Origin of the sequence: Desulfotomaculum sp. OF05-3 (assembly GCF_003435535.1) — a bacterium.
Lineage (GTDB): Bacteria > Bacillota > Clostridia > Lachnospirales > Lachnospiraceae > Pilosibacter > Pilosibacter fragilis.
In genome coordinates this window covers 1-83,504 of the sequence record NZ_QWGO01000007.1, presented here as the reverse complement: position 1 = coordinate 83,504, position 83,504 = coordinate 1, and the positions used below count along the sequence as shown (strand labels likewise).

Genomic DNA, 83,504 nt, shown 5'->3' with positions numbered 1-83,504 from the left:
CCACCGGGTATTTTTTGTTACAGTTCAGCCATGCGCTGGTTTGAATGAGAAAGTGTGTTGCAAGCTTGCTTGCATAAGCACTTTTTCATCCAAATCAGCATATGGTGGAACCACCAAGCTTCTTGTTTTCATGAATATGGAAACAAGAAGATGTAATGACTGAACTGTAACATTTTTTTCATATTTTTTTAATAACCTACTTGACAAATCGCTTTTCCTTCTGTATACTCTTCACCATGATAACAATTTACCACGCTAAATCAGAATCTTGTTAACACGATAAATCAGTCAGCATACAAGGAGAAACCAATCCATGAAGAAATTAAATCAGCTTCTCATCTTAGGTACAACACTTTTATTATCCGCTGCGGCACTCACCGGATGTTCCGGTTCCTCCGCAATGGGCGCTACGATCCCGCAGACAACTTCCGGAGAGCCAGCAGCTCCTCAGACAGACGCAGGAATCATCGCATCTGAGACCACCGGTTCCAATAACCGCCTGAACGAGATCTTAGAGCGCGGATACATCGAGATCGCAACTGAGCCGTACTTCGCTCCGAACGAATTCATCGATCCCACAAAGAGCGGCGAGGAGGCCTACACAGGTTCTGATGTCGAACTTGCAAAGTACATCGGTGAGGCACTCGGTGTTGAGGTCCGCTTAAAACCGATGGACTTCACAAGCGTTCTCGGAAGCATCACGACCGGAAAATATGATCTCGCGATCTCCTCCTTAGCCTACACACCGGCAAGAGCCGAGACCATGAACCTCTCCAAAGGTTACTATTTCGGAGACGAAGATCCGCAGACAGCATACGGCATTCTGGTCCGCAAGGAAGATGTTGACAGCATCAAATCCTTCGACGATCTTGCAGACAAGGTGGTCGTTGCCCAGAATGGTTCCCTTCAGGAGCAGTTCGTACAGGAGCAGATCCCGGCTTACAAAAAATACAACCGTGTTTCCTCCACAAACGATGGTTTCCTGATGGTCGAGACCGGAAAGGGTGATGTGATGGTCGCAGCCCTCAGAATGGCAAGATTATATCTGGAATCCAACCCGGACAGCAATCTTGTGATCGTCCCGAACCTGTATTTCAAAGTTGATCCTGAAACACAGGGAACAAGAATCGGTATCCCGAAGGGTGAGGATGCCCTCACAGACCGGATCAACGAGATCATCGACGAAGTCGTTGAGAAAGATCTTTACAATCAGTGGTACGATGAGTATACAGAGTACGCGAAGAGCCTTGGCATTATCGAATAGTTCGATCCTTTGATATAACCCCGCGGCCGCGGTCAGGCCGTACCCCTTCACCGGCGCCTCCCCGGGTGCCGGAAGTTATCGTCACAGAGGTCCCCCCCTGATCTTCTGTGACAAAAAGACGATCCGCCAGGTAATCAGCGGATCGTCTTTTTTGTTCCGTCTTATCTGCCGCAGACACACCCGCGGGATCCGGTGATCCGGTCTGTCCTGCCGCATTCATTTGTTTCTTCCTACACTTCCCAGTCAGAATCCAGAAAACCTTCCCCGTAGACTTCCTGAGCCTCAGAGACGATCATAAACGCTCTGGGATCGATATCATAGACAATCTTCTTCGCCTTGTAGAACTGCTTTCTGTCCAGAACACAGATCACGGTCTTTCCATCTTCTTTCCGATAAGCTCCTTCGCTCTTTAAAAAGGTACAGCCGCGCTCCAGCTCATCCATCAGCTCATCAGCGATCTCCTTCGGTTTTTCTGTAATGACCGTTATCATGGTGCTCTTATTCATACCATAAAGGATCACATCGATCACATATGTTCCCACCACCATGTTAATGAGTCCATAAAGACCGGATTCGATATTCCGGAATACCACCATGGAAAGCAGGATGATCACAAGGTCCGTCGCCATAACCGCTTTTCCGGTCTGCATGTGCGGACAATACTTTTGTAAAAGCTTTGCGGCAATATCGCCTCCGCCTGTGGTGGAGCCGCGCATGAATATAACGGCAAGACTGATTCCGATCAGCACTCCGCCGAAAAGGCAGGATACCATCTTATCGCCGGAATACACCGGAAAATACGGTGTCACCAGACCATCCAGAATCACGGTCATGATCGCAACTGTCTTCAGTGTTTTGATCGTCTTCTCCTTTCCCAGATAGATCCAGGACGCGATCAGAAGCGGAATATTGATCAGAAATGTCAGGGTACCGATTGGGAGATTCGTCAGACGGTTTAACAGGATCGCCATACCGCTGGCACCTCCCGGCGCGATATCGATATTGTTGATAAAGCAGTGGAGTGCGACGGCCTGTACAAAACCGCCCGCCACATCTGCCAGAAGATCCAGAGCAAGCTCTTTTTCCCTCATCTTTTCCATAAGATTATCCCCCTTATATCTGCCAGTCTGAATTCATTTAATCCCGATATAATTCTTCAAATAGTTCCACCGGCACATACGCCTTCACATGGATCCCGTCATCCTGATACTCCTCCGAAAGAAGCTGTCCGCTCTTCCGGATCGTCTGGATCCGTCCGGCATCCCTGTAGGCGAATATCTTCTCAAAATAGATCCTGCGGTTTCTCAAAATTATGGCAAACAGATCCAGCAGTTCCTCAATGCCCTCTCCTGTCTTTGCCGATAATTTCACTTTATAATCCGCGGACATATCCCTGCAGGCGGTATCTGCGTCCGGGCGGTCCACCTTGTTGAATACCGTGATGATCTCCTTGTCCTTGATGTCCAATCGGCGCAGAGTCTCATAGACCACATGCATCTGCATGTCCATCTGCGGGTTCGAACAGTCCACCACATGAAGGATCACATCACAGTACCGCGCCTCCTCCAGAGTGCTCTTGAACGCCTCCACCAGATGGTGCGGAAGCTTTCTGATAAATCCTACGGTATCCGTCAGGAGAACCTTTTCCCCTCCCGGAAGCGTCAATGCCCTCGTCGTCGGATCCAGGGTCGCGAAGAGCTTATCTTCCGCCAGGATCCCGGCTCCTGTGAGCTTATTTAAGAGCGTAGATTTTCCGGCGTTCGTGTAACCCACAATGGCCGCCGTCAGCGTTCCGCTCTGCTCTCTCTGTTTCCGCACCACATCCCTGTGGCGCTCCACATCCTGGAGCTCCGATTTTAACTGGCTGATCCTCTCGTGAATCCGTCTTCTGTCCACCTCAAGTTTCGTCTCACCGGGTCCCCTCGTACCGATTCCGCCGCCAAGTCTCGACAGGGAATTCCTGAGACCCACAAGGCGGACGGCGCGGTATCTTAACTGCGCAAGTTCTACCTGAATCTTCCCCTCTCTTGTCTTTGCACGGGCGGCAAAGATATCGAGAATGATCATCGTACGGTCCATGACCTTTGTGTCCAGGGCGTCCTCCAGGTTTTTTAACTGTGCCGGGGAGAGCTCATCGTCGCAGACAACGCCGGTAGCGCCGGACTCCCAGACCATCTCCTTCAATTCCTGGATCTTACCTTTTCCGAGGTATGTTCCCGGATGGATATTTTCCCGGTTCTGGATCACGACTCCCACGGTCTCAGCTCCCGCGGTCTTTACAAGCTCCCGAAGCTCCTCCACGGACTCCTCCGTGTCATCGGAGGCGTTCGTGCTGGCAGCAAACAGGATGACCCGCTCCTGCTGCTCACCGATCTCTATCAATTCTGCCATTCTTTCTCCTATCTTGTCACGAGAAACGCGATCTCATGATCTGCCTTCTCGTCCTGTCCATACTGCTCCTCGTAGCTTCGGAACAGCTCCAGCGCCTTCTCATACTGGCCCAGGTACTCATAACACACGGCCTGGTTGAAGGCGATCTCTTTCTTTGCCCGGTCATCAGAGAGGGCAAGTCCCGCCTCCGCGTGCTGCAGCGCTTCCTCATAATTGCCTTTTTCCATCGCAGCCATCATCCAGCGGTTGTAAACTTCCGTGCTGGAAAAGCCCTCATCCACGAGAGTCTGGTAGAGCTCATCCGCCTTCTCCTCGTCTCCGGCAGTCATATATGCCGCCCCCAGGGCTTCCATCGCCTCTGCGTAGCCTGTAACCTCATGTTTCGCATCCGCGCTCTTACCGGACTCCAGGCGGTTCTCAGCACCATCCTGATCCCCGGAATTCGCGAGGCTCACCGCGCCGAGGTAGTAATACTCGGCTCTCGGCTTATCCACCTTCGCCAGGGTATCATAAGTATACGCCGCGGCACCATAGTCCCCCAGCATAAATTCTGCCTCACCGCGGTACTTTAATACATCGATCTCAAAAGAGGTCACCCGCGTTGTCTGGTCGATCAGGCTGTCAAACTCCGCGACAGCCCCCTCGTAATCACCGCTTTCCATGAGGGCGATGCCGTTCTCCCTGCTCTCCTTCATCTCACTGGTCACATGGCTGCAACCGGTGAGGAGGAGCAGCATACCGGATAGAAATAACGCTGATACAATGCTCTTTTTTATTTTGCTTATTTTTCTTGTTTTCTTATACTGTTTATACATTTTAAATTTTACGTTTTATTTCGTTTCTTTATATGCTTTGTAAAGTCTTTTCATGAACCTTCAGCTTCAGCACGCTCTGGCCTCGGGAATTCTTTCCCTTTTCTCCACATTTTACGCACGCGTCGTGCTTCCGAATCCACCATTTCTCACCTCATCGGCCTCATCATCCACCGTAATTCCGTACTCCACGAAAATCCCCTGGGAGAAACCTGTTCCTGCCTCCACTTCCACGGTCTTTCCCTCGCGGCTGTCATTGGTGAGCTTCACCTGGATATGGCCCTCGTTGTCAGATCCGTAGTAGTCGCTGTCGATGATCCCGACGGTATTGTTTAACTGCAGACGGAACTTAAATCCAAGTCCGCTTCTCGGATAGAGCTTTAATACCCAGCCGTCATCGATCCGGGCGCGGATCCCTGTGAGGATCTTTGTCATCTCGCCCGGTTTCAGCGTGAACGCTGCCGGTGCGAAGAAATCATATCCAGCAGAGCCTGCTGTGGCACGCTTCGGAAGTCTGATCCCATCGTAGATTTCCCTGATCACTTCTTCTGTATCCTGCGGGTGTTCCCCCTGCCAGTCTTTTTTAAACTGCTCAAAGCTTACTTTTTCAAATTTTGCGATTCTCTGCATGATGTCTCCTCTTCGTAAATGGTCTCCCACTACTATACCAAGACCCCGCCCCCTTTTCAAGCGTTTCAGACAGAAAATCCGGCAGAATGCACTGCGTTATTGCGGCAATGTGTCCACTGCCCACAGTATATTCTGCCGGATGATTCCGTCTCTCACGTACATTTCTATGTGGTTTTCCAAACAGCCGCGACACTCCCGGATATTCTCTCCAGGCTGCTGTTTTCTCGAAAACTTTTTCTATAAAATATACGATATCATCTCAATCCCGAAAATGATCATATATAAAATAAATCCCGGATTCAGGTACACATACCTCCTGTACGGTGTCGGCCACCCGTTCTGGCGTCCCATCTGCCACCAGTAGCGTCGTCCGTCCCGGAAGAAAAAGTAGATCCCGGCTGCGATGAGAAGCAGGATCATAATGAAGCTTCCCACAGAAAACGCCGCCGCCATTGCGCTCATCCCCAGTGCGTTCAATCCATTTTCCACCAGCACTAACATCATGGAAAAGGAATTCACTGCCATGTGAAGCAGCACATTATAAAAAATCCGGTTCGTCCGCACCGCCACATAGCCAAGGATCAGTCCGATCACCACCGCGTACAGGCATTGGTTTAAATTTCCGTGCATCAGCCCGAACATGACCGCACAGTAGACAACCGCTGTCCGGTCCCCGAACCGTCTCGCCTTCTTTAAGAGAACTCCCCGGAAGATAAACTCCTCCATAAACGGGGCGATCAGGCAGGTATAGATCACCATTCCAGGCGTCAGCTCATCGAGGGCGTCCATCACCGGGTTCATATCCGTCGCCGGAACTCCCGTAAATATAGAAAAAAACACGTCCAGAAACACGCCGAGGAAATTAAAGATGTACCCAAGTCCCAGGCACATGAAAAGCGCCGACATCCAGACCTCCGCCGGAAGTGTATGAGCCGGTCTCCGGTCCGATCTCACAAAACATGTCATCGGAACCACCAGAAGGAATGGAGCTCCGATAGAAAAGATATACTGCACCAGGACTCCCGTCCACGGGGAATCAAAAAGCCCGGAAAGCAGACGCGCTCCGCCGCTTCCCAGGCCATGGATCCGGTGCCATACCAGGCCATAGAAAGCGCTGCCCAGGTACTGGAACCCTGAGCAGGCGCACATGGCAAGGCATAAAATTGTAAACGTGATCAGAAAATCTCTTCGTTTATGCACCATATTCTTCCTTCATGATCTCACTGCTTCTCGCAATGAACTTTGTCATACGCTCCGGGGAAAGACTTCCGTGAGCGAGCTTTGCAAGGTCATAGAGCTGTTCGCAGAGCATCGGTGTCTTCTCGCCGTCCCTGTTGTTTAACACATACTTTACAAGGCCGTTGTTTGCGTTGAGGACAAGTGTCTCCTCCGCCGGGAACAGATCGGAACCGCCGCCGTACATGCTGTACATCTTCATCATATCCTGCATTCTGCGGCTCTCCTCGGACACAGTGATCATGGACGCGAGGCCCTCGTTTTTCAGCTTCTCGACCTTGACGTTCAGTTTGTCATTTCCGATGGCCTTCTTGAAGACCTCCGCAAGAGTCTCGGCATCCTTCTTCTCCTGCTCCTTCGCGGCCTCATCGGTCTCCTCAGCATCCTTGAAGGTCTCGTTGACATCCGCGTCGATGCGCAGGAACTTCAAGCCCTCATTCTTCTGCTCCACATGCTGCATAAACGGAGAATCGATCGGATTCGGAAGGATCACAGCGTCGATTCCAGCTTCCTTGAACATGTTGATATACTGGCTCTGCTCTTTCTCGTCAGTTACATAAAAGATCTTATTCTCGTGTTTTTCCTTGTTCTCCTCCAGGCAGTCAGCGAGAGTCAGGTACTTGCCGTCCAGATTCTTGTAGAGGATGTAGTCTTTCATCTTCTCGTCAAACTTCTCATCCTTTAAGCAGCCGAATTTGATGAACGGGTTGATGTCGTCCCAGTATTTCTCGTAATTCTCGCGGTCTGTCTTGCACATGCCGGACAGCTTGTCCGCAACCTTCTTTGTGATATAGTCGGAGATCTTCTTAACGAACCCATCATTCTGGAGAGCACTTCTGGATACATTTAACGGAAGATCCGGGCAGTCGATCACTCCTTTTAACAACATCAGGAATTCCGGAATGACTTCCTTGATATTATCGGCAATGAATACCTGATTATTATAGAGCTTGATCTTGCCTTCGATGCTCTCGTACTCCATATTGATCTTCGGGAAGTAGAGGATACCCTTTAAGTTGAACGGGTAGTCCATGTTCAGGTGGATCCAGAATAACGGCTCCTTGAAATCCTGGAATACCTTACGGTAGAACTCCTTGTACTCTTCGTCTGTGCACTCATTCGGATGCTTGTTCCAGAGCGGGTTCGTATCGTTTACGGCAACCGGGCGTCTTGCGATCTTATATTTCTCTTTCGCCGGGGAAACCTCAACTGTCTCCTTAGTGCCGTCCTCTTTTTCCTTCTCCTCTGTCTTTGCAGGCTCTACGATCGTCTCGATAATTGTATCTTTATCGGTGAGCTCGTCCTTTTCGATCGTGTCGTACTGCGGCTCTGCAGTCTCATCGTTTAAGTAGATCTCAACCGGCATGAACGCGCAGTATTTATCGAGGATCTCTCTTGCACGGTACTCATTTGCGAACTCAGCGCTGTCCTCATTCAGGTACAGGGTGATCACGGTTCCGTGTCCTTCCTTTGTGCCCTCTTTCATGTCGAACTCGGTACCGCCCTCAGACTCCCAGTGGACCGGCTTTGCATCCGGCTTGTAGGATAAGGTATCGATCGTTACTTTGTCGGCTACCATGAACGCGGAGTAAAAACCAAGTCCGAAGTGACCGATGATCTGGTCCTCGTTTGCTTTATCTTTGTACTTGTTTAAGAAATCCTGCGCACCGGAAAAAGCGATCTGGTTGATATACTCGTCAGCCTCGTCCTCTGTCATTCCGAGACCGTTATCTTCGATCCGGATCGTCTTTTCCTTCGGGTTTACAGTAACCTGAACTTTATAGGTCTCATCATCCGGTGTCTCGTACTCGCCCATCAGGGCCAGCTTCTTTAATTTTGTGATGGCATCGCAGCCGTTGCTGACTAACTCACGGTAGAAGATATCGTGATCGGAATACAGCCATTTTTTGATGATCGGGAATATATTCTCACTGTTGATTGAAAGACTTCCACTTTTTGCCATGTTAAACCACTCCTTATTTCTATTCCTGCGGCGCGGGGGAATTTCTCATAATTCCTTCGGACCGCTTATTTTCATTTATCGTTTTCCAGCTGCCTTTTTAACAGCTGTTCTGTTCAACATGACATATTTTAATACCAGGAAATCAAAATGTCAATAAAATTAGCACTCATTTTTGATGAGTGCTAATAAAATTTTTATAAACTTTTTTCTCTTTCGCCTTTGCTATGGGCGGGTCAGTCAATTTATGATCTCACTTAATTCTCGCTCTCGATCGGAATAAACACTCTTGCAGTCTCCTCCTGCTCATGTTTCTTCCGCTCGTTCTTCGCCGCAGCCACAGCCATCTCGCAGAGTGCCATCTGGGATCCCACCGGGAGTTTTCCACGGCGGTCCGGCTTCTCGTATGTTCCGTCCGGCTGTAAGACATGGGCTTTTAAGTTGTCCTCAAGCTCCAGCTCCATATACTTCCGGATCCTGTCTTTCAACTCTTCCCTCAGTACCGGGAACAGGATCTCCACGCGGCGGTCCAGGTTTCTCGGCATCCAGTCGGCGCTTCCCATGTATATCTCTTCGCTTCCGTCATTCTCGAAGATAAAGATCCGCGCGTGTTCCAGAAATTCCCCGACGATGGAGCGGACTTCAATATTCTCGGAAAGTCCCGGAATTCCTGCCTTCAGACAGCAGATTCCACGGACCACCAGATGGATCTTGACACCAGCGCAGGACGCCTCATATAAGGCCGCGATGATCTCTTTATCACAGAGAGAGTTCATCTTTGCAATAATGGAAGCCGGCTTTCCTGCCCGTGCATTCTTCGTCTCACGCTCAATGAGACGCAGGAATTTTGTTCTCAGCCACAGCGGTGCCACGGAGAGCATATTCCAGTTCAAGGGTTCCGAATAACCGGAAAGCATGTTGAAAACTGCTGTGGCATCCTCACCGATCAGCGGATGACATGTCATGATTCCGCAGTCCGTATAGAGCTTTGCGGTGGAATCGTTGTAGTTACCGGTTCCGAGGTGAACATATCTGCGGATGCCGTCCTCCTCTCTCCGGACTACGAGGGTAATTTTCGAGTGGGTCTTTAAGCCCACAAGGCCATAGATCACATGGCAGCCTGCTTTCTCAAGTTTTTTTGCCCAGATAATATTGTTCTCCTCATCAAATCTTGCCTTCAGCTCAACGAGTACGGATACCTGTTTTCCATTCTCTGCCGCTGCAGCCAGGGCCGCGATGATCGGGGAATTTCCGCTGACACGGTAGAGGGTCTGCTTGATCGCCAGCACTTCCGGATCTCTTGCCGCGCTTCTCACAAAATCCACAACCGGATCAAAGGTCTCGTAAGGATGCATCAGAAGAATATCACCTTTCCGGATATTCGTAAAGATATCATCGTCATTCATCAGTGCCGGAACCGGCTGCGGCGTATATTTCGGTGTCTTCAAATGATCGTATCCGTCAAGTCCGTACATCTTCATAAGGACCGTCAGATCCAGAGCGCCCGGAATCTCGAAGATGTCCTCCTCGTTGACTTCCAGCTCCCGTTTTAATACCTTGAGGAGTCTCTGGTCCGCCTTATCCTCGATCTCCAGACGGATGACCTCGCCCCACTGCCTGCGCTTTAACTGCTTCTCGATCTCCTCGAGAAGATCCACAGCTTCCTCCTCGTCAAGGGAGAAATCGGCGTTTCTCATGATTCGGAACGGGTGGGATGTCACGATATCGTAGTTTAAGAACAGCTGCTGCATGTTCCGCTCGATGATCTCCTCCAGAAAGATCACATTCCGTGTCTCGTTGTGGTCCTCATCGGTGGTCACCGGGAGGCTTATGATCCGCGGAAGCACCGCCGGAACCTGTACCATGGCAAATTCCAGTTCCTCATCGCCGTCTTTTTTCTTCAGCAGTGCCGCGATATTTAAGGATTTATTCCGGACAAGGGGGAACGGTCTCGAGGAGTCCACCGCCATCGGGGTGAGTACTGGGTAAACCTCCTCCCTGAAATACCGGTCCACAAACTCTCCCTGTTCCGGTGTCAGGTCCTCATGGCACTCGATCAGATTTAATCCGTTATTTCTGAGTGCCGGAAGCAGGGACCGGTTGTAGGTATTATACTGCTGAACCACCAGTTCATGGGTCCGGACGCTGATCTTATCCAACTGTTCCTGAGCCGTCATTCCGGCAATATCCGGTTTTTTATATCCGGCATGGACCATGTCCTTTAAGGAGGCCACGCGGACCATGAAAAACTCATCCAGATTTGATGCCGTGATGCTTAAGAATTTTAAACGGTCAAAGAGTGGGTTGGTCTTATCTCTGGCTTCCTCCAGTACACGGCAGTCAAACTCCAGCCAGCTCAGCTCTCGGTTTACATAATTTTTCGGATCCTGAAAATACTCAATTCCCTGTTCTTTTCCTTTTCTGGCCTTCTGTGTATTGTCTTTTTTTTCTTCTTTTTTCATCTTTCTTTACCGCCTCCCTGAATGCGTTGGTTCCGGTCAGACCTGACTATACATACTTTTTATGGCGAAGCACCGGCCGAATTCCAAAAATCTCCTCGAAGAACGCCGCCTTCTGTTCAAAGGAAACAGACTCCAGCGTAATATCGCCGTGATAATCTGTCGTGATGATCAGGTTCTGATCCTTCACGGTCATCCGGCAGTCCGCGAGCTTCGCACTGTGTCCGCGGTCCATGGAATTCGCCAGACGCAGCATTGCTGTGAGCTTTGCGATCAGAAGCATGACCTCGTTCTGCCCGCTGAAGCTGTCCGTCACTTCATCTAATTCTGTCTCCATCCGGACCATATTGTAATCGAAATCCCGGATATTATAGCGGACCACATTTGCGATGATCTCCCGCTCCAAATGGGAGATACCGATGATCTCCGTGGACATGATGATGTTGTAAGCGCACTCATTGGAATTCCGGACACTGATAAACTTTCCGCAGGCATGGATCAGCACCGCGATCTGCAAAAGCAGGCGCTCTCTCTGCCCCATTCCGTGGTATTTCCGCATTGTATCGAAGATCTGGAGCACATATTTCTCGACGGTCTCCGTGTGACGGCTTAAGCACTGGTAGCGTTTTGCCATGGAACGGGAAGTGCTGATAATATCGTTATCAAAATTGTGCCGGAATTTTATAAGCTTCTTGTCCGCCGCGAACTCCGCCGCGATCCCGTCACAGAGCCGTACCCCGGGGATCCAGATCATCTCTGCTCCCGTCATCTCAAGAAACTTCTTATAGATCACCGCGCATGGCATAAGTAAGGAAGCGTACTCCCGGTTCACCCCGAAATGCTCCTCCATCTGCTCTTCATTCATCGTGCTCAGGCGGGTGTAAAACTCTTCAAACTGCTCTCTCGTGATCCTCGAAAGCGGCTTTCCGTCTTCCTCGTACCGAAACAGATACAGGATGTTCTCACCGATCCCGATCAGATGCTTGATCTTCCGCTCCTTTAAATACATTTTTTTATAGTTCTGGAGTTCATTGTCCACCATCTCATCAATAAGCTCCCGGTACTGTTCCATCGTCGTATCGACCTCTTCCAGAGTACCGCGGATCCTCAGAACACCTAACGGCAGATTTTCCGTATTCACCAGAAGGTTTTTATCAAACATGGATATCTGCATGCTGCCGAATCCCACGTCCACGATAGCGGTTCCCTGCTGGATATTCTCATCAAACTCGTCATCGGACACCGCGATGGCCTTGTAGCCCAGAAATCGCTGTTCCGAGTTGCTGATAATCCGTACCTGGATCCCGGTTCGGACACGGATCTGATCCAGAACGATCCTATTGTTTCTCGCCTCGCGCATCGCACTTGTGGCGTAGGCACGGTATTCCGTGACTTTATAGGATTTCATGATCCTTGCAAAATCCGCAAGCACATCGCAAAGCTCCTCCACCATCTCATAGCTGATCTTTCCGTTATTGTAGGTATCTTTTCCCAGCGCAGTGACGTGACGGATCTGATCCAGTTTTCGGATCTTGTTGCGGTTTGAGATCTCATAGATCCCCATCTCCACCTCAAAGGATCCCACATCGATGGCTGCAAATGTAAGGGCTGCCATGTTTTTTCCTCCTTGCTCTGTGCACGACGATCGCCGGACCCGTTTTGTGTCCGCCATATCGTCTGCATCAAATATCTGTTGATACAAGAATCGGTCCGGATTTTCCCGGACCGTATCTCTCTAATAATTACCTAAAATTCTCATGACGGAAGCTTCCGCAGCAAGACCGGTCAGCGCGTTTCTCACTCCCGCATCGCTTAAATTTCCTTCGAAATCCACGAAGAACCGGTACTCGAAGCTCTTTTCCGGAATCGGTCTGGATTCGATCATCGTCATATTGACATTATTAAAAATAAAGTTTCCAAGGATGTTGTATAGGGAACCGCTCTTATGGGCGATCTCGAAAGCCACGCTGATCTTTCCGGCGGTCTTTGCGTACACCGGCTCTTTTCCGAGGATCAGGAATCTTGTCGTATTTCCCTTGACGTTGTTGATCTCCTTTGCGAGGATCTCCATTCCATAGAGTTCTCCCGCTGTACGGCTTGCGACAGCCGCCTGGGACGGATCCTTCTCCTCCATGACCTTCTTTGCAGCTACAGCCGTGTTTAAGACAGCGATCTGCTTCCAGTCTTTATGGGCGGACAGGAAATCAGAGCTCTGGGCCAGAGCCTGGGCATGGGAGTAAACGGTCCTGATATCGGAGAGCTCCGCTCCCGGAACGCCGAGCAGCATATGGGCAACCGGGACATAGACCTCGCCGACTATGTAATTCTTATACTTTAAGAGCAGGTCGTAGTTGTTGATCACGAAACCGGCTGTGGAATTCTCGATGGGAAGTACCGCATAATCAGCGCGTCCCTCTTCCACCTCGCGCATCGTGTCCTCGAACTCCGGAACATGGTAAAGATCCGCGTCCTCGCCGAAATATAACTTCGCGGCGGCATGGCTGTAAGCGCCCTCGACGCCCTGGAAGACGATCTTTTTATTCTTCTTCCCGATGGTCTCCACTTCCGTAAATCCGGTGTCCATTCCCATACCGTGAGCGGATAACAGGCTGTACTGGTATCTGCGGCTGACGGACATTAACTGGGAAAAGATCTCCTTTACCGCCTCTTTATTGAACTCACTGTGGGCCAGCTCCTGAACCGCTGCGATCTTCTGTGCCTCTCTCGCCGCATCGTAAACGGCTTTTCCTGTTCCGATCTTATATTCCGCCACATCTCCGCATACGGACATGCGCTCCTCAAACAGACGGACGATCTCTTTATCGATCACGTCCAGCTTGTCCCTGCATTCTTTTAAGTCAAGATTTTTCATATATTTATGCCTCTGCTTTCTGTCGTTTCTCCCCAGGTATTTCCCAAAATTTCTTTTGCTTTTTCAGCAGATCTCTCCGAAACCTTGTCCTGTCATATCATTTCAAGCCATTTTATCCGCCTGAAACCTTATTGTTTTTCTTCCTGCATTTCTTTCAGCATTCTGATCAATACATTTCTAGTGTAAGCGCCCGGATGTTTCCGATCTTCGGCTTCCAATTCTTTTACATAGAACGGTTTTCCGTAGTAGATCGTAATATGGGACGGGGTGATAAACGGGAAGTGTTTTTCCAGTACCTCCGCCGTTCCTGTCATCGCCACCGGGATCACCGGACAGCCGGATTTCTCCGCAATCTTTAAGCTCCCCTCTTTAAACGGAAGGAGCTCCGTGATATCTTCGTTCGGATTTCTCGTTCCCTCCGGAAAAATCCAGATGGAAACGCCGTTTTTTACCTTCTCGATTCCCTGAAGGATCGTCTTTAAGCCTTCTTTGATGTTCTTTCTGTCTAAGAACAGGCAGTTCACGTTCACCATCCAGGTGCGTAAGAGTGGGATCTTTTCCATCTCCTTTTTTGCGACGAAACCGAGCAGTGTCGGAACTGTCGTGTAGCCCGCAAGAATATCAAAGTAGCTTCTGTGGTTTCCAACATAGAGGACCGCTGTGTCTTCCGGTATATTTTCCGCGCCCTTCACCGTCACGGTCACCCCCGCCAGCTTTAAGAGTACCTTGAACACGGACCGGACGACCTTGATCGTCTCCAGATCCCGCGCGTGGGGATCCTTTTTCCCAAGTGATACCTGTGCCACAAGGAACGGATAGCTGAAGATCAGGAATCCCACCAGTGTGAACAGGACAAGTAATAATCTTATCATACGTAACAAACCTCCCATATTTTCTTTAACAGTAAAGGTACTCTCTTACGGTCAGCACAACAGGTGTGCCAGCCTATTGAACAGTTACCTTTCATACACTTTAAAGAGTTACAGCGATGAGGTCCATGACTTATATTATATTAAATAAACCTCTTATTTGCAACTCAAATACACCTCGAATCCATCTAAAATCGTTACAGTTCAAATCTGTCTGAACATTGACTCTCCTGCTGCCGGATCTCCGGAAAAGATCTCCTCTTTTCCTCCTGTCAGATATTCAAAGAGAAGTCCTGTCATGAACCAGAACGGGGCAAAATCCAGCCGGATCACGCCGTCGACATTCAACATCCGCCCTGTGTAATCCCATGGACATATCCCAAGGCTTTTCAAGAATGTTCCCGTGAGGTATTCTGCGAAAAAGATCAGGACCATGTCCAGGATCCCATGTCGGAAGATCCTGTCCTTTACCGCGATCTGTCCCCGGTCTCCGATCCAACTGTCCACCCATTTCCCGATGGGCCCCAAAAGGATTCCCATTCCATATATCGGGAACATGTATATTGATGTCTTTCCCATGAATTTCATATCTCCAGCCGCAAAGCCTTCCACGGAAGTCAAAAGGATCTCAAGTCCCCATCCCGTCAGACCGCAGAGCATAAAATTCCTGACCCATTGTCTCCATCCGCCGCCGGAGCTTTTTTTTACTGCAATTTTCTGATTTCTGTCTTTCTGCTTCCATCTGTTCATGAAACCAGTATCTGTGATTCTCCGATCCGCTATGCAGCCTTTTCCACGGTGCTTTTTTCCACTTTTATTTTTCTGCGGCTCATGCCCTGGAAAGCCAGGATCGGCCGCTTACTCTATACATACTGATTTTTTTCCGGATCGTACTCATAATCGATCGACGCGAGTTTCTCATCCACGTCTTTCCTGTCTAGACAAAGCGACCTGCACAACTCGTCCATGTCCGGGTAATTGTCCCGCAACTGCGTGTTGATATAGCTTAACAGCATGACCGGATCTTTCGGTATATTCACCATCTCTCCCCTTTCCCGGATGATTCTTTCTTTCCAAACCATCCGCCGTCTTTACTTTCTGAAGCCTCCTATGTTATACTATAAACCATATGTGAGATGATTGCAAACGAAAGGGGATTTTTAAATCATGAAACACCTTCTGCTGCTCGGAACGGGGGGAACGATTGCCTGCAAGCGCGGCGAAAATGGTCTGACACCGCTCCTCACCGGCGATGAACTGTTGTCTTATGTACCGGACGCGAAAAAATTCTGCGAGGTGGAGACAGTGCAGGTCTTAAACATCGACAGCACAAACATGCATCCGAAACACTGGCTGAAACTTGCTCAGGTTCTGGAAGAAAACTACGACAATTACGACGGCTTTGTGATCTGCCATGGAACGGACACGATGGCCTACACAGCCGCCGCCATGTCCTACCTCGTCCAGCACTCCAGCAAGCCCATCGTGATCACCGGTGCCCAGAAACCGATCGATCTTGACGTGACAGATGCACGGACAAACCTTCTCGACAGCCTGCGCTTCGCTTCTTCGGATCGTGCTCATGGCGTAACCATCGTCTTTGACGGAAAGGTCATTGCCGGAACCCGTGGAAAAAAGGAACGCAGCAAGAGCTACAATGCTTTTTCCAGCATTAATTTCCCGTATCTGGCCGTGATCCAGGACGAGCATATTCTATATTATATTGATGATAAATGGCAGGATCGTGAGGGCGTCCGCTTCTACCATGAAATGGACAGCCAGGTCAGCCTCTTAAAGCTGATCCCATCAATGGACTCCAGCCTGCTTGATTACATGGCGGAACATTACGACGCTGTTGTGATCGAATCCTTCGGTGTCGGCGGACTTCCGTCCTATGAATCCGGAGACTTCTACAGCTCGATCGAAAAATGGATCTCCATGGGAAAGATCGTCGTGATGACCACGCAGGTAACGCAGGAGGGCAGTAATATGTCCGTCTATGAAGTCGGTCAAAAGATCAAAAATGCTTTTGGTCTCATTGAATCCTACGATATGACGTTAGAAGCGACCGTGACAAAGCTGATGTGGATCCTCGGTCAGACCAAAGACCATGACAAGGTCCGCGAGATGTTCTACCAAACGATCAACCACGATATTCTTTGGAATACCGGACGAAGATAACCGGATCCGATCTGTCAGGATCCACAAAACGGGGCTGTCGCCCGGCAATTACATTGCCACTGTGACAGCCCCGTTTCTTTATGCAAAAAGCGGATCGTGATTATGGTTTCCACTCTTTTCTGTATTCATCAAATTCTTCATCCGAACAGTATATGGTATGCCCCGGACTTACTTCATGATAAAATGGAAGATTGGATTCACTATAGTGATGCATCTCCGGATCATAATGTAGCTTAACACGTTTTTTCTCCTTTCGAGGATCTGGTTCTGGGATCGCCGAAAGCAGCGCTTTTGTATACGGATGCAAAGGATTTTTAAACAATTCCTCTGAATCTGCCATTTCGACCAGTTTTCCGAAATACATGACACCAATCCGGTTAGAGAAATACTTGACAACCGAAAGGTTATGAGCAATGAACAGGATCGTCAGCCCCATTTCTCCTTTCAATTTGTTTAACAGATTGATGACCTGGGCCTGAACAGACACATCAAGAGCCGATACAGGTTCATCGGCAATCACCATCTGCGGTTCCACAATCAACGCTCTCGCTATACCAATACGCTGACGCTGACCACCAGAGAACTCATGCGGATATCGAGACGCATGCTCTGCCTGAAGTCCCACATGCTCCAGCATTCGGATCACTCTTGTGCGCAGTTCTTCCGGATCCTTTACGCCACGGATCTTTAGTCCTTCTGCAATAATTTCCTGAACTGTCATTCTTGGGTTTAAAGAGGCAATCGGATCTTGAAAGATCATTGCAATATTATCTGTAATATACTGATGAAGTTCCTTATTCATTTTTCCGGAAATTTCTCTGTCGTTAAATTTTACAGTGCCTCCAGTTGGATCATAAAGGCGGATGATCGTTCGTCCCGTCGTTGTTTTTCCGCAACCGGATTCTCCAACGAGACCAAATGTCTCACCACGCTTTACATAAAAGGATACATCATCAACTGCTTTCACAGTTGATTTTTTTCCTTTATTTTTTGTTGTAAAATACATACTCAGATGTTCCACATCCAGAATATGATCTTGACCCTCTGCTAAAGTTGTCTTTTTATTCTCCACGTTCTGCCTCCTCCATCATTCTGGCGATGCGGTGTTTTAAAATATCCGGCATCTCAACTTTGGGTGCATCTGGATGTAAAAGCCACGTAGATGCGTAATGAGTATCAGAAATTCTAAAATACGGCGGTTCCTTGTCAAAGTCGATCTTCATCGCATATTTATTTCTTGCTGCAAACGCATCTCCCTTTGGCGGATAAAGCATGTTCGGCGGAGCACCTGGAATCGCGTATAATGTTTCTTCCGTATGGAGATCCGGCATCGCCGATAACAGAGCCCATGTATACGGATGTGCCGGACGATAAAAGATATCCTCACACGTTCCCACTTCCACGATCCGTCCTGCATACATCACGCATACGCGATCTGCAATATTGGCAACAACACCTAAATCATGAGTAATAAAAACGACCGATAAATCACGTTCCCGTTTCATATCCTCAATCAATTCCAAAATGCGTGCCTGAATCGTCACATCAAGTGCGGTCGTTGGCTCATCACAGATTAGGATCTCTGGATTACAGGCTAGCGCGATCGCAATCACGATACGCTGTCTCATGCCACCGGAAAACTGGAACGGATATGCTTCATAGCGCTCTGCTGCATTTGGAATTCCTACTGCCTCCATCAGCTCGATTGCTCTCTGCTTTGCCTTTGATTTCTCTATAGAACCACTTAAAACCAATGCCTCTGTAATCTGTTTCCCTATCTTCATGATTGGATTCAGAGCGGACAGCGGATCCTGGAATACCAGAGAAATTCTTTTTCCCCTGATCTTATAAAAATCTTTTTCTTTATATTTTGCCATATCTTCGCCCTGATACATGATCGAGCCACTATCAATATGACCATTTTTTGCAAGGATCCCAAGGATTGCCTTAATTGTAACTGATTTTCCAGAGCCTGATTCTCCTACAATCGCCAGTGTTTCTCCCTTCATCAGGTCAAAGCTCACATCACGAACTGCATGGACCTTTCCAGCAAATGCATTAAAGGAAACTGAAAGATCTTTTACACTTAAAATAGGTTCCATATGATTTCTCTCCTTTCCTTATGCACCACGCTGAGTCGGATCAAACGCATCACGCAGACCATTAGACAGCATATTAAACGCGATCATTAATATAGAAATTACAATTGCCGGGAAAAATACCTGATTCGGATACTGCTGCATGACCTTCTGTCCCTGAGACAACAAAACTCCAATAGAACTCTCCGGTGCACGAATACCAAGTCCAATGTATGCCAGAAACGACTCTGTAAAGATCGCACCAGGGATCGCAATCATGGCACGAGTAATGATCGGACCAATGGAGTTTGGCAAAATGTGACGGAAGATCAATGCCATATCTTTAACACCAAGAGTTCTGGCCGCAAGTACATATTCACTTCCTTTATATCGATAAAACTGGGAACGGATCATTCTGGCTGTACCGATCCAGTTCTGCACCACAAGACAAAGAATAATTGATAGAATACCAGTTCCGAAAAACAGGATAAATAATGTTACAACGACAATTTCCGGGAACGAACCGATGATCTCTGTCAGACGCATCATGATCATATCGATCTTTCCACCGTAATATCCGGCGATTGAACCATACACGATACCAATAAAAACATTACAGATCACGGAGATAAATGCAATTGCCAAAGAAACCCTGGCACCGCGCCACATTCGCACCCACAAATCACGACCAAGATAATCGGTACCCATCCAAAAATATGTACCGTCTTCCAGACCGCTGTACTTATAATAATCCACCTTTATGTCACACATCTCCACACCCTGTACGTTTCGGTGATTGATCACCTTTAAAATACATCCTTCCGGATAACGGGTCGTATCATTTAGGCTATCCACCCGGCGTTTTGTCAGCCAACGTGTTCCATCCAGAATCCCGACATTTTCCAGAACCGGCATTTTAGGCGGCAGATTGATCCGATTCAGATCCTGATCATTGTATCCCCACCGACTAGTCATTGGCATAACGATTGCCATACATAAAATAACGATAATTCCAATAAAAGCAATAATTGAAACCTTACTTCTACAGAAACGCATCATCGCATCTTTAAAGAATCCAATCGCTTTATCCTGAAATGTTTCATCTGCAATATCTTCTTTTAACTGAACAAATTCAAATTCCGTTTTATCAATTTTATATTCCGCTTCATCGGAAGAATAAAACTTTGTCATTATTTCTTCCCTCCCATCCTCACGCGTGGATCAACAATGCCATAGGAAAGATCCACGATCAATACGGTAACAAGTGACACTACGGAATAAAAGATCAGGGCTGCCAGTGTTACGGTGTAGTCCGGTGCATTGATGGATTTTACCATAATGCCACCCATTCCCGGTATTGAAAAGATCGTTTCAATTACAAGACTTCCTCCCATAATACTGGTAAACATCGGAACAATGATATTCATAAGCGGAAGCATGGAATTTCGAATTCCATGGTTGATCGTTGCCTTACGTTCTGTTAGACCCTTTGTCTTAGCTAAAAGCATAAAATCCGAATTGATCGTTTCTGCTAACTCTGCTCTCAGATATCTGGTCACACGGGCGATCGGTCCAAGGGACAACGCCAGAATCGGAAGTGCCAGACAATAAAATTTATCCAAGCCAACAACTGTCGCATCAAAAATGATTGGGAACAGACCTGCTTTAAATGCCACAAAATACTGGAGCAACGTAGCGAAAATAAAGGATGGTACTGAAATAAATATAACGACTAAAAATGAGATCAGATAGTCTGTCATTGTATTTTTCCTGACCGCTGCCACAATTCCCAGGATAATTCCTAACGGAAGTGATATGATCAATGAAAAAAAGTTAATATAAAGAGTAACCGGAATTTTTGTTTTGATCACTTCCCATACCGGAACATTTACATACATTTTTAATGAGGTTCCCCAATCACCCTCCAGCACAAGTCCTTTGAGAAATAGTGCGTACTGAACAGGTATTGGCTTATCCAGATTATATTTTGCTTCCAGCGCTTCTCTCTGCTCATATGTCATATCGACAGCATCATCAAAAATTCCGCCTGGCATTAACCGGATTACCATAAATCCTATGGTAACAATAATAAACAGAGTCACCAGCATCGCCAGAATTCGCTGTATAATGTATTTTGTCATATCATTCCCTCCGAGTTTCCGTTGTTATTTCGGCAAGATTCATTCATTCCTTTCAGTGATCGGATCTTCTGTTATAAAAAAGCAGCCTGCCGGCACGCAAGATCCGGCAGGCTGCATGTTGTAGAACCATTCAGTTTCCTTATCGGTTATACTTCTTTATCACTGATCGTAAAGCCAAATCCATAACCTGGAATATATTCATCCGACGGAAGGATCACCTTCGGATTGATCAGATAGTAGTTCGGAGCTTCATATACCGGACATGCTGCGACTTCATCTAAAATAATCTGTTCAATTTCTCTCGCAAGCTCCAGACGATATGCCGGATCCTTCTTTGCTTCCAGATCATAGTTTGCTTTTTCCCAAAGCGCATCCACCTCATCGTTATAATACGGCTCATTCTTGTTTGAATACATACTGGTATAAACCTTAAGTCCATTCCATGGAGCCTCTGTACTTGTGTTCCAGCCTCTCCACTGAAGCTCATAGCTGTTCGGATCACCGTTTTTCCATCCCTTAATATAGGAATTCAAAACGCCACTTGGAGCAGCCATCAATTCTAGTGTAAAACTGTCACCAAAAATCTCCGGAAATGTTTTGTGTAAAAACTCAGATGCTGCTTTGTTATTGGCACTTGTCTCATTGTACTGTAACGTCAAAGTCAGATTGCTGATACCGCACTCTGCCATCGCCTTATCGTAATACTCTTTTGCAAGTTTCGGATCATATCCGAAATTGTCTGCCAGATATTCCTGTGCCTCCGACATTTCACGATATGTTTTTCCATCAAGACCAAGGCATTTACTCGGTACGAGGTAGTTTGCCGGAATACCGTTTGTCATTTTGGCAATGCTCTGACGATCCACTGCATAGAACAATGCTTTTCTGAAATTTACATTTCCAAGAATTCCATTATTATTGGTATTTCCATGGTTGATCGAAATTACCTGAATGGCTTTTGCAGGTCCCGTCTTAATACTCGGATCATCTACATACTGTTCGATTGCCTCCGGGCTTAATGTAACTTCATCCATCTCACCGTTCAGATAAAGCTCAAGAGCAGTATTTTTGTCTGCTACTACTTTATAAACATACTCATCCAGCTTGATCATATCAGAAAGAACATAATCTGGATTTCTCTTCATTTTAAAGACAGAGCCAGGAACCCAATCTGTTAAAATGTAAGCACCACAGCTCATATAAGTATCTTTTGTGGAACCATATGAGGTCTTTGTTCGATCCGCGTTCATTCCTGCTTCATAAGTTGGCTTATGTACCAGATTAGTCCATACATAGTGGAAATGGCTTCGGACATCTGCTTCCGTAACCGGGGCATCCAGTTCAAGTCCAAGAAGATAATCACCATTTCTCTTAATTCCCACTTCATCCCAGGAAACCTTATTCTCAGTCCCCTGAAGTGAATATTCTGTAGCTTTTGTGATTGTGATGTAGTCGCTTGCAAGCTGAGAAGCACGGCTATTTACCATAAGCGGATCCAGACACATCTTAAACGAATAAATCACATCATCAACTGTAATCGGGTCTCCGTTTTCCCATTTTGCATTTTCGCGAATCTTAATCTGCCATACTTTTCCTTCCTCATCCAGCTGTTCCGGTTTACTTTCTGCAAGCTCCGGGACATAGTCTGAACTTTTTCCGTCTTCCGTCGGATAAAGGCGGTATAGAAGGAGTGTGCTCGGACTGATAATATCTGAGCTGACACTTAATGTATAAATATGGCTGTTTAAAGTATCAACATCTGACGTCATATAATCATTAAATATCTTTGGACCTGCTGATGTTGTTGTAGCAGCCTCTGTCGATACCTGAACAGCTTCTGTGTCGGAATCTTCAGGATTTTTCGGTTCACTGCTACACCCGGTTATTGTACCAAGCACCATTGTACATGCTAACAACGCTGCAATTGTCCTCTTTCTCATCTTGTTTCCTCCTTTTGTTTCATATTTTTCAAACAAGCTTTCGATATTCTTTTTTTCGTTTAGAATTTCTCATCTGTTGACATTTATATAGATCCCGTTATAATAAAATCCATATGCATGACATCAAATCAGTGAAAGGATGGTTTCTTATGTCTTCATTGTTCCGAAAAAGCTTTTTCAAGCATCTCCTGATCGGAGGCTGCTTTGGAATCCTCTATTTGTTATTCAGCCATAATTCATTTTTTTTGAATCGGCTGATTAACTCGTTCTTTCTCTCCAGCCTCCCTCCGCTTATTTTTGGAGGTTTCCGATTCGCTAAAAATCTCGGAACCTTTGATCTGTTTATTTATAGTCATCGAAAACTTTTTAAATACGGCAAACACCATGAAAAATTCGAAAAAGAAAATGAAATGATTGCTCCAGATTCCACTCAGAAGCTTGGTTCCTATTACGAATACCTGCATTCACAAAAACCTGCATCCTCCTGTATCGGAGCTGTTCTTGCCGGAAGTTTCTATCTGATTATATCGTTGTTCCTTACATTCTTTACGCTTTAGTAAAGTTTGTCTGCTTTCTTCTTTTTTGTGAATTGTTGTGTATTTTTTTAATTTTCTGTTTGTTTTAAGTTCATTTCTGTGTTCATTATATCTTTTCAGAATATAGCTGACAAGTTTTTTCCAGTACTTTCAGACCTTTGGGTTCATTTTTTTGTCAAAAAAATTGATTAGGTTGATTTGCATCATTTTTTCTTAACAAATCAACCTAATCAAAGTATGTTTCTTTATGTACTGATCATAAACTCTTACAAATATGTCTCTCCCTTTCCGGTGATCTCACATCCTCCTTTGGTGCGATTTGTATGGACCAATCCCTGCTCCGCCATGCTGTGGATCGTGCTTCTTATCTTTCCTTCGCTTACATCCATGCCGTTCTCCTGAACCATATGAAGCAAGGTGACTCTTCCTATTTTCGGATTCTGACTTAAGCAGATCAAGATCTGCCGTTCCAGCGGGGACAGGTCCTTTGCATTTTCATGCACCTGAGAAAGAATATACGCCGGTAGATCTCCTTCCGTCAGTTTTGCATCTGCTTTGACACAGAAGAAATATTTACATAAGTTCTCGATTTCTTTTCCGTTTCCAGGCCAGTTGTAGCTCATTAAAAACTTCCAGAGTCCGTCACTGAACAGTTCTTTCCAGGATAAGGACGGATTATTATATACATTCCTTAAAAAATATTCAAATAATAGCGGAATATCTTCCGGTCTTTTTCGCACCGGCAGCGTTGCCAGGGATACTTCATTGATGCGATAAAACAGTTCCTTTAAAAATTGTCCGTTACGACTCATCTCATAAAGATCCCGGTCTGCAGAGGCAATCAACCGAATATTGACGGATGAATCCAAAAGCCCAAGAATCTTTCTCTGAAGAGGTTCCGTCAGATTATGGATGCCATCCAGATAAAGCGTTCCGCCGCAGGCACGTTTCAACACACAATCCCTCTCTGACAGATCCAGTTCCCTTGCCACCTGCGCCACATTAAGCGCTGACAGATTCAGCTTAATAAAAGCGCCTCTGCAGCGTTTTGAATTGCTGTGGATCGCCTGAGCCAGAACCTCTTTTCCGGTCCCCGTCTCTCCCTGGATCAGCACCCGGTAATCAGTCAGCGAAATTCTTCGGGCTGTTTCTATCATATGAAGGACCTGGCTATTTTGAGATCGGTAATCGCGAAACTGATACCATGTCTCCATTTCCTGTTCTGGATTCCCATTTCCTGCCTCTTTCCCTGCTTTATGATCCTCCGCTCCGCCATTATGTTCCGAAATCTGCCTTCTTCCTAAATGGATCAGAGTCAGATCCTCATGATTCGTATCCCGAAATTTTCGCAGTGTTATCGTCACCTTTTTATTTCCATGCCGGACAAGCTCTGCCGTCAGGCTCTCCTGATCCGGATATTTTTTCAATATTTCCTCAAACTCCGGCAGGACCTCCAAAAGCGATACACCGATCAGATGCGGTTTATGGATCTCAAGTTCTTCCACAAACGGATCATTGACCATAATCATGATATTTTTCTCATTCAACATACAAATACCGATATCAATGTTGTTGATGATACTCTGTGTGATAAAATTTAAGTTTGTTGTCTGTCGAACCTGATGATTCGACATTTTAAGCAGTTGGACAAATTGATTCAGATAATTCTGCGTCACCACGTCCGCGATGCTCATAGAAAGGTTAAAGAATGATGCGATCTCTGCGATCGTAGATACATCCACCACCCGGATCCCGATGTCGATCACATGCGGAATATATCTCGGTACATACCGTTCTTCTCCTAATGTCACTGCATACTGGATCGAATAATCAGGTTCACCGCATCCCGGATAATACGGAATAAAATGATATTGTGAAAAGCCATATGTATTTAAAAGATGTATCGCCCCTTTCGTCGTTCTCTCTGTATCATTGATCAGATATACCTGCGAACTCGGCGGGATCGAAAGGATCTTATGCAAATACGTAAAATTGAAGGTTCTGATACAAATCAGGAAATGAATCTTCGGGGTCAGCTTTGACTCTGCTCTTCTCGCTGCCCCCTTGGACGCAAACAATACCAAATCAAACTGTTCCATTATTTCTGACGTAACATCATCAGCAAGACGCGCTTCCAGTTGGATATAACGGCCAAATATTTGAGTCAAATAAGAGCGGAGTCCTACATTGGTAGATGGACTGCAGGACACCAGCAGCATCGTTTTTTTCATATGCATTTTCCCCCTACTGATTATTAGGTTAATTATACCTCCCATTTAATTTTCAAACAACCTAATCACAGGAAATTATGAATCAGATTTTTTATATATTCATCATAATACTTTTTGCTTTGACAGTGTATTTCTTGAATTGTACAATAATAATTGAAAAACACTTTTTCTGATGCATTTTACAATAGAAAGGAGACGAACTGCAATTGTTACTCATTAAGAATGGAAAACTCATCACCATGGCCGGAATCTATGAACAGACTGGCGATATTTTAATTGAAAACGGGAAAATATCCCAGATCGGAACAGTTGGAGCTGTTCCTGCAGATTGTAAAGTCATTGACGCGGCAGGAAGACTGGTAACGCCGGGACTCATTGATGCCCACTGTCATATCGGACTTCTGGGAATCAACAGCCCTGCGGAAGTGGACGGAAATGAGAATACGGATCCGGCACTTCCGGGGCTCCGCGGCATTGACGCTTTAAAATGGAATGACGTTACCTTTGATGTTGCCGTTCGTCATGGTGTCACAACCGTTGTTACCGGACCAGGAAGCTCTAATATCATCGGCGGAACCTTTACTGCTATAAAGACAGCCGGAAAAGATCCGGATTCACGTGTCATATCTCAGGAGATCTGCATGAAAATGGCTCTGGGAGAAAATCCAAAGGTCAATTACGGCAAGCGTGACAAAGCACCAAAAACACGGATGATGAATGCTGCCATTATGCGGGAACAGCTTTTCAAGGCAAAGGAATACCATAAGAACTATAAAGAACATGGAAATGATCCTGATTTTCCGTTTGATTTTCATATGCATTCCCTTATGCGCGTTTTTGACGGCATGCGCGTAAAGATCCATGCACATCAGGCAGACGATATTCAAACAGCGATCCGTATCGCAAACGAATTTGGTCTTCGTTATTCGATCGATCACTGTACGGATGGCTATCTGATCGTCGATGAGCTTGTAAAAAATCATGTCCAATGCCTCCTCGGTCCTACGGTCGGAGGAAAAGGAAAATTTGAAACAAGGCATAAAACCTTTGAAGCCGGACGGATTCTTGAAGAAGCCGGTGTCACCTTCGGACTCATCACAGATGCCCCTGTCGTTCCCATTGAAGGTCAGCTTCTGCAGGCTGCTCTCTATATCAAGAATGGACTTTCCAGAGAGATGGCTCTCAAGTGCCTCACCATCAATAACGCAATCATTACCGATATTGATTCCAGAGTCGGAAGCCTGGAACCGGGAAAAGATGCTGATGTGGTCATCTGGAATGTAGATCCATTGGCAACCATGAGCCAGGCCGGTATCGTTATCGTGGACGGTGAAATCATATACAGTAGAAAGGCGGGGGAAAGCAATGTTGATTATCAAAAACTGTAATCTCATCAATATGGCCGGAATCTACGAAGAAAAGAAAGATCTGGTTATAGAAGACGGAAAAATCCTTGATATCTGCGACAATGCAGTCAGTAAGTACAATGTTGGACATGTCAGCATCGATGCCTGCGGTCACTATGTGACACCGGGATTTGTAGAACCTCATTGCCAACTGGGCGTGCGGGAACAGATCTATCGTTTTGAAGGCGACGATTCGAACGAAACCTCCGATCCAATCCTCCCACAGCTTCGCACATTAGACGCGATCAACCCTGCCGACGAAGGTTTTCAAATGGCGCTTGCCGGCGGTGTTACCACCGCAGTTGTCTGTCCGGGAGATGCCAATCTGATTGGCGGAACCTGCGCCGCGATCAAAACTGCGGGAAAAACAGTTTCCGACCTCACGATCGTGCCGGAACTTGCTTTTCATATGAGTCTGACGGATGAAGTCAAAACAACATATTCCGGAAAACGATCACCAAAGACTCGTCTTGCCACCGCAGCTTTGATCCGTGAAGCACTAATGAAAGCAAAAAATTATCATACAAGCTGGAAGCTTGCCGAAACGGATCCTTCCAAAAAGCCACCGAAATTTGACATGAAGCTCCACTCCCTCATGCGTGTCTTTGACGGTATGCCGGTAAAGATCACGGCAAAACGCAGTTATGATATGGCTACTGCGATCCGGATTGCCGAGGAATTCGGACTGCATTATACCTTGGAGGACTGCACAGAAAGCTGGTTGATTCCGGATCTTCTGAAAAAGCACAATGTTTCGTGCGTCGTCGGTCCCTCCTACGGATCAAAGAGCAGTGAAAATCGGAACCGTGATCCGATCGTCGGATCTGTTCTGGAGGAACACGGCATCCCATTTGCATCATCCACTGCTCATCCAAAAATGAATATCGAGCTTTCCGCTATTCATCTTACTCTCATGTATAAAAAAGGGCTCACTGCCTTAACTGCCCTGGAATCAGCCACCATCAACGCTGCCCGTGTCTGCGGACTCGATCAGAGAGTCGGAAGTCTGGAGCCGGGAAAGGATGCAGACATTGTGATCTGGGACGGCTATCCGTTAGACTACTATTCTTCCGCTTCCACCGTTTTGATCGAAGGAAAAGTTGTATATCAAAAATAATCCATTCCCTATAGGAGGTACTTATTAGTATGGAGCAGCAAAAAACAAACATCATTCAGACCATCGACCGTATGCAGCATGAGCTGTTAGCACTTTCCCACCAGATCCATGACCATCCGGAGCTTGGATATGAAGAACATCAGGCAGTCGCATCGATCCGTTCTTTTTTAGAAGATCGTGGTTTTCAGGTAGAAACTCCGTACTGCGGACTTGACACTTCTTTTAAGGTTGTAAAAAAAGGAAAAGGTCCGGGACCGAGAATTGCTTTTCTTGCGGAATACGATGCGCTCCGCGGAATCGGTCATGGCTGTGGTCACAATATCATCGCAACCTGTGCCGTAGGTGCATTTATGGGAATTGCTTCTCTGATCGATGAATACGATGGTGAAGTTTCTATCATCGGCACACCGGCGGAGGAAGGCGGGGCCGGCAAAGTCATCCTCTTAGAGCGCGGTGCCTTTGATGAAACTGATTATGCCCTTATGATGCACCCGTCCGGAGGCGGTTCCAACCTCGTTGGCAGAGGTGGACGTGCCGCTACAAGAATCCGCGTATCCTTCCACGGAAAAGCTGCCCATTCGTCTTCACCCTCAAATGGCATCAATGCCCTTAGCGCTGCGATCCATGTGTTCAACCAGATCGATCTGATGCGCTCGACATTCCAGGTTCAGGACAACATCAACGGTATTATTCTGGAAGGCGGAACTGCTGCCAATGTAATTCCGGAACTTGCCAAGTGTGAATTCAGCCTTCGTGCTGAAACCATGCTTAGGATCAAGGAGCTGATCCGCTTTGTGACATCCTGTATTGAACACGCAGAGGCCCTGACCGGAGCAAAAGCTGAAGTCAGTGTAGAGCCGATCTACGCAGAACGTTATCCAAATAAACCAATGTGCCAGGCCTTCAAGAATAATATGGAATCTCTCGGGATCCAGATGACCTGGGCTGAACCCGGAAAGCTTTACGGATCTTCAGATATCGGAAATGTCTCCATCAAGATCCCGGCAATCCACGATTATCTGTCTATCACAGATGATAAAACCATTCAAAGCCACTCCAAAGAATATACAAAAGCCGCTGCAACTCCTCAGGCTGATGAGATCTGCCTGAAGGGTGCCAAGGGTCTTGCTATGACAGCTCTCGATATTCTGGAAAGCAGTGAATTCCGTTCTGAGATCAACGCTTACCACGATGCTCAGGTTCCGAAGGAATATCGTTAAACCTGTATTCTTTAAAGCCTACACCCGTATTTAACTGATCGCGCAAAGAAAAAACTTCCGGACCATTTGGACCGGAAGTTTTTTTCACAATCATTTCTTTATTCATAACTACTCCGTACCTTCACCGTTACGAGCAAAAATCTTTTTACACCAAACAGATCTCTGTTTACTCCGTGTCCTCCTCCAGCGTATACGGAGTCACCTGATATACGTAGTAGTTCAGCCAGTTCGTATACAGCGTGTTCGCCATATTTCTCCACATAAGCGGTGGAACAGAGAACGGGTCATCATGCTCATAGTAGTGGACCGGGAGTGCCGGATTTAAGCCTTTATTGAGGTCGCGGTGATACTCGTTGTTTAAGGTCATACGGTCGTACTCCGGGTGGCCCTGGACGAAGATCTGGCTTCCGTCCTGGTTCATGACGAGGAAGACACCTGCCTCATCGGATTTAGCGAGGATCCGAAGTTCCGGGTGCTTTAAAATATCCTCCTCCCACACTTCTGTATAGCGGGAATGCGGGCACTTAAAGTAATCGTCAAAGCTTCGGAGTAACGGAACACGCTTATCCAGCGCTTTCTGTGTATACACACCGGAAAGTTTTTCTTTCCGTAAGTGTTTCGGGATTCCGTAATGATAGTAAAGTCCGGCCTGGGCTCCCCAGCACAGATGCATGGTGGATGTCACATGGGTCTTGCTCCACTCCATGATCCGGGTCAGCTCTTCCCAGTAGTTGACCTCCTCAAACTCCATCAGTTCCACCGGTGCACCGGTGATGATCATTCCGTCGAAATGTTTCTTCTTGATCTCCGGGAATGTCACATAAAACTTATTTAAGTGGCTGGCGGAGGTGTGGGTGGACTCATGGGTGGACATGGTCATGTAAGTACACTCCACCTGCAGAGGCGTATTGGACAGAGCTCTTAAAAGCTGGGTCTCCGTGTCCTCCTTCAACGGCATGAGATTTAAGATCAGGATCTCTAACGGACGGATATCCTGGCTCTCCGCGCGGTCCTCGTCCATAATGAATACGTTTTCGCTCTCAAGGATCGCTCTTGCCGGCAATCCATTCTGTATTTTAATCGGCATTTTCTTCTCCTATCATCTTCAGAAAATCCGCTTCGGAAAGGATCGGAATGCCAAGTTCTCTTGCCTTCTTATTCTTTGACGAATTGGATGTCACATCATTGTTGATCAGATAACTGGTCTTTGCTGATACGGAACCGGCAGCCTTTCCGCCCAGAGCTTCTATTTTTTCCTGAAGCTCCTTCCTGTTCGCGAAACGCTCCACGGAACCGGTGATCACAAAGGTCTTCCCGGCTAATGTCTGCTCCTCGTTCCTGACTTCCTTTTCGAACGTAAGGTCTGCCAGCAAATGATCCAGTGTCTCGTTGTTCCTGTCATTCTTAAAGTACGTCACCCACGCATCCGCAAGCACGCCGCCGATTCCATCAATAGAGCACAACTCTTCCGCGCCAGCCTTCCGCATGGCATCCAGATTGAAATCGAAATGCCGGCAGATCACCTTCGCGTTGGCGAGACCGATCCCCGCGATTCCGAGACCAAAGATCAGCCTCGGAAGTGTGGTGTGGGACGCGGTCTTTGCAGCCGCTATGAGATTCTCATAAGACTTTTCACCGAAACCTTCCATCGTCACGATAGCGTCACGATGGCGGTCCAGATGGAAAATATCATCAAATTCATGGATGAATCCCGCTGCGATAAACTTCTCCAGCGTCATCTCGGAGAGACCGTCGATATTCAACGCGTCCCTGCTCACAAACAGATCAAAGCTCTTGATCTTTTTCGCCTGACAATCCGGGTTCGTACAGTAGAGGGATTTCACATCGTTCAGATTGCGGATCTCCGTCTTTCCGCCGCATACCGGACAGGTCGCCGGGATATCACGGACACCGCTTCTTGTCAGGTTATCCGCGATCTGCGGAATGATCATGTTCGCCTTGTAGACCGTGATCCTGTCTCCTGCACCGAGCTCCAGCCCTTCCATGATGCTGATGTTGTGGACACTGGCTCGGCTTACTGTGGTTCCTTCCAGCTCCACAGGCTCAAACACGGCAACCGGATTGATCAGTCCTGTCCGCGAAGCGCTCCATTCAATGTAGGAAAGCGTCGTCTCCTGAATCTCATCCGCCCATTTAAAAGCGATGGAATCTCTCGGAAATTTTGCAGTCCGCCCCAGGGACTGTCCGTATGCGATATCATCATATAACAGCACGAGACCATCCGACGGGATATCGTAATGCTCGATCTTCTCCGCAAATCCGCGGACTGCACTGGAAAGTGTCTCCGCCGTCACCTCTACAAACTCGACCGTCTCAAATCCCAGACTGGAAAGCCACAAAAACTGCTCTTTTCTTGAATTTTTAAAGTCAACTCCATCCGCCCTCACCAATGCAAACGCCATAAACCGGACGTTTCTGGATGCCGTGATCCCACTGTTCAGCTGGCGCACGGAGCCGCTGCAGAGGTTTCTCGGATTCTTATATTTCGCATCCACATCAGCGATGGAATCATTTAATTTTTCGAAATCCGAATAGCTGATCACCGCCTCACCGCGCAGGATCAGCTGTCCTTTGTAGGGAATCGTTGTCGGAATATTGATAAAGGTCCTGGCATTTGGGGTGATGACCTCACCGATCTCGCCGTTTCCGCGGGTGACCGCTTTCGCAAGAACTCCATCCTCGTATGTCAGGACCACGGTAAGTCCATCCATCTTCCAGGATAAAAGACCCGTCTGGTTTCCAAGCCATTCCCTCAGTTCATCGACACTCTTTGTCTTATTCAATGACAGCATCGGCCGTTCATGGCGCTCCTTCGGGAGTTCGCTTAAGATCTCATATCCTACTTTCTGGGTCGGACTTCCTGCGAACACAGTCCCTGTCTCCTGTTCCAGCTTCAGGAGTTCATCATAAAGCCTGTCATATTCAAAGTTGCTCATGATCTCGCGGCTCTCCTGGTAATAGGCCTTTGCAGCCTCGGAAAGAAGCGGGATCAGCTCCTTCATCCTCTTGATCTTGTCGTCCATATTTTATGCTCCTTGCGCTCCGGCGCACCCGGTTTCCAGCTCTCCGGGGATGCGGGGGCTTTCTTTTCCGGCTTTATTTCACCGTCCTGACGGACATTTCTCCATATTTTTCCGGTTCCGGTCTTTTTCTCGAACGGTTTTCTCTCGTTATTTTTATCTGACGGCTTTCTTCCGCCAGGCTTTCCCTGATATCCTGAGCTTCCCGTCTTTCTTTCTCTCTTCGCCGGATCCACAATCTTTCCAAGTTTTGCGGCTTCCCTCGCCGGAAGGTTTGTGGAACCTTCCACCATACGCATCAGGTCACCCAGTTCTTTTTCCGTCAGTTCCCGGTATTCTCCACGCTTTAATGTACCCAGCTGGAGATTCATGATACGCACACGCTTTAAATTCATCACATGATAATCGAGTGCGCGGCACATCCGGCGGATCTGGCGGTTCAAGCCCTGAGTCAGGACGATATGAAAGGTATGGCTTCCGGTCTTCCAGGCACGGCACGGCTTCGTGGTCACATCCAGGTCCTCGATCCGGACGCCCTCGCACATCTGTTTTAAAAATTCTTCCGTCACCGGGTGGTTGACGGCTACCGCGTACTCTTTCTCGTGGGCATTTCCGCCGCGGAGGATCTTGTTGACGATGTCGCCCTGATTTGTCATGAGGAGAAGTCCCTCGGAATCCTTATCGAGACGTCCGACCGGGTAGATCCTCTGTGGGTAATTTAAAAATTCCACGATGTTTTCTGCATGATCCTTGTCGGAAGTCGTACAGACGATTCCCCTCGGCTTATTCACGATCAGAAATACCGGTTTTTCCTTCTCGCCCACCGGCTTTCCATCACAGACCACCTTCTGTCCCGGCCGTATCTGCATTCCCATCACGGCGATCTCGCCGTCCACACGAACCTTCCCTTCCTCCACAAGTCTGTCTGCCTCTCTTCTTGAGCAGACTCCGGCATCACTCAGATATTTATTTAAACGAATCGTTCCTTCCAATCTACTTCTCCCTTTTATTCATAATTTATGATCCAAAATTTATCCTTTCGCCCATTATATCGTTTCTGAGGGGCGAATGCAAGAAAAAAACGCCTGTCAGTCCGGGACCTTTCCCAGATCTGGCAGACGTTTTTCTGTCTCACTGCCCCGGTATTTCAGGACATCAGAAAATGCATCTGATAGGAATCGAACCTACGCACGCGGCTCCGGAGGCCACTGCTCTATCCACTGAGCTACAGATGCATCTCTAATAGTATACAATAATTTTCCGATTCATGCAAGGGGATGAGAATTATTTTTTTGTATATTTTTTTACCCAATTCCATTTCCCGGCTGCCGCGCTTTTCATATTTTTAATGCTTTCTTGAAAACAGATAGTAGGACGGAGTACGGTTTGCGCAGTCCTCCGCAAGAACTTTCAGGCTGCAGTAAACAAAGCCATCCACGGCTCTCGCTTTTCCATCTCTGCCCGGCTCCTCATATTTTCCTTCTTTATAGGACGGATCCAGAATGCACGCCTCATTGTCATCAGCCGATACAACGAGGATGTAATGTCCTCCATGAGTGAACACCCCGGTATATCCTTCCCGGTCACCGCCGGAATTTGCGATGGCGAGTCCGCCTTTTGCCAGATGCGCCTTCAGTTCGTTCAGATCACTCGTTTCCCCATAATTCAGGTTAAACCTTTCCGCAACAACGGGACCCAGGATCTTCAGGCTCGTTCCGATCTCACGGTTTGCGCCAACCTCATTGGATAATTTCAGGCAGTCTGTAAGTTCATAGGTCGACAAAGTCAGCGCATCCACCATCATGCACAGGCAGCTCGGACCGCAGCCTGCCGCAGCCACATTCCGCTTTTCCTCCGGCACTCCGCCGTGATCCAAATTATGTTCATAGGGGATATCTCTGTGTTCTAACTGATTGATATATTTCATTACAACTGCTCCTTCCGATTGCCGCATGTACCATGCTTTTGATTTTCCTATCGTACCACCGGAATCTTAAAACAACAAGATGTATTTTCTATTTCCCGGCTGCTGCCCGCACCTTTGTCGGATCATCACCGATTTTCCCATATTCCGGCGCATCTCATTGATTTTTCTTCCCGATTCTGCTACAATGGCATGGAACTTTTTGATAAGAGCGCACAAACAGGAGATATAGAAAAATGAATGTAACAGATTTTAATTTTGAACTGCCGCCGGAACTGATCGCGCAGGATCCGCTTGAGGACCGCGCTGCTTCCAGGCTGCTTGTATTAGATAAAAAGACCGGCGAGATGGAACACCGCCATTTCCGCGATATTTTACAGTACCTGAAAAAGGGTGACTGCCTCGTTATCAACGATACAAAAGTTATCCCGGCACGTCTCATGGGACATAAGATCGGGACAGACGCAGGAATCGAAGTCCTCCTTTTAAAGAGAAAATCTGACAATGTCTGGGAGACCCTTGTAAAACCGGGTAAGAAGATGAAAGTCGGAGCGGAAGTTTCCTTCGGTGACGGACTTTTAAAGGGAAAGGTTATCGATGTGGTCGATGAGGGAAACCGGCTGATCCAGTTTGAGTATGATGGAATTTTCGAGGAGATCCTCGATAAGCTCGGCCAGATGCCGCTGCCGCCATATATCACTCACCAGTTAAAGGATAAGAACCGTTATCAGACTGTATATGCCAAGAACGAGGGTTCTGCGGCTGCTCCGACAGCAGGTCTGCATTTCACCAAAGAACTTTTACAGGAGATCGAGGAGATGGGCGTTAAAATCGCTCATGTAACTCTCCATGTCGGTCTCGGAACCTTCCGCCCGGTAAAGGTCGATACCATCGAAGAGCACCATATGCACTCTGAATTCTATATGGTAGAAGAATCCGAGGCGAAGAAGATCAATGATACAAAGGCAAACGGCGGACGTGTGATCTGCGTTGGAACCACAAGCTGCCGTACCCTGGAATCCGCAACCGGTGATGACGGGATCTTAAAGGCTGGAAGCGGCTGGACCGAGATCTTTATCTATCCGGGATACAAATTCAAGATCCTGGACTGCCTGATCACAAACTTCCATCTTCCGGAATCCACACTCGTCATGCTCGTGTCCGCACTCGCAGGACGGGAACATATCCTGAATGCATATCAGGAGGCGATCAAGGAGCGGTACCGGTTTTTTAGTTTTGGAGACGCGATGTTTATTCGCTGATGTATGTTAAATTTACGTTCTGCATATCATATCATGCCATAGGCTAAAGAGATGTGACTCCTTTATTCGAGTGACAAAGCAAAACCCCCGGTGCAGCCACACCGGGGGTTTTTCCATCTTCCTGTCACCAGTATAGAAGGCGGTAACATCTCGCATTTATAGCATGTTAAGAATACTTGTAACTATTCAGTACCTTCATAGTTACGTGCAAAAATCCATTCCAGATCAGCTTCACTGATGGGATTTTTGCCTTCCAGCCTATGTTTTCTTACGGTCAGCGCGGCAAGTGCGCAGACCTACTGAACAGTTACGAATACTTCATCTAAATACTCAAGTATCAATCTAACGGAAATACCACCGTAAGAAGCATCTTAAAATCTTCCTTCGCGAATACCGCATGCGGCTTCTTCGCCGGCATTACGAGAACATCTCCGGCTTTGCAGATATGCTCTGCACCGTCTACGGTAAACTGACCGACGCCATCGATCACATGTACCATGGCATCGCCGATGGAATCGTGGGTGCTGATCTCCTCGCCTTTGGAGAACGCGAATAATGTCAGGCTGACCGCCTTGTTCTGGGCGAGAGTCTTGCTGACGATCTGACCCGGTTCTGCGTGGATCTGGTCCGCGAGATTTAAAACTGTTTCATGATCGATATTTTTGATAAAAGCCATTTTTCTTTTTCCTTTCCACCTGGATCTTCCCATGATCTATGTCATTATTTTACCACGATATTTCCCTTTTGTATGTTGTAAATACAACTATTTTTTGCCTGCATGTCAATTTCAGAGGGCGATTCTTGTGAATCATCACGATTGATTTTCGAACAGGATTTCGTTAGAATACACCTATCCTTTCATTTTACATCCCATGGCTGTCCGGCATCCTGATTTTTAGCCGAATCAATCTAAGCAGTATGAATATCTGCTTCCCGCCGGGCAGCCGCAAAAAACATTCTAATTTCTATTGTTCAAGTCATGAAAACAAATCTATCGATCTAAAAACACATCAGGAGGTATTACAATGAACTATGAAGAATTCTGTGCCGCACTGCAGGAGGAACTTTTTAACAGGCTGGACACCAGCTGCTCGATCCACAGGGAACGTGTGCTCAAAAACAACGGCGTTGTGCTTGATTCCCTGGCTCTCTTAAGATCGGAGAAACACTGTTCCCCCGTGATCTCCCTGGAGATGCTGTATGAACAATTTGAAAAAGGCCGCACGCTGGCAGAACTCTGTGAATATATGATATCGATCACCGACACACAGCTTCCTGTTTCCGTGACAAGTCTCACTTCCTTAAACAACTTTGAGGAATTCCAAAACCAGATTACCTGGCGGCTTATCTCTCGCGATAAAAATAAGGAGCTGTTAAAAACGATTCCCTGGATCCCTTTCCTGGATCTCGCGGTGATCTTCTCCCTGATCATCCAGTCTGAAGGTGAAACCCAGATCAGCTCTGTCATCACGAACACGGTATCTGCTTCCTGGAATGTGACGGCGGAAGAACTTTTTGCGCTCGCAAAAGAAAATACACCTCGGATCTTTTCTGCAAGTTTCCGCCGCCTTGAAACGGTGATCAAGGAATATTTCCCCGGAGCTACCGACTTTGTACCCGAAGACTGCCCTGTTCCGACGCTCTATGTCCTCACGAACGATGCTGCGCACAACGGCGCCGCCTGCGTCCTCTATCCTGATAAATTAAAAGACCTCGCGGACGAGTTTGGAAGTGATCTTCTCATCCTTCCATCCAGTATCCACGAGGTTCTGATCATCGCTGATTCAGAAAATTTTACGGAACATGACTATCATGTCTTCTGCAATACGATCAAAAATGTCAACCGCGAATCGATCCAGCCGGAAGACTTTCTCTCTGATAACATGTATCTGTATCGCAGGGAAACGGATAAGCTGCAGATCTTTACGGAATCTCCTTGTGGTTCTTCCGCAGACTCGGCTACATGTGTTTAAGTACAGACAAAAATTGCTGTACACATTCTACCGCCGTCAACCAGCCATTCAATTTCGTCTCGCATGACTTCCTTCATGATAAAGATGCACAAGGTTGACAACCGAATCTGTGATAAAGATTGCCAGAGCGATCGCGCCTGCCGTGTGAAGCGTCGAGATTAGGTAATGGGTTGAAAGTGTCTGGTCTCCCTGGATCAGGTAATATACTGTACGGTAGATTCCTGCTCCAGGCACAGACGGAAGGATTCCTGCGATGAGGAATACTGTCACCGGTGCTTTCTTGATCCTGGCAAGAATATGGCTCAAAAATGCTACCGCGAGGATCGAAAAGAACGCGGCCTGGAGTGTTGAATGAGTCAGATTATTGATCACTAAATATGCCCACCAGGCAAATCCGCCGGAAAAAGCCGCGTACGGAAGGAACTTTTTCGGAGTCTCCGTCAGAATGGAGAACATCGCGACCGCCCAGAACGCGCTGAATACCTGTATGATCATAAGAGTCCTCCTTCCATGCTGCGGGCTACAAGAAGTCCCGCACCAACTCCAAACGCAACTGCAAGTCCCACAACGATCGCTTCCAGAATTCTGGCGGATCCGGCTGCGTAGTCCCCGTTTAAGGTATCACGGATCGCCGTTGTAAACGTTACTCCCGGGACAAGCGGCATGACAGCGCTGACGATAATCGTATCTGAATTCAGTACCGGATAAGAATGGCAGATCGTCATAGCTGAAAACGCAAGCACAAACGCTCCAAACGCGTTAAAGCAAAAATCGTTGAATTTCAAAGCTTTTCCAATCCATACGGCTATCGCAAGACAGACACCAACTACCGCTGCCGCCAGAAAGTCTCCCAGGGAGCCGCCGAACATAGGCGCAAAGAACGCCGAAACACCAACATATCCCAGTCCCTGGGTCAGCCAGTCATACTGGATCGTCGTTGGTGCCTGGATCTCCTGCAGCTGCTTTAACGCCTCCTCCACCGTGATCTTTCCCTCACAGAAATGGCGAGATACATCGTTTACCAGGCAAATCCGGTTGATACTGGTGCATCTGGCCGCAACACGCTTGACACGGGTCAGTGGTTCCTTATTTGGATCGCTCAACGTGACGAAGATTCCCGTTCCATATACGATCGTTTCCGTCTGTTCGTACTCCGATCGTTTCAGCATGTGATTCATGGTGTCTTCCACCCTGTAGATCTCCGCTCCGCTGACAAGCATGAGTTCCCCCGCCAGCACCACAGCTTCCAGCAGTGTTTTTTCGTTCATTTATTACCCCTTTTAACCCCTTTTATCTTTGTATAACTGCTATATAACACATTTGCCGCAAGACCCACTATTGTAGATCTTCTGCACACGTGGCAGCAGTTATAGTTTTCAATTTTTTGATCAGAACAGGCGGCTTCCGATCTGGAATACAAGAAATGCCGCCGACCAGGCAAGCACAAGCTGGAACATGACCATCCCCAGTGTCCATCTCCAGGACTGTGTTTCTCTCTTGATCGTCGCGATCGTCGCAATACACGGTGTATAGAGAAGGCAGAATACCATGAGCGCATAAGCGTTCACTGACGTAAATCCTGTTCCCCCAAGGATTCCTAAGAGTTCCGCCATTCCCGCTGCCGAATTGATATTGCCGATCCCATAAAGAACAGACATACTCGAGACAACGACCTCCTTTGCGGAGATTCCGGAGATCAATGCTACCGCGATCTGCCAGCTTCCAAGACCAACCGGCTTTAGTACCGGCACAAGGATCTGTCCGAATTTTGCCGCAAAGCTGTCCGCCACATCAGAAATAAATCCCGCCGGTCCCACATTCATGACAAACCACAGGATGATCGATGCCAGGAAGATCGTTGTCCCCGCCTTTGTCAGGTAATCTTTTATTTTTTCCCAGACATAGATCGCCACAGTTCTGAGATTCGGAATCTTATATTCCGGAAGTTCGATCAGAAGAGCATTCTCAGTTTTATCGTCTGTCATTCTATGTACAATAAGCGCGATGAGGATCGCCATGGCAACCCCCACCAGATAAAGGGAATATGCCACTAACATTGCCGATTTCGGGAAGAACATATCCGCCAGCAAAACATAGATCGTAAGTCTCGCTGAGCAGGACATAAACGGTGTGATAAGGATCGTCTTCAAGCGGTCTCTCTGATTCTCCAGCGCTCTGGTCGCCATGACCGCGGGAACTGTACAGCCAAATCCCAGCAGCATCGGCAGAAACGCACGGCCGGAAAGTCCGACCAGCCCCATTGTCTCATTCATGACATAGGCGACTCTTGCCATGTATCCGCTGTCCTCCAGGAACGCAAGCGCAAGGAAAAGGATAAAGATGTTTGGAAGAAATGTCAGGATTCCTCCAACTCCCGCCAACGCACCATCAACGACCAGGGAGATCACCCAGTCGGAAGCTCCCGCTGAATGAAGCCCGGATAAAACACCGAGCGACAGCAGTTCCAGTCCCTGTTCAAAGTATCCTTTCAGAAAATCCCCGACTGTGAATGTCAGGAAAAAGACTAATGCCATAATTCCAAAGAATGCTGGAATTCCCAGGATCGGATGAGTCAAGATCTTATCCACCTGATCTGTCATATGTGATTTTTCTTCTTTATTAAACAGACATTCCTTGATTACCGATTCCACGTAATCGTATTTTTCATTGATAATCTCTTTTTCGAAGCTTCTCGGCACGATCTGTTCCAGTTCGACCGGATGGTCCTTCAGGACTTCCTTGTCATATTCGAGCATCTTGATCGCATGCCAGCGCAGATTTGTGAGATCCGGATACTTCTTCCGCAGAAGGTCTTCTACCCGCTGGATCCGGTCCTCGATCTCCCTGTCATAGCGGACGATCACGCCCTGGGGACCTTCCTCATAATGATGTACCACAGCGTGCATCAGCACGTCAAGTCCTGTGCGCTTTCTCGCGGAGACCGGAACCACAGGGATCCCGCCAAGCATCTCAGGAAGTCTGTGAAGGTCGATCTCCATCCCACGCTCTTCAATGATATCCATCATATTGAGAGCCAGAATAACTGGTTTCTTTAATTCTAAAAGCTGCATCGTCAGATAAAGGTTCCGCTCCAGCGATGATGCGTCTACAACGTTGACAATTACGTCCACGCCATCTTCCTCAATGCACCTTCTTGTGACGAGTTCCTCCATCGTATATGAAGTAAGGCTGTAGATTCCCGGCGTATCGATCACACGGATCTTCCGCCCTTTATAGCTCGTCTCTCCTTCCATCCGCTCGACTGTAACGCCGGGCCAGTTTGCGACCTTTAATTTTGCTCCCGTAAATGCATTGAACAGCGTAGTCTTTCCACAGTTCGGATTTCCTACAAAGCAGACAGTAATTGGTCTCTCCCCCGTGCTCATGATGCCGCCTCCTCTTTTACCTCAATTCCACCGGTAATTCTTCTTCCCAGTGCAAGGCGGGTTCCACGGACTTTGATGATCATGGTTCCGCTGTTTTTCTTATTCATCACAAGAAGAGGCGTATTCTCATTTACCCCCAGCGCCTCTAAACGCCGGTTAATTGCCTCATCCACATGGACTGACTTGACCAGATACGTCGCGCCAATATTTCCTTCATATAGTTTCATCCTGTGTCCATCCTTCACTATCATAATTGACAGAACCGACTCTGTCATCTGGAAATATTGTATTCTTGTTGAGAATAATTGTCAATAAGTGTATCCTGGCACATTCGTCCGCCTGGTACGGGCAGAAGTTACCAATTATCTTAATTTTTCTCCAGCTCCAGCAGCATCTGCTTCACTTCCTTCATCCGGTCACGCAGCTTTGCGGCCTCTTCGAAATTCAGTTCTGCTGCCGCCTGGCGCATCTTCTTTGTGAGTTCCTTTGCAAGCTTCTCCAGTTCCCTTGCGTCCATGGATTCCGGATCTTTCCTGAACTCTTCTTCGCCGGCACTGGCAGCCCTGGAGATTGCGATCAGATCACGGACCGCTTTCTTTATGGTCTGCGGAGTGATTCCGTGCTCCTCATTGTACTTCTGCTGGATCTCACGTCGGCGGTTCGTCTCGTCGATGGCGGCCCGCATGGAATCGGTAATGGAATCCGCATACATGATCACATGGCCTTCGGCGTTTCGCGCGGCACGTCCGATCGTCTGGATCAAGGATGTCTCCGAACGGAGGAATCCTTCCTTATCCGCATCCAGGATCGCCACAAGTGTGATCTCCGGGATATCGAGTCCCTCTCTGAGGAGGTTGATTCCCACAAGAACATCAAAGACATCCAGACGCATATCGCGGATGATCTCGGCGCGCTCCAATGTGTCGATATCCGAGTGCAGATATTTTACGCGGATCCCGGCTTCCCTGATATAATCCGTAAGGTCTTCCGCCATACGCTTTGTAAGCGTTGTGATCAGGACCTTGTTGTGTTTTTCTACTTCTTTATTGATCTCGCCCACAAGATCATCGATCTGTCCCTCCACTGGTCGCACGGAGATCTCCGGATCAAGAAGTCCTGTCGGACGGATGATCTGCTCCGCGCGGAGAAGTTCATGGTCCGCCTCGTAAGTGGACGGGGTTGCGGACACGAACATCATCTGATTGATATGGGTCTCAAACTCCTCAAAATTCAATGGGCGGTTATCCAGGGCAGACGGCAGGCGGAATCCATAATCCACCAGTGTCTTCTTTCTCGACCGGTCACCGAAATACATGCCGCGGACCTGCGGAAGCGTGATATGGGACTCGTCCACGATAATCAGGAAATCATCAGGGAAATAGTCGAGCAGCGTACACGGCGGCTGTCCCGGTGCAGATCCCACAAGATGACGGGAATAGTTCTCGATTCCCGAACAGAAGCCTGTCTCTCTCATCATCTCCACATCAAAATTTGTCCGTTCCGCGATTCTCTGTGCCTCCAGAAGCTTGTCCTCACTCTTAAAAAAGGTTACCTGTTCTTTCATTTCCGCAAGGATATTTTCCGTTGCCCGCATCATCTTTTCTTTCGGTACAACATAGTGGGACGCCGGGAAGATCGCCACATGTTCCAGCTGCGCTTTCACCTCTCCGGTCAGCGCCTCGATCTCCATGATCCTGTCCACCTCGTCCCCGAAGAACTCAATCCGGTACGCCTCGCTTCCAGAATAAGCCGGAAATACTTCCAGCACATCACCTCTTACCCGGAAGCTTCCGCGCTTGAAATCCATCTCATTTCTCGTGTACTGGATATCGATCAGCTTATGGATCACCTCATCCCTGTCCTTCTCCATTCCCGGGCGCAGGGAGATCACCATGTTCTTATAATCAATCGGGCTTCCTAAGCCGTAAATACAGGACACGGAGGCCACGATAATCACATCATTCCGCTCCGACAGTGCCGCCGTCGCAGAGTGGCGCAGCTTATCGATCTCATCGTTGATCGCGGAATCCTTCTCAATATAGGTATCCGTAGACGGCACATACGCCTCCGGCTGATAGTAATCATAATAGGAGACAAAGTACTCCACCGCATTGTTCGGGAAAAACTCTTTCATCTCCGAATAAAGCTGCGCCGCCAGCGTCTTATTGTGAGCGATCACCAGCGTCGGCTTATTGAGCTGCTGGATCACATTCGCCATCGTAAACGTCTTACCGGATCCGGTCACGCCAAGCAGCGTCTCAAACTGATTCCCCTCTTTAAATCCCTTCACCAGCTGCTCGATCGCCTGCGGCTGATCTCCGGTGGGCTGGTATTCTGATACTAATTCAAAATGATCCATATGATTTCTCCTGACCTATCCATGATATTATTAGAAGCAGTGCAAAGATCCCAACGGCGAAGCCGATCTGGAATGTCTCTCCGCCCCAGGCTATGAATGTACGGAATCGTTTCATTCTTAGTATATTACCTGTCCAGTATAGCATTCAAGCTAAAAAAAGTACAGAACAAACCGAATGTTTGTTCTGTACTGTATTTGCTGTCCGCATTCCTATCTCGCAAACCAATCCTTCATACACTGAAGCACCTGCACCAGCTCGTCCTCCTGGATCACATACGGCACCATTGCGTAGAGGTAGTTTAAGAACGGACGGCTGAACACACCTCTCTTGTAGGCATACTCCTGATATCCTTTTAATACGGCCGGATCGTAGACTTCGACGCAGACGCAGCCGCCCATGATCCGGACTTCGCGGATCCTGGGGTCTGTGAAGCCCTTCATCTCACGGCGGGTCACAGCTTCGATCCTTTTGATCTTTTCCATGTAGTTCTGGGTCTCGAACAGTTCGATCGATGCCAGGGCCGCGCTGCACGCCAGCGCATTTCCCATGAATGTCGGTCCATGCATCAGGGCATGTTCCGGAACATCATCGTAGAAGCCCTCAAATACTTTCCGGTTTGCCACGGTGGCAGCATGACCGATATATCCGCCTGTCAGTGCCTTTCCGAGAACCAGAATATCCGGGAGGACCAGATCCGCCACGAAACGATTGCCGGTCCGGCCAAATCCAGTCGCCACCTCATCGAAGACCAGAAGAACACCGTACTGGTCACAAAGCTCTCTCGCCTTCTTTAAGAAGGAAACGTCATACATCCGCATGCCGCCCGCCCCCTGTAAAAGCGGTTCCACCAGCACACAGTTCAGTCTGTCATGATACTTTTCAAAGGCCTCTTCCAGGGCCGTGATCTCCGTCGGAATGTGGACCACATACGGGCTTGCCCCGTAAGCTTTCAGCACGAAATGGTAATCCTCATCGTCTCCCGCTTCCATCGTCTTAAAGGTGTCGCCGTGGTAGGCATGCTCCAGGGCCAGGATCATGGTCCGCTTCTCATCTCCCCGGTTCATATAATACTGCAGCGCCATTTTTAACGCCACTTCCACCGCCACACTGCCGGAATCGGAAAAGAAGCAGTAATCCAGATCCCCCGGCAGCCAGGACGCCAGTTTCTCTGACAGCTTTCTCGCCGGTTCGTGGGTCAGCCCGCCCAGCATGACATGGGAAAACTTCTCCACCTGGGAGATGATCGCCTGGTTGATCACCGGGTGCTTATATCCGTGGATCACGCTCCACCAGGATGAGACCGAATCGATCATCTTCTGATCCTTTGTATAAAGATATACTCCGTTCGCGTCCACGATCTCGTAGGGCGCCTTCATTGTTTTTAACTGTTCATATGGATACCAGATCATCGTTTTCTTCTCCTTCATCTTAACATGGACTCCCCGGTCCCTTTCCTGCTCCGCTGCTGCGGGTGGGATTCCCGGGAGTACGTCAGCACTTATCGCTTCCTATATAATCTTGGCATATTCACGGTCATTTTTCCGCAGTCTCATACAGCGCTTTCAAATCCTCCGCGTCCATGGAAAGCTCCGTGTCACCGTCCGCCACACAGGCAACCACAGGAACTCCTGTATAATACTCGCACATTTTCCGGTTGTCCTCATGGAGCACATCTCCCTGCTTATAGTGATTGAAAATGATCCCCTTCAACGGGATTCCCTGCTCTTTGAGGTAGTACGCGGTCAGCGCCACACCGTTGATCGTGCCGAGTCCCGCGTCCGCGATCATCAGACACCCAAGACCGCAGGCTTTGACTACCTCCGGCAGACGGATATCCGCCTCATCAAAGCAGAGCGGGCAGAGGATTCCGCCGCTTCCCTCCATCGTCACATACTCGTACTCCTCACAGACCTTCTGAAATCCCGCCAGCACAGTCTCCATCCGGACCGGATTTCCCTCGCTCCGTGATGCCAGGTGCGGGGAGACAGCTGTCTCGTAGACATATGGACACATTTCCTCAAGGGACTGGCGGATTCCGGACATGTTTTTTACCTGGAGCGCGTCCCCCGGGATCAGGCTGCCATCCGGCCGTCTCTCATTGCCGCTCATGGCAGCCTTATAGTAAGCCGCGTCCGCACCGCTCTCTCTCAGTTTTTTCACGATCAATCCTGTCACATACGTTTTTCCGACATCCGTTCCCGTTCCTGTGATAAAAATATTTCTGCTCATTTCCTATCCCAGTCTCCCCTCTTTAATCATCGGGATCATCCGTTTCCCGATGACTGCCGCCAGAATGCACAGCGCTATATCTCCCGGAACCGCCAGTAAAAAGCAGTATAAAAACAACGGCCAGAGACCGATCGGCGTATTTATGACGAAATTGCTGATCGCATAATAGTAAACCATTCCAAATGCGTACACGATAAAGAGTCCGATGAAATTTGCCGCCAGCAGGCGTCTGTAACCAGGACGGCTCTTCTCATTCGCGATCCGGCCTGTCACATAGGCTGCCACAGCGAATCCGATGATGTAGCCGAAGCTCGGCTGAAAAATATAACCCGGTCCGCCGCCCTGGGTGAAGATCGGAAGTCCCACAAGTCCCAGAACAATATAAACCACGACCGCCAGCGCCCCGTTCACAGGACCCAGCAGCAGCCCCGCCAGCATCGTAAATAAAAACTGAAGTGTAAACGGAACCACCGGAACAGGAACTTTGATAAATGCCCCTACCGCGATCAATGCCACAAACATTGCGCACAGCACAAGGTCTTTCGTTTTCATATGTTTCAAAATTATTTCCTCCTGAATTTTCTGGTTGCTCAAGAAATCTGAAGCATTTCCCTTTTCCTGTACATGCGCATCACTCTTCCGTTCTTTCCATACCTTCTGAAACAGCGGCTGCTGTCTTCAGAACCCGGGTGGTATTGCAAAGATGGACTTGTAGGAGCATAACATAGAATTTTCGCATTGTCAACCTGTTATATCTGTATAGTTAACAATTGTTTGTGCAAAAAAGACACCTCCAAAACCAAATGGTCTATTCGGTGTCTTTCATCTGCATCATGATTACCTGCCCCACTCAAACGCGATCCGCGGCGTTCCGTCCGGGACATAGATAATTCCGCATCTCTCAAATCCCTGTTTTTCAAGCGCTCTCTGCATGACCTTGTTGTTTTCGTGGGTGTCGATCCGGATGTGGGATATCTTCGACTTGGCGAAGTCCATGATCCGGCCCAGGATGTTGTGGACCGTACCGTCGCTTGCGACGCGGTGGACGGCAGCGTACGGGGTGTCTGCCTTCCAGGCGCCCTGCTCGATCACAGCGTAGCATGGGTCAGCGCCGATGATGAAGGCGAAGACGGCATGGATCACGCCGTTTTCTTCCAGAACATATAAATTTCCTGCCTCGATGTCCCCCGGGAGCAGATGCTCCGGGGCGTCCTCGCCGTCCCACTGGCTGAAGTTCCCGTGGTCACGCATGAACTGGCGGGCAGCGGCGTAGATCCCGTGGATCCGTGGGAGATCAGCTAGGGATGCTTTTCTTATTGTGAAGTTATCTTCTGTCATAGATGTTCTCCTCTTTTACGGGTAAACTGATTGCTGTTCCCATTGTATCATAGTATTTTTCACAAGACAATCTGTCTTTTCAGCTCCCCTGTTCCTCATACATCCGCACCAGATCCCCGATCAGCAGCACTCCCACCGGTCCCAGGATCAGCCCCGACAATCCAAACAACTTAAGTCCCACATACATGGATACCAGCGATCCCAGCGGCGAAAGCCCCACCTGCTTCCCCATCAGTCTCGCCTCTGAGATCTGACGCAGAAAGTAGCAGACCACATAGATGCCGAAGATCACCGCAGCCTTTTTCCACGCCTTCTGAAACAGCAGCGCGACTCCCCACGGAATCAGCACAGTCCCGGCCCCCAATACCGGCAGTGCGTCCAGGATCCCGATCCCGCAGCCAAACAAAAACGAATAGGGATTTCCGATCACTGCCAGTCCGAAGATACACACGGCACTTGTTAGGAACAGAATAAACGCCTGGGTCTTCAGCCACGCGCTCACCACGGATGCGATCCGCTCTCCCACTACGAGAAATTCCCGCCGGAATGCGGACCTGCTCCGCTTTTCCCTGATGTCATCCATCTCCTGCAGTGTCAGGAGTACTGCGACAAAATAGATAAAGAAAAGGACGATCCCGGCGACTGCCACGCGGAGCGCAGACACGGAGCGGTCCATGAGCACTGGCATCGTGGAGTTCTTAAACATCTGCCGGACCTCTTCCACTGCTCTCCCCGCAAGCTCCACCAGCGCGTCCGCCTTGAGCCCCATCTTCTGCTCCAGGAGGCGGCAGGTATCCGTAAGCCGCAGATCAAGGGCGGAAAGCCAGTCCGGAAATCTCCGGATAAAAAGCCCCGTCTGGCTCACCGCCATGCTGCCGCCCGCGTAGAGGAGTCCGAAAACAAGGCATGACATCACCAGAAGTTCGATCCCGCCGACAAGCGACACCGGCAGATGGTGCATCTCCCCCCGAAACGGCACCGCAATGCGGTTCGAGAGGAACCGGACCGACGGGCGCAGAAACAGAGCCGTCCCATATGCACATAAAAAGGGAATCACGAGGGGTAACAAATAACGGAACGCTCCGTATACCGCACCCGTGATTCCCAGAATCAGTAGAAATTTCTTCAGTTTTTTCTCAGGACTTACCATGGAATCACCCGTTTTCTGATTTGTACTTCCTTTGTACTGCTCATAGTATGGGCGGAAATTCCCGCGATATGCGCGCATCGGGACGATTCCATAATCTGTTTTTTCCATGGTTCTTAGCAGGACATGATCATTTACAAGCCTCGACCTTTGAATCCAAAGATCTTCACCTAATTCAATAAGGGCTGTACATTATTCATCAGCTCATTTTTAAACTCTTCTATCAGGCTCTTTCGGAATTTAAATTTTGACATAGGTGCTTCTGTTTGGCTCTTATATGCTGCATAGTCTGCCTTTTCTTTCATATTTGTTTCATTTGCCAATTCACCGTCCCGGAAATTGAATACCTCATATTTTACTTCTTCTGGATCTAAAAACCATTTTCTGGAAAAAGTTTCCACTTCACGTTCAATAGCTTCCTGCCTCATCTGATTAACAATCATAGAAATATCCTGACCAATATATTTGCTCTTATCAGCTTCAATTTCATCTACGATCGTACCTAGCAGATCGCTGAGCTTTTGATTTGTCTTAGCGAACTCCTCGATCAATTCCCGAATAGTTTTCAAATCTTCCTTGAAATTCGATTCTTTGTAATTATCCTGTTTAGGATCCAATGACTCAATAAAACCCTGCAATAATTCAAGAATATACTCAAAATCCACCTGCAGCTTATGATAAGCAATCAGATCATAATCATCCATAACTGGCTCTTCTCCATCTGGAGTATCTTTTTCATTTCGAAACTCTTCCATCACATTCTTATACATAGCTGCATAGTTTTCATATTCCTGTTCCGAAAAATCATACTCCTTTAATATGGATTCTTCGTAGTTTGAAAATGCCTTTAAATGTGCAAAGTCATGATCTAAAGACCGGAACATATGAATAAATGATCTTTTCTGTTTTCTGGATAACGCAGCAATGTCTTTCGGTGTCTTTGCCAGCGCGTGAATCGCCTGCACAGATATTGAAAACTCCTGCTTTACTTTATCCCAGTCTTCAGATACAGCAGTGCTATATCCACCTTTGGAATAAAGTGTCAGCGCTGCATTGATTGCGTTTTTAAATGCTTCCGGCTCCTGGAACGTAACAACCTGACCATACATTTTCTTGTCATCCAGTAACCGATTGGTCCTTGAGAATGCCTGGATAAGATTCTGATATTTCATAGGCGGACGATCAATGAACAGAGTAGATAAGCATGGAGCATCAAAGCCAGTCAGGAGACGATCCACCACAATTACAAGGTCCAACTGCTGATCCCGATTTAAATATCGTTTTTCTTTTCTGGCTAATCGCTCATTCAAGTTTTTATTATATGCCTGGATCATCTGCAGTTTATAACTTGTCCCAAACATCCGATAATAATCATCCAGAGACTGTTCCATTTCCACCTGGTTTACGTGGGATTTCTCATCATTTTCTGATATCGAATACGTGATCGCAACTTTTGGAAAATCCGGATAAGCCTTTGTAATTTCATCAGAAATCTTAAGTTCATCCTTTCCTGCTTTGATATCACAAATCATTTTATAATATTTCTGCGCTCTCTCAATCGAATCTACCGTGAGAAACGCTTCATAAGTTTTTCCCTTGCCATTCTGCAGTCCAAATTTAACCTCGGAACGATTCAAAATAACATCCAGCACTTTTCTCATGTGTGTTTCTGATTCATATGCAGCCGGATCTACTTCACTTTTCGCCCCCATTGTTTCTACCATAAAACCAAGCACTGCGGAGTCATGGATCGCCTCTTTAATGGTATAACTATGCAGACACTCTCCATACATTTCCTCTGTTGTCTGAGGCAGATCTCCCTTCAATTCATATTTATTCTCATCGAATATAGGTGTTCCGGTAAATCCATACCATAAAGAATGGCTGAAAAAGCGCTCAATCAAACGCTTCGTTTCCGGAGTGACTGCGCGGTGACATTCGTCCACAACAAAGGCAACCCGCAGATTCCGGATTTTCTGATAGTTCTTGTCATCTTCTTTCAACCGGCGGTCGATCATAATCTGCAGTTTCTGTCTGGTTGTTACAATCATATGGCGCTTACCGTCCGTTAAACGCTCAATCAACTTTCCAACATGCTCCGTATCATCTACGTCAATGGTATCCTGAACAGCATAAGACTGGAATTCCATGGTTGTCTGGGTGTCCAGATCTTTTCGGTCAATCAAAAAAATTGTCTTTTCAATGGATGGAATATCCATTAATAGATTTCTGGTGGCCTTATAGGAAGTCATCGTCTTTCCAGACCCCGTCGTATGCCAAATATAGCCCGACTTTCCCTGCTTCGATGCCTCACGCATAGCGCAGATCGCATGAATCTGATACGGTCGTAAAATCAGAAGTTTCTTTTTCTCATTATCCAGAATCGTATATTTTGTTACCATCTCATGCGCCTGCGGAATCCGTAAAACAGCTTTGCAAAATTCAATGTAATCACAAACTGGCTGATTCTCTTTATCGATCCAACCTGTGATGAATTTCTTATTCAGCTCTATGTCTCTTGCCGCAGCGAAATATTTTGTATCTACTGCATTGCTGACAACAAACATCTGTACATTAGAAAATAAACCACGGAACTTTCCTTCCGCTATATATTTTTTGATCTGACGATATCCATCCATATAAGAATGCTCTTTATTTTTCAACTCAATATGGATCATTGGAATTCCATTTATAAGAAGTGTCACATCAAATCTACGATTTCGGCTGTCAACCTGCCCTTCTGACGAGAAGACCTGATACTGGTTAATCACCTCATAAACACTGGTTCCGCCCGCAATATGCTCATTGTTCATCACCTGCAGGTGGATAGATTCGTTCCCTCTCTGAATATGTATATAGACCTGTCCATTTTCTCCAACCAGCCATTTCCCTGCATCGTAAAATGATGCATGGGAAACGTCATTCTTAATCTTGGCAAATTCCGACTCACTAAGCGGTGTATTATCCAGCTTAGCTTTATTGTTCTGTTCCAGGATATACTTAAAATTCTCCCAAAGCTGATCCTCCGTCTTAATGTCCGGGCGATACGTCCATTGGGATTCTTCCCGGCAGAGTTGATCAATCAACCTACGCTCAATAATGGATTCTAATTCCGGCATACTCAACCTTCTTTCTTTGGAAACATGTTTTGCAGCATGTACTTTTTAAGTTCTAAGAGTTCATCACGCTTACGCTGATGAAGGGTGATGATGTGGTCGAGATTTTCAAAATATGTCGCTATCTTTACTTGCTCATCTTTGGACGGGAACGAAACTTCTATATTTTTCAATTTTTCAAAATAAAGATTAGTTACACTTCCACCCTCAACCCTCATCGCAAATTCATTCCGCAAAGTAGCATTAAACATCGTGGCCGTGAACAATGGATTGTTGTCGGTATTAAAGACTGAAATCATTTCACCAATCGCTACATTCGGCATAGAAAGCCATGTACAGTGATTATAGTCCATCGGATCCTCACCTACTCGTGGAATCAATACTTCTGTACCTTTACTAAATCTAAGGTTATCAGGTGGCATATTTGTGTATGAATAAACTTTATCTATTTTTGCTCCAAATTTTGTATAAAGTTCCCCATACCTTATACACGGAATGGTTGCATCTTCTGTTACTGACCACTTTGGGCAGCTTCTCCCATAATAAAAAGTTCCCCAATCATCCAACTTACGCTGTTCCCAAAGATCAGTAAATCCTTCAAATCGAATTTCTGGAACCTTTTCCCCGTTCGCTGGAAACATTTTTTGCAGCATATACTTCTTTAATGCTGCCATATTATCATACTCTTGCTGATGACGGCTGATGAGGTTGTCTATTTTCGAAAAATAAGAGCCAACTTTTTTCTGCTCTTCATATGATGGAAATAATCCAACCATATTTTTAAACTTTTTCAATGACAAAACATGCTGTCCAGTTCCCTCAGAATTTATTTTAATTTGATCTTCCAAACCATAATTTAATCTGCGTAGCAGGAAATCTGAATCTACCCCCTTTGGTTTAAATACTGGGTAAAAATAGCTTATTATCCCCATATCCGCAACATCATTACGGTTAAATACAAATACATCATTATCACTTCTACTTCGAAAAGCAAAATATCCCCGCGGAATTATAAAATATCCTACGTTTCCGTTTTGACTTACTCGATCTCCTGAAAAATAATCGTCTTGTAATACGATTCCTTTTTGCTGAGATGAAGTTAAAACAGGATATTGATCTTCGACCGTCGTTTTTTTGACATAATCTTCGACAACCGCCCCCAGCTTGCGTTGTTCCCAATCGTCTGTATATCCCTTAAACCGGATATTTGGTGTATTTCCCATGTCTACATCTCCTCAAACACACGAATAAATGCTTCAACGTCTTCCTTGGTTTCCGAAGTTTTAAAAGTCAGGTTTTTCATCATTTCCAGTAATTCTTTGTTTCCATCTTTAATTGCTCTATCTGTATCCTGGATCTTTACGGTTAGATCTTTTAAACTGATTTCCGGCTCTTCTTCTGTTGTATCTACATAGCGCGGAATATTCAAATTAAAGTCATTCTTTTCAATATCCTCATAAGAAGCCAGATACGCTTCTTTTTCTACCGGTTTACGATTTTTATACAGCTCCAGTACATGTCCAATGTGTTCTTCTGTCATAACATTCTGTTTCTTTTCTTTTACAAAAAGATTCGAAGCATCAATGAAAAGCACATCCCGTCCATCCCTGTGCTTTTTTAACACAATAATACAGGTCGGAATAGATGTATTATAAAACATATTGGACGGTAGACCAATAACTGCATAAATGGATCCGTTCTTTAATAAAATTTCACGAATTCTGCCTTCTGCTCCGCCCCTGAACAATACCCCATGCGGCAGTACGATTGCCATCGTTCCGCTCTGTTTTAAATGATAAAATCCATGCAGTAAGAACGCATAATCTGCTTTTGACTTCGGTGCCAGATTACCGCCATAATCCATAAAACGTTCATCCTGTTTAAATCCCTCCGCTGCAGACCAATTTGCAGAATACGGCGGATTCATGGTTACCACATCAAATTCTGTTTCTTCATCTGTCGGCCAGTCTGCATCCAGTGTGTCTCCATTTCTCAAATGCTGATTTTCCGGATGTACTCCATGAAGAAACATATTCATTCTAGCCAGATTATACGTAGATGGCATTAATTCCTGACCGTAATACTTTATATAATCCGGTTCCTTTGAGTAGTTTCTGCAACTTAACATTAAAGAGGCGGATCCCATACATGGGTCATATACCTGCAGGCCTTTTTTCTCTTCCTGTCCCATCATAGCAATACGACAAAGAATTTGCGCCGGTCCATGTGGAGTGTAAAATTCCCCCGCCTTCTTTCCTGTTTCAGAAGCAAACTGACCGATCAGATATTCATATGCATTTCCAAGAACATCTCCTTCCGTATGGATCAGATCTGCGCCCTCCAGAACACGAAGCAAGTCTGCTATCGTTGCACTCTGTTTCTGATCTCCAGTTCCAAGGCGGTTAGAATACAAATCTACATCTGCAAATAATCCCTCAAACAGCGGATCAGACTCCTGTACGCGGTTAAAAGCGGTCTGTAATTTTTCTCTCTTGAAACAATTATTCTTTACATCACTTAAAATATGGGTAAACGTCATTGTCGGTTCCAATGTATAATGCAACGATTCCTTCAACTCCGCCAGTAAATCTCCTGCATCATCACTGGAAAATGCTTCTTCATATGCCCTCTGCGCCTCTTCCAGTTTTTCCGGCACTTCATCCATTAACAGATCATACGCTTTCGACAGGTAGGAATCTGACAGATACTTGTAAAATACCAATCCTAAAAGATATGTTTTATATTCATTTGCATCCATTTTTCCGCGAAGCACATCCGCACCGTTCCATAAAACCTGCAGTAAATCCTTACTTGTTGTCATACTTTAATTCTCCTCATATTTTCTAATCATTGCTAACGTCATATCCATTACATTTTCTGCCTGCTGTATAATTAAATCCCGTTGAATAATTGCTTTTCGATAAAGTTCTCCAACAATGTGTTGTTGCTCAATTCCCAGAAGCGGCATGGTCAATCCCCCGATACTCTGAATTGTAAGTTTTTTTACACTCAAGGTATTACCTTGATAATACCTTACAACCTGTTCTTCAATCTCTCGTCCTTCATTAAACTGGTAGCAAAAGTACCACGGATCCAGGGTGTCTGAATCAAATGAACATTTTAAGAAATTAGACGTGATACACAAATTTTCTGTTTCTTTTGATACCGGAGCCGCCTTTGATTTAATCATGCTTATAATGCACTCCGAAGCTTCTTTGCTCTGATTTATACTGTGCAAATCCTTCTCAAAATCTTCCGGAGTATAAATCGCATTTCCCGAATTTTTTAAGCGTGTCACATTTTTTCCCAAAGCAAATTGAACCAATTCTTCTAGTCTTAAATGTTTCATCTCGCTCCTTCCTTTGTACTTTAGCTAAATTACAATTATATAATAGTATTTCTTTTGGGTTTTGTCAATATGTAATTTAGTTAAATTACAAAAAGAGTCATATAAAGCATGACTCTTTTGCACTACTGTATTTCTAGAACAAGGCCTCCCTTGTTCTCATTTCCACAGTTGCCAATGTCACAACCTGCAGCCGAAAACAGCCCAACCAGGATCAAACTTGAAACAACTGAAATGCCCCTCCGACCGGTTCTATCTCAAACGTCATTTCTTTCTTCGTCACCGGATGAAAAAAAGTCAGCGATGAAGCGCAGAGTGCGATCGACTCTCTTCCACTTCCCATATTTCCTGCTGTTCTGATACCCGGCATATTTCTATTTCCTGCTGCCTTCATGGTTCCCTGGTCTGCATTCTCTTTCTTATCAAGTTTGGCAGTCCCCACAGGCACTCCATATTTCATATCCCCATACAGCGGCGTCCCATGATGCGCCATCTGTACACGGATCTGGTGATGGCGTCCGGTCTTCAGCGCAACCCTCACCAGACTCAGTTCCTTCCCCGGCATCCCGGCAGCTTCCCCGTCGATCGTCTTTAAGACTTCATAGGACAGCTCCGCCTTTTTCGCACCGGTTATCCCCTTATCCACAACCTGTGAATAATTCCCGTCCGGTGTTTTCACCATATAATCCACATAGTTATCCACCATATTCACAGGTCTTCCGTGGACAACTGCTGTGTAGATTTTTTTCATCTTATGGCTCTGAACCTGCTCACTTAAAGCCGCTGCCGCCCGTTTCGTTTTCGCGTACACCATCACGCCGGACACAGGCTTGTCCAGTCTGTGGATAACTCCCACATAAGGTTCCTTCCCCGGTGTGCATGATTTGTTGATAACCAGGTGTTTTTTCACCTCGCTGACCATATCCGGTGCGAACCGCTTCGCAGCCTGGGATTCCACGCCCGCAGGCTTTATGACCACCAGGATCTCGTCGTCCTCATATAATACTTTTAACATCAAAATATTTCCCCTTGCATATTTTTATCGTAAGTGGTATAGTATATTCAAACGCGATAAGTAGTTTCTAAAACTACGTGTCGCATTTTAAATATCCACTTTAACTTTGAAACCAGACCCTGCGTTCATTTGCTGCAATGATCTGAAATTTGTCCGCCACAACCTATTATCGCAGATCCATATCGGACTAATTCATTTCATACAGTCACGCACATTCTGATTTCCAATATTTTCCCTGTTCAACACAGGCTATCCCGCATGATTGGAGGAATGATTATGGAACTGAAAATAAAAGATCCCGGAAGCGCGCTGACTCACTTTATCGCAATGCTGACCGCAATGGTTGCCGCGACGCCGCTTTTAATCAAGGCCGCATCCGTCCCCGGAACCATGCACCTAAAGGCCCTGAGCGTCTTCATCGTCAGCATGATCCTGCTCTACGCCGCAAGCACGGTCTACCACACCTTCGACATTTCTGAGCATGTCAATAAGATCCTTCGGAAAATCGACCACATGATGATCTTCATCCTGATCGCCGGAACCTACACACCGGTGTGCCTGATCGTCCTCGGAAATAAGTCCGGCTACCGGATGCTGTCCCTTGTCTGGGGCATCGCCATCGTAGGCATCATCATCAATGCCCTCTGGATCAACTGCCCGAAGTGGTTCTCCTCCGTGATCTACATCGCGATGGGCTGGGTATGCATCATGGCGATCCGCCAGATCGTTGCCGCTCTCACACCTGCCGCTTTCACATGGCTTCTCGCCGGCGGCATCATCTATACCATCGGCGGTGTGATCTACGCGCTGAAACTGCCGATCTTCAACTCGAAGCATAAAAATTTCGGCTCCCACGAGATCTTCCATCTCTTCGTCATGGGCGGAAGCTTCTGCCATTACATGATGATGTACGGATATGTGGCTGCCGCGTAAAACCAACTTCATTTCCAGTATATCAGAAAAGCGGCCGGATCACAATTGATCCAGCCGCTTTCTCTCTTCTATCTCTTCCGTCTCTCCTCGTCCCTCTTCCGCTTCTCTTCAAGCAGTCTGTTGAACTCGGCCTCCGCGTCACCGCCTTCGGCAACGAGACGCTGTCTTCTCTTTTCGCGGCGAAGTGCTTCTGCTTCCGCCTCTTTCCTGTTGTTCTGGATCATGAACCAGATACCACCGCCGATCAGGGCTGCTGCCGCGAGGATTCCGATCACGATCAGGAGGATCTTCGCAGGGAATCCGGTCTTCACATCATTGCTGCCCGCCTGATTCGATGCGTTGTCCGCGTCACCTGCCGCCGTGGTCACATCTGCCTCGCCCATGGTCTCCGTCTCAGCCTCAGTGCTCTCGTCATCTGCTGACGGATCCGCAGCGTCTGTGCTCTCCTCGGACGTTTCTTCCGCTGCAGTGGTCTCGGCCCCTCCTGCTGCCTCAGCAGCCGCAAGTGCTTCCGCCCCCGCCTTCGTCATCAGGTACGCGGAGCCGATCTTTCTCTCATTGTAAATGTAGTTGAGCACTCCGACCGTTCCCTCCGGCGCTCCGTCCGGAACTGCGCCGAGACTTAATTCCGCGTCCGCGAATGTGGCGTCCTTCGGAAGTGTGATCTTTTTTCCTGTCTGGATCGCCAGGTCGGACGGCGCATAGCTTGTCCCGTTTACATCCACCTGGTCCTCTCCTGTGACATATCTCGTCTCATTCTCCGCGATATCCACATTCTGGAACCGGTTCAGGCCAAACTGCAGCAACGATTTTCCATCAATGAAATACTGTCTCGGACTTCCCTTTAAGATGACGGATACAACACGTCTTCCGTCCTTCTCACCGTATGTAACAAGCGTGTTTCCTGCTTTTAAGAGATATCCGGTCTTTCCTGCCACCGCCTCCGGGCAGTAATACTCGCTGGAAGTGTCCTCCGTGATCACGAGACGGTGCTCATTCCGCACACTGGCCCCGTCCGGGTTGTTCGTCGTCGGTCCCACCTTCCATGACTTCGCGGAACTGATCTCCAGAAGCTTCGGGTTACTGTAGGCCGCAGCCGCGATCTTCGTCATATCAAACGCTGTAACCACTTGGTCATCGTTGTTGAGGCCCGATGGGTTCGCGAAATGGCTCTCCGTGCATCCAAGCTCCGAGATCTTCGCGTTCATCATGTCAACAAAGTCCGGAATACTGCCTGCCACGTGTTCCGCCAGGGCGTTTGCCGCCTGGTTGACGGATGCAAGAAGCAGCGCGTACAGGCAGTCCTCAACGGTCATAGTGTCTCCCGCCACGAGACTCAGCTTATTTCCGCTGTCCACCTCCACGGAGTTCATGGCCTTGTCCGAGTAAGTGACCGTGTCAGTGAGGTCCGCATGTTCCAGGACCACGAGGGCTGTGAGGATCTTTGTGATACTCGCCGGATAGTATTCCACATGGCTGTTCTGTCCGAAAAGCATCGTTCCGGTGTCCACGTCCATGACAGCTCCCGCCTCCGCCTCGATTCCCGTGTCGGATGGCCAGTCGGGTCTCGCGAAAGCCTGCATCGTTCCCAGCTGGGTAAACACGAGCACGCCGCAGAGCACCTTTGCCAGTTTCTTTTTAAAAGTACAAATCATAAATATTTTCTCCCTGTATTCCGTATCTGTTCGGTTTTCTCACAGATACTAGCAAAAATCCATTTCAAAAATCGATGCATTTCTGCCTTATATGTGATGTTTTCCTGCGGCCAGCGCAATAAACAATGCTCTGCCGCACGCTTACGGGGCTTTTCAGGAAATCGGCCTTTCAACCGGCCCATGGGCCACCAGTTCATCCTTCTGATTCCGGGAAAGCTGTTTTACCTTCACTTCCCGGCTCATCGCCTCTTCCTTCGTCTCGAAAGTCTCATACCACACAAGCCGCACCGGCCGTCTGGACTTCGTGTACTTCGCCCCGCGCCCGGAATTGTGCGCCTTCACCCTTTTTTCCAGGTCATTCGTCCAGCCGCAGTAGAGTGTCCCGTCCGAACATTCCAGAAGATATGTATAGTTCATGTTTTCTCCATTTCACGGCGATACCGGCACCCGCCTGTATCCTGCCCCGACATTCCCTGCTCTCTGACACTTTACATGTTATGTAAACGGCAATGGGACCATGGAATCCATCACCGTTCTCCGAAAGCCTGAGCCCGCGGAATCTATATGAAAGCATCGGGATGCCTTAGATGTGATTTTCTGTGGTACTGTTATTTTATGCCGCAGTTTTCAGAACGTTACAGGAGCATTCTTCTGTTTCCGATTCTGGCATATTCCATAACATTCTGTCGCTCCTGACCAATGTCATTTTGCTGCGAGCAGAAAATCCCACTCATACCATTATATAAAATTTTCCCCGAATTGCAACCAGACATTCGGGGAAAATCACACATTGCCGCATTTTGCACTTGTTTTTTCAATAAAAAGCAGCACCGGACAACAGTCACACGCGGAACCAGCTCTATCCCTGCACCGTTTTCACTAAAATCAGCCTGTCGCCCGGCCGGATCGTGCTGTCTGACAGGTGGTTTAGCTCCATGATCCGTTCTACGCTTGTGTGGAACATCCTGGCGATCTTCCAGAGACTGTCCCCCGGCTTCACCACATATCCGATGATCCCCGGAATTTTTTTGAGCCGCTCCGTATCCAAAGGTTCCTCCGCCACGCTCAGGACCGTCTGCTCGCAGACAGGCTTTAACACCAGCACATCCGCCGTGATCTGAGCCTTCACCTCCACGGCGTCCCCGCCTGCCATGACAGCTGTAAGCCCGGAGATTCCCGGTTCAATCTCATATACCACATCCTGCGTCAGACCATCCGCAGCTGCCATCAGATGGAACGGCAGCACTTCCGACGCTGCCCCCACAGGTGCCTGGTCATCCGCCGTCAGGTATAAAAGCCGGATCTCCAGGACCCCGTCCATGTGGATTCCGTCCTCCTTGATCTGGACCTCATCGATCTTCACGTCCCCGTCGCTGTGGCATACCTGCAGGATCCGCTGCCTTCCGGTGAGCTGGACCTTCTCCTGGATCTTCGTCTTCACCTGGTTCCGCACTGCCAGCGTATCAAAGCACACCGTCCCTGTCTCCGGAACCGCCTCCCGGTCCAGGGCATAGAGGTCCCCGAGAAGCTCCACCTGCTCTTCCTCGTAGAGCCTGATGTCCAGTTCCATGACCGCGTCCACGGATATCTCCCGCATCTCGCCGTCGGAATCCGGCTGCAGTTCCATATCCCGGTGCACTAACTTCACCGTGATAAACGGGATCATGTCCTCCGCTGATTCTGTGAGCTCCACATTCCCGGAAAACGGCACAGTCTCCTCGAAACACTGCACCGGCATCTGCCCGCCGCCCGCAGAGTAGACTGCAAATACCAGAAGATCGCCGCTGATATGGATCTTCCCGTCGAGGGGCTTTGTCTCCACATCCTGAAGCCGCATATCCTGCCACAAAAGCGTCTCCGCGTCCGGGTCGTTTCCAGGGATCGTAAGGACTTCCCGCACCCGGAACGTGTCCCGCCGCCGAACGGCGATGGCAGCCACGGTCAGCGTCTTCTTCAATACCTCCACCTCACCGTCGAATTTCACGTCCGACGCCGTCTCCATGTCCCGGATCTCGTCCGCCTTGAGTTCCAGGGTCACTAACGCCTTGACATTCAGTTTTCTCGAGTTGATGAGACTCACATTCAGGTCATCCAGCTCCCAGCCCGCCTGCACGTAGTCATTCTCCGCAAGCCCCGGCATATGTACGGTCTCCGTAAACGGGATGCTGCCGGCAAGAGCTGTGAGTTCTCCGCCGGGCCGCCGGTACAGGATCCGGAATTCCAGTTTTCCACTGATCTCCGCCTTCTCGCCGGGGTTCTTCACCGACTCAATTTTTACCTCCCCGTTCTCCATGATCAGTTCTTCCACATCATCCATAGAATCCGGCACATTGAAATCGTCATCCAGGGTCATCTGGGACGTGACGTTCCCCCTGCGACGGTTCATGTGGATATGTTTCTTCAAAAGTTCCATCATAAAAACGCCACCATACCTTTCCAAAGCCATGCTTTAGGAAATTGTATGATGGCAGTTATTATTTTATGCCCGTTGGTAACTATTCAGTACCTTCATAGTTACACGCAAAAATCCATTCCAGATCAGCTTCGCTGATGGGATTTTTGCCCTCCAGCCTATGTTTTCTTACGGTCAGCGCAGCAAGTGCGCAGACCTACTGAACAGTTACGCCCGTTGTTACTTTCAGTCTGGCAGCCTGGGCTTCTTTTCGCTCAATGCAGCACATCCGCAGGTCTGCTTAAAGGTCCTCCGGTTGTACTGCTGCTTAGATCTATTCTGCTACAGCTCCTCCTTCGCCTTTTCCAGCTCCTTCTCCAGCTCTTTCACCCGGCGCTCCAGCTCGTCGATGGTCTCCTGCATCTTGCAGATGTGTTCCGTGTTGATCTTCTTTGACGGATCTTTCACCGGCACACCGTCCTTTTTGACCTGTCTCGCGGGGATTCCGGCTGCGGTACTGTTCTCCTCCAGGGGCTTTAAAAGGACCGCGTTCGCTGCGATCTGGCAGTTGTCACCCACCTCGAAGGCGCCGAGGATCTTCGCTCCGGCTCCGATGAGGACATTGTTTCCGATGGTCGGATGGCGTTTTCCCTTCTTTGTTCCGACACCGCCCAACGTCACGCCCTGGTAGATCGTGCAGTTATCCCCCACCACCGTGGTCTCGCCGATGACGATGCCGCAGCCGTGGTCGATGAGGATCCCACGTCCCAGGACCGCGCCCGGATGGATCTCGATCAGAGTGAAAAATCTGGCGATCTGGGAGATCAGACGGCCGAGGAACCGCATATTGTGGGTCCAGAACCAGTGAGCGATCCGGTGCCAGATCAGGGCATGGACTCCCTGGTATAAAAGCAGGACCTCCAGCGCGCTTCTCGCCGCCGGATCTCTCTCCTGAACCGCCTTTACATCAAGCCAGATATCTTTCAACAACATGTTTTTCCTCTCCTCTGCCATCCCGTTGTAATCTTTTAAGACATATTTTCTCTGTCTATCATACGTATTCTGCCCATATTGTGTGTCCGAATTTCTTCACATCAGATCATTTCGGTCAATCGGTCACGTTCCACATCTGCCGTCAGGACATTTATGGCTGATTACATGTATTCTAGCAGAAATGATTATCAAAGTAAAGCGTTAACTCAATACATCAGTGCAAAATATCGAGTCTGTCTTACCTATATAAAGTAATTTCTGATTACACAATATAAGGAAACGCATTTGTAAGCAAAACACGACAGTCAGGCTTTACTGAAATACCACCGGCTTATCCCGATATTCTGTCTTCACGATCAGCACCGGATACGAGTTCTCTGTCCCCCTCGCCTCACCAGCCTCCGGTCCCGTAAGTTCCGTGCGGATCACGATGGAATTATCCGTCTCATAGAGTTCCTTCACCGCCACGCTGTAGCCGCCGCCTTTCTGCGGACCCTCGCCGATGACGATATACATTTCCAGCCCGTCCGCGTATGTAAGCTTGAATGGTTTTTCCCGCTTTTTGTCGATCAGCTCCTTTAATGCCGCCGGGATATCCGCCTCCCCGGTGACTGTAAATTCCAGGTCTTCTCCCTGCTTCTCCTCAGAATTTCCGGACTGACATCCGGTAAATGCCGCAATCCCGCCCAAGATCACCATCAGGACTCCCAGCACCGTAAGCACCTTTCTCGCGCGCCTTGGCAAACGTCTGAACATAAAATAAGATCCCCATCATGGATTTTGTTACAATCCTATTCCGGGGATCCCATTTATATGAGTTTCTTATTCGTAACTGTTCAGCAGATCTGCCCACTTGCTGCGCTGACCGTAAGAACACGTAAGCTGGAAAGCAAAAATCCCATCAGTCGCTGTCCGGTAAAAACTTGATCTTTACCATGATCTGCTTCGCAACCTGATTCTCTGCAAGCTCAATATCGTCTACATGAGTCGCGAAAGGCAGGTCGCCCTCGAATTCTTCCAGCTCTACGCTGATCCAGTTCTGGGCTGCATCTCTGGCGTTTTCGATAGCGTCCTCTAAATCGGCACCGTCCGCCTCACACATCTCCAGATCCGGAAAGAATGCGTGATAACCGGTTCCATCTTCTTTCTCTGTAAATACGGCAGGATATGTAAATGTCATAGTTTTCTCCTCTCCGATCTTTTTTTAATCAACATGAGCCGCAGGCTGCAAAGCAAACGCTGCAGGCTGCGGCCCATGTATTTATCGTAAGCAGCACCGTTCAGTCATGCAGTAACCAAAACTGGCACATAACCGGACTCTGACATGTCTTACTCGTTATCTTCCTTCTTCTCAGAACGCTCGCGTCTGTCGTCGCGGCGTCCGCCTCTTCTGTCATCGCGTCTCTCTGGGCGGTCGCTTCTCTCGCGTCTTTCCGGACGTGTTAACTTCTCAAGGTCTGCTGTCATATCTTCCGGTCTCATGGTCAGGTTGATCCTTCCCATGCGGTCTACCTCAACGACTCTTACCGTAACCTCATCGCCGATGTTGACAACATCCTCAACCTTAGCGACACGCTTGTCGGAAAGCTTGGAGATGTGAACCATACCATCCTTATTCGGAGCAAGCTCAACAAATGCGCCGAATTCCATGATGCGGACAACCTTACCTGTGTAGATCATGCCCGGCTCAACATCTGTCACGATGTTCTTGATCGTAGCGATCGCCTTGTCGATCATCTCCTGATCAGTACCGCAGACATTGACTGCACCGTCATCTGTGATGTCGATCTTAACGCCAGTCTCCTCGATAATCTTATTGATCACTTTACCCTGCTTGCCGACTACATCGCCAATCTTAGCCGGATCGATGGTGATCTGTGTGATCTTCGGAGCGTACTTGGACAGAGTCTTTCTCGGCTCGCTGATAACCGGAGCCATAATGTTATCCATGATGTAAAGTCTTGCTTCACGGCAGCGTCTGATCGCCTCCTCGATGATCGGGCGTGTTAAACCGTGGATCTTGATATCCATCTGGATCGCAGTGATACCTTCGTGAGTACCGCCTACCTTGAAGTCCATGTCTCCGAAGAAGTCCTCAAGACCCTGGATATCGGTAAGAACGATGTAATCGTCGTCTGTCTCGCCTGTTACAAGACCGCAGGAGATACCGGCTACCATAGTCTTGATCGGAACACCTGCTGCCATAAGGGACAGGGTAGATGCACAGATGCTGGCCTGAGATGTGGAACCGTTGGACTCCATTGTCTCAGATACAGTACGGATCGCGTACGGGAACTCTTCCTCGCTCGGAAGTACCGGTACAAGGGCACGCTCAGCAAGAGCGCCATGACCGATTTCACGGCGTCCCGGTCCTCTGGACGGCTTTGTCTCACCTACGGAGAAGGACGGGAAGTTGTAGTGGTGCATATATCTCTTTGTTGTCTCATTCTCATCAAGACCGTCAAGACGCTGTGCCTCGGAAAGCGGTGCAAGTGTGCAGGCGTTTAAGATCTGGGTCTGTCCGCGGGTGAACATACCGGAACCATGTACGCGCGGAAGGATATCGATCTCAGCAGCTAACGGACGGATCTCGTCGATGCGGCGGCCATCCGGGCGCTTGTGGTCTTTTAAGATCATCTTTCTTACGGTCTTCTTCTGATACTGGTAAACAGCCTGTCCGATAAGCGGAAGCCACTCTTCGTTTTCAGCAAATGCCTCTTCGAGACGCTCTGTGATCTGGCGGATGTTCTCCTCACGTTTCTGCTTCTCGTCTGTAAATACTGCCTCTTCCATCTCAGCCGGCGGAACGATCTCTTTGATCGCAGCAAACAGCTCATCCGGAATTGCGCAGCTCTCGTAAGTGTGCTTTTCTTTACCGCACTCAGCAACGATGCGGTCGATGAATTTAATGATCTCCTGGTTTACTTCGTGTGCCTTGAAGATCGCGTTGATCATGGTCTGCTCCGGAACTTCCTTCGCGCCGGCCTCAATCATGATAACTTTCTCTCTTGTGGACGCAACGGTAAGAGCAAGGTCAGAAACTTTCTTCTGAGCAGCGGTCGGGTTGATAATGAACTCGCCGTCAATAAGACCTACCTGGGTCATTGCACACGGACCGTCGAACGGAATATCGGAAATGCATGTAGCAATCGCGGAACCGAGCATAGCTGTGAGCTCCGGGCTGCACTCCGGGTCAACAGACATAACAATGTTGTCAAGTGTTACGTCGTTTCTGTAGTCCTTCGGGAATAACGGACGCATCGGACGGTCGATAACACGGGAAGTAAGGGTCGCGTTCTCGGATGCCTTTCCCTCTCTCTTTGTGAATCCGCCCGGGATTTTTCCTACGGAGTATAATTTTTCTTCATATTCTACGCTTAACGGGAAGAAATCGATCCCGTCTCTCGGCTTGTCAGATGCAGTTGCGGTAGAAAGAACAACTGTATCGCCGTAGTGCATGAATGCTGCACCATTTGCCTGCTTTGCAACACGGCCTACCTCAACGGTAAGGGTACGTCCTGCAAGTTCCATGGAAAAACTCTTAAACATGGCTTCGTCTCCTTTTCTTAAATGTTGCGACAGAAGAAGCCGAAACTACTAAACTAAACATGATCCACGCATTGGTTAACACGCGAACCCGTAAGCTCCGGATCACTCATGCCTACTTTAGCGGTCTCGGAAGTTTCTTCCGTCTGTCAATTACAACAAAGGTGGAGTACACGAAATCATGCGCTCCACCCATAAGTCTGCTATTACTTTCTGATGCCTAACTTCTCAATAAGAGCACGGTATCCTTCAAGATCAGATTTCTTAAGGTATGCAAGGAGACCACGTCTCTGACCTACCATCATAAGAAGACCACGTCTGGAATGATGATCTTTCGGGTTAACTTTTAAATGCTCTGTGAGCTCTGCGATTCTCTCTGTAAGAATTGCGATCTGAACTTCCGGTGAACCTGTGTCGCCCGGTTTTCTGCCGTACTCAGCGATAATAGCTGCTTTCTTTTCCTTTGAAATCATTGTGATTTCCTCCTTAAAATTCTTTAAACTTACCGATCACCAGGTCCCGGTTGGAGTTATCCGCTGACCGAGCGTCGGCGCTTTCACATACTCTGACAGTATAGCATACCTGTCTTTAAAAGTAAATAAGTTTTTTTCATAAAAAGCTCCAGAATCTTCCAGTTCAAAAAAGCAGTTCAAATCGTGTTTAAACGTCACGGAATTGAACTGCTTTTCTTTTAAACCGATTTTAAAATCCAGGTCCGACTTCCTGCTCTGTCATGCCTTCCGTCTCCTGCACGAATCCCGGTCCGAAGCTCTCGTTGTCCCCGCCCGCCGTAACTGCAGGTGTCGTCTCAGGTGCCGCGGTTGTCTCCGGCACGGACGGTCCCGCCGCGGTCGTTTCCGGCGCTGCCGTGGTCGCCGGTGCTGCCGTCGTCTCAGGTGCCGCGGTTGTCGGCACTGCCGTCGTAGCTGCCGTTGTCTCCGCCGTTCCGTCCTTCTTCGTTCCGCTGGTCTTGGAGCTCTCCGTGCCGTCTAAATGGTAGCACAGGACCGGATCTCCCGCGGAGATGTTCTCGTAGATGGTCTTCGCCACTGCCGGCGGCAGGTTGACGCAGCCGTGGGATCCGCCACTCTTGTAGATCGTTCCGCCAAATGTCTTTCTCCAATTCGCGTCATGCAGACCAATTCCGCCGTTAAACGGCATCCAGTAGGAAACAGGAGTCGCGTATCCCTGGCCTTTCAGGGTCGCATTTCTCTGCTTATACGTGATGGAATAAGCACCCGCCGGGGTACTCCAGCCCTTCGCGGCATTTCCGGACACGAAATCCGACTCCACAAGAAGCTTTCCATTCGCATAGAAGTAAAGATGCTGCGCCGTCAGGTTGATTTCCACGTATGTATTTCCATAATCATTTCCCGAATGGCTCGCGGCCTTCTGGGAATATTCCGGCTCTCTGGATGTCTGCTCCCCATTTTTGATGAGGCTCACGAGAGCTGCCGTCTCCTTCGCCTGGTCGATCTTCCATCCGTAATTTCCGGTGGTAATGGTCACCGTCTTTCCGTAGGATGTCTTCAATGTCTTCGGCTTATACGCGGTGTTACAGGTGGATGCCAGGTTCTTGACATACTCCGCCGCCTTCGACTCGCTGACACTGACGCTCGTCCCGTTGACCGTGAGCCAGTTATGGATCTCATTTCCGTTCAGCGTCTCCGCTTTATCTCCAAACTTATATGTGATCTTCGCCCCCACATACTTGTTCATGGTCTCGCAGGCCGTCTTAAGTGCCTCGTCCTCGGAGGTCACCGAAGGAGCCAGATAACATCCCTGCTCCTCGAGGTCCACGCTCTCCGCCAGGGACATGATCGCAGTGGCGACCGCCTCTTTCACCTTGTCCTCCTGGAGCTCCGTTCCCTCATCCTCTTTTATGATCGAGTAAGAGCCTGTTGCGGAATCATAATCAGAGATCTTCGCGTCCTCCGGCTCTCTCATATTTTCCTCGTCCATGCAGGAGAGACCTTCTAATGCCTCATTCAGCATATCGTCGCTGTAGCGGAGCAGGGCATCCGTATTTACCTCATTCACCGCTTTTCCAAACCGATATTTTCCCCAGTCCATCGGCTTCTGGGAGGCAATGGCCTTATCTAACGTATCATCAAACTCCGCGTAAAGTCCCACACTCTCCCCGGTGATGGACTCAGAGAGATCCTCGCGCCCATTGATGGTCAGCGTATATCCCTTTAACTGCTCCATGATGGCGTCTTCCACTTCCGATGCCGTCTTTCCCGTCACATCCATGCCGTCAACGATGGTTCCGGGCAGAAAACATGTCTTGTATTTTGAGGATTCATGCCAGTAGAGGCCGCCGCCAACGGCCCCAACGAGAACGACCACGCCGCCGCACACAGCCGCGATCTTTACCGCCAGGTCCTTATTCATTCCGGTCCCACGGTTTTTCCCCCGTTTTCTCCCTTTCTGGGCCTTAAATGCTGCATATGTCATCGCCGGCTTCTGCTCCGGCGCCTGCTTTTCTTTTTCCCCGCCTTCCGGCTTATTTTCTAACTCCAATTCTTCCTTCTCCATGTATAACTGTCCGTCAGATCCGCACTGCATGGGCAAAGCTTTTCCAGACAGTTACCTTCTCTTTTTAGATACGCCCGTCTCCCATCCTTTTGCGGGAAACGGATGATGTTCTTTTTTATGATACTTTTCTGAAATTTATGAATATTTACGCAAACTCCAGATACCGTCTCTGGCACTCCTTGATATCATGGTCCAGCTGTGCCTTCAGCGCGCCGATAGACTCAAACTTCATCTCCGGTCTCACAAAGTCGAGAAGCTCCACTTTCATCTCTTTTCCGTAGAGATCTCCCGCAAAATTATAGAGATAAGTCTCCACTCCCACCGGATTTTCCCCGGAGATCGTAGGCTTTGCCCCCACATTTGTCAGTCCGCCGTAAGTTTTTCCGTCCACGGTCACCCTCGTCACATAGACGCCGAACTTCGGCAGGTGTTTCACCGCCGGCGGGATCAGGTTCGCCGTCGGATATAATTTTGTGTGTCCGATGGCGTTTCCATGCTGCACCGTTCCGGTGACAAAGTAATAATACCCCAAAAGCTTGTTTGCCTTTATGATATTTCCGTCCGCCAGCATCTCACGGATGTAGGTGCTGCTGATGATCTTTCCTTCCTCGTCCCGCTCCTTGTCAACAACAAAATAGCGGTATCCGTACTCAGACGACAGGCGCTCCAGCATCGCGCAGTCCCCGGCTGCCTTGTATCCAAAGTGGCAGTCCGGACCGGAAACGATGACCCCGGCGTTCATGTGTCCCACCAGGATGTCGGAGACGAACTTCTCCGGTGCCATATGGCATACTTCCTCATCAAATGGGTATTCCACGATGTAGTCAACACCGGCTTTCTCCAAAAGCATCTCACGCTCCGGGTTCGTCATGATCATAGTCTGCATCTTTCCCTTTACCAGGGTTCCCGGAGGCGTCGCGAAGGTGAACACGGCGATCTTAAAGCCTTGTTCCTTCCATTTTAACATCTCATGCATCAGCTTCTGGTGTCCCCTGTGGAGACCGTCGAATTTACCGATGCTGACGACTGTCTTCTCTTTGATCTGAAACTCTCTGGTTTCCGCGATGTACTGCATGTCAATTTCCTCCCAGAAAGATTTTTTCCGGATAGTACATGTGTTTCCCTTCGTCGTACCTAAACACCCCGATAAAGGTTCCATCCGAATGATAAACCCGGAACATGTCCCCGCCCCTTATATCTTTTACCGCGCGGCTGCGGAACGGATTTCCGTTCTTTAAGAGCTTATCGAGCTCCTCCGTATCCGAGCGGATCTCCGGAAGCTCCTTGAAAACTTCCTCCACCGGAAGTACGACCTCCGCCAACCGGTCTTCCTCTTTTAACTTCTGAAGCTCGTCCAGTGTCAGGCTCTCCGAGAGTTCAAACCGGCCCACCTTTGTCCGAAGCAGCTCCTTCATACAGCCGCCGACGGAGAGCTTCGCGCCTATATCATGGCACAAGGTTCGGATATAAGTTCCCTTTGAACAGGACACGGTCATCGTAACTTCCGGGAGCTCCATCTTCTCGATCTTGATATCGAAGATCTTAACCGGGCGCGCCTTCCGCTCCACGTTTTTCCCCTCTCTCGCAAGCTCATAGAGCTTCTTTCCATCGACCTTGAGTGCCGAGTACATCGGCGGAATCTGGGCGTAATCCCCGATAAAGGAGAGGACCGCGTCCTGCACTTCTTTTTCAGTGAGGCCCGATGTTTCTTTCGTCTCCAGCACCGTACCCGTCGTGTCCTCCGTGTCCGTCTCGGTTCCCAGAAGAAGAACAGCCCTGTATGTCTTGTCGTGGTCAGTCAGCATATCGCAGAGCTTTGTGCCTTTTCCGGCGCACACCGGAAGAACGCCTTCCGCCGCCGGATCGAGAGTCCCCGTATGACCGATCTTTCTCTGACCCAGGATCCCCCGCATTTTCGCCACCACATCGTGGGAGGTGAATCCTTTTTCTTTATATACGTTAATAATTCCGTCGTACATTCTTTCCTCCGGTGTTCGTTACTTGAGCTCTTCCCACTGCTCGCGGATCTTTCCGCTGATCTTCTCCACGATCTCCTGCGGCTCCCCCGTCATCGTGCAGCCTGCGGCCTTCACATGTCCGCCGCCGCCGAAGCTCAGGGCGATCCGGCTCACATCCACTGCGGAGTTCGTTCTGAGGCTCACCTTGTACTCGTCAGGATTTCCCGTCTGGTAGAGCAGAAACGCGATCTCGATGCCTTCAATGATCCGAAGCTGGTCCACGATTCCGTCCGTGGCCTTTACGGTGCAGCCATATTCCCTTAACTCATCCGTCGTGACAACCGTGTATACACAACGGTTATCCAGAATCCGGACACTTTCGAGAACAGCCCGGCCGTGAATCTTCGCCTGACCATATGTCTTCGCAAAAAAGCTGTCGTCGATGATCTTTGGGAAATCGATGCCCTTTTCCATTAAAAACCCGGCGATCTCCATGGTCTGTCTCGATGTGTTTGAGAACTTGAAGATACCGGTGTCATGAGCAATTCCCGTATACAGGCACTCTGCGACCGCTTTGCTGATCTTTCCCTTATCGAGAAGGCGGAACACCACCTCACTTGCGGAGCTTGCCCAGCTCTCGATCACGTTGACCCTGCACATTCCCTTGTTCGTGATGTGGTGGTCAACGCAGAATGTATCTTTTGCTGTCTCCCGGTACGGGGCGAAGACGCCCAGGCGTGGAACGTCGCTGGCATCCGATGTGATGCAAAGGTCAAATGTTTTTGTGTCGTCGTATTCTGTGTGTACATCCTCAAAACCGGAAAGAAAGGAAAATTTCACTCCCATTTTCTCCAGATACACCGAGACCTCAAGCCCCTCATAATTTTCCTTCAGATAATTATAGAGTCCCAGACAGGAACCGATACAGTCCCCGTCAGGATTTACATGGCCCAGGATCACAATGCTCTTCTTTCCTTCCAGCATCTCATCAAGAATTCCCAAAAGTTCCGCCTCCCTTAATGTGTATTGTAATATAAAAAACAGAAAAATCCGGCAGAATCCGCGTTACGCGTGTCCGACCGGATTCCTCTATATGATTTCAGTACGCTCCTGTCCGCGTATTTTCCACGCAGACCGGTTCCTTCGTTTAATTTTCGCTCTCAGTTCCGTCGTCTTCCTGCTCCTCCGGCATATCCTTTGTCACCTCATCGATGAGCTTGGACATGCGGACGCCGTACTCGATAGACTGGTCCAGCACGAAGAAGATCTGCGGGGTGTTCCGAAGATTTACTTTTTTCGCAAGCTGGGTTCTGATAAAGCCCTCCGCGCTCTTTAAACCGCGGATCGTATCTTTCGCCTGCTCCTCGTCCGCAAGGACGCTGATGTAGGCCTTACAGATCTTAAGGTCCGGTGTGACCGAGACCTGGACCACGCTTGTCATCGGATGAACACGCGGGTCCTTGAGCTCGGAGCGGATGATTTCGCTCAGAGCTTTCTGGACTTCGCCGTTGATCCGGATATTTTTTACACTGTTTTTTCTCATGATATTACCTCTTTTTTTACGACTATCCCGGACATAGCCGCGAAACGAAACTCTCCGCGGCTATGCACAGACCTGACAGACAACTATCTCGGCACCTCTACCATGATATAAACTTCGATCATATCGTCTTCCTGAAGATCGTTGAAGCCCTCGAATACAAGACCGCACTCGTAGCCTGCGTTGACTTCCTTCACGTCGTCCTTGAAACGCTTTAAGGATGCAAGCGGTCCCTCGAAGATCTGCTCTCCGTCTCTCGTGATGCGGGCTTTGCTTCCGCGGGTGATCTTACCGTCAAGCACATAGGAACCAGCGATGGTGCCGACTCCGGATGCCTTGAACGTCTGGCGGACAACTGCATGACCGGTTACCTGCTCCTCGTATACCGGATCCAGCATACCCTTCATGGCAGCCTCTACATCCTCGATCGCCTGGTAGATGACGCGGTACAGACGCATGTCGACTTTCTCGCGGTCCGCGATGGACTTCGCCTGTGCGTCCGGACGAACGTTGAAACCGATAATGATCGCATTGGAAGCGGATGCAAGTGTAACGTCGGACTCGTTGATCGCGCCAACGCCGCCGTGGATGACTTTGACAACAACTTCCTCGTTGGAAAGCTTTACGAGACTCTGTTTTACAGCCTCTACAGAACCCTGTACATCGGCTTTTACGATGATCGGAAGCTCCTTGACATTTCCGGCCTTGATCTGGGAGAACAGGTCGTCTAAGGAGAGTTTTGCCTTTGTATCTTCGATAAGCTTATTCTTGCTCTCTGCGATGAATGTCTCTGCGAAGCTTCTTGCCTCTTTCTCGTTCTGGTGCGCGATGAATACCTCACCTGCGTTCGGAACATCGTTGAGACCGAGGATCTCAACCGGAGTGGACGGGCCAGCCTCTTTGACACGGTTGCCCTTATCGTCCATCATGGCGCGGACTTTACCGTAGCAGCAGCCAGCGGCGATAGCGTCACCGACCTTTAAGGTACCTTTCTGTACAAGTACCGTTGCCACCGGTCCTCTTCCCTTATCAAGCTGCGCCTCGATCACGAGACCTCTCGCGCGGCGGTTCGGGTTTGCCTTTAACTCTTTTACCTCTGCTGTTAAGAGGATCATCTCGAGAAGTTCCGGGATTCCCTCTTTTGTATGTGCGGAAACCGGTACGAATACGGTGCTTCCGCCCCAGTCCTCAGGAATCAGCTCATACTCGGATAACTCCTGTTTTACTCTCTCTACGTTTGCGCTCGGCTTATCGATCTTGTTGACAGCAACGATGATCTCAACGCCTGCTGCCTTCGCGTGGTTGATGGCCTCAACAGTCTGCGGCATAACACCGTCGTCCGCTGCGACAACGAGGATCGCGATATCTGTTGCCTGGGCACCACGCATACGCATTGCCGTGAACGCCTCATGACCCGGTGTATCGAGGAATGTGATCTTCTGTCCGTTGTATTCAACAACATAGGCACCGATGTGCTGTGTGATACCGCCTGCCTCTCTGGAGGTTACGTTTGTCTGGCGGATCGCGTCAAGAAGGGAAGTTTTACCGTGGTCAACATGACCCATTACGCAGATGACCGGCGGTCTCGGAACCATGTCCTTCTCGTCCTCTTCTTCCTCTTTTAAGAGTTCCTCGATGACGTTGACCTTCTTCTCCTTCTCGCAGAGAACATCATACTCCATAGCGATCTCTTCGGCTTTCTCGAAGTCGATCTCCTGGTTGATCGTAACGATGGTGCCCTGTAAGAAGAGCTTCTTAACGATTGCGGACGGCTGTAATTTCATCTTGTCCGCGAGTTCTTTGATCGTGATAACCTCCGGGATTACGATGGTCTTGATCTCCTCGACCTTCGCCTCCTCCTTCTTCGGCTGCGGCGGCATAACCGGAGCTTTTACGCCCTTCTGGCCCTTTCCTGCCTTGCCTTTCATCTCGATATCGCGGTCTTTCTTTGCGTCATGCTCTTTCTTGTAAGCGTTCTTGCTCTGCTTTGTGTTCTGCTGCTTCTGTGCAAGCGGTGTATCGAAGGACGGCTTCGGAATGCCCATGCCGCTTCTGTTTCCGCCCTGACGGTTGTCGTTTCTGCCCTGGTAACCGCCCTGACGATTGTTGTCACGGTTGCCCTGGTAGCCACCCTGGCGGTTTCCGTCTCTGTTGCCCTGGTAGCCGCCCTGGCGATTGTTATCTCTGTTACCCTGATAACCACCTTGGCGGTTTCCGTCTCTGTTGCCCTGGTAGCCGCCCTGACGGTTGTTATCGCGGTTGCCCTGGTAGCCACCCTGGCGGTTTCCGTCTCTGTTGCCCTGATAGCCGCCCTGGCGGTTTCCGTCTCGGTTGCCCTGATAGCCACCCTGGCGGTTTCCGTCTCTGTTACCCTGGTAGCCGCCCTGACGATTATTATCTCTGCTGCCCTGATAGCCGCCCTGGCGGTTATCTCTTCCGCTCTCACGGTTTCCGTCGCGTCCCGGGAACGGACGGCTCTCTCTGGACTGGAAGCCCTGGCGTCCTTCCGGACGGCTCTGGTTCGGAAGCGGACGGACATTCTCACGAAGATCCTGTGCCGGTGCCTCTGTCTTAACTGTCTCCGCCTTTTTCTCCGGTGCCGGTGCCGGTGCTGCTGAGGTCTCAGCTGCCTTTGCCGGTTCTGCCGGCGCGCTGTTTGTCGTCGGTCTCACCTGCATGCCGGAACCGTTGTTCTGTCTTGCCGGTCTCTGACCGCCCTGCTGGCGGTTTCCTGCCGGACGTTTCTGTGTGCTGTTCTGCGGACGGTAAACTGCCGCAATACGCTTCTTTGCCGGTGCTGCCGGCGCATTATTTTCTCCTTCAGCCGGAACTGCCGGCTTTGTGGAATTCTCCTGATTCTGATTCAATGTATCTGTTCCCTCTTTTTTCTTTCTTAAATCCTTTTCAAACTCACTCACGCTCGCCACCTCCAAAATAGTCCCTGCAAACCATCGCCAATGTACATGACCCGCCGCATGCAGGCATGCGCTCCTCATGTCCGCAGGACTACGCTTTTGCAGTAAAATGCTTCAACAACGCATTGGAAAAATTCTCGTCGATCACGGCCAGGGACGCTCTCATCTGCTTTCCCAGGATGTGTCCGAGCTCTTCCTTGCTTCCGAACTCAAAGTACGGGACCTTATAGTAAGTACACATGTTCCGGAACATTTTCTTTGTGTTGTCCGAAGATTCTTCCGATACGATCACCAGTCCGGCTTTTCCGGACTTTACCGCCTTCTCTGTGGAGAACTCGCCACTTCTTACCTTGCCGGCTTTCTCCGCCAGGCCCAGCAGGCCCAGGACCTTATTTCTGTTCATCGATCTGTTCCATCTCCTTTTTCAGACTTTCGTAAACCTCTTTTGGAATTGCCATTTTAAAGGAGCGTTCCAGTCCCCGGCTCTTCACTGCCTTTTCAAAGCATGCCATGGATGGGCAGATATATGCGCCGCGTCCGTTTTTTCTTCCGGTCGCGTCAATGGAAATCACGTCGTCAGTACCTTTTAAGACACGGATCAGCTCCCGCTTGTTTTTCATTTCACCGCAGCCAATGCACTGTCTCTGCGGAACCTTCTTTACTGTACTCACTGTGGTCGTTCCCTTCTCTCCTATTCTTCTGTCTCAGCCTGTGCTTCGGAAGTTTCCTCTGCCGGAGCTTCGTCCTCTGCCGGCTCTACATCTTTCTCGTACTCGCCCTCAAAGCCTTCCTCGCCGAAATCCATATCGTCGAAGAGGCCAAGCTCTCTCGCCTGTGTCTCACTCTTGATATCGATCTTGTAGGTGGTAAGTCTTGCGGCAAGTCTTGCATTCTGTCCTTCTTTACCGATCGCTAAGGATAACTGGTAGTCCGGAACGATGACCTGTGCCTCTTTCTCGTCCTCATCCGCAACGACGGAGATGACCTTCGCCGGACTCAACGCGTTTTCAATTAAGAACGCCGGGTTGTCGTCCCAATTGATGATATCGATCTTCTCACCGCGGAGCTCGTTGACGATCGCGTTGACTCTCGCGCCGTTTAAACCTACACATGCACCTACCGGATCAACGTTCGGGTCTGTGGAGCTTACAGCGATCTTTGTTCTGGAACCTGCCTCACGGGCGATGGCGCGAATCTCAACGGTACCGTCGCGGACCTCTGCGATCTCAGCCTCAAACAGACGTCTTACGAGGTCCGGATGCGTTCTGGATACGGAGATCCTCGGTCCCTTCGGGCTGTCCTTAACTTCCAGGATATAAACCTTGATGCGCTCAGTTCTCTGGAATACTTCGCCCTTTACCTGCTCAGCTTCCGGAAGGATCGCATCGATCTTTCCGAGATCTACGCTGACATTGCGGCCGATATAACGCTGGACAATACCCGTAACGACCTCTTTCTCCTTGCACTGCCACTCGCTTAACTGGGACTTACGGCTCTCCTCGCGGATCTTCTGTAAGATCACGTTCTTCGCGTTCTGCGTCGCGATTCTGCCGAAATCATGGGAATCAATGGGGATCTGGACGATATCACCAAGGACATGTCTCGGAGCGATCATTCTTGCGTCGGCGAGGCTGATCTGTGTGATCGGGTCCTCCACAGTCTCAACGACCTCTTTTTCCATATATACAGAATAGTCGCAGCCATCCGGATCAATGATGACTTTCACATTGTCGGCTTTGCCGAAATGATTCTTGCAGGCTGTGAGAAGTGAATTCTCAATTGCCTCCAGCAATGTGTCCTTACTGATGTTGTACTCTTTTTCGAGTATATTCATCGATTCCATCAGTTCCTTGTTCATTTTTTATCCTCCTTATTAAAAATCGAATGCCAGACGGATTAAGGCAATGTCTTTTCTATTAAATGTGCTCTCGGAACCGTCCTCGTAGCGGATCGTTACGGTGTCCGCGTCATATGCCGTGAGAATTCCGGAGAAATCTTTCTGTCTCTCGATGGCGCGGTACAGCTTGATATCGACTGCTTCGCCGAGACTTCTCTTAAAGTCCTTCTCTTTCTTTAACGGTCTGCCAAGTCCCGGGGAGCTTACTTCCAGGATATAGCTGTCATCGATAAAGTCTTCTTTATCGAGCCAGTCGCTTAATCGTCTCGATACCATCTCACAGTCATCCACTGTAAAACCGCCCTCTTTGTCGATATAGGCTCTCAGATACCAGGTGCCCGCTTCCTTCACGTACTCCACGTCCACCAGTTCAAAATTATTCTCTTCCATGATCGGAATTAAAAATTTCTCGACCCTGGATTCATATTCATCTCTTCTTGCCATGGGTTTCCACCGCCTTTCTGCCGGAATATTCCGGTTATGCAAAACGAAAGAGTGGACTTTTTCGTCCACTCTTTTGACCGGTTACTTATGTTATCAATTGATATCATATCATAGAAAGCCAGAAAAATCAAGGGTTTTACCGGGAAATCATAGAAATATCGGCATAATGGTCTCCTCTCAGGTCAGTCCGATGATGACCACTGTATCGTTGCATGAGGTTCTTTTTTCTGATATACTGTGTCTAAATACTGGTTCAGTGGACCGTTATGGAAATTTTTAGAAAGCGGACTTACTATATGAAACGATTTGTGATCGGAATCCTCGCGCATGTCGACGCTGGAAAGACGACCATGTCCGAGGCAATTTTATATGAGACAGGAAAATTAAAGAAAATGGGGCGCGTGGACAACCGTGACGCCTTTCTTGATACCTTCGCGCTTGAACGCGCCCGGGGCATCACGATCTTTTCGAAGCAGGCGGTCTTTCCGTTGGGCGATACTTTTGTGACACTCCTCGACACGCCTGGTCATGTGGACTTTTCGGCGGAGATGGAGCGGACACTGCAGGTTCTTGACTATGCGGTATTGATTGTCAGCGGAGCTGATGGGGTTCAGGGACATACGGAGACACTGTGGAGACTTTTAAAACGGTATCGGATCCCGGTATTTCTCTTTGTGAATAAGATGGATCAGAAAGGGACGGATCGAGATGCGGTGCTGGCATCGCTGAAAGAGCGGCTGGATCATGGAGTCGTGGACTTCAGCGGGGTGTCCGGAAACTGTGAGATTCTTGGAACTTCGGATGAAACTGCAGAGGAGATCGCCACCTGCGACGAAGCGCTTCTGGAAGCATATCTCGCGGATGGCGGCTTAAAGACGGCGGACGTTCGGAACGCGATCCAGGACCGAAAGCTCTTCCCCTGCTTTTTCGGCTCCGCGTTAAAGCTCACCGGTGTCCGGGAGTTTCTGACTTCCCTTGGGGAGTTTGCATCATGTCCGGACTATACGAAGGACTTCGGTGCGAAGGTGTTCAAGATCTCCCGCGATGAGACAGGTGTCCGGATGACGCACCTGAAGATCACAGGCGGAACTTTAAAGATCCGCGATTCCCTTTCTCCTGATTCTGAGGAGAAGATCAATCAGATCCGGCTCTACTCCGGCTCAAAGTTTGAGGCATTGAAGGAAGCGGAACCTGGCATGGTGGTGGCCGTCACCGGAATCTCCGACACGAGGCCTGGACAGGTCTTCGGAACTGCCTCCGAGAGTGCTCTTCCGCTTTTAGAGCCGGTCCTCACCTACCGGATCCTGCTGCCCTTTGGAACAGACTCCCACACCATGCTCAAAAACATGCGCATGCTCGAGGAGGAAGACCCGCAGCTCCATATCGTCTGGAACGAGGCGCTTGGCGAAATCCAGGCACAGGTCATGGGCGATGTACAGATGGAGATCCTGAAAAGTCAGGTACAGGAACGATTCGGCGTGGAGATCGAATTTGGCGAAGGAAATATTGTATATAAGGAAACGATCGCTAAGATCGTTGAGGGCGTCGGTCATTTCGAACCGCTGCGCCACTACGCGGAAGTCCATCTTTTAATGGAACCCGGAGAGCCGGGAAGCGGACTTGTCTTTGAAGCAGACTGCAGCGAGGATATGCTGGATCGGAACTGGCAGAGGCTGATTCTGACACATCTGGAAGAAAAGCGTTTCCGGGGAATCCTCACCGGTTCCGAGATCACCGATATGAAGATCACTCTGATTGCCGGGCGTGCCCACCAGAAGCACACAGAGGGCGGCGATTTCCGCCAGGCAACCTACCGCGCTGTCCGTCAGGGACTCTGCGAGGCGGGGTGTGTGCTCTTAGAACCCTACTACGCGTTCCGTCTGGAAGTCCCATCGGAAAACCTTGGGCGCGCCATGGCGGATCTTGACCGGATGCAGGGTGAATTTTCCGCACCGGAACAGGATGGCTCCATTGCTCTTCTTACGGGAACCGCCCCGGTTTCCACCATGAGAAATTACCAGCGCGACGTGATCTCCTACACGAAAGGCCGCGGACGGCTGACCTTGAGTCTTTCCGGCTACGAACCGTGCCACAACGCCGAGGAGGTTATCGCGGCCTCCGGCTACGATTTCGATTCCGACCTCCAGGACCCTGCCGGATCTGTCTTCTGCTCCCACGGGGCAGGCTTCGTGGTGCCGTGGGATGAGGTGAAGCAGTATATGCATGTGGAGAGTCCGCTGGCAAAGCAGCTTGCGAAGGAACAGCAGGAACGGGAGCTTAAGGAAGCGAATGAACGGCTGCAGGCGATGGCAGCGGATGTAGCTGCGGGGAAAGTTCCGAGTGGAGCGGCTGGCGGTTACAAATCCGGTTCAGACGGCTCTGCTGGTTCGGGAACCGGCTCTGGGACTGGCTCCGATGACGGTGTTGGTTCTGGAACAAAAACTTCCGCGAATGGCACCGCCGATTCTTCTTCCGGCAGCCGCGGAAATGGAGATTCTTCGCTCTCCTTCTATGACGACAAAGAACTTCAGGCGATTTTCACCCGTACATATGGCGAACCAAAACGGAAGCTTGCCTCCGACTACGACTCCCGCACCGTGATCCGCGCAAAGAACGCCAGCCCGGCGAAGCCGGTGAAGGAAAAAGAGGAGCCGGAGGACGAATACCTTCTCGTTGACGGCTACAATATTATCTTCGCCTGGGAGGAGCTGAGCGATCTGGCTGCCGTCAGCATCGATGCCGCCCGCTACAAGCTCATGGACATCCTAAGCAACTACCAGGGATTCCGGAAAATATGTGTCATCGTCGTCTTCGATGCCTACAAGGTCCCCGGCGGTGTGGAGAAGGTCCAGAAATACCACAACATCAACGTCGTGTATACAAAAGAGGCGGAGACCGCCGACCAGTACATCGAAAAAGTCGCGATCCGCATCGGCAGACGATACCGCACCACAGTCGCCACCTCCGACGGCGTGATCCAGCTCATTATCCGAAGTCAGGGCTGTATCCTCTGGTCCGCGAGGGATTTCCGCGAGGAGATCGAGCGTGTCGGAAAGCTGATCTCCGAAGAAAAGGGAAAGCACACCGGCAATGCAAAAAATTATCTGTTCGCGCATGCAGACGCGGAGACACAGAAGTATTTAGAGGCAGTACGACTGGGAAAAAATCCTGAAATGCCATAAAAGAATGTGCCTTGGCACATTCTCGCGCCTCGCGCGGTCGCTTGCGACAGTCTACATCTTCGCGCGAGTGCGCATCTTTGGCACGTCAGTGCCTTTTTCTGACCCCATTTCAGACATTTCTCACACTTTTTCCGTCCTATTTCCAGCCATTCTCTACATTTTCCGACCTGCCCTCAATCTCTCTCCCTTGAACCACCAACACGCAATCCAGCGAATTTTCGAAATTTTCGAAATAGAGCGCGATTTTAAACCTTCAGACTCAAGCACATAACTTCTCCTCGCTCCTGTCAACACACCGCGCTGATACGCAATCTTCCAAACCGCCAACGCACAGCGCCGGTGAGTCTTCGGGCACGGACGCTTTGTGCAGGGAGCCTGGCTTCCTCTTGGCTCGCAGGAGAATGCGTTGGAGGACAGGCGGCACTAGTCTGAGCGTCAGCGAGTTGTGCCGACTGTTCTCCGCCCTTAGCATTCTTCTGCAAGCTTAGAGGAACCGCTCCCGAACCCCTGCGTTCGCGCCCGAAGACTCACCGGCGCGTACCTCTAGCCAATCTATTTCCCACAAACCTCAAGGATCTCCCCGCAGATTTCTTCTGCCGTCTTCCCATCCGTAGCAACCTTCACATCAGCCGCCGCCTCATACTTCGGCCTGCGCTTCTCCATCAGCTCTTCAATATACCCAACATTCATATTCCCATTCAGTACCGGTCTCTCCGTACTGTCCTTCACACGCTCGTAGATCGTCCCCGGCTCTGCCGTGAGAAGCACGATCTTCCCAGACTCCTTCATAAGCCGCACATTCTCCTCCTTCAAAACAGCACCTCCCCCACAGGAGATCACCGCCGGCTCCACTCCCGCAAAGCTTTTGATCAGCTCCGTCTCCAGCTCCCTGAAATACGCTTCCCCCTTCTCCTCAAAAATATCCGCGATCGCCATCCCCTCATTCTCCACGATCATCTGATCCATCTCCACCTGCCTCGCCCCGGTCATCTCCGCCAGGCACTCCGCGTTCGTACTCTTCCCGCAGCCCATAAATCCGATCAGAAAAATATGTTCCTTCAATCCCGCCATAATCTAAATTCTCCTTTTCGTACTAATAGTCTCTCAAAATCTCTAACTGTTTTCTCCCACACCCAAAACACTTTTCCACTTTCATGCGTCATTTAGTGCAAGTATACCAGATTTTAACATACTCTGCAATCAAAGAACCTTCACATTCCTGATCTATTCCGCTTTTAGCCCTCTTTTTTAAATTTTTCTGCTTTTTACATTTTCACACTTTAAAATCATAAATTTTCTTTTGCATTTTCTTTCCTGCACTGTTATAATAAAGCGAGAAAAATCACTCCCCGGAGGTACACATAAAATGGAAAACACCACATCCGCAGCTTCACCGATCACCGGACACACCGGTCTTATCTGTCTGCTCGGCAGCCCCTGCGCCCACAGCGTCTCCCCGATGATGCACAACGCATCCTTTGAGGCTCTTGGGCTCGACTACCGCTACCTCGCATTTGATGTCAATGAGGAGACACTTCCCACCGCAGTTGCCGGTTTAAAGGTTCTCGGTGCCCGCGGCTTCAACCTGACCATGCCGGATAAAAATCTCATGGTCTCCCTCTGCGACGAACTCTCCACCGCTGCCCGGATCATCGGTGCTGTCAACACGGTCGTAAACGAAGATGGACGTCTCGTCGGCCATAACACCGACGGCATCGGTTACATGCAGTCCGTAAAAGATGCCGGTTACGATATCATCGGCAAAAAAATGACACTTCTGGGCGCAGGAGGCGCTGCCACCGCAATTCTGGTACAGGCTGCCCTCGACGGCTTAAAAGAGATCTCCGTCTTCGTGAGACCCACCAGCCGCTTCTATGACCGTCTGGTCCATACGGTCGAGGAGCTCACAGAGATCACTGACTGCAGGATCAGGATCTGCGACTTCTCCGATGCAGACCTCTTAAAAAAAGAGCTTGCAGACAGCGCTATCCTCACAAACGGGACCTCCGTCGGCATGGCTCCCCACGAGGATACCTGCCCGGTCCCGGAAAATCTGACTTTTCCGAAAGACCTCATCGTCTCCGATATCATCTACAATCCGCGTGAGACAAAGCTCCTCACCATGGCTAAAAATCAGGGCAACCCGTTCTTCAACGGATCCTATATGCTCCTCTACCAGGGTGCCGAGGCCTTCCGTCTCTGGACTGGAAAGGAGATGCCAGTGGAGAAGATCAAGAAGGAATTTTTCTCTGATCCTTTTTATTCAAAAAGCAACTTAGATCACTTACGCCGTGTCATTGCTGCTTTAAACGCCGGAAACGGTATTTCACATGAGTTAATCACTGACGAAAAATAAATACTCTACTTTTAAAGTTTCTATTTACACATGACCTCCAGAACCTGCCACCGACAGTTTTCTCTGGATGCATGGCATCAAAAAAGGAAAACGATCTGTCTGTGCAAACCATCAATACCACAAACAGATCGTTTTCCTTAATCAAATCTTTTATTTCAGGCTTTCATCATCTATCTTATGAACTGCCAGTTGTTTTATCTTCTACTTACTCTGTCCCGCAATAATCTCTTCCGCCATTCCAAACATCTCCTCAGCGCCGAGATCCTCACCAAACTTGAAGAGGCTGTAGCCCTGTCCGTCCATGTTCCACTCTACCGTGTAGGAAGTCATAACTTCGACCTTATCGCTGCCGTAAGCCAGGTTAAAATTGCCGTCTTCCTGGGCCTTTTTGTCCTCCTCGGTGAGCTCATAATCTGCCGGAACGAACTTGTTGGTCAGCTTGTAGAAACAGAGTTCTGTACCATCCTCGCATGTCCTCACCTCTGCCGGGGTGAGTTCTCCATCCATGCCGACTTCCGCGGAAAACGTGACATCCTCCATGCCGTCTTTTCCGTATGTGACGGAAAGCTGTGTTCCGTTTCCCAGTTTATTTCCATCTTTATCTTCCGTCTCATAGTTTACCGGCACAGCAGCCTTAAACGCGTACCCGTTGGAGAATTTCTCCGGGAAATCTACCATCGGTCCATTCTCCTTCTGAAGCTCCAGCGCCTGTTCATAGGTGTGGACTTCATCTCTTATATCGGTGCGGGATGTGATTCCCGCGATCTTTCCAATCGCGAACGCCGTCATGCTTCCAAATACACAGATCGCTGCAACTGCTGCTACCGCTTTTTTCATAAAACCTTTCTTCATATAATTTCCCTCTCTTTCTATCTTCTCATATACATTTCTCCGGATCCGCGCCTTCCGCACCGATTCGTCCGGAAGTTCGCCTGCGCGGCTCTCAAACATGTTTTTCAGTCTCTTTTCTAAGATAGGATCGTCCATGTTTTTCCTCCTTCCTCCTGTGTGAGGATTTGCTTCAACTGTTCCTTCGCGTGGAACAGCCTGGATTTCACCGTTCCCTCAAACACTCCGCAGACCCTTGCGATCTCGCGGATCGGCATATCATTGTAATAGTACAGGATCAACACGGTCTTCTGCTTCGGCGGCAGCTTTTCCACCGCCTCGTAGAGGATCCGCTCCTCTTCCTTCATAATGCAGTTTTCCAGGACGGACCTTCCGGTGTCCGCCTGCCCGGATGCAGGTTCCTCCTCCGGCTGTTCTTTCCGCGACTTTCTGCTGATCTTCCACGCGGATCTTGTGAGTATCCTGTAAAACCATGTCTTAAAGGCTGCCGGATCCCGGAGCTTCTTTCTGTTTAAATAGCAGGCGGTGAATGTCTCCTGGACAATGTCCTCGCTGTCCGCCGCGTTCCCGGAGATCAGCCAGGCCGCCCTGAGCGCCGGCCTCTCATACTTCTCCATCAGCTCCCCGAAGGCATCCATGTCCCCGTTGATCATGCGTCTCACGATATTCTCTTCATCCATGTCCTGCCTCCTCTCTTTTTTGATGCATCTGTCTTATAGAGACAGGCAATTGGGGGAAAGTTCATTTTTATCGGAAATTTCTTTTCTTCTTTATTCTTCCAAATATATAACTTAACCTGTTGTGCTAGATAAAATAATATAAAGAA

At 48.7% G+C, this 83,504-nt stretch carries 69 protein-coding genes and 1 tRNA gene; 10 read left to right on the top strand and 60 right to left on the bottom strand.

Annotation, left to right across the window (positions count from 1 at the left end; translation table 11 throughout):
• The first annotated feature begins 313 nt into the window (after positions 1-313).
• The gene (locus DXA87_RS05790) at positions 314-1,264 is read left to right on the top strand and encodes a transporter substrate-binding domain-containing protein (protein WP_117503525.1); all 951 of its coding nucleotides are present in this window, start codon (positions 314-316) and stop codon (positions 1,262-1,264) included.
• Between the two features lie 230 nt (positions 1,265-1,494).
• Here the strand turns inward: DXA87_RS05790 and DXA87_RS05780 are convergent, their stop codons facing one another.
• From DXA87_RS05780 to DXA87_RS05725, 12 genes are all read right to left on the bottom strand, one after another.
• Complete coding sequence (locus DXA87_RS05780) at positions 1,495-2,364, bottom strand: YitT family protein (RefSeq protein ID WP_021904845.1); 870 nt, start codon at positions 2,362-2,364, stop codon at positions 1,495-1,497.
• A 37-nt stretch (positions 2,365-2,401) separates the two neighbouring features.
• On the bottom strand, positions 2,402-3,655 hold the full coding sequence (gene hflX, locus DXA87_RS05775; protein ID WP_117484791.1) for a GTPase HflX: 1,254 nt from the start codon (positions 3,653-3,655) through the stop codon (positions 2,402-2,404).
• 8 nt (positions 3,656-3,663) lie between these two features.
• Complete coding sequence (locus DXA87_RS05770) at positions 3,664-4,470, bottom strand: tetratricopeptide repeat protein (RefSeq protein ID WP_117470796.1); 807 nt, start codon at positions 4,468-4,470, stop codon at positions 3,664-3,666.
• A gap of 111 nt (positions 4,471-4,581) precedes the next feature.
• Complete coding sequence (locus tag DXA87_RS05765) at positions 4,582-5,097, bottom strand: deoxyuridine 5'-triphosphate nucleotidohydrolase (protein ID WP_021904848.1); 516 nt, start codon at positions 5,095-5,097, stop codon at positions 4,582-4,584.
• 237 nt (positions 5,098-5,334) lie between these two features.
• On the bottom strand, positions 5,335-6,300 hold the full coding sequence (locus DXA87_RS05760) for a CPBP family intramembrane glutamic endopeptidase (protein ID WP_117503523.1): 966 nt from the start codon (positions 6,298-6,300) through the stop codon (positions 5,335-5,337).
• Entirely contained in the window at positions 6,290-8,296 is a 2,007-nt protein-coding gene (gene htpG, locus DXA87_RS05755) for a molecular chaperone HtpG (protein ID WP_117503522.1), read from the bottom strand. Before htpG ends, DXA87_RS05760 begins: the two co-directional genes overlap by 11 nt.
• Positions 8,297-8,550: 254 nt before the next feature.
• Positions 8,551-10,755 carry an RNA degradosome polyphosphate kinase gene (locus tag DXA87_RS05750; RefSeq protein WP_117470793.1) on the bottom strand — a complete coding sequence of 735 codons (2,205 nt, stop codon included), beginning with the start codon at positions 10,753-10,755 and terminating at the stop codon, positions 8,551-8,553.
• Between the two features lie 46 nt (positions 10,756-10,801).
• Positions 10,802-12,367, bottom strand: a complete 1,566-nt coding sequence (locus DXA87_RS05745) for an exopolyphosphatase (RefSeq protein ID WP_015553583.1) — start codon at positions 12,365-12,367, stop codon at positions 10,802-10,804.
• 120 nt (positions 12,368-12,487) lie between these two features.
• Complete coding sequence (gene pheA, locus DXA87_RS05740; RefSeq protein ID WP_117503521.1) at positions 12,488-13,624, bottom strand: prephenate dehydratase; 1,137 nt, start codon at positions 13,622-13,624, stop codon at positions 12,488-12,490.
• Between the two features lie 128 nt (positions 13,625-13,752).
• Positions 13,753-14,496: a lysophospholipid acyltransferase family protein gene (locus DXA87_RS05735; protein ID WP_117503520.1), complete on the bottom strand. Its 744-nt coding sequence runs from the start codon at positions 14,494-14,496 to the stop codon at positions 13,753-13,755.
• A 201-nt stretch (positions 14,497-14,697) separates the two neighbouring features.
• Positions 14,698-15,243 (bottom strand): hypothetical protein, encoded by a 546-nt coding sequence (locus DXA87_RS05730; protein WP_117503519.1) that lies wholly within the window; start codon positions 15,241-15,243, stop codon positions 14,698-14,700.
• 113 nt (positions 15,244-15,356) lie between these two features.
• Positions 15,357-15,536: a DUF4250 domain-containing protein gene (locus DXA87_RS05725; RefSeq protein ID WP_117503544.1), complete on the bottom strand. Its 180-nt coding sequence runs from the start codon at positions 15,534-15,536 to the stop codon at positions 15,357-15,359.
• Positions 15,537-15,660: 124 nt separating this feature from the next.
• Between DXA87_RS05725 and DXA87_RS05720 the strand changes: the two genes are divergently transcribed.
• Positions 15,661-16,674, top strand: a complete 1,014-nt coding sequence (locus DXA87_RS05720; RefSeq protein ID WP_117503518.1) for an asparaginase — start codon at positions 15,661-15,663, stop codon at positions 16,672-16,674.
• A gap of 100 nt (positions 16,675-16,774) precedes the next feature.
• On the opposite strand, the gene DXA87_RS05715 is transcribed toward DXA87_RS05720, so the two are convergent.
• The 6 genes from DXA87_RS05715 to DXA87_RS05685 form a co-directional block, all read right to left on the bottom strand.
• Positions 16,775-17,680, bottom strand: a complete 906-nt coding sequence (locus tag DXA87_RS05715) for an oligopeptide/dipeptide ABC transporter ATP-binding protein (protein ID WP_117503543.1) — start codon at positions 17,678-17,680, stop codon at positions 16,775-16,777.
• 55 nt (positions 17,681-17,735) lie between these two features.
• Positions 17,736-18,776, bottom strand: coding sequence for an ABC transporter ATP-binding protein (locus DXA87_RS05710; RefSeq protein WP_117503517.1), 1,041 nt, complete (start codon positions 18,774-18,776; stop codon positions 17,736-17,738).
• An 18-nt stretch (positions 18,777-18,794) separates the two neighbouring features.
• The gene (locus tag DXA87_RS05705) at positions 18,795-19,943 is read right to left on the bottom strand and encodes an ABC transporter permease (protein ID WP_117503516.1); all 1,149 of its coding nucleotides are present in this window, start codon (positions 19,941-19,943) and stop codon (positions 18,795-18,797) included.
• Complete coding sequence (locus DXA87_RS05700) at positions 19,943-20,893, bottom strand: ABC transporter permease (protein WP_117503515.1); 951 nt, start codon at positions 20,891-20,893, stop codon at positions 19,943-19,945. Before DXA87_RS05700 ends, DXA87_RS05705 begins: the two co-directional genes overlap by 1 nt.
• 146 nt (positions 20,894-21,039) lie before the next feature.
• Positions 21,040-22,833: an ABC transporter substrate-binding protein gene (locus DXA87_RS05695; protein ID WP_117503514.1), complete on the bottom strand. Its 1,794-nt coding sequence runs from the start codon at positions 22,831-22,833 to the stop codon at positions 21,040-21,042.
• 802 nt (positions 22,834-23,635) lie between these two features.
• A complete protein-coding gene (locus tag DXA87_RS05685; protein ID WP_158553030.1) occupies positions 23,636-25,600 on the bottom strand; it encodes a sigma 54-interacting transcriptional regulator in 1,965 nt (654 codons plus the stop codon).
• 206 nt (positions 25,601-25,806) lie between these two features.
• On the opposite strand from DXA87_RS05685, the gene DXA87_RS05680 reads away from it, so the two are divergent.
• From DXA87_RS05680 to DXA87_RS05670, 3 genes are read left to right on the top strand one after another with little or no spacing between them, the layout of a single operon-like run.
• Complete coding sequence (locus DXA87_RS05680; protein WP_117503511.1) at positions 25,807-26,988, top strand: amidohydrolase; 1,182 nt, start codon at positions 25,807-25,809, stop codon at positions 26,986-26,988.
• Positions 26,966-28,123, top strand: coding sequence for an amidohydrolase (locus DXA87_RS05675; RefSeq protein WP_117503510.1), 1,158 nt, complete (start codon positions 26,966-26,968; stop codon positions 28,121-28,123). The genes DXA87_RS05680 and DXA87_RS05675 overlap by 23 nt, the downstream gene beginning before the upstream one ends.
• 29 nt (positions 28,124-28,152) lie before the next feature.
• Complete coding sequence (locus tag DXA87_RS05670) at positions 28,153-29,343, top strand: M20 family metallopeptidase (protein WP_117503509.1); 1,191 nt, start codon at positions 28,153-28,155, stop codon at positions 29,341-29,343.
• Between the two features lie 166 nt (positions 29,344-29,509).
• On the opposite strand, the gene metA is transcribed toward DXA87_RS05670, so the two are convergent.
• From metA to DXA87_RS05645, 5 genes are all read right to left on the bottom strand, one after another.
• Entirely contained in the window at positions 29,510-30,430 is a 921-nt protein-coding gene (gene metA / locus DXA87_RS05665; protein ID WP_117470784.1) for a homoserine O-succinyltransferase, read from the bottom strand.
• Complete coding sequence (gene ligA / locus DXA87_RS05660; RefSeq protein ID WP_117503508.1) at positions 30,420-32,387, bottom strand: NAD-dependent DNA ligase LigA; 1,968 nt, start codon at positions 32,385-32,387, stop codon at positions 30,420-30,422. Before ligA ends, metA begins: the two co-directional genes overlap by 11 nt.
• On the bottom strand, positions 32,363-33,376 hold the full coding sequence (locus DXA87_RS05655) for a pseudouridine synthase (protein ID WP_348982206.1): 1,014 nt from the start codon (positions 33,374-33,376) through the stop codon (positions 32,363-32,365). Before DXA87_RS05655 ends, ligA begins: the two co-directional genes overlap by 25 nt.
• A 171-nt stretch (positions 33,377-33,547) precedes the next feature.
• Positions 33,548-33,619 (bottom strand) — tRNA-Arg (locus tag DXA87_RS05650).
• A 110-nt stretch (positions 33,620-33,729) separates the two neighbouring features.
• A complete protein-coding gene (locus DXA87_RS05645; protein ID WP_117503506.1) occupies positions 33,730-34,311 on the bottom strand; it encodes a hypothetical protein in 582 nt (193 codons plus the stop codon).
• Between the two features lie 233 nt (positions 34,312-34,544).
• On the opposite strand from DXA87_RS05645, the gene queA reads away from it, so the two are divergent.
• Positions 34,545-35,570 (top strand): tRNA preQ1(34) S-adenosylmethionine ribosyltransferase-isomerase QueA, encoded by a 1,026-nt coding sequence (gene queA, locus DXA87_RS05640; protein WP_021904860.1) that lies wholly within the window; start codon positions 34,545-34,547, stop codon positions 35,568-35,570.
• Positions 35,571-35,907: 337 nt separating this feature from the next.
• On the opposite strand, the gene DXA87_RS05635 is transcribed toward queA, so the two are convergent.
• Positions 35,908-36,246: a cupin domain-containing protein gene (locus DXA87_RS05635; RefSeq protein WP_117470782.1), complete on the bottom strand. Its 339-nt coding sequence runs from the start codon at positions 36,244-36,246 to the stop codon at positions 35,908-35,910.
• A gap of 349 nt (positions 36,247-36,595) precedes the next feature.
• Between DXA87_RS05635 and DXA87_RS05630 the strand changes: the two genes are divergently transcribed.
• Positions 36,596-37,543 carry a DUF5688 family protein gene (locus tag DXA87_RS05630; RefSeq protein ID WP_117503505.1) on the top strand — a complete coding sequence of 316 codons (948 nt, stop codon included), beginning with the start codon at positions 36,596-36,598 and terminating at the stop codon, positions 37,541-37,543.
• A 48-nt stretch (positions 37,544-37,591) separates the two neighbouring features.
• Here the strand turns inward: DXA87_RS05630 and DXA87_RS05625 are convergent, their stop codons facing one another.
• From DXA87_RS05625 to DXA87_RS05555, 15 genes are all read right to left on the bottom strand, one after another.
• Complete coding sequence (locus tag DXA87_RS05625; RefSeq protein WP_117503504.1) at positions 37,592-38,038, bottom strand: threonine/serine exporter family protein; 447 nt, start codon at positions 38,036-38,038, stop codon at positions 37,592-37,594.
• Positions 38,035-38,811: a threonine/serine exporter family protein gene (locus DXA87_RS05620; RefSeq protein ID WP_117503503.1), complete on the bottom strand. Its 777-nt coding sequence runs from the start codon at positions 38,809-38,811 to the stop codon at positions 38,035-38,037. Before DXA87_RS05620 ends, DXA87_RS05625 begins: the two co-directional genes overlap by 4 nt.
• A gap of 120 nt (positions 38,812-38,931) precedes the next feature.
• Positions 38,932-40,929: a ferrous iron transport protein B gene (gene feoB / locus DXA87_RS05615; RefSeq protein ID WP_117503502.1), complete on the bottom strand. Its 1,998-nt coding sequence runs from the start codon at positions 40,927-40,929 to the stop codon at positions 38,932-38,934.
• Entirely contained in the window at positions 40,926-41,156 is a 231-nt protein-coding gene (locus tag DXA87_RS05610) for a FeoA family protein (protein WP_117470777.1), read from the bottom strand. Before DXA87_RS05610 ends, feoB begins: the two co-directional genes overlap by 4 nt.
• A 140-nt stretch (positions 41,157-41,296) precedes the next feature.
• Positions 41,297-43,288: an excinuclease ABC subunit UvrB gene (gene uvrB / locus DXA87_RS05605; protein ID WP_117472078.1), complete on the bottom strand. Its 1,992-nt coding sequence runs from the start codon at positions 43,286-43,288 to the stop codon at positions 41,297-41,299.
• 210 nt (positions 43,289-43,498) lie between these two features.
• Entirely contained in the window at positions 43,499-44,698 is a 1,200-nt protein-coding gene (bioA, locus tag DXA87_RS05600; RefSeq protein WP_117470805.1) for an adenosylmethionine--8-amino-7-oxononanoate transaminase, read from the bottom strand.
• Between the two features lie 124 nt (positions 44,699-44,822).
• The gene (gene bioD, locus DXA87_RS05595; protein ID WP_117484644.1) at positions 44,823-45,518 is read right to left on the bottom strand and encodes a dethiobiotin synthase; all 696 of its coding nucleotides are present in this window, start codon (positions 45,516-45,518) and stop codon (positions 44,823-44,825) included.
• A gap of 3 nt (positions 45,519-45,521) precedes the next feature.
• Entirely contained in the window at positions 45,522-46,070 is a 549-nt protein-coding gene (locus DXA87_RS05590) for a biotin transporter BioY (RefSeq protein WP_117503542.1), read from the bottom strand.
• A gap of 285 nt (positions 46,071-46,355) precedes the next feature.
• The gene (locus tag DXA87_RS05585) at positions 46,356-46,856 is read right to left on the bottom strand and encodes an N-acetyltransferase (protein WP_117503501.1); all 501 of its coding nucleotides are present in this window, start codon (positions 46,854-46,856) and stop codon (positions 46,356-46,358) included.
• Between the two features lie 79 nt (positions 46,857-46,935).
• Positions 46,936-48,114, bottom strand: coding sequence for an AI-2E family transporter (locus DXA87_RS05580; RefSeq protein WP_117503500.1), 1,179 nt, complete (start codon positions 48,112-48,114; stop codon positions 46,936-46,938).
• 59 nt (positions 48,115-48,173) lie between these two features.
• The gene (locus DXA87_RS05575; RefSeq protein ID WP_117470772.1) at positions 48,174-51,122 is read right to left on the bottom strand and encodes an HsdR family type I site-specific deoxyribonuclease; all 2,949 of its coding nucleotides are present in this window, start codon (positions 51,120-51,122) and stop codon (positions 48,174-48,176) included.
• A 2-nt stretch (positions 51,123-51,124) separates the two neighbouring features.
• Positions 51,125-52,342 carry a restriction endonuclease subunit S gene (locus tag DXA87_RS05570; RefSeq protein WP_117470771.1) on the bottom strand — a complete coding sequence of 406 codons (1,218 nt, stop codon included), beginning with the start codon at positions 52,340-52,342 and terminating at the stop codon, positions 51,125-51,127.
• A 2-nt stretch (positions 52,343-52,344) separates the two neighbouring features.
• On the bottom strand, positions 52,345-53,940 hold the full coding sequence (locus DXA87_RS05565; protein ID WP_117470770.1) for a type I restriction-modification system subunit M: 1,596 nt from the start codon (positions 53,938-53,940) through the stop codon (positions 52,345-52,347).
• Positions 53,941-53,943: 3 nt separating this feature from the next.
• Entirely contained in the window at positions 53,944-54,468 is a 525-nt protein-coding gene (locus tag DXA87_RS05560) for a hypothetical protein (protein WP_117470769.1), read from the bottom strand.
• A 211-nt stretch (positions 54,469-54,679) separates the two neighbouring features.
• Positions 54,680-55,480, bottom strand: coding sequence for an RluA family pseudouridine synthase (locus DXA87_RS05555; RefSeq protein WP_117503499.1), 801 nt, complete (start codon positions 55,478-55,480; stop codon positions 54,680-54,682).
• Positions 55,481-55,756: 276 nt separating this feature from the next.
• Here DXA87_RS05555 and DXA87_RS05550 point away from each other — a divergent pair, with 276 nt between their 5' ends.
• Complete coding sequence (locus DXA87_RS05550) at positions 55,757-56,413, top strand: hemolysin III family protein (RefSeq protein ID WP_117470767.1); 657 nt, start codon at positions 55,757-55,759, stop codon at positions 56,411-56,413.
• 68 nt (positions 56,414-56,481) lie between these two features.
• On the opposite strand, the gene DXA87_RS05545 is transcribed toward DXA87_RS05550, so the two are convergent.
• The 18 genes from DXA87_RS05545 to rimP all read right to left on the bottom strand — a co-directional run bounded on the left by DXA87_RS05545 (position 56,482) and on the right by rimP (position 76,291).
• Positions 56,482-58,068, bottom strand: coding sequence for a serine hydrolase (locus DXA87_RS05545; protein WP_117470766.1), 1,587 nt, complete (start codon positions 58,066-58,068; stop codon positions 56,482-56,484).
• Positions 58,069-58,221: 153 nt separating this feature from the next.
• Positions 58,222-58,485, bottom strand: a complete 264-nt coding sequence (locus tag DXA87_RS05540) for a GIY-YIG nuclease family protein (protein WP_015553617.1) — start codon at positions 58,483-58,485, stop codon at positions 58,222-58,224.
• Between the two features lie 442 nt (positions 58,486-58,927).
• Positions 58,928-60,484 (bottom strand): SPOCS domain-containing protein, encoded by a 1,557-nt coding sequence (locus DXA87_RS05535; protein WP_117503498.1) that lies wholly within the window; start codon positions 60,482-60,484, stop codon positions 58,928-58,930.
• Between the two features lie 318 nt (positions 60,485-60,802).
• Positions 60,803-61,474: a serine O-acetyltransferase gene (cysE, locus tag DXA87_RS05530; protein ID WP_158553029.1), complete on the bottom strand. Its 672-nt coding sequence runs from the start codon at positions 61,472-61,474 to the stop codon at positions 60,803-60,805.
• Positions 61,475-61,765: 291 nt separating this feature from the next.
• Positions 61,766-62,209, bottom strand: coding sequence for a protease complex subunit PrcB family protein (locus DXA87_RS05525; RefSeq protein ID WP_015553620.1), 444 nt, complete (start codon positions 62,207-62,209; stop codon positions 61,766-61,768).
• Positions 62,210-62,354: 145 nt separating this feature from the next.
• Positions 62,355-62,633, bottom strand: coding sequence for a type II toxin-antitoxin system HicB family antitoxin (locus DXA87_RS05520; RefSeq protein ID WP_015553621.1), 279 nt, complete (start codon positions 62,631-62,633; stop codon positions 62,355-62,357).
• 149 nt (positions 62,634-62,782) lie between these two features.
• Positions 62,783-65,002, bottom strand: a complete 2,220-nt coding sequence (locus tag DXA87_RS05515; RefSeq protein WP_117503497.1) for a polyribonucleotide nucleotidyltransferase — start codon at positions 65,000-65,002, stop codon at positions 62,783-62,785.
• A gap of 203 nt (positions 65,003-65,205) precedes the next feature.
• Positions 65,206-65,472, bottom strand: a complete 267-nt coding sequence (gene rpsO / locus DXA87_RS05510) for a 30S ribosomal protein S15 (RefSeq protein WP_015553623.1) — start codon at positions 65,470-65,472, stop codon at positions 65,206-65,208.
• A gap of 229 nt (positions 65,473-65,701) precedes the next feature.
• Positions 65,702-67,537, bottom strand: a complete 1,836-nt coding sequence (locus tag DXA87_RS05505) for a L,D-transpeptidase family protein (protein ID WP_158553028.1) — start codon at positions 67,535-67,537, stop codon at positions 65,702-65,704.
• A gap of 145 nt (positions 67,538-67,682) precedes the next feature.
• Positions 67,683-68,612: a bifunctional riboflavin kinase/FAD synthetase gene (locus DXA87_RS05500; protein ID WP_117470762.1), complete on the bottom strand. Its 930-nt coding sequence runs from the start codon at positions 68,610-68,612 to the stop codon at positions 67,683-67,685.
• A gap of 1 nt (position 68,613) precedes the next feature.
• On the bottom strand, positions 68,614-69,516 hold the full coding sequence (gene truB, locus DXA87_RS05495) for a tRNA pseudouridine(55) synthase TruB (RefSeq protein WP_117470761.1): 903 nt from the start codon (positions 69,514-69,516) through the stop codon (positions 68,614-68,616).
• An 18-nt stretch (positions 69,517-69,534) separates the two neighbouring features.
• Complete coding sequence (locus DXA87_RS05490; protein WP_181968321.1) at positions 69,535-70,497, bottom strand: bifunctional oligoribonuclease/PAP phosphatase NrnA; 963 nt, start codon at positions 70,495-70,497, stop codon at positions 69,535-69,537.
• A gap of 145 nt (positions 70,498-70,642) precedes the next feature.
• Entirely contained in the window at positions 70,643-71,038 is a 396-nt protein-coding gene (gene rbfA, locus DXA87_RS05485; protein ID WP_021904670.1) for a 30S ribosome-binding factor RbfA, read from the bottom strand.
• A gap of 83 nt (positions 71,039-71,121) precedes the next feature.
• Positions 71,122-73,953 carry a translation initiation factor IF-2 gene (infB, locus tag DXA87_RS05480; protein ID WP_242998013.1) on the bottom strand — a complete coding sequence of 944 codons (2,832 nt, stop codon included), beginning with the start codon at positions 73,951-73,953 and terminating at the stop codon, positions 71,122-71,124.
• Between the two features lie 88 nt (positions 73,954-74,041).
• Positions 74,042-74,353 (bottom strand): ribosomal L7Ae/L30e/S12e/Gadd45 family protein, encoded by a 312-nt coding sequence (locus DXA87_RS05475; RefSeq protein WP_015553628.1) that lies wholly within the window; start codon positions 74,351-74,353, stop codon positions 74,042-74,044.
• Positions 74,340-74,570: a YlxR family protein gene (locus DXA87_RS05470; RefSeq protein WP_117470801.1), complete on the bottom strand. Its 231-nt coding sequence runs from the start codon at positions 74,568-74,570 to the stop codon at positions 74,340-74,342. The genes DXA87_RS05475 and DXA87_RS05470 overlap by 14 nt, the downstream gene beginning before the upstream one ends.
• Positions 74,571-74,641: 71 nt before the next feature.
• Positions 74,642-75,808, bottom strand: coding sequence for a transcription termination factor NusA (gene nusA, locus DXA87_RS05465; protein ID WP_021904667.1), 1,167 nt, complete (start codon positions 75,806-75,808; stop codon positions 74,642-74,644).
• A gap of 15 nt (positions 75,809-75,823) precedes the next feature.
• Entirely contained in the window at positions 75,824-76,291 is a 468-nt protein-coding gene (gene rimP / locus DXA87_RS05460) for a ribosome maturation factor RimP (RefSeq protein WP_021904666.1), read from the bottom strand.
• A gap of 296 nt (positions 76,292-76,587) precedes the next feature.
• Here rimP and DXA87_RS05455 point away from each other — a divergent pair, with 296 nt between their 5' ends.
• Entirely contained in the window at positions 76,588-79,473 is a 2,886-nt protein-coding gene (locus tag DXA87_RS05455) for a TetM/TetW/TetO/TetS family tetracycline resistance ribosomal protection protein (protein WP_117503495.1), read from the top strand.
• 552 nt (positions 79,474-80,025) lie between these two features.
• Here DXA87_RS05455 and DXA87_RS05450 read toward each other — a convergent pair.
• Entirely contained in the window at positions 80,026-80,544 is a 519-nt protein-coding gene (locus DXA87_RS05450) for a shikimate kinase (RefSeq protein WP_117503494.1), read from the bottom strand.
• Between the two features lie 295 nt (positions 80,545-80,839).
• Between DXA87_RS05450 and aroE the strand changes: the two genes are divergently transcribed.
• Complete coding sequence (aroE, locus tag DXA87_RS05445; protein ID WP_117503493.1) at positions 80,840-81,829, top strand: shikimate dehydrogenase; 990 nt, start codon at positions 80,840-80,842, stop codon at positions 81,827-81,829.
• A 201-nt stretch (positions 81,830-82,030) separates the two neighbouring features.
• Here the strand turns inward: aroE and DXA87_RS05440 are convergent, their stop codons facing one another.
• Both DXA87_RS05440 and DXA87_RS05435 read right to left on the bottom strand, forming a co-directional pair.
• Positions 82,031-82,816: a hypothetical protein gene (locus tag DXA87_RS05440; RefSeq protein WP_015553636.1), complete on the bottom strand. Its 786-nt coding sequence runs from the start codon at positions 82,814-82,816 to the stop codon at positions 82,031-82,033.
• Complete coding sequence (locus DXA87_RS05435; protein WP_015553637.1) at positions 82,798-83,358, bottom strand: RNA polymerase sigma factor; 561 nt, start codon at positions 83,356-83,358, stop codon at positions 82,798-82,800. Before DXA87_RS05435 ends, DXA87_RS05440 begins: the two co-directional genes overlap by 19 nt.
• Between the last annotated feature and the right edge of the window lie 146 nt (positions 83,359-83,504).

Coding starts and splice junctions, on each gene's coding strand:
- DXA87_RS05700 (WP_117503515.1), bottom strand. CDS start 20,893: ATGACAAAATACATTATACAGCGAATTCTGGCGATGCTGGTGACTCTG.
- DXA87_RS05730 (WP_117503519.1), bottom strand. CDS start 15,243: ATGAACAGATGGAAGCAGAAAGACAGAAATCAGAAAATTGCAGTAAAA.
- DXA87_RS05560 (WP_117470769.1), bottom strand. CDS start 54,468: ATGAAACATTTAAGACTAGAAGAATTGGTTCAATTTGCTTTGGGAAAA.
- DXA87_RS05745 (WP_015553583.1), bottom strand. CDS start 12,367: ATGGCAGCCCTTACATTTGCAGCCATCGATGTGGGATCCTTTGAGGTG.
- hflX (WP_117484791.1), bottom strand. CDS start 3,655: ATGGCAGAATTGATAGAGATCGGTGAGCAGCAGGAGCGGGTCATCCTG.
- DXA87_RS05575 (WP_117470772.1), bottom strand. CDS start 51,122: ATGCCGGAATTAGAATCCATTATTGAGCGTAGGTTGATTGATCAACTC.
- uvrB (WP_117472078.1), bottom strand. CDS start 43,288: ATGGATCATTTTGAATTAGTATCAGAATACCAGCCCACCGGAGATCAG.
- ligA (WP_117503508.1), bottom strand. CDS start 32,387: ATGGACGACAAGATCAAGAGGATGAAGGAGCTGATCCCGCTTCTTTCC.
- DXA87_RS05610 (WP_117470777.1), bottom strand. CDS start 41,156: ATGAAACTATATGAAGGAAATATTGGCGCGACGTATCTGGTCAAGTCA.
- DXA87_RS05440 (WP_015553636.1), bottom strand. CDS start 82,816: ATGGACGATCCTATCTTAGAAAAGAGACTGAAAAACATGTTTGAGAGC.
- queA (WP_021904860.1), top strand. CDS start 34,545: ATGAATGTAACAGATTTTAATTTTGAACTGCCGCCGGAACTGATCGCG.
- DXA87_RS05590 (WP_117503542.1), bottom strand. CDS start 46,070: ATGAAAACGAAAGACCTTGTGCTGTGCGCAATGTTTGTGGCATTGATC.
- DXA87_RS05515 (WP_117503497.1), bottom strand. CDS start 65,002: ATGTTTAAGAGTTTTTCCATGGAACTTGCAGGACGTACCCTTACCGTT.
- DXA87_RS05535 (WP_117503498.1), bottom strand. CDS start 60,484: ATGATGGAACTTTTGAAGAAACATATCCACATGAACCGTCGCAGGGGG.
- DXA87_RS05760 (WP_117503523.1), bottom strand. CDS start 6,300: ATGGTGCATAAACGAAGAGATTTTCTGATCACGTTTACAATTTTATGC.
- htpG (WP_117503522.1), bottom strand. CDS start 8,296: ATGGCAAAAAGTGGAAGTCTTTCAATCAACAGTGAGAATATATTCCCG.
- DXA87_RS05475 (WP_015553628.1), bottom strand. CDS start 74,353: ATGAACAGAAATAAGGTCCTGGGCCTGCTGGGCCTGGCGGAGAAAGCC.
- DXA87_RS05435 (WP_015553637.1), bottom strand. CDS start 83,358: ATGGATGAAGAGAATATCGTGAGACGCATGATCAACGGGGACATGGAT.
- DXA87_RS05765 (WP_021904848.1), bottom strand. CDS start 5,097: ATGCAGAGAATCGCAAAATTTGAAAAAGTAAGCTTTGAGCAGTTTAAA.
- DXA87_RS05620 (WP_117503503.1), bottom strand. CDS start 38,811: ATGAACGAAAAAACACTGCTGGAAGCTGTGGTGCTGGCGGGGGAACTC.
- pheA (WP_117503521.1), bottom strand. CDS start 13,624: ATGAAAAATCTTGACTTAAAAGAATGCAGGGACAAGCTGGACGTGATC.
- DXA87_RS05675 (WP_117503510.1), top strand. CDS start 26,966: ATGTTGATTATCAAAAACTGTAATCTCATCAATATGGCCGGAATCTAC.
- DXA87_RS05545 (WP_117470766.1), bottom strand. CDS start 58,068: ATGATTTGTACTTTTAAAAAGAAACTGGCAAAGGTGCTCTGCGGCGTG.
- DXA87_RS05685 (WP_158553030.1), bottom strand. CDS start 25,600: ATGAAAAAAACGATGCTGCTGGTGTCCTGCAGTCCATCTACCAATGTA.
- DXA87_RS05790 (WP_117503525.1), top strand. CDS start 314: ATGAAGAAATTAAATCAGCTTCTCATCTTAGGTACAACACTTTTATTA.
- DXA87_RS05585 (WP_117503501.1), bottom strand. CDS start 46,856: ATGACAGAAGATAACTTCACAATAAGAAAAGCATCCCTAGCTGATCTC.
- DXA87_RS05555 (WP_117503499.1), bottom strand. CDS start 55,480: ATGTTAAAAGTATTATATGAGGACGACGAGATCCTGGTGGTCATAAAG.
- DXA87_RS05715 (WP_117503543.1), bottom strand. CDS start 17,680: ATGTATTTTACAACAAAAAATAAAGGAAAAAAATCAACTGTGAAAGCA.
- rimP (WP_021904666.1), bottom strand. CDS start 76,291: ATGGCAAGAAGAGATGAATATGAATCCAGGGTCGAGAAATTTTTAATT.
- bioD (WP_117484644.1), bottom strand. CDS start 45,518: ATGAGCAGAAATATTTTTATCACAGGAACGGGAACGGATGTCGGAAAA.
- DXA87_RS05725 (WP_117503544.1), bottom strand. CDS start 15,536: ATGGTGAATATACCGAAAGATCCGGTCATGCTGTTAAGCTATATCAAC.
- DXA87_RS05780 (WP_021904845.1), bottom strand. CDS start 2,364: ATGGAAAAGATGAGGGAAAAAGAGCTTGCTCTGGATCTTCTGGCAGAT.
- DXA87_RS05635 (WP_117470782.1), bottom strand. CDS start 36,246: ATGGCTTTTATCAAAAATATCGATCATGAAACAGTTTTAAATCTCGCG.
- DXA87_RS05505 (WP_158553028.1), bottom strand. CDS start 67,537: ATGGAGAAGGAAGAATTGGAGTTAGAAAATAAGCCGGAAGGCGGGGAA.
- DXA87_RS05455 (WP_117503495.1), top strand. CDS start 76,588: ATGAAACGATTTGTGATCGGAATCCTCGCGCATGTCGACGCTGGAAAG.
- bioA (WP_117470805.1), bottom strand. CDS start 44,698: ATGATCTGGTATCCATATGAACAGTTAAAAACAATGAAGGCGCCCTAC.
- DXA87_RS05710 (WP_117503517.1), bottom strand. CDS start 18,776: ATGGAACCTATTTTAAGTGTAAAAGATCTTTCAGTTTCCTTTAATGCA.
- DXA87_RS05735 (WP_117503520.1), bottom strand. CDS start 14,496: ATGATAAGATTATTACTTGTCCTGTTCACACTGGTGGGATTCCTGATC.
- cysE (WP_158553029.1), bottom strand. CDS start 61,474: ATGGCAGAGGAGAGGAAAAACATGTTGTTGAAAGATATCTGGCTTGAT.
- DXA87_RS05630 (WP_117503505.1), top strand. CDS start 36,596: ATGAACTATGAAGAATTCTGTGCCGCACTGCAGGAGGAACTTTTTAAC.
- DXA87_RS05770 (WP_117470796.1), bottom strand. CDS start 4,470: ATGTATAAACAGTATAAGAAAACAAGAAAAATAAGCAAAATAAAAAAG.
- DXA87_RS05565 (WP_117470770.1), bottom strand. CDS start 53,940: ATGACAACAAGTAAGGATTTACTGCAGGTTTTATGGAACGGTGCGGAT.
- DXA87_RS05720 (WP_117503518.1), top strand. CDS start 15,661: ATGAAACACCTTCTGCTGCTCGGAACGGGGGGAACGATTGCCTGCAAG.
- DXA87_RS05550 (WP_117470767.1), top strand. CDS start 55,757: ATGGAACTGAAAATAAAAGATCCCGGAAGCGCGCTGACTCACTTTATC.
- feoB (WP_117503502.1), bottom strand. CDS start 40,929: ATGAGCACGGGGGAGAGACCAATTACTGTCTGCTTTGTAGGAAATCCG.
- DXA87_RS05625 (WP_117503504.1), bottom strand. CDS start 38,038: ATGATCATACAGGTATTCAGCGCGTTCTGGGCGGTCGCGATGTTCTCC.
- metA (WP_117470784.1), bottom strand. CDS start 30,430: ATGCCGATTAAAATACAGAATGGATTGCCGGCAAGAGCGATCCTTGAG.
- DXA87_RS05525 (WP_015553620.1), bottom strand. CDS start 62,209: ATGTTCAGACGTTTGCCAAGGCGCGCGAGAAAGGTGCTTACGGTGCTG.
- rbfA (WP_021904670.1), bottom strand. CDS start 71,038: ATGAGAAAAAACAGTGTAAAAAATATCCGGATCAACGGCGAAGTCCAG.
- aroE (WP_117503493.1), top strand. CDS start 80,840: ATGGAAAACACCACATCCGCAGCTTCACCGATCACCGGACACACCGGT.
- DXA87_RS05540 (WP_015553617.1), bottom strand. CDS start 58,485: ATGAACTATACATATCTTCTGGAATGTTCGGACGGGACACTCTACTGC.
- DXA87_RS05450 (WP_117503494.1), bottom strand. CDS start 80,544: ATGGCGGGATTGAAGGAACATATTTTTCTGATCGGATTTATGGGCTGC.
- DXA87_RS05520 (WP_015553621.1), bottom strand. CDS start 62,633: ATGACATTTACATATCCTGCCGTATTTACAGAGAAAGAAGATGGAACC.
- DXA87_RS05695 (WP_117503514.1), bottom strand. CDS start 22,833: ATGAGAAAGAGGACAATTGCAGCGTTGTTAGCATGTACAATGGTGCTT.
- DXA87_RS05670 (WP_117503509.1), top strand. CDS start 28,153: ATGGAGCAGCAAAAAACAAACATCATTCAGACCATCGACCGTATGCAG.
- DXA87_RS05705 (WP_117503516.1), bottom strand. CDS start 19,943: ATGACAAAGTTTTATTCTTCCGATGAAGCGGAATATAAAATTGATAAA.
- truB (WP_117470761.1), bottom strand. CDS start 69,516: ATGTACGACGGAATTATTAACGTATATAAAGAAAAAGGATTCACCTCC.
- DXA87_RS05570 (WP_117470771.1), bottom strand. CDS start 52,342: ATGGGAAATACACCAAATATCCGGTTTAAGGGATATACAGACGATTGG.
- rpsO (WP_015553623.1), bottom strand. CDS start 65,472: ATGATTTCAAAGGAAAAGAAAGCAGCTATTATCGCTGAGTACGGCAGA.
- DXA87_RS05500 (WP_117470762.1), bottom strand. CDS start 68,612: ATGCAGTACATCGCGGAAACCAGAGAGTTTCAGATCAAAGAGAAGACA.
- DXA87_RS05580 (WP_117503500.1), bottom strand. CDS start 48,114: ATGGAAAAAACAGATTATGGAATCGTCCCGATGCGCGCATATCGCGGG.
- nusA (WP_021904667.1), bottom strand. CDS start 75,808: ATGAACAAGGAACTGATGGAATCGATGAATATACTCGAAAAAGAGTAC.
- DXA87_RS05645 (WP_117503506.1), bottom strand. CDS start 34,311: ATGAAATATATCAATCAGTTAGAACACAGAGATATCCCCTATGAACAT.
- DXA87_RS05750 (WP_117470793.1), bottom strand. CDS start 10,755: ATGAAAAAAGAAGAAAAAAAAGACAATACACAGAAGGCCAGAAAAGGA.
- DXA87_RS05470 (WP_117470801.1), bottom strand. CDS start 74,570: ATGAAAAACAAGCGGGAGCTGATCCGTGTCTTAAAAGGTACTGACGAC.